This is a genomic window from Luteimonas lutimaris (assembly GCF_039537065.1).
Classification (GTDB): Bacteria; Pseudomonadota; Gammaproteobacteria; order Xanthomonadales; family Xanthomonadaceae; genus Luteimonas; species Luteimonas lutimaris.
In genome coordinates, this window is record NZ_BAAAZU010000003.1 from 83,534 (window position 1) to 193,439 (window position 109,906).

The following is a 109,906-nucleotide window of genomic DNA, read 5'->3' on the forward strand; positions in this document are numbered from 1 at the left end:
GCGGCGAGTCGGTGACCTGCGGCGAGCACATGATGCGGTGGCCGGCGACCGCCTCGGGCGAGCTGACCATGGCGAAGAACGCCCGGGCGATCCCGAGCAGGCGTTCGCGCAGGGGGGTGTCGGGCGAGGGCTCGAACAGCGCGTCGGGCAGCTGGGTTTCGCAGTGCGACTTGACCGCGGCCGCGAACAGCGCGTCCTTGTCGCCGAAATGGCTGTAGACGGTGAGCTTGGAGACGCCGGCCTCGCTGGCGATCAGGTCCATGCTGGCGCGCTCGTAGCCGTGCAGGGTGAACATGCGCTTGGCGGCCTCGAGGATGGCCGCGCCCTTGGCGAGGTCCTTGGGGCGACCGGGGCTGGCCTGCCTGGCCGAGGCGCCAGGCTTGCGGGCGGGGGTATTCGACATGGATCCAATACTATACCAATCGGTTTTGTATTTGGGGGCTGCCGGCCCGCCCGTTGCCGGGCGTTCGGATTTGAGCGGTGGCGGCCGCGGGCGTTCCACCCCTTCCACCACGGCCCGTTTTCGGCGCTAGACTCGAGGCAGCGAGCGGGGCCGGCGCGACCGGTCAGCCAGCAGATCGGGGTGCGCATTGGAGCCAACCGATATCCGCAATCCGGACACCTTCCACAAGGTCGTCGATTGCCAGTGGGCCTGCCCGGCGCACACGCCGGTGCCCGAGTACATCCGCCTGATCGCCGCCGGCCGCCATGCCGATGCCTACATGGTGAACTGGCATTCCAACGTCTTCCCCGGGATCCTCGGCCGCACCTGCGACCGGCCCTGCGAGCCGGCCTGCCGGCGCGGGCGGGTCGAGGAGAACAACGGCGACAAGCCCGAGCCGGTCGCGATCTGCCGGCTCAAGCGGGTGGCCGCCGACCACAAGGGCGACGTGCGCGCGCGCATGCCCAGGCCCGCCGCGCGGTCGAACGGCAAACGCATCGCCTGCGTCGGCGCCGGGCCGTCTTCGCTGACCGTCGCCCGCGATCTCGCGCCGCTGGGCTACGCGGTCACCGTGTTCGAGGCCGACCCGAAGGCCGGCGGCTTCATGCGCACCCAGGTGCCGCGCTTCCGCCTGCCGGAGGAAGTGATCGACGAGGAGTGCGGCTACATCCTCGGCCTGGGGGTGGCGTTCGTCGGTGACCACCGCATCGATTCGATGAAGGCCCTGCTCGGCGAAGGCTTCGACGCGATCTTCGTCGGCAGCGGCGCGCCGCGCGGGCGCGACCTCGACCTGCCCGGGCGCCAGGAGGGCGCGGCCAACATCCATGTCGGCCTGGACTGGCTGGCCAACGTCTACTTCGGCCACGTGACGGAGATCGGTCGCCGTGTGCTGGTGCTCGGCGGCGGCAACACCGCGATGGACTGCTGCCGCTCCGCGCGCCGGCTCGGCGGGCAGGACGTGAAGGTGCTGGTGCGTTCGGGTTTCGACCAGATGAAGGCCAGCCCGTGGGAGAAGGAGGACGCGATGGAGGAAGGCATCCCGATCCTCGACTTCCGTGTGCCCAAGGCGTTCGTCCACGCCAGCGGGCGCCTGACCGGCATGACCTTCGAACGCGTGCGCGCCGAGTACGACGACACGGGCCGGCGCAAGCTGGTGCCCACCGGCGAGCCGGACGAGTTCCACCCCTGCGACGACGTGCTGATCGCGGTGGGGCAGGAGAACGCATTCCCCTGGATCGAGCGCGACTGCGGCATCGAATTCGGCGAATGGGACATGCCCGTCGTCGACAAGGTCACCCACCAGTCGTCGCTGCCGCACGTGCTGTTCGGTGGTGATGCCGCCTTCGGGCCGAAGAACATCATCTGGGCGGTGGCGCACGGCCACGCCGCGGCGATCTCGATCGACAGGCTCCTGCACGGAGAGGACCCGCGCGAGCGGCCCGATCCGATGGTGCAGCTCGAATCGCAGAAGATGGGCATCCACGAGTGGAGCTACGACAACGCGGTCTCGCCCGACGAGCGTTACGCGGTGCCGTGGTCGGAAGCGGCGAAGCGGCTGGACAGCATCAGCACCGAGGTCGAACTGGGCTTCGACGCCGCCACCGCGTGGAAGGAAACCCAGCGCTGCCTCAACTGCGACGTGCAGACGGTGTTCACCAGGGACAAATGCATCGAATGCGATGCCTGCGTCGACATCTGCCCGACCGACTGCATCACCTTCACCGCCAACGGCGACGAGGCCGACCTGCGCACGCGGCTCACCGCGCCGGCGCTGAACCCCGGGCAGGACCTCTACGTGTCCGAACCGCTGAAGACGCTGCGGGTGATGGTCAAGGACGAGGACGTCTGCCTGCACTGCAGCCTGTGCGCCGAACGCTGCCCGACCGGGGCGTGGGACATGCAGAAGTTCCTGTTGCTGGAGACGTACGCCGGACCCGGATGCCGCGACAGGCGACGCAAGGAGGCGGCGTGAACATCGACCGGACCACGCCGTGTTCCGGATCGTCATTCCCGCGAAGGCGGGAACCCATGGACGTTGCTTTGGGACCGTCACCGCACCAGTACCAAAATCCATGGACCCTCGCCCTCGCGGGGAGGACGCCGGAATGGGTGTCGGTTTCCGGCGATGGCGGCCGGTGGCGTGCCGGGGCCCGCGCATGACCCCCGCCCACGCCCCGCTCGAGGCCACCAACGACTTCGTCGTCAAGTTCGCCAACGTCAACGGCTCCGGCTCGGCCTCGGCCAACGAACTGTTCGCCAAGGCCATCCTGCGCATGGGCGTGCCGGTCAGCCCGCGCAACATCTTCCCGTCCAACATCCAGGGCCTGCCGACCTGGTACGAGGTGCGCGTGTCCGAGCGCGGCTGGCTCGGCCGCCGCGGCGGTGTCGACCTGATGGTGGCGATGAACCCGCAGACCTGGGACGCCGACGTCGCCGAGCTCGAACCGGGCGGCTACCTGTTTTACGACAACAGCCGGCCGATGCCGAAGTCGAAGTTCCGCGACGACGTCACCGTCATCGGCGTGCCGCTGACGCAGATCTCCAATGCCACCTGGGACGACCCGCGCCAGCGCCAGCTGTTCAAGAACATCATGTATGTCGGTGCGCTGAGCGCGCTGCTGGACATCGATCCGGCGGTGATCGAGGTGCTGATCGGCGAACAGTACAAGGCCAAGCCGAAGCTGTTGGCGCCGAACGTCGAAGCGCTGCATCTGGGTCGCGACTGGGTCATGGAACACCTGTCGCATCCGATCGGGCTGCGGGTGCGCAAGGCCGATGCGGTCGGCGACCGGATCTTCGTCGAGGGCAACGCCGCCGCCGCGCTGGGCTGCGTGTACGGGGGCGCCACAGTGTGCGCGTGGTATCCGATCACGCCATCGTCGTCGCTGGCCGAAGCCTTCCAGAAGTATTGCCAGAAGTACCGCGTCGACGACGAGGGCCGGGCGCGCTTCGCGGTGATCCAGGCCGAGGACGAGATCGCATCGATCGGCATGGTGGTCGGCGCCGGCTGGAACGGCGCGCGCGCGTTCACCACCACCGCCGGCCCGGGCGTGTCGCTGATGAACGAGTTCATCGGCCTGGCCTACTTCGCCGAGATCCCGGTGACGATCCTCAACGTGCAGCGCGGCGGCCCCTCGACCGGCATGCCCACGCGCACCCAGCAGTCCGACGTGCTCGCCTGCGCTTATGCCTCGCATGGCGACACCAAGCATGTGCTGCTGTTCCCGGAGGATCCTCGCGAATGCTTCGAGTTCGCGGCGGCCGCGTTCGACCTCGCCGACCGGCTGCAGACGCCGGTGTTCGTCATGAGCGACCTGGACATCGGCATGAACCAGCGCCTGTGCGCGCCGTTCGCCTGGGACGATGCGCGCGTCTACGACCGCGGCAAGGTGATGACCGCGGAGCAGCTGGAGGCTGGCGTCGAGTTCGCACGCTACAGGGATGTCGATGGCGACGGCATCCCGTGGCGCACCTGGCCCGGCACGCACCCGGACAGGGGCGCGTATTTCACCCGCGGCACCTCGCGCAACCCGCAGGCGCAGTATTCCGAGCGCGGTGCGGATTACGTCTACAACATGCAGCGGTTGCTGCAGAAGTTCGACACCGCGAAATCGCTGGTGCCGCAGCCGGTCGTCTCGCAGTCCGAAGTGCCGGCGCGGCATGGCGCGATCTACTACGGCTCCACCAGCCCGGCGATGGCCGAGGCGGTCGAACAGCTGCAGGCCGGCGGCATCGCGCTCGACACGCTGCGCGTGCGCGCGTTCCCGTTCCCGGATTCGGTGCTCGACTTCATCGACGCGCACGAATCGGTGTTCGTCGTCGAGCAGAATCGCGACGGCCAGCTGCGCACGCTGCTGGTGAACGAATTCGGCATCGACCCGGCGCGGCTGGTGCCGGTGCTGCACTACGACGGCACGCCGGTCACGGCGCGGTTCATCGCCGGCGCGGTCGCGGAACATGCGCGGCCCGCGGCTGCCAGGGAGAAGGTGGCGTGACTCACGTTCGCTGTCATCCCGGTGACCGTCATCCCGAGCGCAGCGAGGGATCTGCTTTCCCCATCTCGCAGCGGAAGCAGATCCCTCGCTGCGCTCGGGATGGAAGCCACCGGAATGGCAGCAACTGCCGGACGCCGGCAGCTGGCGTCCACGAAAGGTCCCCCGAGCCATGACCTACCTCGCCAAACCCAAGCTCCACCACCCCTCGCTCGGCTGCAACGCCATCGGCTTCACCCGCCGCGACTACGAGGGCAAGATCAGCACCCTGTGCGCAGGCTGCGGGCACGATTCGATTTCCGCGGCGATCATCCAGGCCTGCTGGGAGCTGGACATCCAGCCGCATCGCGTGGCCAAGCTGTCGGGCATCGGCTGCAGCTCGAAGACGCCGGACTACTTCCTCGGCCAGTCGCACGGCTTCAACACCGTGCACGGACGCATGCCGTCGGTGCTGACCGGCGCCAGCCTCGCCAATCGCGAACTGATCTACCTGGGTGTCTCCGGCGATGGCGATTCGGCCTCGATCGGCATCGGCCAGTTCGTGCATGCCATCCGCCGCGGCGTCGACATGGTCTACATCGTCGAGAACAACGGCGTGTACGGGCTGACCAAGGGCCAGTTCTCGGCCACCGCCGACCAGGGGTCGGTATCGAAGAAAGGCGTGGCCAACACCGACAGCCCGCTGGACATGGTGACCATGGCGCTGCAGCTGGGCGCCAGCTACGTCGGGCGCGGGTTCTCCGGCGACAAGAAGCAGCTGGTGCCGCTGATCAAGGGCGCGCTGTCGCACCGCGGCGCGGCCTTCCTTGACGTCATCAGCCCCTGCATCGCCTTCAACAACCATGCCGGCAGCACGCGCAGCTACGACTACGTGCGCGAGCACAACGAGGCGGTCAACCAGCTCGACGTGCTGCTGCCGCGCGCCGCCATCGTGGCCGATTACGAAGCCGGCGACACCATCGATGTCGAACAGCACGACGGCTCGACGCTGCGCCTGCGCAAGCTCGACGCCGATTACGATCCGCGCGACCGGATCGCGGCGATGAACCTGATCCAGCAGCGCCATGCGCGCGGCGAACTGGTGACGGGGCTGCTGTACGTCGATGCCGGGGCCGGTGACCTGCATGGCCACCTCGGCACCGTCGAGGCGCCGCTGAACTCGCTCGGCGCCGGCGAACTGAGCCCGGGCGCGGCGGCGCTGGAAAAGATCAACGCCGCGCTGCGCTGAGCGGCTGCGGATCAGCGCGCGGGCGTGCCCGGGCGACCCGGCGCCTCCTCCGCGGCGTCCCGCGCGGCCTGCTCGTTGGCGATCCACTGCTCGATCGCATGCCGCGCGCGCGCCTGGCGGCGCTGTTCGAGCCGGTGTTCCTGGTCGAGCACCCGGTACAGCGCCACCATCACCAGCAGCATCAGCAGCGCGAACGGCAGCGCGACGATCGTGATCACGCCCTGCAGCGCTTCCAGGCCGCCGGCCAGCAGCAGTGCGGCCGCGATCAGCGCCACGGCCACGCCCCAGACCAGCTTGCGCGACAGCGGCGGGTCGCCGGGCTCGTCGGTGGACATGCTCGCCAGCACCAGCACCGCCGAGTCGGCCGAGGTCACGAAGAAGATCACCAGCAACACCAGCGCGATCACCGCCAGCACGCCGGGCATCGGCAGGCTGTCGAACATGGTGAACAGCACCGTCTCGTAGCCCTGGGCCATGGCGCCGGCCAGGTCCACGTGGCCGAAGAGCTGCGACCACAGCGCCGTCCCGCCGAACACCGAGAACCACAGGAAGCCGAGCAGGCTGGGCGCGACCACCACGCCGAGGATGAATTCGCGGATGGCGCGGCCGCGCGAGATCCGCGCGATGAACGCGCCCACGAACGGTGCCCAGGCGATCCACCACGCCCAGTAGAAGATCGTCCAGTCCGCGACCCAGCTGCTGCCGGAGAACGGCGCCATGCGCAGGCTCATGGTCACCAGCTGGTTGAGGTACGAACCCAGGGTGGTGGTGAAGGTGTCGAGGATGAAGCCGGTCGGGCCAAGCACCAGCACCAGCAACAGCAGCACCCCGGCCAGGGCGAGGTTGAAGTTGGACAGCCACTTGATGCCGCGATCGACGCCGGTGGCGGTCGAGGACATGTACAGCACGAACGCGATCGCGATCACCGCCAGCTGCAGCGTGCGCCCGGAGGGGATGCCGAACACGCGCTCGATGCCGGCGGCGATCTGGATGGTGCCGAAGCCCAGCGTCGTGGCCACGCCGACGGCGGTGGCCACGATCGCCAGGATGTTGACGACCCGACCGGGCCAGCCGCGGTGGCTGGTGCCGATCACCGGCTGCAACAGGTCGCTGATCAGGCCGCGACCGCCACGGTTGTACTGGAACCACGCCATCGCCAGCCCGATCAGCGCGTACACCGCCCACGGATGCAGGCCCCAGTGGAAGAACGCATAGCGCATCGCCGCACGCGCGGCCGCATTGCTTTCCGGCGGCAGGCCCTCGGGCGGCTGGAGGAAGTGCGAGACCGGCTCCGCGGCGCCCCAGAACACCAGCCCGATCCCCATGCCGGCGGCGAACAGCATCGACAGCCAGCTGGCGTAGGAGAACTCGGGTTCCGCGTCCTCGCCGCCGATGCGCAGGTGGCCGAAGCGGCCGAATGCCAGGTAGAGCAGGAACACGAGGGTGGCGAACACGACCACCAGGTAGGTCCAGCCGGCATCGCGCACCAGGTGCCGGACCAATTCCTGTACGACATCATTGAAGGCATCGGACATGGCACCGGCCAGCACCACGAGCGCGATTACCAGGGCGATGGATATCCGGTAGACCATCGGTTCGTTCTCCAGTCGCGGGGAAGCGAAGGGGGTGGCGGCCCGGTGCGATGGTGCGCGGATGCGGAGGTATTCCCCGAATGCCTCCGCGAACGGACTGCTGCCCCAAGCCTAACGAAACGCGGGTGAAACCCCACCCGTGGCGGGTCGCGGCTGGCTTCAGTCCGCCTCCAGGACTTCGGCGCGCGGTCCGGCGACGGGCGACACCCATGCCCTTGCCGCGAAACCAGCGCCGGCAAATGCCGCGCGCATCGCCGGTGCTGCGGCTTCCGCCGCGGCCCTGGATTCGAACCAGGCGAACACGCTCGGACCCGCGCCGGACAGGCTGGCGCCAAGCGCGCCGGCGTCGACGGCCGCGGCCTGCACGGCGGCGAAGCCGGGGACCAGCGGCGCCCGGCGCGGTTCCACCAGCACGTCGCGCAGGCCTTCGCGGATCAGTCCGGCGTCGCCGCGCTGCAGGCCAGTGAGGAACAGCGCCAGGTGCGCGTTCTGCCGCACCACCAGCGGCAGCGGATACGGCTCGGCCAGCACTTCGCGCGCGCGCCGGGTTTCGAGCACCTGGTCGGGATGCACCACCACGCAGTGCAGCCAGTCGGGCGCATCAAGCGCGATCATGCGGTCGGCGGTCGCCATCACCACGCCGCCGAGCAGCATCGGCGCGACGTTGTCGCCCTGGCGGCTGTGGCTGGAGACCGCTTCGCCGTCGATTGCGTACGGGTACAGCGCCTCGCGCGGCAGCGGGGCGTCGAGCAGGGCGTTGGCCGCGACCAGCGCGGCCACGCACGAGGCCGCCGAGCCGCCGAGGCCGGCGCCGACCGGAATGCCCTTCTCCAGTTCCAGTTCGAAGCCGTGGTCCAGCCGCAACCCGGCGCGCAGCGATGCCAGCGCCTGGCCGGCCGTGTTGCGTTCGATTGCCCGCGGGATCGAACCGGCGCCGGGCGCGTCGCCGCCGATCGCCGCGATCCGGACTTCCGGTGCGTCGATGCGGCGCACGCGGGCGACGTCGCGCGGGCCGTCGATGCTGTGCCCGAGCAGGTCGAAGCCGACGCCGATGTTGCCCACGCCGGCGGGGGCGAAGGCGCGGGCGGTGTCGGCGCGGGTTCCGGCGTCGGACGGCAGGGCGGTGGGCATCGGCGATTCCTCGTGTACGTCGCGCATTCTCACGCGATCGGGCCGACCGTGGGAGCGGCCATGGCCGCGATGCGTTCCGGGGCAGGCCAATCGCGGCCATGGCCGCTCCCACAACCCGCAGCGGTCGACTGGCCCCGGCCGCCGCGTCGTGGTCAAATGCCCGCCGAAGCGGGGGTACCGGTCAGTGGCCGGTTGAGACAGACCCTTCGAACCTGATCCGGGTGATGCCGGCGTAGGGAAGCTTCGCAGGATCGCGTGGGACGCATGTCCCGTGGTCCGCGCCTCGTGCGCGGGCCGGCCCGCAGGTCCCTGCGCCGCCGCTTCGTCCAGCCCAACCAGGACGAACGCCATGAACGCAGTGCCCGCTTCCCTGCAGCAACAGACCGAGCAGCTATCCGAATCCGTGACCCGGCCGATCCCGGGCTCGCGCAAGATCCATGTCGAGGGCTCGCGCCCGGACCTCCGGGTAGCGATGCGCGAGATCGCGCTGACCGCCACGCCGACCCTGTTCGGCGGCGAGGACAACCCCCCGGTCACCGTCTACGACCCCTCCGGCCCCTACACCGATCCGGACGTGCGGATCGACCTGTCGGCCGGGCTGGCGCCGCTGCGCGCGCGCTGGATCGAGGAGCGCGGCGACACCGGGGCGCTCGACGCACTCAGCTCCGAATTCGGCCGCGCCCGCGAGCACGACCCGAAGCTGGCCGCGGTGCGCTTCCCCGGCCGCCGCCTGCCGCGCCGCGCGAAGGACGGCGCCAACGTCACCCAGATGCACTACGCGCGCCGCGGCATCGTGACCCCGGAAATGGAATACGTCGCCATCCGCGAGAACCAGCGGCTGGAGGCGGTGCGCGAGTCGCACCTGCTCGCGCAGCACCCCGGCGAATCCTTCGGCGCCAGCATCCAGAAGATCATCACGCCAGAATTCGTGCGCGACGAGATCGCCCGCGGCCGCGCGATCCTGCCCAACAACATCAACCACCCCGAGAGCGAGCCGATGATCATCGGCCGCAACTTCCTGACCAAGATCAACGCCAACATCGGCAACAGCGCGGTGTCGTCCGGCATCGCCGAGGAAGTCGAGAAGCTGGTCTGGGCGATCCGCTGGGGCGGCGACACGGTGATGGACCTGTCGACCGGCAAGCACATCCACGAGACCCGCGAATGGATCATCCGCAACTCGCCGGTGCCGATCGGCACGGTGCCGATCTACCAGGCGCTGGAGAAGGTGGACGGCCGCGCCGAGGAGCTGACCTGGGAGATCTTCCGCGACACCCTCATCGAGCAGGCCGAGCAGGGCGTGGACTACTTCACGATCCATGCCGGCGTGCTGCTGCGTTACGTGCCGTTGACCGCCAGGCGCGTGACCGGCATCGTCTCGCGCGGCGGCAGCATCATGGCCAAATGGTGCCTGGCGCATCACCGCGAGAGCTTCCTGTACGAACACTTCGAGGACATCTGCGAGATCATGAAGGCCTACGACGTGGCCTTCTCGCTTGGCGACGGCCTGCGCCCGGGCTGCATCGCCGATGCCAACGATGCGGCGCAGTTCGGCGAGCTGGAAACGCTCGGCGAGCTGACGAAGATCGCCTGGAAGCACGACGTCCAGACCATGATCGAAGGCCCCGGCCACGTGCCGATGCAGATGATCAAGGAGAACATGGACAAGCAGCTGGCCGAATGCGGCGAGGCGCCGTTCTACACCCTCGGCCCGCTGACCACCGACATCGCGCCGGGCTACGACCACATCACCTCGGCGATCGGTGCGGCGATGATCGGCTGGTTCGGCACCGCGATGCTCTGCTACGTCACGCCCAAGGAGCACCTGGGCCTGCCCAACCGCGCCGACGTGCGCGACGGGATCATGGCCTACAAGATCGCCGCGCACGCGGCCGACCTTGCCAAGGGCCATCCCGGCGCGCAGGTGCGCGACAACGCGCTGAGCAAGGCGCGCTTCGAGTTCCGCTGGGAGGACCAGTTCCACCTCGGCCTGGATCCTGAAAAGGCCAAGGAATTCCACGACGAGACCCTGCCCAAGGACGCGCACAAGCTGGCCCACTTCTGCAGCATGTGCGGCCCGCACTTCTGCTCGATGCGGATCACCCAGGACGTGCGCGACTATGCCGCCGAGCACGGCATGGACGAGGCCGCCGCCCTGGACGCGGGCATGGCGGAAAAGTCGGCCGAGTTCCGTGCCCAGGGCGCCGAGGTCTACCGCCAGGGCTGAATGGCAGCTGCCTTCGGGCATGGCGTCAGCCCGGGTTCACCCCCGGCCGGCGCCGATCACGCCGACGCGCGAACCGGCGTGGTAGCGTGCGCCCATTACCTGATGGAGCGGTCGTCATGAAGGCTTCGCATCGACTTGGCACATGGTTGCTGGCCGCCTGCGCGCTCGTGCTGCTGGCGGGCTGCGCCACCGGGCCGAGGGTCAGCACCGACATGGATCCCGGCGCGGATTTCTCGCGCTACCACACGTGGGCCTTCTACCAGCCCATCGCGATGGAGCAGTCCGGCTATTCGACCTGGATCACCCAGCGCATCCGCGACGACGTGCGCCGCGAGATGGAAGCCCGGGGCTACGCCTACGACGAGTCCTCGCCCGACCTGCGCGTTAACTTCCAGGGCATCGTGCAGGAGAAGACCGACGTCTACACGATGCCGCGCACGGACTTCCAGTACTTCTACAGCTATCGCCATCGCAGCTACTACGCCGTGCCCGTCTGGTACGACGAGACCCAGGTCAGCCGCTACACCGAGGGCACGCTGACGATCGACGTGGTCGACGCGGCGCAGAACCGGCTGGTGTGGACCGGTGCCGCGATCGGGCGGGTGACGCGCAAGGCACCGGAGGACCGCGGCGCGGACGTTGACCGCGCGATTTCCGAGATCTTCCTGCGCTATCCGTTCCGCGCCGGCAGCGGCGCGGGCAGCCTGCCGATGCGCTGAGGCTGGCCGGGATGGCGGCAGCGGATTGGGCGCCGATGCTGGCGCCGTGGCGCCTGGCCTATGGCCTGCGCAAGCATCCCTCGTCGATCCTGCTGATCGTGCAGGTGCTCGGCATCCTGTCCTATCCGCTGATGGAGAACACCGGCATCGGGCGCGCGCTGTTCGGCGCGATGAGCATCGCGGTGCTGTCGCTGGTGCTATGGGTGATCAACCGCGCCTCGTCGCACTGGGTGGCGTGGCTGCTGGCGGTGCCGTCGGTGTCGATGTCGCTGCTGGCCAACTTCGCCGGCATGCCCGCGCTGCTGCCGTGGGCGCACGCGCTCGAATCGATCCTGTACTTCTACGCCGTCGCCGGCCTGATCCGCTACATGCTCGGCGACATGCGCGTGACCACGGACGAACTGGTCGCCGCGGCCACCACGTTCACCCTGCTGGCGTGGGCGTTCGCCTATGCGTTCTCGGCCTGCCAGGCTTGGATCCCCGGCAGCTTCAGCGCCGTTTCCATACCGCCGCAGCCGCGCAGCTGGATGGAACTGCTGTTCCTGAGCTTCAGCACGCTGTCCGGCGTGGGCCTGAGCGACATCGTCCCCCTGAGCCCCTCGGCGCGCGCGCTGACGATGCTGGCGATGTTCTCGGGCGTGATGTACATCGCCATCGCGGTGTCGCGGCTGATCGCGTTGACGGTGATCAGGCAGCAGAAGCACTGAGCGGGCATGGGGGGTTCGAAAGAGCGGGCAGCTTCGTCCCGCTTTTCCAGTCACCGGTGACCGCTCCTCAGGGCCGTGCGCGGCGCGCGATCTCCGCGGCGTTGGCGGGCGTCACCCGCCATTCGTCGGCGTCCTCGTAGGCGAAGTCGACCGTCGCCTTGCCGGTGCCCTTGTCCAGCTTCACCACGCAGGCGCGCCACGGGTCCTTGCCTTCGACGCGGGTCGCTTCGCGCAGCGCGTCGACCCGGTCCTCGAGATCGAATGATTCGGGCGTCGCCGGCTGCCCGGGCTCGTCGCCTACGTAGCGGAAGCCGTTGAGCGTCGACATGCCATCGCCGTACCAGACGACCAGCGCGTACTTGTCCCAGGGCTGTGCCGCGACCTTGCGGTCGCCGGCGAGCAGGCGGCCGATCTCGACGATCAGTGCGTCCTTGTCCATCGGTGCTGCGGGCCTCGCGTGGCGTCAGGCGTTGGGCATGTCCGCGCGCGGGACGCGGTCGAACTGCTGGCCGGCCTCGTTGCGGAACGTGACGCGCTGATCGTACACGACGCGTCCGTCGGCCGGGTCGGTCACCTCGTAGGCCACGCGCACGCGGTCAGGGCGGTCCACGTTCTCCGGCGTGAGACCGACCGTGATGTGGACGTCCATCCCGGCGTCGATCCAGTCGGCCCACTCGTTCTCCAGCTTCTTGTAGGCGCTGACGTTGAAGTTGCCGTTCTGCGGGAACAGGTTTTTCAGGCCCTGGTCCTTGACGAAGCGGTGGCCGATCAGGTGCCCGCCCTGGTCGCCCTCGACGCCGCGGCCGGCGGCATCGCGCTGGGCCTTGGTTTCGGCGCTGCTGCGGTCGATGCCGGTGAAGACTTCGGTGAGGTCGGCTTCGGCGCGGATCGGGCGGCCTTCGCTGTCGTTGGTCCAGGTGACCACGTTCTCGCCGATGTGTTCGGTGGTCGTGGTGACGCCGCCCGGGCCGGTCGTGCCGGGATCGTCGTCGCGCAGGGCGGTGGCGATGCGGTCGCGCAGCGCGGGGGCATCGGGCATCAGCCAGGGCGCGCCTTGCAGCGCGTCGTCCAGCGCGTCGAGCGCCTCGCGGCCGCCGTCCTGCCGGGCCAGCGAGGACAGCTGCGCATCGTCCATGCCGGCGACGATGTTCCGCGCCACCCACGGCCGCGACACGAACGACGCGTCGCGCAGCGCGGTGGTGATGGCTTCGGCGTCGGGTGCGGACGGATCCGGTGCGGCATCGGCCCGGTGGTCGACCGGACAGACGCTGGTCGGGCGGACGGACTCGAACATTCCGGCATCTCCACGAGGCGATGGCGGGCAGTGTGCCGCGCCGCCATACGGTGCGGTATCCCGGGCTGACCCTAGGCTGTCCCCGCAGCGCGTCCACGGCAGGCGAGGACGCAGGCAGGAGCAGCCGCATGAGCCGCGGAAGCCGCGATGCGCCCGAGGCCGCGTCAGTGCGGCCGTGCCAGTGGCGTGGTCGCAGCTTCCGCCGCGCCCGGCCGCCGGTTATGCGCCGCGCCTCAGGCGAAGCGCTCGCGCAGCGTTTCCAGCCAGCCCTGCCAGGTCTGCCCGTCCAGGGACGGGTCGTACTCGCTGCCGAGCGCGCGCAGGCGGTTGGCCAGCGCGACCTCGTCCAGGCCCTGCGCCGACAGCCGCGCCAGGTCAGCGCGGACTTCGGCCACCTGTTCGTCGTCCTCGCTGTCGACGAAGTACGCGGCCACGGCGTCGGCGGTGTCGTGCTCGCTGCGCCAGTCCTGGTGGAAGTACGCGGAGAGGAAGTTCTCCAGTGCCGGGAAATCACTCATGCGGTGCGTGCTCGCTCGGTTCAGGGCGTGGTCGGGTAGCCGGTCACGATTCTATAGCCGATGCCGAGCGCGTTCGAACGCTCCAGCACCAGCTTCACCGAAAACACGTCCTCGGCCTGGGTGTCGCCGCGCTTGATCGAGATGCCGGTGCTGGCATCGAAGTGCGCATCGAGCACCAGGCGGTTGCCGCCCTTGCCGTCGACCCAGGCATCGATCTTGTCCTGGTGTTCGGCGATGGTTTCGGCGATGAAGTGCTCGGCCGAGGGCAGGTCGCGGAAGCTCGATGAAGCGCTGATGTTTTCCTTCTGCAGGCGGTCGAGCAGCTGTTGCTCGGTCTTGCCGACGTGGCGGTCGATCAGGTGCGCGCCCGCGTCTTCGTGCGCTTCGAGCCCGCCGCCGGGCACCTCGCCGCCGCCGCCGACGTCGTCGATCGGCCCGAGGTAGGCGTCGAGCGCCTGCTGCGTGGCTTCGACCGCATCGCGCTCCACGCGCGACAGCTGGCCGACGGGGAATTCGGCCAATGCGTCGCGGATCTTGCCCAGCAGCGGATCGAGCTGTCCGGCGAAGGTTTCGTCGCCCTGCGCCAGTGCGATCGCATCGCCGGTCTGGTCGAGGAAGTCGAGCAACTGTCCGTCGTCGGCCAGTTCCTGCAGGTGCTGGCCGAGGTCGCCGTCCGAGGCGGCCGCCGCCATCGCATTCGCCCGCGCCGGCGCAAGGCCCGCGTTGAGCAAGGGGTTGGAACCGAAACCAGCCTGTACGCCTTCCATCGTCGCCGCTCTCCATTCGGGAATCGCGGCAGGCTAAGTGGCCGGTGATGGCGCTGCCAGCTGGTGCGTGCCCTAGGGCGCCGTTGTCCTGGGTGTTCCAGCCGCGCGCGGGCGACGCCCAACGGATGGTCGCGTGCGGGTGGGAAGCACGCATGCACGTGCGCGCGGGCGCCGGCGCGCCCGCTGGAACGCGTGGCGTAAAATGCGGCAAACGCAGGCCGGTGGCCTGCAGGAGTGTCGATCGTGAAACTGCAGTTCCCCTTCATCCAGTTGCCGCTGTGCTACGACGCCGGGCTGCTGGCCGCGGAAGTCGAGGCGGTCGGCGAGTCGTCGTGGCGTCCGCATCCGCAGAAATTCGAGGGCAACTCGATGCTGCCGCTGGTTGCGGTGGACGGCGATCCGGCCAACGAGTCGTTCGCCGGGCCGATGCGGCCGACACCGCATCTGGAGGCCTGCCCGTACCTCATGCAGGTGATCGACAGCTTCGGTGCCACGGTCGGGCGCAGCCGGTTGATGCGGCTGTCGGGCCACGCCGAGGTGAGCCGCCACGTCGACCAGGGCTATTACTGGGCCGAGCGCGTGCGCGTGCACGTGCCGATCGTGACCCAGCCAACCGTGCGCTTCGAGTGCGGCGACGCCACCGTCAACATGGCCGAGGGTGAATGCTGGATCTTCGATACATGGCGCCAGCACAACGTCATCAACGATGCCGTGCAGTCGCGTATCCACCTTGTGGTGGATACGGTAGGCGGCGAACGGTTCTGGGACATGGTCGCGAAAGGGCGCCCGCAGCCGTTGCCGCCGGGCGGTGACGCATGGAAACCGCGATTGGTGGTCCCGCAGCCCGGCCTGCGGCCGACGCTGGCGTGCGAGGCGGTCAACGTGCCGGCGGTAATGAGTCCGTGGGAGCTCAACGCGCAGCTTGGCATGCTCTTCGCCGACGTGGTGCCGCATCCGCAACTGGGCCAGGTGCAGGCGCTCGCCGCCAGGATGGTGCGCAGCTGGCGCTTCCTCTGGGCACAGTTCGGCGAAGCGCCGGAGGGGCAGCCCAGGTTCCGGGCGCTGATCGACCGGTTCCTCGTCGAATCCGATCTCCCGGGGGCGCCGATCATGCTGCGCAACGGGGTCCGCCTGCACGCAGTCCTGAACATCCGCATCGGCCAGTCGGCGGTGTCCCGCGCTGCCTCGCCCGTCGCGCCTGGCGTCGTGCCGGCCGGTGTCGCCGATCGTGGCTGAGCCCCGGGCGCCGGCTGCTGGCGTGGCCGAAGCGACGCCCGATCCGGTCTTCGACCGCCCGGTCTTCATCGTTTCCTCGCCGCGCTCGGGCTCGACGCTGCTGTTCGAGACCCTGTCGCGCGCGCCTGGCGTGTGCACGACCGGCAGCGAGAGCCACGTCCTGATCGAGACCATCCCGGGGCTGGGGCTGGCCGAGCACGGCTTTGCCTCGAACCGCCTCGACGCGCTGGACGCGACCGCGGCGGCGGTCGACGAACTGCGCCGGCGCTTCCTTTCGCGCCTGCGCGATCGCGACGGCCGGCCGCCGGCGGCGCGGCCGGTGCGGATGCTGGAGAAGACGCCGAAGAATTCGCTGCGCGTGCCATTCCTGGCGCGGGCGTTCTCGGAGGCGCGGTTCGTGTTCCTGTACCGCGATCCGCGGCAGGTCCTGGCCAGCATGATCGAGGCCTGGATGTCGGGGCGCTTCCAGACCTACCAGCGCGGCGTGCTGCCCGGCTGGCCGGCGCCGTACTGGTCGCTGCTGCTCACGCCGGGATGGCGCGAACTGGCCGGGCGGCCGCTGCCGGAGATCGTGGCGGCGCAGTGGCAGGCCACGATCGAGGCACTCCTGCAGGACCTGGCCGCGCTGCCGCCGGGGCGCTGGCAGGCCGTGCGCTACGACCGGTTCATTGCCTCGCCGGCAGGGGTCGTTGGTGACCTGTGCCGCTCGCTTGGCCTGGCCTGGGACCAGTCGCTCGACGGCACGCTGCCGCTTGCGCGGCACACGCTGACCCCGCCATCGGCGGACAAATGGCGCCGGCACGAGGACGCGATCAACGCCCTCCTGCCGCGCCTGCAGCCGACCATCGAACGCGTGGAGCAGTTCATCGGCGCCTGAGCGTGGCGCCCGCGCCGGCTCAGAAGTTCTGCTTGCCCGGCAGTGCCGCGTAGCGTTCGATCGATTCGAGCAGGATCTTCCTGGCCTCGGCGGCGTCGCCCCAGCCGTCGAGTTTGACCCACTTGCCCTGCTCCAGGTCCTTGTAGTGCTCGAAGAAGTGGCCGATGCGCTCGAGCCAGTGCGGGCTGACCTTGGCGATGTCGTCGATGTGGCTGTAGCCGGCGAAGACCTTGTCGACCGGCACCGCCAGCAGCTTCTCGTCGCCGCCGGCCTCGTCGCTCATGCGCAGCACGCCGACCGGGCGGCAGCGGATCACCGAACCGGGGATCAGCGGCAGCGGCAGGATCACCAGCACGTCGGCCGGGTCGCCGTCGCCGCACACGGTGCGCGGGACGTAGCCGTAATTGCAGGGGTAGCGCATCGGCGTGGACAGGATGCGGTCGACGAAGATCGCGCCGCTGTCCTTGTCGACCTCGTACTTGACCGGCTCGGCGTCCTTCGGGATCTCGATGACGACGTTGATTTCTTCGGGGACGTTGCTGCCGGTGGGGACGTGGTCGAGGCCCATGGGGTGGCGGTTCCTGCGCAGGGGGCGGCGCGGCCAGGGGGCCGGCCTCCGGGGTGGAAAGAGGGTGTTGGGGGACGGATTTTACGCTGCCGGGTGCTGCGGCGCAGCATCGGTGACCTCGGGTACGCCCCAGCTTGGAGGCCTCCATACCGGGGCGTACACATACGGTTCCGTATCCACCAGCAGGCCCCCGACCCATGACCATCCAGCTCGATAACGCCCAAGGCAATACCGCCGCCCAGCAGTCGTCTGTCTGGGGCAACCAGCACGCGCAGGACGGGCAGACCGTGTTCGATCCGTCGCTCGAGGGTGCGCACGAAGTCACCACGGTCGACCAGTCGCGCGTCGACGCCAATGGCCGCCGCGACCAGGCGACGCAGATCGATGGCAATGCCAGCAACACCGGCAGCCGCGAGCAGACCACGAGCAGCACCGGGCAGCCGATGTTCATCGACAAGCTGGGCAGCACCGCCAACGTCGAGATCACGCGCGAGTACACGACCGAGCAGTCAGGGGGCCAGTACTACATCCTGGCCGACCAGCTGGTGTTCACCACCGGCGGCGGCGACGACCAGGTCAAGGTCACCCAAGGCGACAACGGCCAGCTGCGCTTCGACGTCAACGGCGAGGAATACGACGTGTCGCTGGCCCAGGGCCAGCAGCTGACCGTGCGCACCGGCGACGGCAACGACAACATCGAGATCGATTCGTCGGTGACGGTCAACTTCATCATCGAGGCCGGCGCGGGCGAGGACACCATCCAGGGCGGCTCGGGCAACGACCGCATCGACGGTGGCGAAGGCAACGACATCATCAACACCGGCAACGGCTTCAACTACGTCTTCGGCGGCTCCGGCGACGACAGCATCGTGGCCGGCGACGGCGGCAACACCCTGTACGGCGGCGACGGCAACGACAGCATCACCGGCGGCAAGGGCAACGACTACATCGAAGGCGGCAAGGGCGACGACGCCATCATCGCCACCGGCGGCAAGAACGTCCTGTCCGGGGGCCTTGGCGACGACACCATCACCGCCAGCGGCAACGGCGACCGCATCTATACCGGTGCCGGCGCCAACACCGTCGGCAACATCGGGGCCGATGGCCTGGTCTACTCGGCCGGCGTGGGCGACAAGCTGGTCGGCGCGGGCAGCGCGGATCCGAACGTGGTCAATGTCGTGCTCAACAGCGATGCGGGCCTGAAGGGCGTGAAGGTCGAGGGTTCGGATGCCTTCGTCCAGCGCGTCGAGGCGGACCTGGAGATGCTGCGCGCCTCGCCGAACGGGCAGCAGATGCTGGCCGAGTTCGACAAGTCCGCGGCCAAGGGCAACATCGTCACCATCCGCGAGCTGCAGAACGTCGACAACGGCTACGCCCAGAGCGTCTACGGCTCCGACATCACCAATGGCCGCCCCGGCAACTCCGGGCCAGTGGATATCTCCTACAACCCGGCCTTCGCCATTCCCGAGCTGCCGGTGCCGGCGGTGACGCTGTACCACGAGATGTCGCACGCCTACAACGGCGTCAACGGCACCTTCCTGCCGGGCACCTACACCGGCCCGGGGCCGGACAGCCCGACGCCGAACATGCAGATCCCCAACGCCGAGCGCCAGGCGGTGGGGCTGGACACCACGGCCGACCCGTACGACTTCGGCGACGGATCGGGTCCGATCACACACAACCCCTACGCGCTGACCGAGAACGGCATGCGCGAGGAAATGGGTCTGGAGCTGCGTCCGAGCTACGCGATCTGACGCATGACCGAACATGGATAGGGAGGCACAGGGAAGGGCAGACGGCGACCGCAAGGTCGCCGTTTTTTTGGTTCCTCTGTCAGGGGCATGAGATCAGTTGATTGTCCGGTCGCAAGCCGGACCGCGATCTGACGGGCCCCGCTGCGGCCGACGGCCCTTTTTTGGGACGCCCCCGGGCATCCGCCTGCGGTGAATGCCTCCTCCTTTATTTCCCCCAAGGGCCGCCGGCCGCAGCGGAGCACCGGATCACAGGCTTGCGTGGAAGATGAGGTTCTTCGTCCTCTTCTCTCTTGCGGCAGCCCGCTCAATTTGCAGCGCGGGTGCGGATGGCCTGGGGGCGAAATAAAGGTTCTTCTCCCAACTGGGGGGACTAGGTCCCGGTTCCCGACAAACGACCTCTGCACCAAAACAGCCCGTCATCCCGAGCGCAGCGAGGGATCTGTTGTTGCCCCCAGCAGATCCCTCGCTGCGCTCGGGATGACAGTCCTGACACCGCCTGCAGCCTCTTTCCGGTCTTCGGTCCCCTCCGTTGGGAGAAGAACCGAAATAAAGGGGGAGGCGGGGGCCGCAGGCCCTCGCCGGAGGCGTCGCCCCAAGGCCATCCGCACCCGCGTCCAACCATCGAGCCGATACAGCTTTTCTTCCAGTCGGACGAAGACCCCTGTTGGGTGGGGACTTCCCCTGATGCCGCTGCGTGCCGTCCTCCAGGTGCCTGAAACAGAACACCCCGCACCAGCGTGGTGCGGGGTGTTCGTTTCAGCTTCGAAGGCTGCGGGTTATTCGCCGTCGCGCCGCTGCCTCGACAGGTAGCCGTCCGCCCAGCGCTGGGCAACCTTGCCCGCCGCGTCGCGGCCGCCGAGGCCGAACGCCAGCGCCACGGCCACGGCCACCGCGCCGAGCACCAGCCCGAACGCCAGGTTGACGATGTCGTCGGCCACGCCCATCGCGCGCAGGCCCATCGCCACCACCAGACCGAGGATGGCCACGCGTGCGATCCGCGCCATGCCGCGGCTTTCCGGATTCGCACGCTCGATCGCGCGCGCCGCGAGGTCCGCCAGCCAGTAGCCGACCACGAAGATCACCAGGCCCAGCAGGATGTCGGCGCCGAAGGCGATGAACATCTCCAGCAGCTCGTGCACGCCGGCGAAGCCCAGCATCGCCGCCGCTTCGACCGTGGCGAACAGCATGATGAAGAACAGCGCGATCTTGCCGACCAGTTCGGAGAGCGTCAGGCGCGGGCCGGTGCCGGGCAGGGTGCCCGCGGCCGCGGGCGCGTCAACCTGGCCGGGCAGCGGCGCAGCGGCCGACGGTGCGGCGAACGCATGGCCCAGGCCGATCCGCTCCGGCACCCGGTCGAAGCCGAGGTTGGCCAGCAGGCGCGCGACCAGCTGCGCCACGAAGCGGCCGATGAACCACGCCAGCAGCAGGATCACCGCGGCGGCGACGATGTTGGGCACCGCCAGCAGGAACTCGTCCAGCATCCCGGTCAGCGGCCGCGAGATCGCCTCGATCCGCAGCGCGTCGAGCGCGGCGATGATCGTCGGCACGATGATCAGGATGAACACCAGGGTCCCGCCCAGCTGCGACAGCTTGATGCCGCGGGTGTCCTCGTTCTCCTGGGTGAAGCGGTCCACGTTGGTGGCCACCAGCAGGTTGGTCACGACCTCGCGCACCACCCGGGCGATGATCCAGCCGACCACGCCGATCACCGCGGCGGCGATCAGGTTCGGCAGCATGCCGAGCATGTCGGAGATCATGTTCGACAGGGGCGCGGTCAGCGCGTCGATCTGCAGCGTGCCGACGATGGCCGGCAGGAACAGCAGCAGCACCAGCCAGTAGGCGACGTCACCCATCGTCCGCGACAGCGGCGGGCGCGCCGGGCGGTCGGCGTCGACGAGTTTCTCGTCGAGCGTGGTCGCGCCCAGCACCTTGTGCACGACCACGCGCACGACCGTGGCGACCAGCCATGCGACCACGCCGAGCACGATGGCCGGCACCAGCGTGTTGACCAGACCGGACAGCGGGCCGGTGACGCCGTCGATGCGCAGGATGCCGAGCGCACCCACCAGCGCGACCAGGAAGATGATCCAGAACACGAAGCGCCCGCCCAGGCGCTCGAAGTCGGTGCCGGATTTGGTCTGCGTCGCCAGGCGCTCGTTGGCGCGTACCTTCGCCAGCCCCTTGCGGGCCAGGCTGGAGGCGACCAGCGCGATGATCCATCCGATCAGCAGCACCGCCAGTGCGCCAAGGATGATGGGCAGGTAGGTTCCAAGCGATGCCTGCAGTGGCAGGTACCAGGTGTCGAATTGCATATCGATCTCCCCTATCGGATCGGCGCGCGTCGTGCGCGCTGGTTCGTGAATCAATCGCCTCCGCGACGCGGTGCCGCACAAGACGGGGTGCGGGCAACATACGGAATCGCAGGTGAACATCCTGTCGGCGCAACGGCAAATGGAGCGCGTTGTCGCGTGGAGTTGTTGCGATGCAACGCCGCGATCCGCGCTGCAGGCTGCGCGGCGGCTGCCGTAAAAGACAAGGCTCGTCTTGCACGCAAGCCTGCGATCCGTCGCGGGGCCGCCAGATTGCGATCCCTCCTGCGACCGGGCCATCAGCTGACAGCGTGTTCCCGAAGTGGAGTGAGGAATCAAAAAAAGGCCCCGCGCGAAGCGGGGCCATTTTTTTAATCCTTCATCCCGTTCTCTCTCCCGCGAACGGGAGAGGGGCCGCTTCGGTCAGAGCAGCGGCACCAGCAGCAGCGCGACGATGTTGATGATCTTGATCAGCGGATTGATCGCCGGGCCCGCGGTGTCCTTGTAGGGATCGCCGACGGTGTCGCCGGTCACCGCGGCCTTGTGCGCCTCGGAGCCCTTGCCGCCGTGGTGGCCGTCCTCGATGTACTTCTTGGCGTTGTCCCAGGCGCCGCCGCCGGTGGTCATCGAGATCGCCACGAACAGGCCGGTCACGATGGTGCCGATCAGCAGTCCGCCCAGCGCCTTCGGCCCCAGCAGCACGCCGACGATGATCGGCACCACCACCGGCAGCAGCGACGGCACGATCATTTCCTTGATCGCCGACTTGGTCAGCATGTCGACCGCGCGCGAGTAGTCCGGCTTGCCGGTGCCTTCCATGATCCCGGGGATGTCGCGGAACTGGCGGCGCACTTCCTCCACCACCGCGCCCGCGGCGCGGCCCACCGCTTCCATCGCCATCGCGCCGAACAGGTAGGGGATCAGGCCGCCGATCAGCAGGCCGATGATCACCATGTGGTCGGACAGGTCGAAGGTGAACGTCACGCCCGGGTTGTTGGCCTGCAGGTTGTGGGTGTAATCGGCGAACAGCACCAGCGCCGCCAGCGCGGCCGAGCCGATCGCGTAGCCCTTGGTCACCGCCTTGGTGGTGTTGCCCACCGCGTCCAGCGGGTCGGTGATGTCGCGGATCTCCGACGGCAGCTCGGCCATCTCGGCGATGCCGCCGGCGTTGTCGGTGATCGGGCCGTAGGCGTCGAGCGCGACGATCATCCCGGCCATCGACAGCATCGCGGTCGCGGCGATCGCGATGCCGTACAGGCCGCCGAGCGCGTGCGCGCCCCAGATCGCGATGCACACCGCGACCACCGGCATGGCCGTCGACTTCATCGAGATGCCCAGGCCGGCGATGATGTTGGTGCCGTGGCCGGTGGTCGAGGCCGCCGCGATGTGCTGCACCGGCTTGTACTGGGTGCCGGTGTAGTACTCGGTGATCCACACGATCACCCCGGTCAGCACCAGGCCGATCAGGCCGCAGTAGAAGATGTTGGTCGACGAAACCGCCAGCGTGCCGTCAAGCGTGGTCAGCCCGTCCGGGAACAGGTCCGCGGTGACGAACCAGAACGCGACCGCCGACAGCAGCGCCGACACGATCACGCCCTTGTACAGCGCGCCCATGATCGAGCCGCCGGCCTTCACCTTGACGAAGAATGCGCCGATGATCGAGGCGATGATCGACACCCCGCCCAGCAGCAGCGGATACAGCACCGCGTGCGAATCCTCGGCGAACATCAGCCCGCCCAGCAGCATGGTGGCGATGATGGTCACCGCGTAGGTCTCGAACAGGTCCGCGGCCATGCCGGCGCAGTCGCCGACGTTGTCGCCCACGTTGTCGGCGATCACCGCCGGGTTGCGCGGGTCGTCCTCGGGGATGCCGGCCTCGACCTTGCCCACCAGGTCGGCGCCGACGTCGGCGCCCTTGGTGAAGATGCCGCCGCCCAGGCGCGCGAAGATCGAGATCAGCGAAGCGCCGAACGCCAGCCCGACCAGCGCATGCAGCGCGGTCTCGCCGGTGATGCCCATCCTGCCCAGCACCATCCAGTAGCCGGCCACGCCGAGCAGGCCCAGGCCCACCACCAGCATGCCGGTGATCGCGCCGCCGCGGAACGCGACGTCCATCGCCGCGCTCATGCCCTTGCGGGCGGCTTCGGCGGTACGCACGTTGGCGCGCACCGAGACATTCATGCCGATGTAGCCCGCCGCGCCCGACAGCACTGCGCCGATCGCGAAGCCGATCGCGGTGGGCCAGCTGAGGAAGAAGCCGATCAGCAGCAGCAGCACCACGCCGGCGATGGCGATGGTCGTGTACTGGCGGTTGAGGTAGGCGCGCGCGCCTTCCTGGATGGCGCCCGCGATCTGCTGCATGCGTTCGTTGCCCGCCGGCTGCCGGTTGATCCATCCGGCCGAGAACATCCCGTAGACAATCGCGACGGCGGCGCAGGCCAGCGCCAGCCACAAACCATACTGCTCGAGCATGAAGTCCTCCCCGGAAGTGAACGGCGAAATAACATCGGAACTATCGCATAGGGTATCGAGACCCGATGTTGCAGTGCGGGAGCGGCGGAGAATGGGGGCTTGGCGGCTTGCGGCCTGTCTCCCGGGGCGGGGTTTCCAGCAGGATCGTTGTTGAGCCCGTCCGAATCGAAACCCATGCCCACCGATCCGGCCGGCCCGGCGCAGCGTGCCGGGCGTTCGGTCGGTCCACGCGGCAGTGCCGCGCAAACGGACCGCCCTCACCCCCTTGAAGGGGGCTTCAACGAACGTCTTCGGTCACGGCGCGTTCCCGCCGTGAGCGCCGATTCAGCCTGCCCGTGACAGCCTTTCCACTGTTTTGTCGCCTGAGGCCGCCTCCATGCGCCTGATTGCCCCGCTCCTGCTCCTCGCCGCGCTGCCGGCCTTCGCCGCGGATCCGACGCCCGAGATCACCCGCCCGGCCAGCACGCCGCAGGCCGATGGGGTGGTCCACACCCTGCGCCAGATTCCCGAGGCCTGCGCCCGCATCGAGGGCGCGTTTACCGGCCAGGCCGCCGAGCCCTACAAGTTCGCGGTGGTCCGCACCAGCCAGAATTGCCAGCCGCGCGCGCGCTTCGTCGACTTCGACAAGGCCAAGCCGTCCGAGGCCGCGGGCTGGAAGTTCAACGACCTGATCCGCGTCCCCAGCGCCAGCTGCCCCTCGCGGCAGGCGGTGGTGCGCATCTGGCGCAAGCCGGTGGACGTCGGCCAGGCACGCGACGGCCAGGGCCAGTCGCGTATCTATCTCGAGGAAGCCAAGCAGGCCGCGGCGGCCGGCAAGATCGCGGCGATTCCCATGTACGCCGCGCAGATGCAGCTCGAAGGCAAGGCCTGCAACTAGCATTGGCCTGCTCGCGGAGCGGCAAGTCCGCATCGCCGCGGACTCTCCTGCAGCAGGGCGCCTGCGCTGCCGCGTCGTCGTTCGTCAGCCCGCGCGCGTGCGCCGCGCCGCCAGCACCATCGGCAGCGCGAACAGGAACATGTGCGAGATCCAGTCGAGCAGCAGTGGCAGCGAGAATGCCAGCTCCACCGGGAAGGGGAACCCCGACAGTGGCAGCACTACCTGTCGCATGACCAGGAACACGAGCGTGCCGGCGATCATCGCCACCGCCAGCGGACGCCCGGCGAGGCCGTCCGGCAGGTCGCGCACCGCCATGCCGATCAACGCCGCCCAGCCCCAGGACAGGGCGAAGTGGAAGCCCAGCCCCAGCGCCGCCATGCCCGCGCCGCCGTCCAGTGCGGCCCTGCCCAGCGCGCCGCTGGCCACCGTCCGCAGCAGGTCGGCGGCGGTGTCGCCGCGGAACAGCGCCATGCCGACCGCGAAGGCGAGATCGAGCGTGCCACCAATGGCGCCGCCGACGAGGGTGGCTGCAACCAACGGGTTTCGGTGAAACAGCTGGCGCATGCGTGGATTCCCGGGCGAGGCAGGGTTCAGGCCTCGAATGCAGGCAGCTTGCGGCGCACCAGCACGTTTTTGGGCACCACGTACTTCGGGATCCCGTCGCGCCCGTACGGCGGCGGCGCCTCGCCGCGGATCAGCGGTTCCAGGTAGCGGCGCGCGGCGGCGGTGATGCCGTAGCCGTCGCGGCGAATGAAGCCGGCCGGCATCGTCTTCTCGCGGTTGGCGATCTTCTCCAGCGGGGCGGGCTCGATCTTCCAGCGGTAGGGCGCGTCGGAGGTGCGCACGATCACCGGCATGGTCGCGTTGCGGCCGGCCAGCGCGTACTGCACGGCGGCCTTGCCCACGGCCAGGGCCTGGTCGAGGTCGGTCCTGGAGGTGAGGTGGCGCGCGGAGCGCTGCAGGTAGTCGGGCAGGGTCCAGTGCACTTTCAGGCCCAGCGCGTGCTGCACGCGCCCGGCGAGGAACGACGCGACGCCGCCGAGCTGGGTATGGCCGAACGAATCCTTGCCGCCGCCGGCATCGGCGACGAAGCCGCCATCGGCGCTGCGGATGCCCTCGCTGGCGACCACCACGCAGTAGCCGACTTTCGCCACCACTTTTTCCACGCGTGCGAGGAAATCCTGCTCGTCGTACGGGCGCTCCGGGAACAGGATCAGGTGCGGCGCCTCGTCCGGCCCCGTGCCGGCCAGCCCGGCCGCCGCGGCCAGCCAGCCGGCGTGGCGGCCCATGGCCTCGTAGACGAAGACCCTGGTGGAGGTCTCGGCCATCGCCGCCACGTCCAGCGCGGCCTCGCGCACCGAAACGGCCGTGTACTTGGCCGCCGAGCCGAAGCCCGGGCAGCAGTCGGTCACGGCCAGGTCGTTGTCGATCGTCTTGGGCACGCCGACGCAGGTCAGCGGGTAGCCGAACTCCGCGGCCAGCTTCGACACCTTGTTGGCGGTGTCGGCCGAGTCGTTGCCGCCGTTGTAGAGGAAGTAGCGCACGTCGTGGGCGCGCAGCACGTCCAGCAGGCGCTCGTAGCGGGCGCGGTCTTCTTCGAGCGACTTGAGCTTGACCCGGCACGAGCCGAACGCGCCGCCGGGCGTGTGGGCCAGGGCGCGGATCGTGGCCGCGGACTCCTTCGACGTATCGACCAGCTCCTCGCGCAGCGCGCCGAGGATGCCGTTGCGCGCGGCCAGCACCTTGACCTTGCGGGCGCGGGCCTGGGTGATCACGGCCGAGGCGGTGGCGTTGATGACGGCGGTGACGCCGCCGCTCTGGGCGTACAGCAGGGTTCCCTGGGGCATCGGCAGTTTCCGTTGGGGGAGGCGGGGGGCCGGGATACGGTAAAGTGGCGCGGTTGGCGCCGCGACGGGCAGTTTACGCCCGCGCGGCACCCCTTCCTTCCAGCTTGGAGTGATCGATGCGACTGGTACTTCTTGGAGCGCCGGGTTCGGGCAAGGGAACGCAGGCCGCGCGCCTGAAGGAGCACCTGCAGGTGCCGCACATCTCCACCGGCGACCTGCTGCGCGCCGAAGTGGCCGCCGGCAGCCCGCTGGGGCTGCAGGCGAAGGAAGTGATGGCCCGCGGCGAGCTGGTGTCCGACGAGATCCTGCTGGGCATGCTCGAAGACCGCTTCTCGCGCGATGACACCAAGAACGGCTTCATCCTCGACGGCTACCCGCGCAACCTCGCCCAGGCCGATGCGCTCGACGCGCTGCTGGGCCGGATCGGCCAGCCGATGGACTACGCGGTGCAGCTGGAGGTGCCGGTCGAACTGCTGGTCGAACGCATCGCCGGCCGCGCCCAGGCCGAGGGCCGCGCCGACGATTCGCCCGAGTCCGTGCGCACGCGCCTGAAGGTCTACGACGACCAGACCGCGCCGGTGATCGAGTTCTACCGTGCCCATGGCCAGCTGACGGTGGTCGACGGGGTGGGCTCGCTGGACGAGGTGTTCGCGCGCATCGTCGAGGCGATTGCGCCGGGGAAAGTGGTGGGGTGACTTGACCTCTTTCTCCCGCAGGAGGGGAGGGAAGTCGGTGCCGTACGGGACGTGCTTCGTTGCAGACCGTTCCAATCATTGAGAGGCGTCTGGGCTTGAAGCTCCACATCCTTGGCATCGCCGGCACCTTCATGGGCGGCGTCGCCGCGCTCGCGCGCGAACTCGGTCACGAGGTCGAAGGCAGCGACCAGGCGGTCTATCCGCCGATGTCGACCCAGCTCGAAACCCTCGGCATCGCGCTCAGCCAGGGCTACCGGCCCGGAAACATCCCGGCCGACGTCGACCAGGTCGTCGTCGGCAACGCGCTGTCGCGCGGCAACGCGGCGGTCGAGCACGTGCTCGACGCCGGCCTGGACTACACCTCCGGCGCGCAGTGGCTGCTGGAGAACGTGTTGCCCGGCCGCGACACGCTGGCCGTCGCCGGCACCCACGGCAAGACCACGACCACGACCATCCTCGCCTTCCTGCTGCAGGCGGCGGGCCGCGAACCGGGGTTCCTGATCGGCGGCGTGGCGGAGGACTTCGGGGTATCGGCGCGGATCGGGCGCGGCCGCGAGTTCGTGGTCGAAGCCGACGAGTACGACACTGCCTTCTTCGACAAGCGCAGCAAGTTCGTCCACTACCGGCCACGGGTGGCGATCCTCAACAACCTGGAGTTCGACCACGCCGACATCTTCCCGGACGTGGCCGCGATCCAGCGCCAGTTCCACCACCTGGTGCGCACGGTGCCCGGTCGCGGCCGGCTCATCGTCAACGGCGAGGACGCGCGCCTGGCGCAGGTACTGGCGATGGGCTGCTGGACGCCGGTGGAGACCTTCGGCATCGACGCCGGCGCCGCGGCGGGCGGGCGGCCGTTCGACTGGAGCGCGCGCCTGCTCGAGGCCGACGGCAGCGCGTTCGTGGTGCTGCACGCGGGCGATGAAGCCGGCACCGTGCGCTGGCCCCTGCTCGGCCGCCACAACGTGATGAACGCGCTCGCCGCGCTGGCGGCCTGCCACGCGGTGGGCGTGGACCTGGCGCAGGTGATCGCGGCGCTGGCGGGGTTCCGCAGCGTCAAGCGCCGGCTGGAGGTCCTCGGCGAGGCGCGCGGCATCACCGTGTACGACGACTTCGCCCACCACCCGACCGCGATCGCGACCACGCTCGCCGGCCTGCGGGCGAAGGTCGGCGATGCGCGGATCGTGGTGGCGATGGAGCCGCGCAGCAACTCGATGCGGCTGGGCGCGCACGCCGACGCGCTGGCGCCGTCGCTGGACGGCGCGGATGTGGTGGTGTTCCTGCACCGGCCGGAGCTGGCGTGGGACGCCGGCAAGGTCGTCGCGGCGCTGCACGGCGAGGGCCACGCGGTGGCGGACGCCGATGCATTGATCGACACCCTGCGCGAACTCGCGCGCGACGGCGACCACGTGGTGTTCATGTCCAACGGCGGTTTCGACGGCGCGCCGCGGCGGTTCCTGGCGGCGCTGGCGTAGGGCGGGCCGGCCTTGCCATCGCAGGAGCGGCGGGAGCCGCGACCGGCCGTGGTCGCGGCTTCCGCCGCTCCTACAAAAACAAAGGCGAACACCGCCCCCCGACAGACACCACGCCCACGCCAGCCGCGCTAGCCTTCGCCCGATGCCCGCCGACTCCCTGCCGCTGTTCCCCCTGCACACCGTGCTGCTGCCCGGCGCGCCGCTGGGGCTGCGCGTGTTCGAGCCGCGCTACCTCGACCTGGTGCGCGAGTGCGGCCGCAGCGGCGGCGGTTTCGGCATCTGCCTGATCCTCGACGGCGAGGAGACCGGCGCGCCGGCCACGCCGGCCGCGTTCGGCACCGAGGCGCGGATCGAGGACTTCGGCACCGGCGACGACGGCCTGCTGACCCTGCACGTGCGCGGCGCGCGGCGCTTCCACGTGCGGCGCACGCGGGTGCGCGACAACGGCCTGCTGGTGGCCGACGTCGGCTGGCGCGAGGACAGCGACGTCGACGAACTGCGGCCGCAGCACGGCCTGCTGGCGATGGTGCTCGAACGCATCCTCGAACAGGTCGGTGGCGAACACGCGCAGGCATCGGCGGCCCGCTTCGACGACGCGGCGTGGATCGGCTGGCGGCTGGCGGAACTGCTTCCGCTGTCGGATGGCCAGCGGCAGTCGCTGCTGCAGGACGACGACCCGCACGCGCGCCTGGATCAGTTGCTCGGGATGATCTCCTGAGCATCTGAATCGGTATCGGCGGGGATGCGCACCCGCAGCACTTCCACGCCGGTCTGCGGATGCGGGGACTGTTCCAGCGCGAATCCGTCCATCGCCGCGCGCACGTCGTCGTGCGCCACGCCGGTGCCCGGATCCGGCAGCCACAGGCCGAACAGGCCGAACGGCTCGGCGTAGTGCAGCACCTGCGTGGTGCCGACCCAGAGCGGACCGCCGTCGGACAGCTGCAGCGGCGCGCGCCACAGGCGCAGCAGCTTGATCTGGCCGGGTTGGTTGCCCGGGCGGCGCAGCAGCAGGGTCTCGGCCTCGGTGTCGAGCGTGGCCGGCAGCACCGGCTGGCGGTCGGGCGGGATATCGTCGTCGAGCAGCTGCAGCGTCGCCAGCCAGTTTGCCTGCGGCTGCACGCCCCAGCCGTTGGCCTGCAGCCGCCGCTGCAGCGGTTCCAGCGGGCCGGCGACCTGCAGGTCCAGCGGCCAGCGCTGGGCGGGATCGTGTTCCTTGCGCTGCGCGGGCAGGCGCGCCCAGTCGCCTTGCCACCACTGGCTGGCGCTCATGGCCACGACCGGTTCCGGCGGCACGAAGCGCGCGAGCAGGGTGTCCACCGCGCGCGGCGCGTGCCACAGCGCGGCAACGAGGAACGTGGCGTAGAACACCGCCGCCGGCGGCCGCATCCAGAACGAGCGCGCCACGTGGCGCCGGTAGGCGATGCCCAGCACCAGCAGCCAGACGATGCCGAACAGCATCCCGCCGACCACGTCGCTGAGCCAGTGTGCGCCCAGGTACAGCCGCGCGAACCCGAGCACTGCCACCACCGCGCCGCCGACCACGTACGGCCACACGCGCTGGCGGCCGGGCATCTCGCGCGCGATCAGCACCGCAAAAAAGCCGAAGGTGATGGTGGCCATCGTCACCGCGATCGACGGAAACCCGAATCCGCGCAGCGCGGTGGGCGGATTGGGCATGTCGACCACCGCGCCCAGCAGCGCGGTCAGCGCCAGGCCGAAGGCCAGCGCCGCCAGCCAGTGCGCCGCGGCCAGCCAGCGCTTGCGCCACAGCAGCCACGCCAGGGTCAGCGCGATCGCCGGCACCAGCACCGCCGCGTCGCCGATCGACGCCAGCCCGGCCATCAGCCGGTCGGCCAGCGGGTTGCGCAGCTGCAGCATCGTGTCGTGGACGGCCAGGTCCAGCGCCAGCGGCTCGCCGCGCATCAGCACCGTGCCCAGCAGCGCGAACCAGGCCACGCCGATCGCCAGCAGGCAGGCGGCCAGGATCAGCAGCGAGGCGGATTCGGGACGGTTGGGGTCGATCATCGCCGCCGCATAGCGGCCCAGCCGCGGGTGCATGCGCGTCCAGCGCAGCGCGCGTGCCAGCAGCGTGTCGGCGTGGCGCGCGAACCAGCGGTAGGTGTACAGCACCCCCGCCCACGCCAGCGCCAGCACGACCGCCAGCCCGCCGACCGCCAGCGCCAGCCGGTTGGCGACTGCCGCCACCGCGTCGTAGGCCTGGCCGAGCAGCCAGCCGGGCACCAGGAACAGCAGCGCCCAGGTCAGCGCCGCGAACGCGCTCGCCGGCAAGTAGCGTCGCAGCGGCATCCGCGCCATGCCCGCCACCGCCGGCACGAACGGCCGGATCGGTCCCACGTAGCGTGCGATCAGGATGCCCTTGACTGCGTTGCGCCGGAACACCGCCTCGCCGCGGTCGAGCAGCTGCGGATAGCGCGCGAACGGCCACACCCCGCGCAGCTGGTGGCCCCAGCGGCGCCCGACCCAGAAACTCAACCCGTCGCCGGCGAAGGCACCCAGCGCCGCGCACGCCGCCGCGTACGGCCCGTTGAGTTCGCCCAGCCCGATCAGTACGCCCACGGCGAACAGCAGCGGCAACGCCGGGACGATCGCGCCGAGCACGATCACCGCGTCACAGAACGCGATCGCGAAGATCACCAGCCCGGCGGCGAGCGGATGCGTGCCGATCCAGGCGACGAGTTGGTCGAACCATCCGTTCGTCATCGGCGGATTGTACGGGGCGGGCGGTGAATCGAGTCCGGTTTTCCCCCGGACCGAAGCCCTTCTCCCGCTTGCGGGAGAAGGTGCCCGAAGGGCGGATGAGGGCGCGAGCGCAGCGAGCTTCTTTTCCCGGAATCAAAACCAAAGTAGGAGCGGCGGAAGCCGCGACCCCGCGCCCCACCCGACAAGATGCCCTCGCCACACCCGCACGCCACAGGAATCCCCAATCAACCCGGCCCCACTCCCTACAATCCCCCCATGCCCCGCCCCGCCATCGAAATCCAGGCCCTCAAATCCGACAGCTTCGGCCGCATCTCGCTGATGCAAGGCGACGCCGGCGTGTTCGTACGCCGCGACCTGCGCCACGTCCCGTGGTGGCTGCGCCTGCCGGCGTGGTGGCTGGCGCGGCGCGAGGCGCGCGGATTGCGGCGCACGCACGGGCTCGACGCCATGCCGCAGCTGCTTGGCTGGGACGGCCGCATCCTCGACCGCAGCTACCTCGACGGCGCGGCGATGTACCAGCGCCCGCCGCACGGCGACCTGGCCTACTTCCGCGCCGCGCGCCGGCTGCTGCAGCGGCTGCACCGCCGCGGCGTCGCCCACAACGACCTCGCCAAGGAGGCCAACTGGCTGGTGCTGGCCGATGGTCGCCCGGCGCTGATCGATTTCCAGCTCGTCGTCCTCGGCAATCCCCGCTCGCGCTGGATGCGCCTGCTCGCGCGCGAGGACCTGCGCCACCTGCTCAAGCACAAGCGCACCTACTGTCCGGACGCGATCACACCGGTCGAACGCCGCATCCTCAAGCGCACCTCATGGCTGCGCGAGGCGTGGTTCGCCACCGGCAAGCCGGTGTACCGCTTCGTCACCCGGCGGATTCTCAAGTGGGAGGACAACGAAGGGCAGGGGCCCAAGCCCTGAAGGCCGGGATTGGCGGCAACGCCACACTTGTGGGAGCGGCCTCCGGCCGCGGGTTCTCCCGCCGATAATGGCAACACCGATCGCGGCTGAAGCCGCCCCGCAACCACGAGGTCCTCCATGCCCACCCTCGCCGGCAAGACCCTCTTCATCACCGGTGCCTCGCGCGGCATCGGCCTGGCCATCGCACTGCGCGCCGCGCGCGACGGGGCCAACGTGGCGATCGCGGCCAAGTCGGACGTGCCCAATCCGAAGCTGCCCGGCACCATCCACACCGCCGCGCAGGCAGTGAACGACGCGGGCGGCCGGGGGTTGGCGCTCAAGTGCGACATCCGCGAGGAAGACCAGGTCCGCGCCGCCGTCGCGGCCACCGTGGATGCCTTCGGCGGCATCGACATCCTGGTCAACAACGCCAGCGCGATCTGGCTGCGCGGCGCGCTGGACACGCCGATGAAGCGCTTCGACCTGATGCAGCAGGTCAACGCGCGCGGCAGCTTCCTGTGCGCGCAGGCCTGCCTGCCGCACCTGCTGGCGGCGCCAAACCCGCACATCCTCACCCTGGCGCCGCCGCCGTCCCTGGACCCGAAGTGGTGGGGCCCGCACACCGGCTACACGCTGGCGAAGATGGGCATGAGCTTCGTCACCCTGGGCCTGGCCGCGGAATTCGGCCCGCAGGGCGTGGCGGTCAACGCGCTGTGGCCGCGCACGCTGATCGGCACCGATGCGCTGAACATGATCCCCGGCGTGAGCCGCGGCAACGGCCGGCGGCCGGAGATCATCGCCGACGCCGCGCACGCGATCCTGGTGCGTCCCGCGGCCGGCTTTGCCGGCAATTTCCTGATCGACGACGAGGTCCTGCGCGAGGCCGGCGTCACCGACCTGTCGCACTACGCGGTCGATCCGTCGCAGCCGCTGCTGCCCGACCTGTTCCTCGACTGACGCGCGGGCGCTCAGGCGTCGGCGAATCCGCACTCGCGCAGCCACGCGCGCAGCGCCGGCAGGCCGGTGTAGTGCTGCGCACGCAGTCCGGCGCGCCGCGCGCCTTCGGCGTTCTCGGCCTTGTCGTCGACGAACAGCGCCTGCGCGGGCGTGGCGCCGAGCTGCCCGAGGCAATGCAGGAAGATCGCCGGATCCGGCTTCGCCAGCCGGAACTGCGCCGAGCAGAACACGCGGCCTTCGAACAGCGGGAACAGCGGCGGGCAGATCGCCGCCAGGTGGTCGCGCAGCAGCAGGTTGTTGTTGGTCAGGATCGCGACCTGCGCTTGCCGGGCGACGCGCCGCGCGAGCGCCAGTACGTCCGCGTCCGCACGCATCGAGGCGCGGCGCGCGTCGACGCAGTCGGCCAGCGAAACCGGCCGCCCCAGCCGGCGCGCGAACTCGTCCACCTGTCCCCGTGCATCGTGCAGGCCGAGGTCGGCGTCGCGTTCCAGACCGGATTCGAACAGCGCCCGCGCCACCGCGTCGGCGTCGGCATCGCTGCGTCCGGCCAGCACCCGCAGCCGCGCCGCGTGGTCGTAATGCGCCAGCACGCCGTCCAGGTCGAACAGGACGACGGCCGGCGCCGCGATCATGCCTTCGCCTCGCGAAACGCTTCGCGCGCCGCGACCAGAGTCTGCTCGATCACCGCGTCGTCGTGCGCGCTCGACATGAAGCCGGCCTCGAACGCCGACGGCGCCAGGTACACCCCGCGCGCGAGCATGGCGTGGAAGAAGCGGTTGAACGCGGCGCTGTCGCAGGCGATCGCCTGGGCGTAGGTGTCGACCTTCTCGTCGCTGAAGAACAGCCCGAACATCGCGCCGACCCGCTGCGTCGTGAGCGGCACGCCGGCCTCGCCCGCGGCGGCTTCGAGGCCGTCGCACAGCGCATTCGTCTTCGCCTCCAGCGCGTCGTGGAAGCCCGGCGCCTGGATCAGTTCCAGCATCGCCAGCCCCGCGGCCATCGCAACCGGGTTTCCGCTCAGCGTGCCGGCCTGGTAGACGGGCCCCGCGGGTGCGACCTGCGACATCAGGTCGCGGCGGCCGCCGTAGGCGCCCACCGGCATGCCGCCGCCGATGATCTTGCCGAAGGTGCTCAGGTCCGGCGTGACGCCGTAGCGCGCCTGCGCGCCGCCGAGCGCGACGCGGAAGCCGGTCATCACCTCGTCGAAGATCAGCAGCGCGCCGTGTCGCGTGCACAGTTCTCGCAGGTGGTGCAGGAAGCCTTCGCGCGGCGGCAGGCAGTTGGCGTTGCCGACCACCGGCTCGACGATCAGGCCGGCAATGTCGCCGCCGCACTCGTCGAACAGCTTCGTCGCGGCGTCGAAGTCGTTGTAGGGCAGGGTCAGCGTGAGGTCGGCGAGTGCCTTGGGCACGCCCGGCGAGGTCGGCACGCCGAAGGTCAGCGCGCCGCTGCCGGCCTTGACCAGGAAGGAGTCGCCGTGGCCGTGGTAGCAGCCCTCGAACTTGACGATGCGCGCACGCCCGGTGGCCCCGCGTGCCAGCCGGATCGCCGACAGCGTCGCTTCGGTGCCGGAGTTGACCATGCGCACCATCTCGCATGACGGCACCAGGGTGGTGATGGTTTCGGCCATGGTCACCTCGGCCGGGCAGGGCGCGCCGAACGACAGGCCGTCGCGTATCGCCCGTTCCACCGCCTCGCGCACCGCGGGATGGTTGTGGCCGGCGATCATCGGCCCCCATGAACCGACATAGTCGATGTAGCGGTTGCCGTCGACGTCGAACAGGCATGGCCCGTCCGCGCGCTGGACGAAGAACGGCGTACCGCCGACCGACTTGAATGCACGCACCGGCGAGTTGACGCCGCCGGGCAGCAGCGCCTGCGCGCGTTCGAACAGGGCCTGGGAACGTTCGGTATTCATGCTGTTGTCTTCTCCGTCCTGCGTGCCCGCAGCGCGGACGACGACTTTCGTGCTCGTTCTCGATCTGTGGGAGCGGCTTCAGCCGCGATCATTTCGCCCGGCAGCATCCGTTGCCGGCTGTTGGGGGCTTGCCTCGAAGCAGTCCCGGTATGCCTGCGCCGCGGCCACCGGATCCGGCGCGTCGAACACGCCGCTGATCACCGCGAGCAGGTCCGCGCCGGCCGCGACCAGCTGCCGCGCATTGTCCGGCGTGATGCCGCCGATCGCCACCCGCGGCAGGCCGAAGCGCGCCGAGTCGGCGAGCAGCTGCGGGCTGGCGCGGCGTGCGCCCGGTTTGGTCGGCGAGGGGAAAAACGCACCGAAGGCCAGGTAGCTCGCCCCGGCAGCGGCGGCGGCTTCGGCGCGCGCCATCTCGTCGTAGCAGGACGCACCGAGGATCGCGGCGTCGCCCAGCGCGGCGCGTGCCTCGCGCAGGGCGCCGTCGTCCTCGCCCAGGTGCGCGCCGTCGGCGCCGATCGCGGCGGCCAGCCGCCAGTCGTCGTTGACCACCAGCGGCACGCCGGCGGCGCGGCACAGCGGCAGCAGCGCCGCGGCCTGTTCGCGCCGCAGCGCATCGCCGGCGGCCTTGTTGCGGTATTGCAGCAGCGTCGCCTGCCCGAGCACCGCGCGCACCCGCGCCAGCAGGCGCGCGGTGTCGCCGTCGTCCGGCGTGAGCAGGTACAGGCCGCGCGTTGAAGCGGCTGCGTTGCCGCGGTGCGGCCATCGGGGATTCATCGTCGCGGTTTCCTGCGCGGTCGCGGGGTGGGACAATGCGGCTTTCCGCACCGCTCCCGCCGGGACGCCATTATCCGATGAACGAGACCGCCGTCGCCTACCGCACCTGGATGTGCGTCGTGTGTGGCTTCATCTACGACGAAGCGGCCGGGCTGCCGGAAGAGGGCATCGCCCCCGGCACGCGCTGGGAGGACATCCCCGACACCTGGACATGCCCGGACTGCGGCGTGACCAAGGACGACTTCGAGATGATGCCGCTCTGAGCGGCGCTCAGTTCACGCGGCCGCCGCCGCCGAGTTCCACCAGCCGCATCCGCACCTTCATCGCATCGCGCGCATGCGGATTGCGCTGCAGGTATTGCGCCAGGTCGGCGCGCGCACCGCTGGCGTGGCCGATGTGCAGGTAGCCCAGGCCGCGGTCGCGCAGCGCGTCGGGATCGTTCGGCGACAGCTTGAGCACGCGGTCGGCGCAGCGCGTGGCGCGCTCCCAGTCGCCGGCGTCGCCATAGACGCCGTGCAGGTTGCGCAGCACGCGCACCAGGATCGCGCGGTGCGACGCGGGATTGAGGATCTGAGACAGCGCCTCGTCGTCCGGCGCATCGCCGCCCAGGTGCGGCCGCGCGCGCTGGCGCAGTTCGTCGACGTCGAGCGGGCGGCCGCGGTTGAACGGATCCATCACCAGCACGCCGTCGTCCACCGGCAGGCGCACGAGGAAATGGCCGGGGAACGACACGCCGTCCAGCGGCACGCCGAGCCGGCGCGCGACTTCCATCTGCACCATCGCCAGCGAGATCGGGTTGCCGCGCCTGCGCTCGAAGACCTCGTTGATGTAGCTGTTGCGCGGGTCGTAGTACTGGTCGTGGTCGCCCGCGTAGCCGAGCTCCCCGAACAGATGGCGATTGATCGCCTGCATCTTCACCGCCGGATGCTCGATCGCGTCGATCTCCGCGCGCATGCCGGCGGCGTGCGCGCGGACCTGCGCGTCGTACAGGCCGGGGTCGAGGTCGGGATATTCGTCGTGTGCGATCAGCAGCGCGGTATCGAGCAGCGGCAGGGACGCGTCGTCGAGCCGGGCGAGGGTATGCCACTCCGGCAGTGCGATGCGGTGGTCCATGCCATCAAGCCTGCGCTGCGTGCCGCGCTGCCGCAAGTACGCGGTCAGTCGCCCGACGCGGGGATCCCGGGGCCGAAACGCAGCTGCGTACCGTCCTCGAGCTTGAGCCGCGCCGCGTTGCCGGCATTGAGCTCCAGCACGTAGCGCGCCGGCGCGTTGCTCGGGTAGGGCGGACAGCGGTTGCCGGCCGAGCATGGCGGCACGTCGCGCTGCTGCGAGACCAGCTTGCGGTCGTTGTCGAAGTACAGGATGTCGAGCGGGATCCGCGTGTTCTTCATCCAGTAAGCCTGGGGTGCCTGCTGGTCGTGGATGAACAGCATGCCGCGGTCCGCGCCGAGCTCGTCGCGGAACATCAGGCCGCGGGCGCGCTCGGCGTCGGTATCGGCGATCTCCACCGTGTAGCGCTTGCCGGCAAGTTCCACCCATTCGCCGCCCGCGCAGGCCGTCGCCAGCAGGCAGGGTGCGCACAACAGCAGGGACGCGAGGATGCGGATCGGGCGCATGGGAAGGCTCCGTGGCGTGATTTAAGGGGTCCGGCCGCACGATCGGGCAGGCCCCCGCGCGGCGTCAAGCGCCGCGGCCGTCGCGACGGTGAAAAAAATCCTGCGTCCCCCCTTCCCAAACCGGGTCGCCGGATGCACAATGCGCGCCCCGCCACGGAGCGGTCGGCGCAAGCCGGCGCGACAAGGCGGGAGGGGACGAAAAAACGCTTCACAAGGTGTTGACGTCCTCCGAAACCGCGCTAGAATGTGCGGCTCCCCAGACGGGACGGCCTCCGGGCCAACGTTGAAGGGAGGCTGAAGTCGGACCCGAAACTGGGTGTTGACGAAAGCAAAAACCGCGCTATCATGGGCGGCTCACCTCGACGAAAGTCGGGGCGACAACGGAAGCAGGCGCTGAGGCCTCTTCCCCGGATCTTTGACAGTGTGCGCAGGTGACTTGTGCGGGCGTCTGGCAGGTGGATGACTGTCCATTTGCAGGGCGTTCGTAACAGAGTCTCCAAATCAATTCAAATGCAAGCAATTGCAAGCGAGTGGTTCTGGAGCTCGGTGACGACGACTGCACTCAAGAAATTGGCCAAGGTCCTTCGGGGCTGGAAGCCGCAAAACTTAAGTGAAGAGTTTGATCCTGGCTCAGAGTGAACGCTGGCGGTAGGCCTAACACATGCAAGTCGAACGGCAGCACGAGAGAGCTTGCTCTCTTGGTGGCGAGTGGCGGACGGGTGAGGAATACATCGGAATCTACCCTGTCGTGGGGGATAACCTCGGGAAACCGGGACTAATACCGCATACGACCTTCGGGTGAAAGTAGGGGATCGCAAGACCTTACGCGATTGGATGAGCCGATGTCGGATTAGCTTGTTGGCGGGGTAAAAGCCCACCAAGGCGACGATCCGTAGCTGGTCTGAGAGGATGATCAGCCACACTGGGACTGAGACACGGCCCAGACTCCTACGGGAGGCAGCAGTGGGGAATATTGGACAATGGGCGCAAGCCTGATCCAGCCATACCGCGTGGGTGAAGAAGGCCTTCGGGTTGTAAAGCCCTTTTGTTGGGAAAGAAAAGCAATCGGTTAATACCCGGTTGTCCTGACGGTACCCAAAGAATAAGCACCGGCTAACTTCGTGCCAGCAGCCGCGGTAATACGAAGGGTGCAAGCGTTACTCGGAATTACTGGGCGTAAAGCGTGCGTAGGTGGTTCGTTAAGTCTGATGTGAAAGCCCTGGGCTCAACCTGGGAATTGCATTGGATACTGGCGGGCTAGAGTGCGGTAGAGGGTAGTGGAATTCCCGGTGTAGCAGTGAAATGCGTAGAGATCGGGAGGAACATCCGTGGCGAAGGCGACTGCCTGGACCAGCACTGACACTGAGGCACGAAAGCGTGGGGAGCAAACAGGATTAGATACCCTGGTAGTCCACGCCCTAAACGATGCGAACTGGATGTTGGGAGCAATCTGGCTCTCAGTATCGAAGCTAACGCGTTAAGTTCGCCGCCTGGGGAGTACGGTCGCAAGACTGAAACTCAAAGGAATTGACGGGGGCCCGCACAAGCGGTGGAGTATGTGGTTTAATTCGATGCAACGCGAAGAACCTTACCTGGCCTTGACATGCACGGAACTTTCCAGAGATGGATTGGTGCCTTCGGGAACCGTGACACAGGTGCTGCATGGCTGTCGTCAGCTCGTGTCGTGAGATGTTGGGTTAAGTCCCGCAACGAGCGCAACCCTTGTCCTTAGTTGCCAGCACGTAATGGTGGGAACTCTAAGGAGACCGCCGGTGACAAACCGGAGGAAGGTGGGGATGACGTCAAGTCATCATGGCCCTTACGGCCAGGGCTACACACGTACTACAATGGGAAGGACAGAGGGCTGCAAACCCGCGAGGGCAAGCCAATCCCAGAAACCTTCTCTCAGTCCGGATCGGAGTCTGCAACTCGACTCCGTGAAGTCGGAATCGCTAGTAATCGCAGATCAGCATTGCTGCGGTGAATACGTTCCCGGGCCTTGTACACACCGCCCGTCACACCATGGGAGTTTGTTGCACCAGAAGCAGGTAGCTTAACCTTCGGGAGGGCGCTTGCCACGGTGTGGCCGATGACTGGGGTGAAGTCGTAACAAGGTAGCCGTATCGGAAGGTGCGGCTGGATCACCTCCTTTAGAGACTAAAGACAGCTAATTGCCTGTCAGGCGTCCGCACAAGTGACCTGCATCCAGGAGTTCCACGGCGAAAGCCGGGGGACCGACCCCTTTCGGGGCCATAGCTCAGCTGGGAGAGCACCTGCTTTGCAAGCAGGGGGTCGTCGGTTCGATCCCGACTGGCTCCACCATCTGGCAATGAAACATTGGGTCTGTAGCTCAGGTGGTTAGAGCGCACCCCTGATAAGGGTGAGGCCGGTGGTTCGAGTCCTCCCAGACCCACCATCCTGGATGTCGACAGCGCACACGAAGATCTGATTGGAGTCCGGCATTGTGGCCGGGGTCCTGTTCTTTGAAAAACTGGGACGTAGCGAGCGTTTGAGACGAATATCCAAACGTGTCGTAGAGGCTAAGGCGGGGGCATCAAGCCCCTAAACATTTGAATGTCGTTGATATTCGCGACGACTGGTTATGTGATCCCGAGGCGACTTGGGGTTATATGGTCAAGCGAATAAGCGCACACGGTGGATGCCTTGGCGGTCAGAGGCGATGAAGGACGTGGCAGCCTGCGAAAAGTGTCGGGGAGCTGGCAACAAGCTTTGATCCGGCAATGTCCGAATGGGGAAACCCACTCCGCAAGGAGTATCCAATGGTGAATACATAGCCATTGGAAGCGAACCCGGTGAACTGAAATATCTAAGTAACCGGAGGAAAAGAAATCAACCGAGATTCCCCCAGTAGCGACGAGCGAACGGGGAGCAGCCCAAAAGTTGTTCCGGTTCTAGCAAAGCAGTCTGGAAAGACTGGCCATAGAAGGTGACAGCCCTGTATGCGAAAGGGCCGGAATGATGAAAAGTGAGTAGGGCGGGGCACGTGAAACCCTGTCTGAACATGGGGGGACCATCCTCCAAGGCTAAATACTCCTGACCGACCGATAGTGAACCAGTACCGTGAGGGAAAGGCGAAAAGAACCCTGGTGAAGGGAGTGAAATAGACCCTGAAACCGTGTGCGTACAAGCAGTAGGAGCCCTTCGGGGTGACTGCGTACCTTTTGTATAATGGGTCAGCGACTTACTGTTCGTGGCGAGCTTAACCGTATAGGGGAGGCGAAGGGAAACCGAGTCTGATAAGGGCGCATAGTCGCGGGCAGTAGACCCGAAACCGGGTGATCTAGTCATGCCCAGGGTGAAGGTACCGTAACAGGTACTGGAGGCCCGAACCCACTCCCGTTGCAAAGGTAGGGGATGAGGTGTGATTAGGAGTGAAAAGCTAATCGAACCCGGAGATAGCTGGTTCTCCTCGAAAGCTATTTAGGTAGCGCCTCGCACGAATCTTCTTGGGGGTAGAGCACTGTTATGGCTAGGGGGTCATTGCGACTTACCAAACCATGGCAAACTCCGAATACCAAGACAGACTATGCGGGAGACACACGGCGGGTGCTAACGTTCGTCGTGAAAAGGGAAACAACCCAGACCCACAGCTAAGGTCCCAAATTACCGCTAAGTGGAAAACGATGTGGAAAGGCACAGACAGCCAGGAGGTTGGCTTAGAAGCAGCCATCCTTTAAAGAAAGCGTAATAGCTCACTGGTCGAGTCGGTCTGCGCGGAAGATTTAACGGGGCTAAGCGGTAAACCGAAGCTTGGGGTGCATACCTTCTGGTATGCGCGGTAGAGGAGCGTTCCGTAAGCCGGTGAAGGTGGATTGAGAAGTCTGCTGGAGGTATCGGAAGTGCGAATGCTGACATGAGTAACGATAATGCGGGTGAAAAGCCCGCACGCCGAAAGCCCAAGGTTTCCTTGCGCAACGTTAATCGACGCAGGGTGAGTCGGCCCCTAAGGCGAGGCAGAAATGCGTAGTCGATGGGAAGCTGGTTAATATTCCAGCACCTCGCACAAGTGCGATGGAGGGACGGAGAAGGTTAGGTCTACCGGGCGTTGGTTGTCCCGGGGAAAGGCGGTAGGAATGGATCTTTGGCAAATCCGGGATCCTTTATTCCGAGCACCGAGACGAGCTCATTAGAGCGAAGTGACTGATACCACGCTTCCAGGAAAAGCTCCTAAGCTTCAGCTTGTGCAGACCGTACCGTAAACCGACACAGGTGGGTAGGATGAGAATTCTCAGGCGCTTGAGAGAACTCGGGTGAAGGAACTAGGCAAAATGGTACCGTAACTTCGGGAGAAGGTACGCCCCCTTTGGTGGCCACATGCGTGGCTGGGCTGAGGGGGGCCGCAGATACCAGGCCGCTGCGACTGTTTATCAAAAACACAGCACTCTGCAAACACGAAAGTGGACGTATAGGGTGTGACGCCTGCCCGGTGCCGGAAGGTTAATTGATGGGGTCAGCCGCAAGGCGAAGCTCTTGATCGAAGCCCCGGTAAACGGCGGCCGTAACTATAACGGTCCTAAGGTAGCGAAATTCCTTGTCGGGTAAGTTCCGACCTGCACGAATGGCGTAACGACAGCGGCGCTGTCTCCACCCGAGACTCAGTGAAATTGAAATCGCTGTGAAGATGCAGCGTTCCCGTGGCAAGACGGAAAGACCCCGTGAACCTTTACTATAGCTTCACACTGAACGTTGAGTTCGTCTGTGTAGGATAGGTGGGAGGCTGTGAAACTGTGGCGCTAGCTGCAGTGGAGCCATCCTTGAAATACCACCCTGTCGTGCTTGACGTTCTAACCTGGGCCCGTAATCCGGGTCGGGGACCGTGTGTGGTGGGTAGTTTGACTGGGGCGGTCTCCTCCCAAAGAGTAACGGAGGAGCTCGAAGGTACGCTCAGCGCGGTCGGACATCGCGCACTGTGTGCAAAGGCATAAGCGTGCTTGACTGCAAGATCGACGGATCAAGCAGGTACGAAAGTAGGACTTAGTGATCCGGTGGTTCTGTATGGAAGGGCCATCGCTCAACGGATAAAAGGTACTCCGGGGATAACAGGCTGATACCGCCCAAGAGTTCATATCGACGGCGGTGTTTGGCACCTCGATGTCGGCTCATCACATCCTGGGGCTGTAGTCGGTCCCAAGGGTATGGCTGTTCGCCATTTAAAGTGGTACGCGAGCTGGGTTCAGAACGTCGTGAGACAGTTCGGTCCCTATCTGCCATGGGCGTTGGAGATTTGAGAGGGGCTGCTCCTAGTACGAGAGGACCGGAGTGGACGAATCTCTGGTGTTCCGGTTGTCACGCCAGTGGCATTGCCGGGTAGCTATATTCGGAAGCGATAACCGCTGAAAGCATCTAAGCGGGAAGCGCGCCTCAAGATGAGATCTCCCGGGGCACAAGCCCCCTGAAGGAACCATCAAGACCAGGTGGTTGATAGGCAGGGTGTGTAAGCACAGCAATGTGTTGAGCTAACCTGTACTAATGATCCGTGTGGCTTGACCATATAACCTCAAGTGGCCTTGGACTCGACGGCACGTCGATGTTCGAACCAAAAGTTTCGCTACGTCCCAACTTATTCGCCAACGGCAGACCCGTTCCATGGGTTTGTTCCGAGGCAACCAACGAGAGCGTGTGCGCGTTGAACAGGCCAATCCACCGGCTTCGCGACCCTCCACCCTCTCCCTGGTGACAATAGCTGCGTGGAACCACCCGATCCCATCCCGAACTCGGAAGTGAAACGCGCACGCGCCGATGGTAGTGTGCATCTAGCATGCGAGAGTAGGTCATTGCCAGGGTCTTTACCCCGAAACCCCGCAACCCAGGTTGCGGGGTTTCTTTTTTGACGCAACGTCCCTGCCGCTGCTGGAAATGCAGGATTCGGGAGTTGAGGATTTCCCGTCAGGCGGCCGCGACTGCGGCCGGAGTACGGTCAGAACAAAGTCAGAGAACGGTCGGCGGTTCGCTTCCCACGATGACCACGTCGGCCGGGCGCCGTGCGAACAGGCCGACGCTGACGACCCCGGGGATCTGGTTGAGCTCGCGTTCGAGGACCAGCGGTTCGGTGATCCGCAGCCCGTGCACGTCCAGGATCCAGTTGCCGTTGTCGGTTTCCACGCCCTCGCGCCAGACCGGCTGCGCGCCGGTGGCGGCGACGATCGCACGGGCCACCAGGCTGCGGGCCATCGGAATCACCTCGACCGGCAGCGGGAACCGGCCCAGGACATCGACCTGCTTGCTCGGGTCGATGATGCAGATGAACTTGTCGCTGGCTTCGGCGATGATCTTTTCGCGCGTGAGGGCGGCGCCGCCGCCCTTGATCAGGCACTTCCTGGGGTCGCACTCGTCGGCGCCGTCGACGTAGAGCGCCAGCCGGCCGGCGTTGTTGAGGTCGATCACCTCGATGCCGTGCCCGCGCAGGCGCGCGCTGCTCTGGTCGGAACTCGAGACGGCGCCCTCGATCCTGTGTCGCAGGCCTGCCAGCGCATCGATGAAGTAGGCCACCGTGGAACCGGTGCCGACGCCGACGATCATGCCGTCTTCGACGAATTCAATGGCCTTTTCGGCGGCGATCCGCTTGGCTTCGGTCATGGGGCGTGATTGGTGGTTGGTGATTGGTGATTCGCAGGAGCGGCTTCAGCCACGACTCGTGGCCATCATGGCCGGGGGAAGGCGCCGCCAGTCACTTCGCTTCCAGTGCCAGCAGTACTTTCCACTGCGCAGCCGTGACCGGCAGCACCGACAGCCGCGATCCCTTGCGGATCAGCGCGAACTCCTCGCCCAGGGCGTCGGCGTGCGCGCGGATGGTTTCCAGCGGAATCGGTGCGTCGAGCTTGCGCACGAAGCCGACGTCGACCAGGAACCAGCGCGGTTCCTCGCGCGTTGTCTTGGGATCGAAGTATTTCGACTTCTTCTGGAACTGGGTCGGGTCCGGGTAGGCGGTGCTGGCGACCTCGGCGACGCCGTAGACACCGGGAACGTCGCAATTGGAGTGGTAGAACAGCACGCCGTCGCCTATCTGCATGCCGTCGCGCATGAAGTTGCGCGCCTGGTAGTTGCGCACACCGGTCCACGGTTCGGTGCCGACGCGCTGCAGGTCGTCGATCGAGAAGTCCGTTGGCTCGGATTTCATCAGCCAGTAGCGCTTGCGTGGGCTCATCGGGATTCTTGCGGGGCCGCCAGGGTGTCGAGTTCGGTACAGACCGCGTCCATGGGCACGTCCCAGGGCTCGGCCGCGATCGCGTCCACCTGCTGCGAGGCGAATGCGGCGCCCACCAGCCACGGCGGGGCGGCGCGCCCGCGACGGAACGCGAAGCTGCGATCGTACCAGCCCGCGCCCATGCCCAGGCGCCGACAGCGGGCGTCGAAGGCGACCAGCGGCGCGACGACGAGCGCCATGTCATCGGCGGCAAGCAGGTTGTCGATGGCGACGTCGGGTTCGGGGATTCCGTACCGGTTCGAGACCAGTGCGTCGCCCGGGCGCCACGGCGCGAAGCGCAGCACATCGCCGTGCAGCACCGGCAGGCAGTAGGTCAGCGTGGAGGGGAGGCGCAGCTGCCAGGCATGCAGCCCGATTTCACCGTCGACCGCCCAGTAGCCGGCAACGTGGCCGTCGCGTGGTGCGAAAGGAAGGGCCATCAGGCGTTCGGCCAGGCGCTCGGCCGCGGCGATGCGCTCGCTTGCGGGCGTCGCGCGGCGAAGTTCGCGGATGGAACGGCGCAGTGCCTTGCCGCCCTGGCTCATGCCCGGTCCGTCCGCGTAGCGACGGCAGCAGGCGCGCCGCGATGTGCGTGCGAATCAGCCCCCGCAGGCAATGAATACGTCCTCCGCCATGTCGATGCATGCCAAACGACCTTGAACCCGGGGTTCAAGTGGGAGCGCCGGGAATCCATCGGGCTTACCGCTGCGAGGCGGGCTTGCACACCCGGTTTCCACTGCGCCCCCGTGGTCGTCATTAAGGGACAAGGCGTATGTTTGTGCACGCCGTCGATCACGGCAGAGAACGCACGCGCAGTATAGCGCGCGGGTACGCAGCGACACGCCCGCCTGTCGGCTGGCGTTCATGGCACATGGGGTCAGGGTGCCGCGCGCGGCGCTCAGGCATCGAGCAGTGCATCGAGCTTGCGCTGCAGTTCGCCCAGCGTGCGCGTGATCTCGGTGTCGCGACGTTCGGTCTCGTCGCGCAGCTGCTGCAGTTCGTGGGCGAAGTTGAGCGCGGCCAGCACCGCGACGCGGTCGATCGCGGCCATGCGGTTGGCGCCGCGCACCTCGCGCATCCGCGTGTCCAGCAGTTTGGCGGCCGCCATCAGGCCCTCGCGTTCGCCCGGTTCGACGCCGACGGTGTATTCGCGGTCGAGGATGCGGACGCTGGCCGGTTCGTTGCCGCTCATGTGTGCTGCTCCAGCGACTTGAGCCGCGCGATCATCGCCTCGACGCGTGAGCGCGCCTGTTCGTTCTTGGCCAGCAACTGGGCGCGTTCCCCGGCCAGCTGTTCATGCTGCTGGCGCAGGCTGCGGTTTTCCTCGGCCAGCCGCTGGCTGCGATCGGCCACTGCATCCAGACGCCCGGCGAGCGCACGCAGTTGTTCGATCACGTCGGGGCTGTCCATGTCGGCACGATAGGCACGCGGCGGGGGGCGGTCAAGGCGCCGCCGGGGCGGCACCGGCCGGGCGGCGGCCCCACTGCTGGACGAAGGCCAGGCAGGCGTGCGCCTCCAGCGGCGGCGAGATCCAGAACCCCTGCACCTCGTCGCAGGCGTGGTCGCGCAGGAAGTGCATCTGGGCCTCGGTCTCCACGCCCTCGGCGACCACGTTCAGGCCCAGCGAGTGGGCCATCGTGATCACCGTGCTGGTGATGGCGGCGTCGTCCGGGTCGCGGCTGAGGTCGCCGATGAATTCCTTGTCGATCTTGATCGTCGTGATCGGCAGGCGCTTGAGGTAGGCGAGCGAGGAATAGCCTGTACCGAAGTCGTCGATCGCCAGCGAGACGCCCAGCTGGCGGAATGCCTGCAGCTTGTTGGCGGTCTGCGCCGCGTTGGCCATCAGCACGCTTTCGGTCAGTTCGAGTTCCAGTGCGCCGGGCGGCACGCCGGTGTCGGCCAGGATGCGGCGCACCACGTCGGGGAAGTTGCCGCGCAGCAGCTGCAGCACCGACATGTTGACCGCCATGCCCAGCTCGTGCAGGCCGTGCTGGCGCCAGCGGTGCAGGGTCAGGCAGGCCTCGCGCAGGACCCATTCACCGATCTCCAGGATCAGGCCGCTTTCCTCGGCCAGCGGAATGAACTCGCTCGGGGGGATCTCGCCGTACTTCGCGCTGTTCCAGCGCAGCAGCGCCTCTACGCCGGTGATGCGCGAACTGCCGAGTGCCAGCCGCGGCTGGTAGACAAGGTGCAGCTCGTTGCGGTCGATGACCTTGCGCAGCGCACCGGCGATGGTCGCGCGCTGCCGGATCGACATGTCCATCGAGTCGTCATAGCGCACGAAGGTGCGGCGCCCGGCGGCCTTGGCCTGGTACATCGCGGTGTCGGCCTGCTTGAGCAGCTCGGTCGGCACCTGGCCGTGGTCGGGATAGATGCTGATGCCGATCGAAGGCGAGATCGAAACCTCCTGGCGCTCGTCGATGATCAGCGGCGCCTCGAACGCCATGATGACCTCGCGCGCGGTCCGGTCGGCCTCGCCGGGGTCGTCGAGGTTTTCCAGCACCACCGTGAACTCGTCGCCGCTCAGGCGGGCGACGGTGTGGTGCTGGCCGACGGTCTGCTGCAGGCGCACCGCGGCCGAGCGCAGGATGCGGTCGCCGGCCGCGTGGCCGAGCGAGTCGTTGATGTCCTTGAAGCGGTCCAGGTCGAGGAACAGCACCGCCACGCGGTTGTTCTCGCGCCGCGCACGCACGATGGCGCGCGACAGCCGCTCCGAGAGCAGGCTGCGGTTGGGCAGGTTGGTCAGGGTGTCGAAGTTGGCCAGGTAGCGCAGCTCCTGTTCGGCGCGCTTTTGCTGGGTGATGTCGCTGAGCACCGCGACGTACAGCGGTGGCTCGCCCTCGACGCCCGGCACGGTGCCGGTCTCGATCGCGCACAGGAATTCCTCGCCGTCCTTGCGTCGCTGCCACATCTCGCCGGAGAAACGTCCCTGGCGGATGGCGATGTCGCGCACGTGCCGGTAGAAGGCCGGGTCGTGCTGGCTGCTGTCGAGCAGGTCCGCGCTGCGCCCGGCGACCTCGGCGTCCTCGTAGCCGGTCATGCGGGTGAAGGCCGGGTTGACCGAGACGAAGCGGAAGTCGCGGTCGAGGACGGTCACCGCCTCGTTCATGTTGCGCAGCACGGCGCTGGCGATCATGCGCTCGCGCTCGACCTGGCGGTCGCCGGTGATGTTGAGCGCGGTGCCGGCCATGCGCACGACCTTGCCGTCGCGGTCGCGTTCCACTGCGCGCCCGCGGGCGCGGATCCAGACCCACTCGCCATTGGTGTCGAGCACGCGGTGCTCGGAGCGGAACATCCGCGTCGCGCCGTCGAGGTAGGCCTGCAGGCGTTCGCGCGCGAGCGGCAGGTCGTCGGGGTGGATCACCTGGTCCAGTTCGACCGGCCCGGGCAGGCGCGGCAGGCTGTCATCGACCGTTTCGTCGGGCTGCGCGCGCAGCAGCTTGCCGGTGGACAGGTCGTAGTCCCAGTAGTGTTCGCCGGTGGCCCAGAGCGCCAGCTTCAGGCGCTCCTCGCGTTCACGCAGCTGGGACACGTAGGCGCGCTCGCTGCGCCGCCGGAGTGTGGTCAGGACGGCCAGTGCGGCGACCAGCACCAGCACCAGGAGGAGGAATCCCAGCATCAGCAGGTCGGCGTGATCGGTCAAGGCACCCCCCTCGCCGCCTCCCCGCGGCCGAGGCAGTGTAATCCAGATACGAAAGCGGAAGTGCGCCGCGGCCACGCCGGTCGCGTTGCTACACTAGCGGCCCCTGATTCCGGTCATTCGCCTTGTCGCCGGCCCTGCCTGCCCTGCATGAAATAGAAGACGCCAGCCGCGCGCTGGGCCTCGGCGTCGGCGCGTCGGAACTGCACGGTTCGCTGTGCGGCTGGCTTGCCGGCGGCGGTGGCGACGGCGCGGACTGGCTGGGCAAGGTGCTGGCGGACGATGCCCGGCCCAGCGTCGTCGAGGGCAGTGCCCTGGACCGGATGGCGAAGGCCAGCGCGGCGCAGTTCGAGGACGGCAATTTCGGTTTCGCCCTGTTGCTGCCCGATGGCGACGCCGGCCTGGCCGAGCGCAGCGGTGCGCTGTTCGAGTGGTGCCGCGGGTTCCTCGGCGCATTCGGCCTGGCGGCGGGCAAGGACCCGCCGCTGTCGGAGGAAGGCAGCGAAGCGCTGGCCGATATCGCGCGCCTGGCCGCCGCGAAGCCGCAGGACGACGGTGACGAGGAGGACGAGCAGGCGCTCGTCGAGATCGAGGAATTCGTGCGCGTGGCGACCTTGCTGCTGCACGGCGACTGCGCACTCGGACCCCGGCACCGCAATTCCCTCAACTGACCGGCCCGCGGCCGGCGCCAACGCATTCCGCAAGACATGGCACGTATTCCTTCGATCCCGCGCACCCGCTACGCGCGCCGCCGCAGGCAGCTCATGCGCATGGCCGGCAACGACGCGATCCTGGTACTGCCCGCCGCGCCCGAGCGCGTGCGCAGCCGTGATACCCACTATCCGTACCGGCAGGATTCGGACCTGCTGTACCTGGCCGGCTTCCCGGAGCCGGAGGCCGTGCTGGTGCTGGTGCCCGGCCGCAAGCACGGCGAGAGCCTGCTGTTCTGCCGCGAGCGCGACCCTGACCGCGAGGCCTGGGACGGGCCGCGCATCGGCCCGGAGGGCGCGGTCGAGGCATTCGGCATGGACGACGCCTACGCGATCGACGACATCGACGAGATCCTGCCCGGCCTGCTCGAAGGCCGCACCCGGGTGTACTACCACTTCGGGCGCGACACCGACTTCGACCTCAAGCTGATCGGCTGGGTCAACCGCGTGCGCGCGCAGGTGCGGCGCGGCGCGCAGTCGCCGCACGAATTCCTCGAACTGGGCCACCTGCTCGACGAGATGCGCCTGTTCAAGACCGCCGACGAACTCAGGCTGATGCGCAAGGCCGCGCAGGTCACCGTGCTCGCGCATCAGGCGGCGATGCGCGCGGCGCGGCCGGGCGTGCACGAGTACGAGCTGCAGGCGGAGATCGAGCGCGTGTTCCGCGCCCACGACGGCTACCCGGCCTACGGCACCATCGTCGGTGCCGGCGCCAACGGCTGCGTGCTGCACTACATCGCCAACGCCGCGAAGGCGAAGGACGGCGACCTGGTGCTGGTCGATGCCGGCGCGGAGATCGGCGGCTACGCGGCCGACATCACGCGCACGTTCCCGGTCAACGGCCGCTTCGGCAAGGCGCAGCGCGCGCTGCACGACCTGGTCGGCGCCGCGCAGGCCGCCGCGCTGGCGCAGGCGCGGCCGGGCGTGCCGTACGCGGCCGGCCACGATGCCGCGGTCGAGACCCTGACCGAAGGCCTGCTCCGGCTGGGCCTGCTCAAGGGCAAGCTGGAAAAGAACATCGCCGACGGCAGCTACCGGCGCTTCTACCGCCACAAGACCGGGCACTGGATCGGCCTGGACGTGCACGACGTCGGTGATTACCGCATCGACGGCGAATCGCGCCTGCTCGAGCCGGGGATGGTGTTCACCATCGAACCGGGCCTCTACATCGCGCCGGATGACACCTCGGTCGCGGCGAAGTGGCGCGGCATCGGCATCCGCACGGAGGACGACGTGGCCGTCACCGAGGACGGCCACGAAGTGCTGACCGAAGGGCTGGCGCGCAGCGCCGACGAGATCGAAGCGTTCATGGCGGCACGGTAGCGCGGGCAGCCTGCCTGCGCGCCATCGCCGCGGGCATTCCGGCCTGCCTGAGGGAAGGCCGGGGCCTCCGCGCCGCCAGGGTCACCCCAGGTTCGCGAACTCCTCGCGGGTCAGGTTCACCGGTGCGTCGTCCGTGCACACCACGTCGTCCTCGATGCGGATGCCGCCGTACGGGCGGAAGGCGTCCACGCGCGACCAGTCGACGGCGTCGGCATGGCCGTCCTGCCTGAGTTTCTCCAGCAGCATGTCGATGAAGTACACGCCCGGTTCGATGGTCACCACCATGCCGGGCTCCAGCACGCGGGTCAGGCGCAGGAACGGGTGGCCGTCGGGCGGTTCGATCCTGCCGCCGGCGTCGGAGGCGGCGAAGCCGGCGACGTCGTGCACCTGCAGACCGATGCCGTGGCCCAGGCCGTGCGGGAAGAACGCGGCGCTCACGCCCTTCGCCAGCGCCTCCTCGGGCGAGACCTTGAGCACGCCGAAGTCCTTCAGCACCGCGGCCAGCGCCAGGTGTGCGTCCAGGTGCAGCTGCTTGTAGTCGGTGCCGGCGCGGACGTCGGCGCAGAGTTTCTGCTGCGCGACGTCGACCGCGTCGATCATCGACTGGAATTCGTCGGAAGCGTCGGCCGAGTAGGTGCGCGTGATGTCGCAGGCATAGCCGGCGTGGCTGGCACCGGCGTCGATCAGGAAGCTGCGCACCGGCTTGGGCGGCAGGCGCCCGAGTTCGGTGTAGTGCAGCACCGCGCCGTGCTCGTTGAGGGCGACGATGTTGCCGTAGGGCAGCTCGGTGCTGTCCTGGCCGGCAGCCTGGCAGTAGGCCAGGTGGATGCCGAATTCACTGGCGCCGGCGCGGAAGGCGCGCTCGGCGGCGCGGTGCGCGCGCACGCCGCGGCGCGTGGCCTCGCGCATCATCGCGATCTCGTACGGCGTCTTGTAGGCGCGCTGGTATTCGAGGTAGTCGACCACCGCCGGCGGGTTGTCGGGCTTGAACGCACCGTACTGGCCCAGTGCACTCTGCGGTTCGCCGAGGATCGCGCAGCGGGTGGCGTTTTTCGGCAGGTGCCGCTGCGCCTCGTCGGCGCTGCGGATCACGACCACGTCGAAGTGCTCCGGCCAGTAGCCGGACGGGGCTTCCGGCACCACGTGCCAGTAGTCGTGCGGCTGCAGGTAGACCAGCTTCGGCCGCTGTCCCGGCGTGTACACCAGCCAACTGCCGGGATTGCGGACCAGCGGCAGCCAGGCCTTGAACTGCGGATTGACGGCGTACGGGTAGTCGCGGTCGTCGAACACCTGGTAATGCAGGGTGCCGCTGGGCACGACGAGGTGGTCGAGGCCGGCGCGTTCGAGCGCGGTGTCGGCGCGTTGCTTGAGGACGTCCAGGTGCCCGGCGTACAGGGCGGCAATGTCTTGGGTCATCGGTGGGGTGCGATGGAAGTGTCCCGGCATTCTGCCGCAACCGCCATGCCGCTGCAGCGACACGGCGCGGAATGGCCCGTGCGCGGGCCGGGGCGATCGGGGCTATTCGTACTGGCCGCCGGGCGCCTCGATCCACTTCTGCAGCCGCGCCATGTGCCTGGGCGGGACGGCGATGAAGCGCAGGCCGATCCAGGCCTGGCCGGGGGCGCTGGCGCGGTCCATCCACAGCAGGTGCGCGCCGACCTCGATCGCCTCGCCCTTCCCCTGCTCGTCGGGCAGGGTGAACTGCAGCTGGTAGAGCGCGTCGTCGACGAGGCTTTCGTTCGCGATCAGCAGCATGCCGCTCTCGGACAGGTTGCCGATGTGGCCGACGACGCGCTCGGTCATCGCGTCGGTGACCAGGATGGTATCGGCGGCCTTGCGGCGGCGTGCGCGGCGGAACTCGTTGATCATTTCGACTCCAGCAGCGCCGGTTCGTCGCCACGGCCGGCAAAGCTGCGCAGCGCACTGACCGCCGCCTGCCAGGCGCGGTCGACCAGGCGCCCGCGTTCGGCGGTGACGATGCGTGCCTGGCCGGCGGTGATCATGCGCGCCAGGGTGTCGAGGGAATACTCGCCGACGCGCTGGCCGCGCTGGTTGACGAACAGCGCGTTGTCGGTGACCGGGCTGAACCAGGACAGGCGCCGGCGCACGAAATCGCCCTGCTGGTTGGTGACGAATTCGATCCAGGTGCCGAACGGCAGCACCCGCAGCTGTTCGTAGCGCCCCTGTTCCGCGGGCGTGCGCGGCGGCAGCTTCGGGCGCTTGGCCCTGGCGGGGTCCTCGCCAAGGCGCGCGCGCGCCTTGAGCTTGACCGCCAGCTCCGTGCGCGAAGCGGGATCGTCCTCGCCCTCGGGCACCGCCCGGGTGAGGCGCTGGGCGATGACGTCGGCTTCGTCGGCGTGGTAGCCGACCTGGGCCAGCGCCTCGGCCACGTGCGTGGTCAGCGCCGGGTCGGCGGGAGTGTCGTCGTTGCTGCAGGCGGCGACGATCTCCTGCGTGGCCTGCACCTGCCGCCGCCATTCCTCCGAACCTTCGCCCTGGCGCAGCAGCGTGAGGGTGAGCACGTCGGCCCAGGCCTGGTTGAGCAGGGCACGCACGAACTTGGCCAGGCGCCGCTCGCCGATGATCGCCGCGAGCGTCTCGCCGGCGCGGGTCTTGGCGACCTCCAGCTTCTCCTTGCCGCGCGCGGCCTCGACGTGGCGGCGCTCGAGCAGCTCGGCCTTGCGCACCTGCTCCTGCAGGTGGGATTCGAGCTTGTTGTTGCTGGCGTCGAAGACCGCCTCGTCGCCGTCGTAGTTCTCGACCACGTGGGTGACGGCCTGCTGCAGCGGCAGCAGCATCTGCGGGTCGTAGTCGTCCTTGTCCAGCCATCGGGCCGCGGACTCGGCGACGGTGTTGAGCAGCCGCCGTGCCGGGTGGTGGCCGCGGACGAAGAACGCGCGGTCCTGCAGCGCGACGCGCAGCAGCGGCAGCTGCAGCCGGCGGATCAGCGCGGCGCCGGGGGCGTCGGCCCGGATCTCTTCCTCGATCTGGCCGTAGAGCATCGACAGCAGTTCGAAGGTGTCGTTGTCGCGCTGCGACAGCGCCGCGCCCTTGCCGTGGCGCTGGCGGGCCTGGGCCAGCAGGGTCTGCTTGATGTCGTGCAGGCTGCGGTTGTTGCCGGTGGCCGAGGGCGGCTGCGCCTGCAGCACGCCCAGCGCCTGGAATACGTCGCCGGTGCTCAGCTCCTCGCGCGGCCCGGTCGGCCGGCTGGGCCGCAGCTTGCCGATGAGCGCGCGGCGCCCGGACATGAGCTGCTGCAGCATGTCCAGCGAGGCCTGCTCGTCGTCGCCGTCCGGGTCGTCCCAGGATTCGCCCATCCAGGCCGTATGCGGCCGCATCTGCGCGGATGCGGAGCCGCCGCGCGGCGGCGCGCGGCGCGCGCCTTCGCCGCGGTCCGAGACGCGTCGCCTGGGGTGGCCGCCGCTGGCACTGCCGTGATCGTCGCCGGGGCCTGGTTCCGGACCTGGACCCGGGCCCGATTCCGCTGCCGGCGGGCTGTCATCGCTCCGGGCCGCGTCGCCACGGCCACGGCCGTTGCCTGTCGCGCTGCCGGCCGGGGTTTCCGCCGCGCGCTGCGCCGTGGCGCGCGCGCGCACGGGGACGAAGGTCAGGCCGGGCAGGATGCCGGCGATGTCCATCGCCTCGTCCAGCTTCTCCAGGGTGCGTGCGTAGTTCGCCATCACCAGCCGGTCGAAGATGCGGTACAGCAGCAGCCGGGCCTCGTAGGGGACCTGCAGCGTCTGGCTGGCGCTGCGCATGGCGCGGCACAGCGCGCGCGGCCCCAGCGGGATGCGTTCGGCGTCGAAGGCCGGGCTGCCGGCCAGCACGCCGTAGCGCTGGCCCAGCAGGTGCAGCGGCAGCGCCGCGCGCGACTCCTGGCGGCTGGCGACCTCGCGCAGCACCGCGTCCTCGTCCATCACCTCGTCCTCGACCAGGCTCAGGGCGTGGAACGGCACGGGTTCTTCCCGTTCGGGCTTGGCGGTCACGGGCCTGGCGGTGCGGATCGCGGCGACGCCGGCTTCGAGCTCCTGCATGAAGCTCGGGATCAGGTCCGAGCGGTTCATGCGCAGCGTGCGCAGGGTCTGCATGTAGTTCGACTCGGCGCCCGGGTTGCGCGCCAGGTCCGCGAGCCGGAACAGCTCCTGTTCGAACTCCCGCAGCATGTTGCCGAGGCTGCCGTCGAGCTCGGCCGTGACCAGCGACAACGCCTGCTCGAGCGCCTTGCGCACGCGCCGCGGCAAGCCGGCCGCGGCGAGCGTGCGCGGCGTGGCATCGTTCGATGGTGTCGAAGCGGACATGGATTCGATTTGTGCTTCCCCCTGCCGCTGCTTCTTATCACGCCCCGCGGGCGAGGGCCAGCGTACGGATTCCAGGCGGGCCTGCGGCCATCGTTGCCGCCGCGCGATCGACGCTGACCCGCTCCGGGTCAGGCGTCGAGGAACAGGGCGATCACGTCGTTGCCGAAACGGCGGCCCAGCGCGGTCGGGACGACGTGGTCGCCGTCGACCTGCAGCCAGCCGCTGGCGGTTGCGCGTGCCAGCGGCGCGGCGATTGCGGCGCGCGGCAGCCCCGTGCGCGCCTCGAACTGCGCCAGGGTGAATCCTTCCACCAGCCGCAGCGCGTTGAGCATGTATTCGAACGGTCGCCGCGCGGGCTCGATCCGCTCCTCGCCGCCGATTGCCTCCGCCTTGCCGGCCACTGCCAGGTAGGCGGTCGGGTGCTTGCGTTTCCAGCGCCGCACGATCGCCTGCTCCGCGCCCAGCGTGAGCTTGCCGTGCGCGCCGGCGCCGATGCCCAGGTAATCGCCGAAGCGCCAGTAGTTGAGGTTGTGCGCGCACTGCCGGTCCGGACGCGCATAGGCGCTGACCTCGTACTGCGCGTAGCCGGCGTCGGCAAGCATCTGCTGGCAGCGTCCCTGCATGTCCCAGGCCGCGTCCTCGTCGGGGATGCCCTGCGGCGGTTTGGCGGCGAACACGGTATTGGGCTCCAGCGTCAGCTGGTAGTGCGAGACGTGCGCCGGCTGCAGCGCCAGCGCGCGCTCGATGTCGCGCTCGGCCATCGCCAGCGTCTGACCGGGCAGGGCGTACATCAGGTCGAGGTTGAAGTTGTCGTAGCCGGCGTCCTGCGCGAGTTTCACCGCCGCGTCCGCCTCGGCGCTGTCGTGGATGCGGCCCAGCCGTTGCAGCACCGCGTCATCGAAGGTCTGCACGCCGAAGCTCAGGCGGTTCACGCCGGCGGCACGGTAGTGCTCGAAGCGGCCATGCTCGGCGGTGCCCGGGTTGGTTTCCAGCGTGATCTCCAGCCCCGGCGCGAAGCGCAGGCGCGCGCTGGCGCCCTGCAGGAAGGCGTCGATCGCCGCGGCCGGGAACAGGCTCGGCGTGCCGCCGCCGAAGAACACGCTGTGCACCGTGCGGCCCCAAGCCAGCGGCAGGTCGAAGTCCAGGTCCGCCAGCAGGGCATCGACGTACTGGGCGAACGGAGGGGCGCCGCCGGCGCCGCGGAATTCGTGCGAGTTGAAGTCGCAGTACGGGCACTTGCGCACGCACCAGGGCAGGTGGACGTACAGCGACAGCGGCGGCGGAATGAGCATGGCGCCCTTCGGTCAATCGAGCAGTACAGGGCTGATACTGGCCCTGGGGCGGGCCGACCGAACAGCATTGGCGATGTCGCGGAAGAAGTCGGAGGGGCCGCCAAGATAGCTGATCCCGTGGTCCAAGAGTCGATGGAGTCGGCGTTTGCCGTCGGCGCGCTTCATGTAGATCAGAAGCCCCGACACGACTGCCTTGCGCTTGTCTTTGCAGTCGTCGTACACCAGCTCGTCGATGTCTTCGATGCGCAGGGTGCGCCAGCGATAGAATGTCATGAAATTGGCATATCGAAGTGTGCCCGCGGACCGGTCGATGACGGCACGCTGCAAGGCAATGGATGCGCCGATGGCCGAGACGAGTGCGGTAGTCGCCAAGGTGAAGATGGCGACTTCGACAGCGGACTCGCCGTCATAGAGCAGGCATCCACCGACGATGACAGCGGCGACCAGGCCAACCCCTCCCACGGTGAGGAACAGCTGCGGTTGCGTTCGGTAGCGGGAAATCTGTGACACGGTTGTCACGCTCCGGAGAAAGTTGCCAATCGGTCGGCCAGCAGTTTCATCGCCTGGCCGCGATGGCTCAGCTGGTTCTTGAGCACCGGCGGCATTTCCGCCGCGCTCTGCGCGCGAGTGGGGTCGAAGAACACCGGGTCGTAGCCGTGACCACCCTTGCCGCGTCGCGCATGAAGGATCAATCCGTCCCAGCGTCCCTCGATGATGATGGGCTGCGGGTCTTCGGCGTGTTGCAGCCATGCCAGCACGCAGATGAAATGTGCTGTACGCGCTTCATCGGGTACGTTGGCCAACTCTGCCAGCAGCTTGTCGATGTTGGCCTCTGCGTCGCCGTGGTTGCCGGCATACCGCGCCGAATACAGTCCGGGCGCGCCACCGAGCGCATCAACGCACAGCCCCGAGTCATCTGCCAGCGCCGGCAGCCCGGTCACACGCGCGGCATGGCGGGCCTTGAGCAGGGCGTTCTCTACGAAGCTCAGGCCGGTTTCCTCGATGTCGCCGACGTCCAGTTCGCCCTGCGCAATGCAGTCGATGCCGGCGTCGCCGAGCAACTGCCGGAATTCGGCGAGCTTGCCGGCGTTGCTGCTGGCCACCACGATGCGGGTCATGCGGGCGTTCCTGCGCCGTGCGCTACGACGCGATGCCGAGTGCCTCGCGCTGCGCGGCGAACAGCCGCGTGCAGCCCGCTTCGGCCAGCGCCAGCAGCGCGTCGAGTTCGTCGCGGCGGAAGGCGTGGCCCTCGGCCGTGCCCTGCAGTTCGATGAAGCCGCCGCCGTCGTTCATCACCACGTTCATGTCGGTGTCGCAGTCGCTGTCCTCGGCGTAGTCGAGGTCGAGCACGGGCACGCCGCGGTAGATGCCGACCGACACCGCGGCCACCGCGCCGACGATCGGCTGGCGGTTGCACGACGGCAGCTTGATCGCGCGCTTGTCGAGCAGGCCCTGCACTGCGTCGGCCAGCGCCACGTAGGCGCCGGTGATCGCCGCGGTGCGGGTGCCGCCGTCGGCCTGCAGCACGTCGCAGTCCAGGGTGATGGTGCGCTCGCCGAGCAGGCCGCGGTCGATGCAGGCGCGCAGCGAGCGGCCGATCAGGCGCTGGATTTCCAGCGTGCGCCCGCCCTGCTTGCCGCGCGCGGCCTCGCGGTCGCTGCGGGTGTGGGTGGCGCGCGGCAGCATGCCGTATTCGGCGGTCACCCAGCCCTCGCCCTTGCCGCGCAGGAACGCCGGCACGCGATTCTCGACGCTGGCCGTGCACAGCACGCGGGTGTCGCCGAAGCTCACCAGTACCGAGCCTTCGGCATGGCGGGTGAAGCCGCGTTCGATGCGCACCTCGCGCAACTGGTCGGGGCTGCGGCCGCTGGGGCGGGTAATCGAAGTCATCGGAGGCGCCGGAACAGGGCGCGTGAGTTTAGCAGGCGGGTCGGCGGCGACCGCCGCGTGCAGCGCCTGCTTCGCGCGCCGCCTGCGGCCGTCGCGGCGCGGGTGGCATACTTTCCGCCCGGGCGCCTGCCGCCGACAGTACGGAAACCCCGCATGATCCGCAGCATGACCGCCTTCGCCGCCGGCGAGCGCAGCACCGAATGGGGCACGCTCGGCTGCGAGATGCGCGCGGTCAACCACCGCTTCCTCGAGCTGGGCGTGCGCCTGCCCGATGAGCTGCGGCTGCTGGAGCCGGCGCTGCGCGAGCGCGTGTCGGCGCGGGTCGCGCGCGGCAAGGTCGACCTCACCCTGCGCCTGCGCGCGAGCGAAGGCGGCGGCAGCCTGCAGGTCAACGAGGCGCTGCTGCGGCAGCTGGGCGCGCTGGCCCGCGATATGGACGCGGACTTCCCCGCGCTGCGCACGCAGTTCACCGAACTGCTGCAGTTCCCCGGCGTCATGCAGTCGAAGGCGGGCGATCCCGCGGCGCTGCAGGCGCAGGCGCTGGCGCTGCTGGACGAGGTGCTCGACGACTTCATCGCCGCGCGCGAGCGCGAGGGCGGCAAGCTGGTCGCCGCGATCCTCGAGCGCGTCGACGGCATCGCCGCGCAGGCCGCGCAGGTCCGCACGCTGATCCCCGACATCCGCGCCGGCCAGCGCGCCAAGCTCGTCGCGCGCCTGGCCGAACTGGCCCAGGCCGCGGACCCCGGCCGCGTCGAGCAGGAGCTGGTGCTGTCGCTGCAGAAGCTCGACGTGGACGAGGAACTCGACCGCCTCGACAGCCACGTCGTCGAGATCCGCCGCATCTTCACCCAGGAAAAGCCGGTCGGCCGGCGCCTGGACTTCCTGCTGCAGGAGTTCAACCGCGAAGCCAACACCCTGGGCTCGAAGTCCGTCGACGCGCGCACCAGCAACATCGCGGTGGAGCTGAAGGTGCTGATCGACCAGATCCGCGAGCAGGTGCAGAACATTGAGTAGCCGGGAACCGGGAACCGGGAACCGGGAATGGGAAGCGCGTTCTTCCCGTGCCTGTGCGTGCCCGGGTATTGCCGCCCGCGAACGCACCGTGCCCGCACGGCTGCCGGTTTCTTTTACGATTTCCCTTCCCCGACTCCCGGTTCCCGGCTCCTGATGCGCGGCACCCTCTTCATCGTCGCCGCGCCCTCCGGCGCGGGGAAATCCAGCATCGTCAACGCCTGCCTGGCGCGCGATGCCAACGTCTGCCTGTCGATTTCCTACACCTCGCGCGCGCCGCGGCCGGGCGAGCGCCACGACGAGCATTACCACTTCGTCGGCAAGGACGAGTTCGCGCGCATGATCGAGGCCGGCGACTTTTTCGAGCATGCGCTGGTGCACGGCGACTGGAAGGGCACGGCGCGGCAGTCGGTGGAGCCGCAGCTGGCGGCCGGGCGCGACGTGCTGCTGGAGATCGACTGGCAAGGCGCGCGCCAGGTGCGCACGCAGGTGCCGGACGCGGTGGGCGTGTTCATCCTGCCGCCCTCGCGCCGTGCGCTGGACGAGCGCATGCGCAAGCGCGGGCAGGACAGCGAGGCCGTCATGGCCCGCCGCCTGGCCGCGGCGCGCGAGGAGATGTCGCACTACGCGGAATTCGACTACGTGATCGTCAACGAGCACTTCGACACCGCCGTCGACGAGATGTGCGCGATCTTCGCCGCCAGCCGCCTGCGTCGCGAGGTCCAGGCGCAACGGCACCGCGAGCTGATCGCGGCGCTGCTGGAAGGCGAGTAGGCGCAGCGCCCCCGAAGCTTTTGTGCAGGAGCGGCTTCAGCCGCGAGCTTGTGCCTGCAGGTCAAGTTCCCATCCCGCTTGTCCGCAAGACGGCGGGCGCGAAGCGGTTCCGGGTCCCCGGCCCCGGCCCGCTCCGGCCGAAACGCTCGCGGCTGAAGCCGCTCCTGCAGGCCACGCCGGTCCCCCGGATGCCGCAAGTCATTGATTTCAAGGCCGGCAGCTTGTGCAGGACACCGGCAGTCCCGTAAAATCCGCGGTCCCCTGTCTATTGAATCGACGGCCCGACCGGCCGCCGGGAGAGTTATGGCCCGCATCACCGTGGAAGATTGCCTGGAAGTCGTCGACAACCGCTTCGAGCTCGTCATGATGGCCGCCAAGCGCGCGCGCCAGCTGGCCAATGGCGTCGAGGCGCAGATCGACAATTCCGAGAACGACGACAAGCCGACGGTGCTCGCCCTGCGCGAGATCGCGGCCCGCCGCATCGACGAGGACTACATCGACGCCGTCGACAAGGCCGAGCGCGAGCGCAAGGAGCGCGAGGCGCTGGAATGGGCCGCCGCCGAGGTGGTCGCCGACGAGGACATGTCCAAGGGCGACGATCTGTAAAGCCGGGACCGGGGTCCAGGACCTGGGATCCGGAAAAGCGGATCCGGCGCTTCCCGCCCATGCCGGTTGATTTTGCGGCCCCGCGAATGCGGGGCCGTGTCATTCGTGGCCCCTGAACATCGCCGGCTGGGGACGCGTGAGTGGCCTTTGGCGCTTCCGAAACCCGGGTCCCGATTCCCAAATCCCGGCATTTGGCCTTAGGCTCGTCCCATGACCCCCGCCGAGCCTGCCCATCTCGAGCACCCGCTGCCCGCGGACGATGCGATCCCGGACTACGTCCAGGACCTGGAGCGGGCCACCGACTACCTGACGGCCGAGCAGCGCGCGCTGCTGCGCCGGGCCTGGGCGGTGGGCGCGGCGGCCCATGCCGGCCAGATGCGCAAGTCCGGCGAGCCCTACATCACCCATCCGGTAGCGGTGGCGCGAGTGCTGGCCGAGCAGAACGTCGACGTCGAGACCCTGGTCGCGGCGATCCTGCACGACACCATCGAGGACACCCCGGTCGACCGCGCGCAGCTGGCCGCGGAATTCGGCGAAACCGTGGCCGAGCTGGTCGACGGCGTCACCAAGCTCGACAAGCTCAAGTTCCAGGACCGCCAGGAAGCCGCCGCGGAAAGTTTCCGCAAGATGCTGCTGGCGATGGCGCGCGACCTGCGCGTGATCCTGATCAAGCTCGCCGACCGCCTGCACAACATGCGCACCCTGGGCGCGCAGGGCGAGGAGGCGCGCCAGCGCATCGCCCGCGAGACGCTGGAGATCTACGCGCCGATCGCCCAGCGCCTGGGCATGAACCTGATCAAGACCGAACTGCAGGACCTGGGCTTCCGCGCGCTGCATCCGATCCGCCACGCGGTGCTGGAAAAACGCATCCGCGCCCAGCCGCTGGTGCGGCGCGAGGCGCTGGCGCGGATCGAGGCGCAGCTGGCGCAGAAGCTCGCCAACGAGGGTCTGGAGTCGCGGCTGGTGAGTCGCGTCAAGTCGCCGTGGAGCATCTACAACAAGATGCAGGCCGAAGGAAAAACGTTCACCCAGGTGATGGACGTGTTCGGCTTCCGCGTCATCGTCGGCACCGTCGCCGACTGTTACCACGCGCTGGGCGTGGTGCATTCGGTGTACAAACCGCTGGACGGCCGCTTCCGCGACTTCATCGCCATCCCCAAGGCCAACGGCTACCAGTCGCTGCACACGGTGCTGTTCGGTCCCTACGGCTCGCCGATCGAGGTCCAGATCCGCACCGCGGAGATGGACCTGATCGCCGAACGCGGCATCGCCGCGCACTGGACCTACAAGCACGGCGGCGAGGCGCCCAACAGTGCGCAGGTGCGCGCGCATTCGTGGATCCGCAGCCTGCTCGAATCGCAGCGCGGCACCGGTTCGTCGCTGGAGTTCCTGGAGAACGTCAAGGTCGACCTGTTCCCGGACGAGGTGTACCTGTTCACGCCCAAGGGCGACATCATGGCGCTGCCGCGCAACTCCACCGCGCTCGACTTCGCCTACGCGGTGCACACCGACGTCGGCAACCAGGCGGTGGCCGCGCGCGTGGACCGCAAGCTGGTGCCGCTGCGCACCAAGCTGGCAAGCGGGCAGAAGGTGGAGATCGTCACCGCCAAGTCGTCCAGCCCCAAGCCGCAGTGGCTGGAGTTCGTGGTCACCGGCAAGGCGCGCACCGCGATCCGCCACCAGCTCAAGCACCTGGAGCACGAGGATGCGATGCAGCTGGGCCACCGCATGCTCGACCGTGCGCTGGAGGAGCGCGGCAGTTCGCTCGAACGCCTGCCGCCCGCGCGCCTGGACGCCTACCTGGGCGAACTGCGCTACCCGCGGCTGGAAGAGCTGCTGGCCGACATCGCGCTGGGCAACCGGATGCCGGCGCAGGTGGCGCAGGCGCTGACCCGCGACGAGGGCGGGACGCTCGATCTCGACACCGCCGCCATGCCGCGCAGCGGCGACAAGATCCTGATCACCGGCAACGAGCGCGGCATCATCACCTTCGCCTCGTGCTGCATGCCGATCCCCGGCGACGACATCATGGGCTACCACACCACCGGCCGCGGGATCATGGTGCACCGGCTCGAGTGCCCGAACGTCGCCGACTACCGCAAGTCGCCCGAACGCTGGGTGTCGATCGGCTGGGACCGCGACGTCAGCGGCGACTTCGGCGCCGCGCTGCGGGTGGAAGTCGACAACAGCCCGGGCGTGCTGGCGCAGGTGGCCGCGGCGATCGCCGGCGCGCACTCCAACATCGATGGCGTCGAATACCTGGAGCGCGACACCAACGTCGCCGCGATCCGGTTCTCGATCGAGGTCAAGAACCGCAAGCACCTGGCCGACGTGATCCGGCGTACGCGGCGGCTGCAGGTGGTGCACGGGGTGCAGAGGTTGTAGAGCAGCCGGGACTCGGGATCCGGGATCCGGGACTCGGGACTCGGAGGAGCGGGCCGCTGCACCGCGTTTCCCGTCGCGGGTTACGCTCCTGGTCCAGCGAGTCGTGCGTCCCGCCTTTTGCGTTTACGATTTCCCGAGTCCCGAGTCCCGAGTCCCGAACTCGCCGGCCCCCCGACTCCCCATTCCCATCCACAACTCCCGGTACCCATGCGCCAGCCCATCCAGACCGACAAAGCCCCTGCCGCCATCGGCCCGTACTCGCAGGCCGTGCGCTGCGGCGACACCGTGTACCTGTCCGGCCAGATCCCGATCGACCCGGCCACCGGCGAGCTGGTCGCCGGCGACATCGTCGCGCAGGCGCGGCGCGCGTTCGACAACCTCAAGGCCGTGTGCGAGGCGGCGGGCGGTTCGCTCGACGACATCGCCCGCGTGGGGCTGTACCTGACCAACCTGGGCCAGTTCGCGGAGGTCAACGCGGTGATGGCCGGGTACTTCAGCCAGCCGTACCCGGCGCGCTCGACGATCGAGGTGTCTGCGCTGCCCAAGGGCGCGGCGTTCGAGGTCGACGCGGTGATGGTGGCCGGCTGATCCGACACCGCCGTCCCTGCAGGAGCGGCTGAAGCCGTTCCTGCAAGCGCCTCAAGGCATCAAGCGCATCGCACTGGGCGTGCGCCCGGTCCAGCGCTTGAACGCGCGCCGGAACTCGCGCGCATCGCGGAAGCCGACGCTGGCACCGACCTGGGCGATCGGCAGGTCGCTGCCGCGCAGCAGTTCGCGCGCTCGCTCGCTGCGCACCTCGTCATGCAGCCGGCGGAAGCCGCTGCCGGCCGCGACCAGCTGCCGGCGCAGGGTGCGCTCGGTCAGGTGCAGCTCCGCGGCGATGTCGCCCAGCCCCGGGTTTTCGTGCAGGCGCGCGCGCAGCAGCTGGCGTACCGCGACCACGATCTCGTCGCTGGCCGGCCCGCGTGGCATCTGCGCCCGGCACAGCGCCAGTGCCTGCTGCGCGCTGACCGGGTTGTAGGCCGGCAGGCGGCGCGACAGCCAGGCCGGGTCGACCAGCTCGCGGTTGCGCGGCATGTCGAACCGCACCTCGCATTCGAACAGCGTCTCGTACTCGCTCGCGTAGGCGGGAGCGGGGTAGGCCAGCTCCAGCCGCAGCGGGCGGAAGGCCGGGCCGACCAGGCCGCGGCACAGCATCAGCGTGCTGGCGAACAGTTCCTCGCACAGGAACGGGAGGATCGCGTCCTCCGGCGCGCGCGGGCTGGCCACCAGCGCCAGCGTCCGCGGGTCGGAGGCGTCCAGCTCCAGGTCCATCAGGCTGCCGGACACCGGGGTGTACTGCAGGCCGATCGCCACCGCGTCGCCGAAGGTGCGGGCGGTCATCATCGCCAGCCCGAGCAGGCCGAAGTTGCCGATGGTCTGCTGCCGGCCCAGGCGCAGGCCGACGTCGGCGTCGGGCAGGTCCCGCAGCGCGCGCTGCACCACGCGGCTGGCCTGGCGGTAGGACACCCGCACCGAGGCGTCGTCGACCTGGGCCCGGGCCAGGCGCAGGCCGGCGAACCAGTGCTCGCAGGCGATGCCGTGCTCCTCGGCCATCAGGCACAGGCCGGAGAGGATGTTGGTGGCGATGCTCGCGGTGGTCAGGCGCGGGTCGACGGCGTCGCGGTTCATGCGGTTTCGGCCAGTTTGTCCGGTTTGCCCCCCATGAGTATGCCGCCAATACCCTCCTCGGGCACGCTCCATACGGCCGAGACTGTTGCGGGGAGGGCCGCCGACGTGCGCCGGCCGGGAGGATGCGACCGATGTGGAAGACGACGCTGTTGACGTTCGCCGCCTGCGGGCTGCTGGCCGCCTGCGGCCGCGGCCAGGAAGCCGTCGCGCCGCCGGCCGCCGATGCCAGCTACCAGAAGGTGCTGCAGCAGCAGCTGCTCGATGCCAGTCCCGGTGACGTCATCGAGATCCCCGCCGGCCGCCATGCCTTCGACCGCAGCCTCAGCCTGCGCGTGGACGGGGTGACGATCCGCGGCGCCGGCATGGACCAGACCGTGCTCAGCTTCAAGGGCCAGCGCAGCGGCGCCGAGGGGCTGATCGTCAACGCCGACGACTTCACCCTGGAGAACCTCGCCATCGAGGACAGCAAGGGCGACGGGGTGAAGGTCAACGAAGGCGAGAACATCACCATCCGCGGCGTGCGGGTGGAATGGACCAACGGCCCGCACACGGACAACGGCGCCTACGGCCTGTACCCGGTGCAGACCCGCAACGTGCTGATCGAGGACTCGGTGGTGATCGGCGCGTCGGACGCGGGCATCTACGTCGGCCAGTCGCAGGACGTGGTGGTGCGACGCAACCGCGCCGAGAAGAACGTGGCCGGGATCGAGATCGAGAACTGCATCCGCGCCGACGTGCATGACAACGTCGCCACCGGCAACACCGGCGGCATCCTGGTGTTCAACATGCCCGACCTGCCGCAGCCGGGGCATACCACGCGCGTGTACGACAACCGGATTGTCGCCAATAACCACGACAACTTCGGCCGCAAGGGCACGGCGGTGGCCGCGGTGCCGGCGGGCTCGGGCGTGGTGATCATGTCCAACGACGAGGTCGAGATCTTCAACAACGAGATCGCCGACCACAGGACCGCCAACGTGCTGATCGCCAGCCACTATTCGGCCGGCTACGACAGCAAGTACAAACCGTCGGCGGCCTTCGACCCGTATCCGGAGCAGATCTTCATCCACGACAACCGCTTTTCGGGCGGCGGCGGTTCACCCGACGGGCTGGACCTGAAGGCGCTGAAGGTAGCGATGTTCGGCCTGCGCGGGAATTTCCCGGACGTGTTCTGGGACGGCTACGCCAATCCGGAGCGCACCGAGGGCCCGCAGATCTGCGTGCAGGGTGCCTCGGGCGTGGTCAACGCCGATGCGCCGAACAAGTTCAAGAACCCGACTTCCGATGCGAAGCCGTTCGACTGCACGCTCGATCCGCTGCCGGCGGTGGAGCTGACGCAGGCTTGAGCGCCGGGATGGCTGGCCGACTTCAATACCGTCGTTCGCGCGGCTTCCAGCAGGCGAATGCCTGGCCAGGCGGGAAGCCGGTGATTTCGCTTGCCCCCGACCGCGGTGCGCGATCGAACGCGCACGGTGGAGGCAGCTGGCTTCCCGCTTTCGCGGGAATGACGGTGCGCGGGCTGCTCGGCGCGTTCGTCCTGTGCCTCGCCGCCTGCACGCAGGCACCCAGGCCGGTGACTTTCCACGCCGACGGCTACCCGGAGCAGCTCAGCGACTGGAACGTGGTCTACCGCGACGGCGACGCGCTGGCGCTCAACGACCGGGTGGTGCCGTTCGACCTCAACACCCCGCTGTTCAGCGACTATGCGCACAAGCTGCGCACGGTGTGGATGCCCGAGGGCACCAGCGCAAGCTACGAGCCGCGCGAGGCGCTCGACTTCCCGGTCGGCACCATCATCAGCAAGACCTTCTTCTACCCGCTCGCGGACGGGAAGGACGCGGTCGCGCGTACCGAGGACACCGCGCACGACCGCGCCGGCGAGGGGCTGGACCTGCGCCACGTGCGCATGATCGAGACCCGCCTGCTGGTGCGCCGCGAACAGGGCTGGGTGGCGATCCCCTACGTCTGGAACGACGCCCAGACCGAGGCCACCCTCGACCGCACCGGCGCCGACGTGCCGCTGCAACTGGTCGCCGCCGACGGCAGCCGCGAGGACTTCGTCTACGAGGTGCCCGACCAGAACCAGTGCGCGGGCTGCCACGCCAGCAACAACACCACGCGCGACATCAAGCCGCTCGGGCCGAAGGCGCGGCACCTCGACAAGGACTACGACTACGCCGGGGGGCGCGAGAACCAGCTCGCGCACCTGCAGCGGATCGGCTACCTGCGCGGCGTCCCGGCCGACGGCGTGCCGCGCAACGCCGACTGGCGCGACGCGGCGCACGCCAGCCTCGACGCCCGTGCGCGCGCCTACCTCGACATCAATTGCGGCCACTGTCACAACGAGCACGGCCCTGCGGATACCTCGGGCCTGTGGCTGGACGCCGGCGAACATCCGCCGCGGCACCTGGGCCTGTGCAAGCCCTCGGTGGCCGCGGGGCAGGGGACGGGCGGGCATCGTTTCGATATCGTGCCCGGGGACGCCGACGCGTCGATCCTGGCCTTCCGCATGGGCAGCGACGACCCTGGCGTGCGGATGCCGGAGGTCGGCCGCGACGTGGTACATCGTGAGGGCGTCGAACTGATCGCCGCCTGGATCGCGGCGATGGAAGGAGATTGCGACAGGGGTTGAGCCGGATGCGGCATTGCCGCGTCCGCGACATGCAAAACGTGCAGCACCATCCACCGGGGAAGGGAGAGAACGCGATGTCGCTGAAACAAGGAGTCCTGTGTACCTGCCTGCGCCGCGCCATCGTCGGTGCGTGCGCGCTGCCGCTGGCGGCACTGGCACAACAGCCACCCGAAGCACCCGCGCAGGCGCAGCCGGCGGCCGAAACCGCGCCGGCCGACGCCACCCAGACGCTCGACCGCATCATCGTCACCGCGCAAAGCCGCGAGCAGGAGCTGCAGGACGTGCCGATCGCGCTGCAGGTGATCGACGCGCAGATCATCGAAGACGTCGCCGCCGAGGACCTGGGCGACCTCGACAGCTTCGTGCCCGGGCTGGTGGTCGACAGCCAGCAGCCCACGCAGCCCAACTTCGAGCTGCGCGGCATCAGCACCAGCGACTTCGGCATCGGCACCGACCCGGCCGTGGGCGTGTACGTGGACGGCGTCTACGCCGGCCGTGGCGGCGGCGTGCTGCTGCCGTTCACCGACGTCGAGCGCATCGAGGTACTCAAGGGCCCGCAGGGCACCTTGTTCGGCCGCAATACCGCCGCCGGCGCGATCTCGATCATCACCCGCAAGCCGGGCAACGAGCAGGAGGCGCGCGCGAAGCTGCGCCTGGGGAATTACGGCAAGCAGTACTTCGAGGCGATGCTCAACCAGCCGGTGGGCGAGGACTCCGCGTTCCGCATCAACGGTCTGTTCAACCACAGCGACGGCTGGATCAACGACGCGGTCACCGGCGAGCACCTCAATCCCGAGAACAACTGGGCCACGCGCGCGGCGTTCCGTACCCGCTTCGGCGACAACACCACCGCCACGGTCAGCTGGGACCATGAGAGCCTCGACCAGCGCGCGCAGGTGACCACCGGTATCGTCGCGCTGCCGCCGGCGCCCGCCACGCCGACGCTGCCGATCGACGAGTCCGCCTATCTCGACCCGCGCAAGATCCCCACCGCCAACGATGCGGTCGGCAGCAACGAGTTCCGCCGCTTCGACGGCGTGACCCTGATCGTCGACCATGCCTTCGAGTGGGGCGGCCTGACCTCCACCACGTCGTGGCGCGACTACGACGCGGCCAACGCCGCGGTCGACGAGGACGGTACCAACCGCCTCGACCTGTACGTGGACTCGACCAACACCGAGAGCAACACCAGCGTCTACCAGGAGTTCAAGTTCAACGGCAGCAGCGACCGGCTGGACTGGGTCGCCGGCGCCAGCTACTTCAGGGAGAAGGCCGACCAGACCAGTGAGGTCAACACGTATACCGACGCGGTTGACACCATCGTGCGCAACCTCGGCATGGCACCGACGCCGACCGGCACCCTGTTCGGCTACGTCGACCAGCAGCTGCAGGCCTTCGGCGTCCCGCTTACGCTGATGGGGCACCGCTGGAACGAGCGCTTCACCAACACTGCCGACACCCGCGCCTATGCGCTGTTCGGCGACGTGATCTGGCATGCCACCGATCGCCTCAACCTCACCTTCGGCCTGCGCTACACGCGTGACGAGAAGGACTTCAGCTGGCTCAATACGCAGCGCACCGCGCCCACGCTGGATGCCACCCTCGACCAGCTCGAGGCGATGGGCTTCTTCGCCCTGGCGGGGATCCCGAAGGAGACCTTCGTCTTCGACGTCGCCTTCATCGACCCGCCGGCGATGCTCAACAAGGGCGTGCTCAACAGGACGTCGCAGTCGTGGACCGACCTGTCGCCCCGCTTCGTGGTCGACTACCACTTCAACGACGACACCATGGGCTACGCCTCGCTGGCCAAGGGCTACAAGGCCGGCGGCTTCAACTCGCTGCAGATCGACAGCGAGTTCGACAACGAGGACGTGTGGAACTTCGAGACAGGCATCAAGCAGGCTTTCCCCGACCTGCGCCTGAGCTACAACGCGTCGGCGTTCTACTACGTCTACGACAACCGGCAGGCGGTGCGGCTGGACATGACCACGGCGATCCCGCGCTACGTGGTCGACACCTCGGACCTGGAGGCCTTCGGCCTCGACTTCGATACCCGCTGGCAGGTCACCGATGGCCTGGCGCTGGATTTCAACGCCTCGTACATCGATTCGACCTACAAGGACTACGTCACGCCGGAGGGCGTCGACGTGAGCGGCCAGCCGACGGGCATCCCGAAGTGGTCGGCGGCGGTCGGCATCGACTACCTGTGGCGCATGAACGACGCCGGCGACCTGCGCTTCACCCTGCGCCACGCCTACCGCGGTGCGACGCGTTGCAGCGACGAATCGCAGTCGCAGGGCACCTGCGGCATCAGCCCGGCGCTCGACCTGGGCGAGTCGCAGCAGCTGACCAACGCGCGCATCGCCTGGACGTCGGCGCAGGGCCACTGGACCTGGGCGCTGTACGGCCGCAACCTGCTCGACAACCAGTACATCAACTCGCTGGGCACCTACGGCAAGACGGTGCTGGGCACGGTGGGCGCGCGCGTCACCGAGCCGCGCACGTACGGCGTCGAGGTCGGGGTGAAGTTCTGAAGGCTCCGGACCGCGCGCCGTTTCACGGCGGCGCGCGGTTCACTCGCGGTTCGGCGCGCGGGGCACGTAGTCCGAGCCTTCCTCGCGGTCCCGGTACAGCGCCGCGCGCACCAGCAGCATCAGCGTGATCGGGGTGGTCACGGTGAGGAATACCCCGATCAGGATCTCGTTGAAGATCGGCCGCGCGTTCAGCACCGAAAAGCAGGTGATCGAGCCGGCCAGCATGCAGAACGTGCCCAGCGTGGTGCCCAGCGTGGGCGCGTGCACGCGCTGGTAGAAATTCTTCAGCCGCAGCAGGCCGAGCGAGCCGATGAAGGCGAGCAGCGCGCCCGACAGCACCAGGATCGCGACCACGATCGCCGCCCACGGCGGCAGGGCGTCGAGGTGGTTCATTCGATCACCTCGCCGCGCATCAGGAACTTGGCCAGCGCCATGGTGCTGGCGAAGCCCAGCAGCGCGATGACCAGGCCGGCTTCGACGTACAGCAGGCTGCCGGTGCGGATGCCGATGGTGAGCAGCAGGATCATCGCGTTGACGTACAGCGCGTCCAGCGCCACCACCCGGTCCTGCGCGCGCGGCCCGCGCACCATGCGGATGATCGAGAAACCCATGCCGAACAGCAGCAGGATCTGCGCGAGCGTGATCGCGACGGCGAGCAGCGCGTGGCTCATTGGAAGATCTCCAGCAGGGGGCGCTCGTAGCGCTGTTGGATCGTGTTGATCCAGGTCTGCTCGTCGACCAGGTCGAGCACATGGATCAGCAGCACGTTCCCGGCCGGGTCGTAGCTGACCCAGATGGTGCCGGGCGTGGAAGTGATGATGCAGGCCAGCACGGCCAGGCCGTGGTGGTCGGTCAGCGCCAGCGGGATGGCGACGAAGCCCGAGCGCGCCTGGCCGGCGCCGCGCAGGATCAACCGCGCGACCGCGAAGTTCGAGCGCACGATGTCGAACACCACCCGTGCCAGCAGCCGCGCCGCCAGCGGATAGTTGCGGATGCGGGCCTTGGGTGGGCGCAGCATCGCGAACACCTTGCCCAGCAGCAGCCCGAGCATCACGCCGAGCACGATCGTGCCCGGCGCCAGGCTCTGGTTGAACACCAGCCACAGCGTCGCCAGCACGGCCGACAGCAGCGGGTAGGGCAGCAGGCGCCGGATCATGGCCGCATTTCCGCGGGTGGCAGCACGCCGTGGACGTAGTTGCCCGGGTCGTGCAACTGGCGCGCGGCGGCGTCCAGGTAATCCAGCGGCGCCTGCACGACGACCGTCAGCAGCAGGCACAGTCCCAGCAGCAGCGCGATGGCGCCGATCTCGGTGACGCGCGCCTGCGGGAAGCGGCGGTCGGTTTCGGCCCAGAAGATCTGGATGCCGGCGCGGCACAGCGCGATCACCGTGCAGAAGCCGGCGATGATGACCAGCGCGAACAGCGCGTGCGTGCCCGGACGCGTCGGCGCCTCGAGCATCGGCGCGAGCATCGCGAACTTGGCCAGGAAGCCCGACAGCGGCGGCAGCCCCGCCAGCAGCAGCGCGCAGGCCGTGAAGCTCACGCCCAGCATCGCGACCGGCGCCGGGATCACGGTACGGCTCTCGTCCTCGTCGGCGTACAGGTCGTCGCTGCGCACCTCGCTGCCAACCGGCTCGTAGGGTTCGAGTGCGAGCGCGTCGTCGGCTTCCTCCTCGCCTTCCGGCGCGAGCAGGCCGGCGACCAGAAACAACGCGGCGATGCCCAGCGTGGAGATCACCAGGTACGCCAGCGCCCCGGCGGTGACCGCCGGCTGCTGCAGGCCGACCGCGCCCAGCAGCGTGCCGGAGGAGATGACGACGTTGTAGCCGGCCAGCTTGCCCAGGTCGCGCGCGCCGAGCATGCCGACCACGCCCGCGACGATCGTGGCGATGCCGCCCCACAGCAGCCAGTCGGCGCCGAAATGGCTGGACGCCGGCCCCGCGCCGTCGCCGAACAGCAGCAGCCCCAGCCGCAGCAGCACGTAGATGCCGACCTTGGTCATCACCGCGAACATCGCCGCGACCGCCGGCGCCGAGGCCGCGTAGGTACGCGGCAGCCAGAAGCCCAGCGGCCACATCGCGGTCTTGATCAGGAACGCGATGCCCAGGATCGCCGCGCCCGCGTGCAGCAGCGCGCGGGTCTTCTCGGGCACGGTCGGGATCAGTTCGGCCAGCGCCGCCATGTTGAGCGTGCCGGTGACGCCGAACACCAGGCTCACGCCAAGCAGGAACAGCATCGACGCGGTCAGGTTGACCACGATGTAGTGCATCCCCGCGCTCACCCGCCGCGCGCCCGAACCGTGCAGTGCCAGCCCGTAGGACGCGGCCAGCAGCACCTCGAAGAACACGAACAGGTTGAACAGGTCGCCGGTCAGGAACGCGCCGTTGAGTCCCATCAGCAGGAACTGGAACAGCGGCTGGAAGTAGTTGCCGCGCTGCTGCCAGCGCCCGAGCGCGGCCGGCAGCGCCGCCAGCGCGACGACCGAACTCAGCAGCAGCATCAGCGCCGACAGCCGGTCGCCCACCAGCACGATGCCGAAGCGCGCCGGCCAGTCGCCGAGCCGGTAGACGGCGGTGGTGACCGTGTCGCCACCCTGGCCCGCGGCGGCGAGCAGCAGCGCCGTTGCCACGCCCACCAGCGCCAGGCACGAGGCCATGCTCAGCGTCGCCACCAGGCGCTGGCGGCGTTCGCCGGCCAACAGCTGCAGGGCCGCCGCCAGCAGCGGCACCACGATCGGCGCGATGAGCAGGTGCTGGCTCACGGCGTGCCGTCCCCGCCGTCGACGTGGTCATTGCCGTTGAGCCCGCGCGAGGTCAGCAGCACCACCAGGAACAGCGCGGTGGTGGCGAAGCCGATCACGATCGCGGTCAGCACCAGGGCCTGCGGCAGCGGATCGGCGTACTGCGCGATGCCGTCGGCGGCCTTGCGCAGCACCGGGTCGGCGCCGGTACGCAGGCCGCCGATGGAGAAGATGAACAGGTTGACCGCGTAGGAGACCAGGGTCAGCCCGATGATCACCTGGAAGGTGCGCGGCCGCAGCAGCAGCCACGTGCCCGAGGCGACCAGCACGCCGATGGCGATTGCGAGCACCAGCTCCATCAGTTACCTCCCTCCGGTTCGATCGTCCCTTCCGCGGTCACGATGGTTCCGCCGCGCGGCCGCCGCAGCGACTGGTGCGCCAGCGCGACCAGCATCAGCGTGGTCGCGCCGACCACCAGGCAGAACACGCCCAGGTCGAACAGCACCGCCGATGCGAGCGGGATCCGCCCCAGCAGCGGCAGGTCGGCGTACTGGAAGTGCGAGGTCAGGAACGGATGGCCGGCCAGCAGCGAACCCAGCCCGGTACCGGCCGCGAGCAGCAGGCCGGTGCCGATCCAGCGCACCGGCAGCACGCGCAGGTGGGTCTCGACCCAGCGCGCGCCGCGCGCCATGTACAGCAGGATCAGCGCCACCGACACCGTGATGCCCGCGGCGAAGCCGCCGCCGGGCAGGTCGTGCCCGCGCAGGAACAGGTGCATGCCGAACAGCAGGATCACCGGGAACATCAGCTGCACGATCAGGCCCGGGATCATCAGGTAGTCGGCGGTCGACTGGTCGATGAGGCTGTCCGACCCGGCCGGGTCATGCACCGAGTTCCTGCGCTGCAGGCGCAGCGCGTCGATGCTCTCGGCCGCCGGCCGGAAGCGGCGCAGCAGCACGAACACCGTCAGCGCCACGATCGCCAGCACGGTGATCTCGCCGAGCGTGTCGAAGCCGCGGAAGTCCACGAGGATCACGTTCACCACGTTGCGGCCGCCGCCTTCGGTGTAGGCGCGCTCGAGGAAGAAATGCGAGATCGAATCGGCCACCGGATGCATCATCACCGCGTACGCCAGGCTGGCCACGCCGGCGCCGACGGCGCTGGCGACCAGCAGGTCGCGCCAGCGCCGGGCGCGGGTCAGCGGCGCGTCGGGCGACATGCCCTGGATGCGCTTGGGCAGCCAGCGCAGGCCGAGCAGGATCAGGATCGTGGTCACCACCTCCACCAGCAGCTGGGTCGCGGCCAGGTCGGGCGCCGACAGCCACACGAAGCTCACGCACGACACCAGGCCGGCACCGCCGGCGAGGATCAGCGCCGCCAGCCGGTGGAACTTGGCCTGCGTCGCCGCGCCGATCGCGCAGGCCGCGCCCAGCACCCACAGCAGCGCGAATGCCGGGTCGATGCCCGACCAGTCCGCCGGCACGGTGTCGAACGGTGCGGTGGTCGCCGCCAAGGTGGCCGCCGCCAGCGCCACCAGCACGATCAGCAGCAGCTGCGGCTGCAGCCGGTTGTGCGGGAAGAAGCGCGCCAGCCAGGCCGGCAGGTCGGCGGCGAATACCGCCAGCGCGCGCTCGAACAGCCGCTTGCCGCTGATCCACCCGATCAGCGGCGTGCGCTCGCAGCGCCTGAAGTAGCCGAGCAGCGCCACGTACAGCAGGCAGCCGCTGATGAAGGCGACGATGCTCATCTGCAGCGGCGCGGTCCAGCCGTGCCAGATCACCAGACTGTAGGCCGGTGTCTGCGCCCCCAGCACCGCGCGCGCGGCCGCCTGCAACGACGGCCCGATCACCTGCGCCGGCAGGATGCCAACCAGCAGGCAGGCCAGCGCCAGCAGGCCGATCGGGACGCGCATCCAGCGCGGCGGTTCGTGCGGCTGGCGCGGCAGCCGCGTCGATACCGGGCCGAAGAACACGCCGCGCACGAAGCGCAGCGAATAGGTCACGCCGAACGCGCTGGCCGCGATCGCCATCAGCACCGGCACCACGTCGGCCAGCATCCCGCGCTGCGCGGCCAGCGTCTCGGCGAAGAACATCTCCTTCGACAGGAAGCCGTTGAGCAGCGGCACGCCCGCCATCGCCGCGCCGGACACCACCGCCAGCATCGCGGTGATCGGCATGAAGCGGCGCAGCCCGCCGAGTTCGCGCAGGTCGCGCGTGCCGGCCTCGTGGTCGACCGCGCCGGCGGCCATGAACAGCGAGGCCTTGAACGTGGCGTGGTTGACGATGTGGAAGATCGCCGCCACCACGCCCAGCGCGCTGCCCATGCCGACCAGCATCGTGATCAGGCCCAGGTGGCTGATCGTCGAATACGCCAGCACCGCCTTGAGGTCCTGCTGGAACATCGCCGCGTACGCGCCCAGCACCAGGGTGACCATGCCGGCGCCGCCGACGATCCAGAACCACTGGTCGGTACCGCCAAACACCGGCCACAGGCGCACCAGCAGGAACACGCCGGCCTTCACCATCGTCGCCGAATGCAGGTAGGACGACACCGGCGTCGGCGCCGACATCGCCTGCGGCAGCCAGAAGTGGAACGGGAACTGTGCGCTCTTGGTCAGTGCGCCCATCAGCACCAGCAGCAGCGCCGGCGTGTACAGCGCATGCCCGCGCACCAGGTCGCCGGCGGCGAGGATCGCGTCGAGGTCGTAGCTGCCCACGATGTGGCCCAGCAGCAGCGCGCCCGCCAGCAGGCACAGGCCGCCGCCGGAGGTGACGATCAGCGCCATGCGCGCGCCGTCGCGCGCCGAGGCGCCGTTGTTCCAGTAGCCGATCAGCAGGAACGAGAACAGGCTGGTCAGTTCCCAGAAGAACACCAGCTGGATCACGTTGCCGGACATCACGATGCCCAGCATCGCGCCCATGAAGGCCAGCAGCAGCGTGAAGAAGCGCGACAGCGGGTCGTCGGGCGACATGTAGTAGCGCGCGTAGACGCCGACCAGCATGCCGATGCCACTCACCAGCAGCATGAACAGCCAGGCCAGGCCGTCCACGCGCACGATGAAGTCCAGGCCCAGCGACGGCGCCCATTCGAATGCGTGGCGCAGCACGCCGCCGTCGGCGACCGCCGGGAACAGCGACAGCGTGAGCGCCAGGCACGCCAGCGCCGTGCAGGTCATCAGCCACGCCGCCAGGTTGCGGCCGCGGCCGCGCAGCGCGAACACCAGGAAGCTGGCCGCGAACGGCAGCCAGAGGATCGCGCCCGGGATGACTTGGCCGTACATCAGCCGCGCCCCCGGTGTCGGTCGCCTGAAGGGCGGCCGCGCCGCGTCGTCGCCACGGCAGCGCGCGTACCCGTCGCGCGGCGGCGCGCAGGCAGGGGCAGGGCGTTGGCGGGACCTCGGGGCAAGCAGACTCCGGAATGATGGTGGAATGGCGGGTGCGCGGACTCCGCGATCGGCCGTGGTGGCCCGCGCGATGCCGCGCCGGCCGCCCGGCAATCGCTGCACGTGCGGAAGGTAGTGACCGCCCGGGTGGCGCAGGCCTGTCGACCTGTCGCCATGCGCGACCGGCCTTCGATTCTATACGGCAAATCCATGCGGCAAACGGCTGCGACCGGCCGGGTCGCCAGCGGCCGCCGATTGTGCAATGGTGAAATCCATTCCCGGCTTGCTGCCGTGCCAACTGGAGGCCACGCGCATGAGCGATGCCCGCCCGGCCCCGGCCAGGCCGAACTCCATCCTGATGGCGACCGACCTCAGCGCGCGCAGCGACCGCGCGCTGGACCGTGCCGCCCAGCTTTCCGCGCAGTGGCAGGTGCCGCTGCACGTGGTGCATGCGGCGAAACCCGGGATGGTCGGCGCGTGGTCGGCGGCGGAGACGCTGGCGTCGATCCGCGAACGCATCCGGCGCGACCTGCCCGCCGACGCCGCCGACGCCAAGGTCCATGTCGAAGAAGGCGAGCCGGCCGGGGTGGTCCTCGATGTCGCCGCGCGCGAAGGCTGCGAACTGGTCGTGCTGGGCGACGCGAACGAAGCCACCGGCCGGCGCCTGCTCGGCAGCACGGTCGAGACCCTGGTGCGCAGCGCGCCGATGTCGGTGCTGGTGGTCAAGCGGCGCCCGCGCGGCGGCTACCGGCGCGTGCTGGTGGGCACCGACCTCACGCCCGAGTCCCGGTACGGGCTGGAAACCGCCGCGACGCTGTTCCCGGACGCCGCGTTCACGCTGCTGCACGCGCTGGACATTCCCTATGAATCGCTGTGGCTCGACCCGGCCCGGCGCGACGATCTCGCGCGCATGGAGACGGCCACGATCGAGGCCTTCGCGGCCGACGCGCGGCTGTCCGCGGACCTGCGTCGGCGCCTGCGGTTGCAGGTCGAGCACGGCCATCCGGAAGCCATGCTGCGCAAGCAGTCACTCGAGGACGACAGCGACCTGACGGTGATCGGCGCATTCCGCCGCGGCCTGGCCTTCCACCTGCTGGTCGGCGGCACCACGCGCCGGATCGTGCAGGTCGCGCCCGGCGACGTGCTGGTCGTGCGCGCAGCGGCGCAGGACGCGGCCGCCGGCACGGAAGAATCCTGACCCGCCGGCGCGGCATTCGCCCACACGGCGTCGCGCCGCGGCGGGGTTTCGGTTCGCGCCCGATACCGGGCATCCTTGTGGCATGCCGGTCCCACCCGCTGCATCCCCAGATCCCGCCCACGCGCCGCTGACCGGACTGCCCGGGGTCGGCCCGCGCGTGGCCGAAAAGCTGGCCGCGCGCGGCATCGCCACGCTGCAGGACCTGTGGCTGCTGCTGCCGCGCCAGTACGAGGACCGCACCCGACTGACGCCGATCCGCGCGCTGCAGGCCGGCGTCGCGGCGCAGGTTGAGGGCGTGGTGGAGGCGGTCGAGCGCGGCTTCCGTTACCGGCCGATGCTGCGGGTGGCGATCGGCGACGACTCGAACGCGACGCTGGTGCTGCGCTTCTTCCATTTCCGCGCCGCGCAGGTCGCGCAGTTCGCGCCGGGCACGCGCGTGCGCTGCTACGGCGCGCCGCGCCTGGGCCAGCACGGGCTGGAGATCGTGCACCCCAGCTACCGCGTGCTCGGCGACCACGACGCCGCGGAACTCGGCGACCGGCTCGACCCGGTCTATCCCTCGATCGAAGGCATCGGCGCGGCGACCCTGCGCAAGCTGATCGGCCACGCCCTCGACCAGCTGCCTGCCGCCGACGCGCTGGAACTGCTGCCCGCCGATTGCCAGCGCGAACTGCGCCTGCCCGGCCTGCGCGAAGCGCTGCTGACCATGCACCGGCCGCCGCGCGACGCCGACGTCGCCGCGCTGGTTGCCGGCACCCATCCCGCCCAGCGCCGGCTCGCGCTGGAGGAGCTGCTCGCGCACCACTTCAGCCTGCGTCGCCAGCGCATCGCCCTGCAGGCGCAGGCGGCGTCGGTGCTGGGCGGGCAGGCCCTGGCCGGACGCCTGCGCGCGTCGCTGCCGTTCGCGCTCACCGGCGCGCAGCAGCGCGTGTTCGAACAGGTGCGCGCGGACCTGGCCAAGCCGGTGCCGATGCTGCGCCTGGTGCAGGGTGACGTCGGCAGCGGCAAGACGGTGGTGGCCGCGCTGGCGGCGATGGTCGCGGTCGAGGGCGGGCACCAGGCGGCGCTGATGGCGCCGACCGAACTGCTCGCCGAGCAGCACATGGCCAACCTGCGCGCGTGGCTGGAGCCGCTCGGCATCCGGCTGGCGTGGCTGGCCGGAAAGGTCACCGGCCGTGCGCGCGCCGCGGCGCTGGAACAGGTCGCCGACGGCACTGCGCAGGTCGTGGTCGGCACTCACGCGCTGATGCAGGAAGGCGTGGTCTTCAACGACCTGGCGCTGGCGATCGTCGACGAGCAGCACCGCTTCGGCGTGCACCAGCGCCTGGCGCTGCGCGACAAGGGCGGCGAGGGCGGGCGCGTGCCGCACCAGCTGGTGATGACCGCCACGCCCATCCCGCGCACGCTGGCAATGGCCGCCTATGCCGACCTCGACGTCTCGGCGATCGACGAACTGCCGCCCGGGCGCACGCCGGTGCAGACCGTGGTGCTGGGCGCGCAGCGGCGCCCGGAACTGATCGAGCGTATCCGCGCTGCGTGTGCCGACGGCCGACAGGCGTATTGGGTCTGCACGATCATCGACGAGTCCGACGAGATCGTCGCGCAGGCCGCGCAGAGCACGTTCGAACTGCTGTCCGGGGCGCTGCCGGAACTGCGCGTGGGCTTCGTCCATGGGCGCATGAAGGCCGCCGAGAAACAGGCCGCGATGCGCGCGTTCAAGGCCGGCGAGCTCGACCTGCTGGTGGCCACGACGGTGATCGAGGTTGGCGTCGACGTGTCCAATGCCTCGCTGATGATCGTCGAGAACGCCGAGCGTCTGGGCCTTGCCCAGCTGCACCAGCTGCGCGGGCGGGTGGGGCGTGGCAGCGCGGCCTCGACCTGCGTGCTGCTGTACCAGCCGCCGCTGTCGCAGATGGCGCGGCAGCGGCTGGAAACCATGCGCGAGACCAGCGACGGTTTCGTCATCGCCGAACGCGACCTCGAACTGCGCGGCCCGGGCGAACTGCTGGGCACCCGGCAGACCGGCCTGGCCACGTTCCGCGTCGCCGACCTCGCCCGCGATGCCGACCTGCTGCCGCGGGTGCAGTGCATCGGCGAGGACCTGCAGCGCGAGGCACCCGATGTGCCCGACCGGCTGGTGGAACGCTGGATCGGCGGCGCCGCCCGTTACGCCTCGGCCTGAGCGAACTTTCGCCCGCGCCCGCGGAATGCGACACTTGCGCGCCGAGCAGGGCAACGACCAGATGACCGAATCGATTCCGCTGCTGATCGACACCGACCCCGGCGTCGATGACGCGCTCGCGCTCCTGATGGCCTTCGCCGACACCCGCCACGAGGTGGTTGGGCTCACCATCGCCGCCGGCAACGTCGGCCTGCGCCATACCGTCGCCAACGCGCTGAAGCTGTGCGAAGTCGCCGGCCGCAACGACATCCCCGTCTATGCCGGCTGCGCGGCGCCGCTGCTGCATCCGTCGCCGGACGCGGGCAACGTGCACGGCCTGGACGGCTTCGGCGACGTCGGCTACGCGGCCGCCGCGCGCGCAGCCGAGGCCGAACACGCCGCGCAGGCGATCGTGCGCCTGTCGCACGTGCACGCCGGCAAGCTGGTGCTGGTCGCGCTCGGCCCGCTGACCAACGTCGCGCTGGCGCTCAAGCTCGACCCGACCCTGCCCGAACGCATCGCGCGGCTGGTGGTGATGGGCGGCGCGGTCACCTGCCACGGCAACATCACACCGGCGGCGGAGTTCAACGTCTACTTCGATCCCGAGGCCGCGCACATCGTGTTCGGGGCCTTCGACCACTTCGACCTGTCCGACTGGGAAGCCACCGTCGCCCACGGCCTGCACCACGACTCGGTGGTGGAATGGCTGCGCGCCGGCGGCGACGTCGCCGCCTTCTACGAGCGCATCTCGCGCAAGACCCGGGAATGGTCCGCCGACCGCCGCGGCGATCATTGGCATTCGGCCGACGGCCTGGCCATGGCCTTCGCCCTGCACCCGGAGGGGGCGCTGGAAACCGCCGAACGGCCGCTGGACGTGGCCCTGGAAGGCCCGCACAGCCGGGGTGCGACCCTGGTCGACTGGCAGCGCCAGACCGGACGCCCGGACCGGGCCCGGATCCTGCTGCGCTACGACCAGGCGCGCTTCGAGCAGCTGGTCCGCGGCGCGATCGGGGTTGCCTGACGCTGCTTGCGCCGCCCCGGCGGCGCGGGCTACAATGCCGCTCTTGTCCCCAGCAGAACCGGTGCCGCCATGAAGGCCGACATCCATCCCGAATACAAAGAAGTCGTGTTCCAGGACGTGACTTCCGATTTCAAGTTCCTCACCCGCTCGACCCTTGCCAGCAAGGAGACGATCAAGTGGGAGGACGGCAACGAGTACCCGCTGATCAAGGTCGACGTCTCGTCGGCCACGCACCCGTTCTACACGGGCCAGAACAAGATCATGGATACCAGCGGCCGCGTCGACAAGTTCCGCAAGCGTTACGCCAAGTAAGCATTCCTGGCCGTTCGCGCGCAGGCGCAACGGGCAGACGGACGGCCGCCACAGGGCGGCCGTTTCCGTTTCCGTTTCCGGGCGGCGGGTCGGCCGCGCACCGCGCGGGGCGCCGGGTTGTCCGTGCCGCGGGCGTGGCCGGGTGTCTTGAGTCCGGGCTCCACGGCGCTGTGCGATAATTGCTGCATCGCGGCAAGCCGCGAAGTCCATATCCATCCCGAGCCGGACCCGCGAGCGGAGCGCCGGCGGACGACGAGGAGTGCACCCGTGTCCGAACCATCCACGATCGATCAAGTCACGCTCAACGCCGGCGACAAGGCGGTCATGCTGCCGGTGGCGCGTGGCACGCTCGGCGCCCCCTGCATCGAGATCGCCAAGCTGCCGAAAGAAACCGGCTGCTTCACCTACGATCCCGGCTTCACCGCCACCGCCGCGTGCCGGTCGGCGATCACCTACATCGACGGCGACGCCGGCGTTCTGCTGTACCGCGGCTACCCGATCGAACAGCTGGCGAAGGACTCGAGCTTCCTCGAAGTTGCCTACCTGCTGATGCACGGCGAGCTGCCGGACAAGGCGGCGTTCTCGACGTTCGAGCACGACGTCACCCACCACACGATGCTGCACGAGGCCTTCAAGGGCTTCCTCGGCGGCTTCCGCCACGACGCGCACCCGATGTCGATGCTGGTGGGCATGCTCGGCTCGATGGCCAGCTTCTACCACAACGACCTGGACTACGACGATCCGGAGCAGCGCCAGCTGGCCGCGGTGCGCCTGATCGCCAAGCTGCCGACCATCGCCGCCGCCTGCCACCGCCACTCGGTGGGCTGGCCGCTGCGCTACCCGCGCAACAACCTCGAATACGTCGACCGCTTCCTGCACATGATGTTCGAAGTGCCGAGCGGCCCGCTGGAGATCAATCCGGTCGCGGCCAAGGCGCTGGACCTGCTGTTCATCCTGCACGCCGACCACGAGCAGAACGCGTCGACCTCGACGGTGCGCCTGGTCGGCTCCACCGGCGCCAATCCGTACGCCTGCATCGCCGCCGGCGTGGCCGCGCTGTGGGGGCCGGCGCACGGCGGCGCCAACGAGGCAGTGCTGAAGATGCTCGCCGAGATCGGCGACGCGAAGCACGTGCAGTCGGCCGTCGACAAGGCCAAGGACAAGGAGTCGGGTTTCCGCCTGATGGGCTTCGGCCACCGCGTGTACAAGAACTTCGACCCGCGCGCCAAGATCATCCGCGAGATGTGCCACCAGGTGCTCGAGGAACTCGGCGTCGACGACCCGCTGCTGGAAGTGGCGATGAAGCTCGAGGAAGCCGCGCTGAAGGACGACTACTTCGTGCAGCGCAAGCTGTACCCGAACGTCGACTTCTACTCCGGCATCATCTACAAGGCGCTGGGCATCCCGACCGAGATGTTCACGGTGATGTTCGCCATCGCCCGCACCGCCGGCTGGGTCGCGCACTGGCTCGAGCAGCAGACCGACCCGGAGTTCAAGATCGGCCGCCCGCGCCAGATCTACACCGGCCACGACGTGCGCGACTACGTGCCAGTCGACAAGCGCTGACCGCCGCTGCGCTTCGCGCGCACGGCCTGAGGAAAACGCCCCGCATCGCGGGGCGTTTTCGTTGCAGGCCCGGGTGTGTGGGAGCGGCCATGGCCGCGATGCCGTGCCGGTGGGCCAATCGCGGCCATGGCCGCTCCCACGGTTCCCACGGTCCCACCGCGCTCAGCCCGGCGCGGATTCGTACCCTTCGATCTCGTCCTGGGCCAGCAGCTCGCGCAGCTGTGCGGCCGAGGCGCGCCGCATCGGTTTCTCGTCGATCCCCGACAGCGGCGCCTGGCGCAGGGCGTCGGCGGGCAGCACGGTGAGGTCGAAGGCCAGGTCCTCGGCGCTGAAGATCCAGACCGGGAAGTCGCCTTCCCGCGCGCGGTCCAGGCGCAGGTGGCGGCTGCGGGCGTCGGCGGGGATGCGGTGCTCGTCGAGGAAACGCGGGACGGCATCGGCATCGTCCGCGTACAGCTGCAGCGCGACCGGCGTGTTGGCGTCGGCGGTGCCTTCCAGCACCGGCCCGACCAGGCGTGCGTCGAAGCCGGCGAAGAACTCCAGCGCACGCAGCGCGGCCTCGCGGCGCCGGTGCAGGCCGGCGCGATGGCTGTCGCCGAGGAACAGTCGCTGGTATTCGCGCAGCGCGTCCTCGATCTCGCGGTTGCGCGGCAGCGAGGCGTCGTCGTGGATGCCCAGGCGCGTGGCGGCCTTGAGCTTGGCCTGGCGGTAGTCGCGGATGCCGCCTTCGGCCATCAGGCGGGCGGCTTCGTGGGCGAGGCGGTGCCGGCGTTCGCGGGTGCGCGCTTCGGCGTGCTGGCGGGCGCGATGCATCGTGTTGCCTCCCGGCAGGAGTCCCGCGCCGACTCTACCGCAAGCGGCGTGGAAGTCGAGGCCGGGGCGCAGGCGCTCGCCCCGGCCGTGGCCGGCACCGTCAGAAGATGTCGAACGCTTCCTCGTCCAGCGTGTCCTCGTTGCCGTAGTCGCTGTAGTTTTGCATGCGCTCGAGGTCCTCGACCTTGACGTACTCGCTGATCCCGCCGCCACCGCCGTCGGGCAGCAGGGTGCCGTTGGCGGACACCGAGACCTTGATCATGCCGTCGGGCGGGTCGTTGGCCGCGACCGGGCGGCCTTCGAGCGCCACGCGCATGTAGTCGATCCAGATCGGCAGCGCAGCCTTGCCGCCGTACTCGCGGTAGCCGAGCGAGCGGAAGTCGTCGCGGCCCACCCACACGGTGGTGACGACGTCGCCGCCGAAGCCGGAGAACCAGGCATCCCGGTGGTCGTTGGTCGAACCGGTCTTGCCGGCCACGTCCTCGCGGCCGAGCACCTTGGCGGCCGTGCCGGTGCCGCGCTGGACCACATCGCGCATCATCGACACCATCTGGTAGGCCACGCGCGGGTCGATCGCGCGCGGCGCCACCACAATGTCGGCCGGCGCTTCGGCGGCGGGCGCCGGCTCGCTAGGGGCCTGGTCTTCGGGCGCGGGCTCCGGCTTGGGCGGCTGCGCCGCGGCGGGGCCGAGGTTGAAGCCGTCAACGACGTTGGAGGCCGCCACCGTCTGCGCGCCGCCGGTGACCGCGCAGGTGCGGCAGGCGGTCGCCGGCTTCTCCTTGAAGATGACCTTCTCGTCGCGGTCGCGGACCTCGTCGATGTACCACGGCGTGATCCGGAAGCCGCCGTTGGGGAATACCGCGTAGCCGCGCGCAACCATCAGCGGCGGCAGCGAGGCGGTGCCCAGCGACATCGACAGGTTCGGCGGCAGCAGCGATTCGTCGATGCCGAAATGGCTGATGTAGCGGCGCGCGTATTCCACGCCGATCGCGTCCAGCAGCCGCACCGAGACCAGGTTGCGCGACTGCACCAGCGCTTCGCGCAGGCGCATCGGGCCGCGGAACCGGCCGTCGTCGTTCTGTGGCCGCCAGACCTTGCCCTGGCGCATGCGGAACACCACCGGCGCGTCGAGCACGATCGAGGCCGGGTTGTAGCCGCGCTCGAACGCCGCCGCGTACAGGAACGGCTTGAAGCTCGACCCCGGCTGGCGCCGCGCCTGGGTGGCGCGGTTGAACTTGCTGCCGGCGAAGCTGAAGCCGCCGGTCAGCGCCAGCAGCGCGCCGTTCTCGGGGTTCAGCGACACCAGCGCCGCCTGTCCGCGCGGCAGCTGGTCGAGCTGCCAGGTGACCTTGACCTCGGGCTTTTCCGCCGCGGCTTCAGCGTCGCCGGCGGCATCCTTGTCCTTGGCGGCGGCCTTCACCGGCGTCTCGATCCGGCGCACCCGGACCATGTCGCCGCGCTTGGCCAGCGCCGAGGGCGCGCGACCGGTCCAGCGGCTCGTGCCGGCGTCCAGGGTGAGGGGCGTGCCGTCGGCCAGCACCACGTCGATGCTGCCGCCGCTGCTGCGCAGCACCACCGCCGGCAGCATGCCGCCCTGGGCGGGGATGTGGCGCAGGCGCGCGGCGGCCGTGGCGGCGTCCTCGTCGTCGGGCAGGTCGAAGTGCTGCTCGACCTTGTTCCAGCCGTGTCGGTGGTCGTACGTCTCCAGGCCCTTGCGCACGGCGCTGATAGCCGCGGACTGGAGCGTCGGGTCGATGGTGGTGGTGACGTGGTAGCCGCGGGTCAGCACGTCGCCGCCGTAGCGGGCGATCATTTCCTGGCGGACCATCTCGGCCACGTACGGCGCGTAGACCTCGATCTTGCGTTCGTGCGGGCTGGCGTGCATCGGCGTGGCGCGGGCTTGCGCCGCCTCCGCCGCGGAGATGAAGCCCAGTTCGGCCATCCGCGACAGGACATAGTCGTCGCGCCGTTCGCGCGCGCGCTCGGGGTTGCTGAGCGGGTTGCCGCTGGAGGGGAACTTCGGGATCGCGGCCAGCGAGGCCATCTCGTCCAGATCCAGTTCCGCCAGCGGCTTGCCGTAGTAGAACTCGGCCGCGGCAGCGACGCCGTAGGCGCGGTTACCGAAGAAGCTCTTGTTGAGGTAGATCTCGAAGATCTCGTCCTTGGTCAGCTCGCGCTCCATCTTCATCGCCAGCAGCATCTCGGCCAGCTTGCGCGAATAGCTGTACTCGGAGCTGAGGAAGATCTGGCGCGCGACCTGCTGGGTGATCGTCGAACCGCCGGGCACGCGCTTGTCGTCGGTGGTGGCCAGCAGCCAGACCGCGCGCGCGACGCCCTTGTAGTCGACGCCGTGGTGCTCGTAGAAGCGCGAGTCCTCGGTGGCCAGGAACGCCTGTTTCAGGCGCTCGGGCACGTCCTCGATGTGGATCGGGTAGCGCCGGGTCTCGCCGAACAGGGCCATGAGCTTGCCGTCGCGCGAATAGACGTACATCGGCTCCTGCATCTCCAGGTGCCGCAGGCCCTGGACGTCGGGCAGCTTGGCGGAGACAACGAAGTAGACGGTGGCCAGGGCGAGCGCGCCCAGCACGACCGCGGCAACGAACAACAGGAGCGCCCAGCGCAGCAAACGGCGAAAACGTGACATCGGCGGGCAAATCCTCTGGATTGCGTTGCGGGTATCGAAGGCGCGGAGTATAGAGGAGCGGCCATCCGGACCCCGCACCGGCGGCAGCGGCGGTCAGGGGGTCCGGGAATGCGGCAGGGGGCACGGTCCGGCACTCCGAGAGTTGCCAATGAGTGAAAAGTCCGTTATTTAATGCCGCGGGGCACGAAGCGCGCGTAAGCGCCCGTGACAAGGGGAGAAATCGTGGGGCTCATCACAAAAAGCCAGGCACCGCTCGTCGGCGTCGATATCAGTTCGACCGCCGTCAAGCTGCTCCAGCTGTCGCGGTCCGGCGACCGCTATCGCGTGGAGCACTATGCGGTCGAGCCGCTGCCGCCCAATGCGGTGGTCGAAAAGAGCATCGTCGAGGTCGAGGCGGTCGGCGAGGCCATCCGCCGGGCGGTCTCGCGGTCGGGCACGCGCGCCAAGCAGGCCGCCGCGGCCGTGGCCGGTTCGGCGGTGATCACCAAGGTCATTCCGATGCCGGCCGACCTGGACGACGAGGACATGGAGTCGCAGGTCGAGCTGGAGGCGGTCAATTACATCCCGTACCCGATCGAGGAAGTGAACCTCGACTTCGAGGTGCTGGGCATGATGCCGGGCAACGCCGAGATGGTGCAGGTGCTGCTCGCGGCCTCGCGCTCGGAGAACGTGGAGATGCGCGCCTCGGCGCTGGAACTCGGCGGCCTGACCGCGCGGGTGATGGACGTCGAGGCGTTCGCCATCGAGAACGCGTTCGCGCTGCTGGCCAGTTCGCTCAACATCCCCAACGACGGCATCGTCGCGATGGTCGATGTCGGCGCGACGATGACCACGCTCAACATCCTGCGCAACGGCCGCAGCCTGTACAGCCGCGAGCAGGTGTTCGGCGGCAAGCAGCTGACCGACGAGGTCATGCGCCGCTACGGCCTGAGCTACGAGGAGGCCGGCCTGGCCAAGCGCCAGGGCGGGCTGCCGGAGAGCTACGAGGTCGAAGTGCTCGAACCGTTCAAGGAGGCGCTGGTCCAGCAGATCAGCCGCCTGCTGCAGTTCTTCTACGCCGGCAGTGAATTCAACCGCGTCGACCAGGTCGTGCTGGCCGGCGGCTGCGCGTCGATCCCGGGCGTGGCCGAGATGGTCGAGGAGCAGCTCGGCGTGCAGACGGTGGTCGCCAATCCGCTTGCGCAGATGACGCTCGGGCCGCGCGTGCAGGCGCATGCGCTGGCCCAGGACGCCCCCGCGCTGATGATCGCCTGCGGGCTCGCCCTGAGGAGCTTCGACTGATGGCCCGGATCAACCTGCTGCCCTGGCGCGCCGAACGCCGCAAGCAGCGACAGAAGGAATTCGGCGTCATGCTGGCCTTCGCCGCCCTCGCCGGGCTGGCGCTGTGGTTCCTGGTCAACACCTACTACAGCAACCAGATCGACGGCCAGAACGAGCGCAACGCCTACCTGCAGGACCAGATCAAGCAGGTCGACACCCAGATCAAGGAGATCGACGAGCTCGACAAGCAGAAGGCACGGCTGCTGGCCCGCAAGGAAGTGATCGAGCAACTGCAGGCCAACCGTTCGCAAATGGTGCACCTGTTCGATTCGCTGGTGCGCACCATCCCCGACGGCGTGGTGCTGACCTCGATCAAGCAGGAGGGCGAGAAGCTCACCCTCGAGGGTATGTCGCAGTCCAACGCGCGCGTGAGTACCTACATGCGCAACCTGGAAGGGTCGGGCTGGATGACCCGTCCCGAGCTTTCGATCATCGAGGCCAAGGGCACGGTCAAGGGGCTTCCGTACGCGTTCTCGCTGACCGTCACCCTGGCCAATCCGAATGCGGCCACGGATGCGGACGGCGACGGCGTGCCCGATGCCGTCCCGCCTGTGGGCGAGACACCCGCCGAGGGCGCGGCGCCTGCCGAGGGCGCGGCGCCGGCCGCCCCCGCCGAAGAAGGAGCCGCCTCGTGAGCAAGAGAAAAGTGAAGCTCAGCGAGCTTGATCTCAACAGCCCCGGCAGCTGGCCGCGGCAGTACAAGATCGGTTTCTGCGTGCTGCTCGGCGTGCTGATCTTCGGCCTGCTGTGGTGGGTGGTGACCCGCGACAAGGGCGACCAGCTCAAGCAGCTCGAGCAGCGCGAAACCGAACTGCGCGGTGAATTCGAGCTCAAGCAAGGTCGCGCCTCCAACCTCGAGCCGCTCAAGCAGCAGCTCGCGCAGATGGAGCAGCAACTGCAGCAGATGCTGCGCCAGCTGCCGAGCAAGACCGAGATGCCCGACCTGATCGTCGACATCTCCCAGACCGCGCTGGCCACCGGCATCCAGAACGAGCTGTTCCAGCCCGGTCCGGAGACGCCCAAGGAGTTCTACGCCGAGAAGCCGATCGCGCTGAAGATGGTGGGCACCTACCACCAGTTCGGTGCCTTCGTCAGCGGCGTGGCCTCGCTGCCGCGCGTGGTCATCATGACCATGCACGACATCTCGCTGCGGCCGGTGAACGCCAGCAAGGATCCGGCGGCCGCGATCCGTCCCAACTCCAGCCTCGAACTGGCCGGCACGGTGAAGACCTACCGCTACCTGGACGAGGACGAGGCCGCCGAACAGGCGAATGCCGCAACTGTCGGGGGAGGGAACTGACATGGGTATGTCGAAGACCATCGCCCGCGGCGCGCTCGCGCTGGGCCTGGCACTCGCGCTCGGCGCCTGCGGTCGCGGGATCACCAGTACGCCGGGCGACGCGCCGAACCTCGAGGAGTGGGTGGCCAACATCAAGGCCAAGCCCGCGCCGCCGCTGGATCCGCTGCCGGTGATGCAGCAGTTCGAGACCTTCGAATACGCGGCGCTCGGCCTGCGTGATCCGTTCAGCGATGCGTTCACGTCGAAAGACAGCGGCAGTGGCCCGCGGCCGGATTCGCACCGGCGCAAGCAGACGCTCGAGCAATTTCCGCTCGACAGCCTGGACATGGTCGGTACGATTGGCCGTGGCAATGGAATGGTCGGGCTGGTGGTGGCGCCCGACAAGGTCGTGTATCGGATCCACCCGGGCGTGTACATGGGGCAGAACGACGGTCGCGTGACCGCCGTCCATGAAGACCGCATCGAACTCGTCGAACTTGTGCCGGATGGCGCGGGCGGCTGGCTGGAAAGGCCGGCGTCGGTTGCGCTCGAAGACAATTGATAGGGGAAGCAAGATGACCGTTACCCAAGCGCAACACCTGCCCAAGCGCCGACGCGCCACGCCCCTGCGGGCCAGCGTGCTCGGCCTCGCCGCAGGGCTGGTCTCGGCCTTCGGTGCCGTGCACGCCCAGCAGCCGGCCACGGCCGCGCCGTATTTCGCGATCGCCCAGTCGGCCGCCCCGGTGGCGGTGGACCCGGCCAAGCACGTGGCCGGCGACCTGGCCGTGTCCAGTATCGACTTCAAGCGCGGCGACGGCGGCTCCGGCAAGCTGATCATGCGCTTCAGCGGCGACGGCGCCGTGCCTGACATGCGCAAGCAGGGCTCGGACGTGGTCATCGACGTCGGCAACGCCAGCCTGTCGCCGGCGCTGCAGCGGCCGCTCAACGTCACAGACTTCGCCACGCCGGTGCAGCGCATTGACGCCAGCCAGGCCGGGGTCGGCTCGCGGATCGTGCTCAGCACCAATGGCCCGTTCGAGACCATGGCCTACCAGACCGGGCGCGACTACATCGTCGAGGTCGTGCCGCGTGCCGCCACCCCGGCGCGTGCGGTCGGCGCGCCGCAGTCCGCGGCCGCCAGCGCCGCCTCGGCCGATCCGCTGGAGCGCAAATACAGCGGCAAGCCGGTGACCTTCGACTTCCAGAACATCGCCGTGCGCACGGTGCTCAAGCTGATCGCCGACGAGTCGAACCTCAACATCGTTGCTTCGGATTCGGTGGGCGGCGACGTGACCCTGCGCCTGGACAACGTGCCGTGGGACCAGGCGCTGGACATCGTCCTGCAGGCCAAGGGCCTGGACAAGCGCCGCAGCGGCAACGTGGTCTGGGTGGCGCCGCAGTCGGAGATCGCCAGCTACGAGAACGCCAAGGCCCAGGCACGCCTGGACCTCGAGTCGAAGGCCGAGATGGTGACCGAGTACATTCCGGTCAACTACGGCAATGCCGAGGACATTGCCAAGCTGCTGACCGAGGAGAGCAAGAGCAGCATGGGGGCTGGCGGGCAGGGCGGCGGAAGTAACGCGGCGGAGAGCCGCGGCTTCCTGTCCCGGCGCGGCAGCATCAGCTTCGACCGGCGCACCAACACGCTGCTGGTGATCGATATTCCCGAGCGCGTGGCCAATATCAAGGATCTGGTCAGTCAGCTCGATCGTCCGGTCGACCAGGTCGTGATCGAGGCGCGCATCGTGATTGCGACCGAATCGTTCGCACGCGAGCTGGGTGCGAAGTTCGGGATCAGTGGTGCAACCGGCAAGAAGGGCGATCGAAGCTCGCTGGGCTTCGGTTCCACCATCGGTGATTCGGGTACCAATGCACAAGAGCGCGGGGCGAATGTTGGACCGAACAATCCGCGCGGCTTCTCGGAGGGATATAGCCGCGAGGGAGGTCCGAGCATCAACCTGCCATCGACGCTTGCGGGCGCCGGTTCGTTCGCGTTGTCGATCCTCAATGCGGGTTACCTGCTCGACATCGAGCTCTCCGCGCTGCAGACGGAAGGCCGCGGCGAGGTCATCTCCAACCCGCGCGTGGTGACCAGCAACCAGAAAGAAGCGGTGATCACCCAGGGCCGCGAGATCGGCTATGTCACCGTGACCGGCGGCCAGAGCAACAACGTGCCGACCGTGCAGTTCAAGGAAGCGCTGCTGCAGCTCAAGGTAACCCCGACGATCACCAACGATGGCCGCGTGTTCCTCAACATGTTCGTGACCAAGAACGAGCAGGACGGCCGTGTGGACCTGGGCGACTTCGGCTACGTGCCTACGATCGCCCGTCGCGAGGTCAACACCGCGGTGCTGGTCGACGACGGCCAGACGGTGGTGATCGGCGGCGTCTACGAGTTTACCGACAAGAACGACGTGTCCAAGATTCCGTTCCTCGGCGACATCCCGTTCCTCGGCAACCTGTTCAAGCGCAAGACGCGCAGCAAGGAAAAGGCCGAGCTGCTCGTCTTCGTCACGCCGAAGATCCTGCGGGTGGCGCAGCGCAACTGAGCCTTGCGCAAAGACGGATCGCATCGACGGGGCCTTCGGGCCCCGTTTCCGTTGCGGGCACTTGCGCCGTTTCACCGTAACAATGACGGTGGTGAGGACGGGATGGTCCGGCAACGAAGCCCTACACTGCGATACGACGGCATGGCCATAGCCTGAACCGCGTCAGGAACCCGATGGCCCCACTTGGGTCAAACTGGACCCGACGCCACCCGGGCGCCGCCGAACGGGCCATCGATGGATACCCCCAGCCACGACACTTCCCGCCTGCATGGCCTGTTCACCGGCCTGCGCGACGACCTTTCGGCCCGCATTGTCGGCCAGGCCGAACTCGTCGAGCGCCTGCTGGTCGCGCTGCTCGCCGACGGGCACCTGCTGGTGGAAGGCGCGCCGGGCCTGGCCAAGACCACCGCGATCCGCGCGCTGGCCTCGCGCATCGAGGCCGATTTCGCCCGCGTGCAGTTCACCCCGGACCTGCTGCCGGCCGACCTGACCGGCACCGAAGTCTGGCGCGCGCAGGAAGGGCGGTTCGAGTTCCAGGCCGGCCCAATCTTCCACTCGGTGCTGCTCGCCGACGAAATCAACCGCGCCCCCGCCAAGGTGCAGTCGGCGCTGCTCGAGGCGATGGGCGAGCGCCAGGTGACGGTTGGCCGCGAGACCTACGCGTTGCCGCCGCTGTTCCTGGTGATGGCCACGCAGAACCCGATCGAGCAGGAGGGTACCTTCCCGCTGCCCGAGGCGCAGCTCGACCGTTTCCTGATGTACGTGCGCATCGGCTATCCCGAGGCCGAGGCCGAAGGCGAGATCTTGCGGCTGGCGCGCGAGCGCGCCCGGCAGGGCCTGCAGGCCGGTGAGCCGACCGCGGCGAAGATCACGCAAGACGACGTGTTTGCGGCGCGGGCGGCGGTGCTAGACCTGCATCTGGCGCCGCAGCTGGAGCGCTACCTGATCGAACTCGTGCTGGCCTCGCGCGATGCCGCCCGCTACGACGCGGCGCTGGCGCGACGCATCGCCTGGGGCGCCAGCCCGCGTGGCTCGATCGCGCTTGAACGCTGCGCGCGCGCGCGCGCCTGGCTCGCCGGCCGTGATTTCGTGACGCCCGACGACATCCGCGCGATCGCGCCGGACGTGCTGCGCCACCGCGTGCTGCCCAGCTACGAAGCCACGGCCGAAGGCTGGGACGGCGAACGGCTGGTCACGGAGCTGCTCGACAAGGTGCCGATGCCTTGATGGCCGGGATTGGTGATTGGTGATGGGTGATTCGCCAACGGCAGCGATGCAGCAATGGAGGCCCGGTAAGGCGCCGGCGCTCGCGTGTCGCCGTGGCGCGGCCATTGCATTGCCGTCGGCAATGCCGGCAGTGCAGGTCTGAAGCAGGCCCGTGTTCCGTAAACATGCCACCGCCGACAGCTCCCGGACCGCTGCCAAAGCCGCGCCGGTGGAGGATGTTGCCAATCCCCCACCCCCCATCCCCACGCCCGGCATCACCCCGACGCTGCCCGAACTCATCGCCCTGCGCGCCGCGGCGCAGGGGCGGCGGCCGCCGCGGCGCGGGCGGCATGGGGTCAGCGGACAGGCGCCGTCGCCGCTGCGCGGGCGCGGCATGGAGTACGCCGAATCGCGCGAGTACGCCCACGGCGACGATGCGCGCCACATCGACTGGCGGCTCACCGCGCGCAGCGGCAAGCCGCACACCAAGCTGTTCCAGGCCGAGCGCGAGCGGCTGACGCTCATCGTCGCAGACACCGCGCCGTCGCTGTATTTCGGAACCCGCGTGCGCTTCAAGTCGGTGCAGGCCGCGCGCGCCGGCGCGGTCGCGGCATGGGCGGCGGTGCGCGACGGCGACCGCGTCGCCGCATTGCGCGGCAGCACGGCCGAGCCGCCGGTGCCACCCGTCGCCGGGCAGCGCGGCGCTTTGCGGGTGCTCGATGCGCTGGTGCGCTGGTACGCGCGGCCACCCGCGGATGACGGCGGCCTGGCGGTGGCGCTCGACCACGCCCGCCGCCTGCTGCGCCCCGGTTCGCGGATGCTGGTGCTGGCCGATCCGGCCAGCATCGCCGCGGTGCCGGCTTCGCGCTGGCCGTCGCTGTCGATGCACGGCGAGGTGGTCGTGCTGCTGCTCAGCGATCCGCTCGAACGCGACCCGCCGCGCGCGCCGCTGCCGTTCGCAACGCCGTCGCACCGGGTGGAGCTCGACCTCGGCGTGGCTGCGCAGCGGCAGCGCTGGCGTGGCGAGTTCGTCGCGCCGATCGAAGCGGCGCTGGCCCAGCTGCCAGCGCGCGGCGTGCGCGTGCACCTGCTGTCCAGCGACGCGGCCAGCGAGTCCTGGCTGCCGCTGTTCGCCGGGCCGGGGTCGGCATGATCGCGCCCCAGCCGCTGCCGCTGCGCGACATCCACCAACCGCCGGCACCGCCGTGGTGGCCGCCCGCGCCGGGCTGGTGGTGGCTGGCGGCGGCAGTGCTGGTGCTGCTTGGGTTCGCCATCTGGTGGTGGCTGCGTGCGCGCCGCCGTCGCGCGGCCTTCGTGCGGCTGTTCGATGCGGGCGTGGCTGCCGCGGCGACGCCGCCCGGGCGCGTTGCCGCGATGTCGGAACTGCTGCGCCGCGCCGCGCGCCGGCACCAGCCCGGCGCCGAGCGCCTGCACGGCGAGGCCTGGCTGGCCTTCCTCGACGGCAACGCGGACGCGCCCGAAGGCCGGCGGCCATTCTCCGACGGTCCCGGACGCGCACTGCTCGACGCCGGCTTCCGCCGGGAAGTCGACGACGATGTCGCCGCCGCGCTGCTGCCGCTCGCCCGTCGCCGCTACCTTGAATTGATGGGGGCGCGCGGATGAGCGCATGGTGGCCCGCCGCCGACGTGTTCGCCGGCTTCGCCTGGCCATGGCTGCTGCTGGCCCTGCCGCTGCCGTGGCTGGCGCGCCGCCTGCTGCCGCCGGCGCGGCGCGCGTCCGCGGCGCTGCGGGTGCCCTACGGCGAGCGCCTCGACGCCATCGCGGGCGTCGGTGGATTCGCGCGCGGCGGGCATGCCGCGTGGTGGCTGTGGCTGGCCTGGGCGCTGCTGTGCGTAGCGGCCGCGCGCCCGCAGCAGCTGGGCGAAGCGGTGCAACCGCCGCAGACCGGGCGCGACCTGATGCTCGCCGTCGACCTGTCCGGCAGCATGGGCGAGGAGGACATGGCGCTTGGCGGCGCCGTCGTCGACCGCCTCACCGCGGCCAAGGCGGTGATCGCCGACTTCCTCGACCGCCGCGCCGGCGATCGCGTCGGTCTGATCGTGTTCGGGCAGAAGGCCTACGCGCTGGCGCCGCTCACCCTCGACCGCGAGAGCGTGCGCCAGCAGCTGCGTGACAGCGTCGTCGGCCTGGCCGGGCGCGAGACCGCGATCGGCGACGCCATCGGCCTGGCGGTCAAGCGCCTGCGCGCGCAGCCGGACGGGCAGCGCGTATTGATCCTGCTGACCGATGGCGTCAGCAATGCCGGCCAGCTCGACCCGTCCAAGGCCGCCGAGCTCGCGCGCGACAGCGGCGTGCGCGTGCACACCATTGCCTTCGGCGGGGAAGGTGGCGGACTGTCGGTGTTCGGCTTCCGCATGCCGATGCCGGGCGGCGACGACACGATGGACGAAGCCACGCTCAAGCGCATCGCCGACACTACCGGCGGCCGCGCCTTCCGCGCGCGCAACACCGACGAACTGGCCGGCATCTACGCCGAGATCAACCGCCTCGAACCGGTGCAGCGTCCCGGCGAACGCGTGCAGCCGCGACTGGAGCGCTACCCGTGGCCGCTGGCCGCCGCATTGCTGTGCGGCCTGCTGGGCTTCGTGCTGCCGCGCGGGCTGCGTCGCCGCCTGCGGGAGCGCATGGCATGAACACGGGCGCTCTCGTGCAGGCATTCGAGGCGCTGCATTTCCTGCGCCCGCAGTGGCTGTGGGCGCTGCTCGCGCTGCCGCTGCTGGCCTGGGCGTGGCGGCGGCACCGCGCGCGCGCCGACGCCTGGCGCGGCGCGGTGGATGCACACCTGCTGCCGCACCTGCTCGAACGCGGCGAAGGCCGGCGTGGCCTTGCCGCGCTGGGCGCCGTACTGCTCGGCTTCGCGCTCGCCGTGCTCGCGCTGGCCGGACCGAGCTGGCGCCAGGGCGACCAGCCGCTGTTGCAGGGCGAGGCGCCGCTGGTAGTGGTGCTGGACCTGTCCAGCGCGATGCTCGCCAACGACCTCCCGCCCTCGCGCCTGCTGCAGGCACGGGCCAAGCTTGCGACGCTGCTGGACCGGCGCAGCGGTGGCCAGGTCGGGCTGGTGGTGTTCGCCGACGACGCCTACACCGTTGCCCCGCTGACGCGCGACGCGGCCAACGTCGCGCTGTTCCTCGACTCGCTGTCGCCGGACGTGATGCCGGTGGACGGCAGCCGGCCGGCGCGCGGCATCGAGCGCGCGATGACCCTGCTGCAGCAGTCCGGCTTCGCGAGCGGCGACATCCTGGTCATCGGCAGCCACGGAGGAAGCGATGCGGACGCGGCGGCGACCGCCGCGCGCCGCGCCGGCTACCGCGTGTCCGCGCTCGGGCTGGGGACGTCGAAGGGCGCCGCCTATCGGACCGCGCAGGGTGCGATCAAGCACACCGGGCTGAATGCGGCGACGCTGCGGGCGATGGCATCCGCGGGCGGTGGACGCTACGCGGTGCTGTCCGCCGGCACGGACGATCTGGCGGCGCTCGATGTGCTCGACGCCGCCGCCGCCGCGCACGCGGCGGCGGCGGGCGGCGACACGGCAATGGCCTGGCGCGACGACGGCTACTGGCTGCTGCTGCCGCTGATGCTGCTGGGCTTGTTCGCGTTCCGGCGCGGCGGCAGCGTCGTGGCGATGCTGTTGCTGTGCACGTGCCTGCCGTGGCATGCGGCGCTGGCCGCCGACGAAGGCACGCCCTGGCGGCGCGCCGACCAGGTCCGGCACGAACGCATGCAGGACGGCGCCGACGCCTATCGGCGCGAGGACTACGCCACCGCCGCGCAGGCCTGGGAGAAACTGCCCGGCGCCGACGCCGCCTACAACCGCGGCAACGCGCTGGCTCGTGCCGGGCGCTACGAGGACGCCATCGCTGCCTACGACGAGGCCCTGCGCCTGCAGCCGGACATGGGCGACGCGGTCGCCAACCGGAAAATCGTCGAGGCGGCGATGAAACGGAAGCCGCCGCCGTCGCCGTCGGGCGGTCGCGGCGACCAGCAGCCGTCGCCTGACAGCGGCAAGCCGGACGACGACAAGTCCAATCCTGATGATGACTCGGGCCAGCAGCGCCCGCAGCCGGACGAATCCGGATCGAGCGATTCGCAGGACGGCAAGGAAGACGGCGAGTCGCACCAACAATCCGGCGAGCGCGACGGACAACAGTCGCCGCCCGAGCCGGACGACGCCGAAGCCCAGCGCAGGGCCGACGACCAGCAGCGCCAGCGCATGCAGCAGGCGCTGGAACAGCAGGAGTCCGGTGAACACGCGGACGGCGATGACAAGGTTGCCGGAGCGCCGACGCAGCAACGCAGCGCCACCGAGCAGGAAAAGCAGCGCGCCAACGAGGCCTGGCTGCGGCGCGTGCCGGACGATCCGGGCGGCCTGCTGCGCGCCAAGTTCCGGCTCGAATACGAGCGACGCAGGGAAACGGGAGAACGCTGATGCCACGCTGGCTGACATGGTGGCTGTGCGCGCTGCTGGCGACGACCAGTCTCGCCGCGCACGCACAGACGCGCGCCTGGATCGACCGCGACAGCGTCGCGCTCGGCGAAACGCTGACCCTCAACGTCGAGACCGATGATCCGGGCGCCGGCGCGCCGGACTGGTCGCCGCTGGACGGTGATTTCATCGTCAGCGGCAACAGCAGCAGCCGCCAGGTCGAGATCGTCAACGGCAAGCGCAGCGCGCGGCTGCTGTTCGGCGTTGCGCTGCAGCCGCGCCGCGAAGGGCTGCTGACGATCCCCGCGTTGCAGGTCGGCAAGCAGCGCACGCAGCCGATCCTGCTGACGGTCACCGAAGCCGCGCCGCCCGCGCGCGCCGGCGCCGACGCCTTCATCGAGGCGCAGCTCGACGACGAGGATCCCTACGTGCAGCAGGCCGTGGGCTACACGCTGCGGCTGTACTACGCGATGCCGCTGGTGTCCGGCCAGCTCGACCAGGACGCGCCCGACGGCGCCTCGCTGCAGCGCGTGGGCAGCGACCTGCAGTACACGCGCCTGGTCGGCGGCAAGCGTTACACCGTGGTCGAGCGCCGCTTCCTGCTGGTGCCCGAGCGCAGCGGGCCGATGACGATCCCCGGCGCGCGCTTCAGCGGACGCAGCGCCGGCGGCTTCTTCGACGACATGTTCGGCAGCGGCACGCGCGAATTGAGCGCCAACGGCGCGCCGCGTTTCGTCACCGTGCGGCCGGTGCCGGCGAAGGCGCCGCAACCGTGGCTGCCGCTGCGCGGACTGGGCCTGCGCTACCTGGCCACGCCGCAGCAGGCGCGCGCAGGCGAGGCGGCGACGGTCACCATCGAGGCGCGCGCAGATGGCGCCACGGCTTCGCAGCTGCCGGAGATCGAGCTGCCCGCGGTCGACGGCGCGCAGGTGTTCGCCGAGCCGGCGCAGACCGACGAGACCTTCGACAACGGCCGGCCGCAGGTCACGGTGACGCGCAAGTTCTCGATCGTGCCCTCGCGCGAGGGCGCGCTGCGCATCCCCGGCCCGCGCATCGCATGGTGGGACGTGCGTGCCGGCGTCGCGCGCACCGCCACGCTGCCGGACGTGCAGCTGCAGGTGGCGCCTGGCGCAACGGGCGGCGCGACGGACGCGGTGCCCGGCAACACAGATGTCGCCGCGGCCGGCGATGACGACAGCGCGCTGCCGACAACGCGCCTGCGCGGCGATGCGCGGATCTGGGCCTGGGCCACCGCGGGATTTGCGCTGCTGTGGCTGGCCACGCTGGTGTGGGCGCTGCAGCGCAGGGCGCCGGCCGCGGCCGGCGATGCGGCGGCGTCGCGCGATGCCGGGCCTGCGCGCGCCGGTTTGCGCGAGCTGCGCCGCGCGCTCGACAGCGGCGACTTCGCCGACGTGGCTGAGGTGCTGTGCGCGATGGCCGATCCGCCCGCCGCCGACCTCGATGCAGTCCGTGCGCGCCTGGACGATCCCGCGCAGCGCGATGCGGTGGCGCAGCTGCAGCGTGCGCGCTGGGGCGACGGCGACGGCCCGGCCGCACGCGCCGGCTTGCGTGCCGCCTTCGCGAAGGGCCCACGCTGGCGCGGCGGCGATGATGGCGCCGAAGAGCCCCTGCCGCCGCTGTATCCGCAGCGCTGACGGTCCGGCTTCAGCCGTGGCGGGCAACACCGGCGAGCAGACCCCGCTGCGGGCGCGGGAAAGCCCGCCCGCGGCCCGCCCCATGGCCGCCGGGGCGGGTTTGCTAAGCTCCGGACCTTCCCGCGCCACGAGCGAACTTCGCCCATGACCGAACCGACCTCGCCCGCCAAGGCGGCCATGCCCCTGCACTGGAAGATCGGAATCGGATTCTTCCTTGGCCTCGCCATCGGCCTGGTCGTGTACTACACGCAACTGCATACGTGGACGCCGGTGGACCTGGCGTCCGCCGCCTGCACGGCGGGCGAGCCGGCGTGGTACTGCCGGCCGGTGGTGGAAGTGTTCGTGCACGGCATCACACGGCCGTTCGGCCAGCTGTTCCTGTCGCTGATCTTCATGCTGATCGTGCCGCTGCTGTTCTCGGCGCTGGTGACGGGCGTGACCGAGATGGGCGACATCCGCTCGCTCGGCCGCATCGGCTGGCGCACGCTGGCCTACACCATCCTGCTGTCGGGCATCGCGGTGGTGCTCGGCCTGGTGATGGTGGACGTGTTCGAGCCCGGGGCGGGCGTGGACCCGGTACTGGCGCAACAGCTGCTCAGCGAGGGTGCCGAGCGCGCGCAGGCCATCGTGCAGGAAAGCGGCGACCAGGTCAGCGGCGTCGACATGCTGCTGTCGATCGTGCCGGACAACGTCGTCGGCGCGGCGTCGAGCAACGCATCGATCCTGGCGCTGATGTTCTTCGCGCTGATGTTCGGTGTGGGCATCGTGGTCAGCAAGGCGACGCCGGCGATCGAGACGCTGCGCCGCGGCATCGAGGGCCTGTTCGAGGTCTCGATGACCCTGATCGGGATGGTCATCAAACTCGCGCCATACGCCGTGTTCTGTTTCATGTTCAATCTTGCCGTGCTGTTCGGCTGGGAGCTGCTGGTGCGCCTGGGCGCGTACGTGGCGGTGGTGTTCGGCGCGCTGGTGATCCACATGGTGGTGACCTACTCGCTGGCGCTGAAGTTCGTCGGCGGCTATTCGCCGGTGCGCTTCTTCAAGGGCGTGCAGGAGGCGATGCTGATGGCCTTCTCGACGGCGTCGAGCAACGCCACCCTGCCCACGGCGCTGCGCGTGGCCGACGAAGAGCTGGGCCTGCCCAGGCGCGTGTCGCGCTTCGTGCTGACCATCGGCGCCACCGCCAACCAGAACGGCACCGCGCTGTTCGAGGGCGTAACGGTGATCTTCCTGGCCCAGTTCTTCGGCGTGGAGCTGACGATCGGCCAGCAGGTCATGGTGATGCTGGTGTGCATCCTGGGCGGCATCGGCACCGCCGGCGTGCCCTCGGGCTCGCTGCCGGTGGTGGCGCTGATCTGCGCCATGGTGGGCGTGCCGCCGGAGGGCATCGGCCTGATCCTGGGCGTGAACCACTTCCTCGACATGTCGCGCACGGTGGTCAACGTCACCGGCGACTTGGGCATCGCGGCAATGGTGTCCAGGGGCGAGCCGGAAACCACCATGCTCGACGAGGCGGCGGCGGAACCCACCGCATAGCCGGGGCGCCTGCCTGTGCCCCCTTGGAAAAGGGGGGGCGCTGACGCACGGGCGTGTCGGGATCCAGTCCTTGCACGCAGTCCCCGGGATTCCTGCGCGGCTCGGCGTCGGACGCGCGGCATGTCCGCACGCGCGACCCTGCTTTCGCCCCCTTTGAAATAGCGGCGGGCCGGCGCAAGGCGCCGGACGGGGCTTGCTTTTGACTTTGGCCTTCCCGGACAAGACAAGAGCAAATCCGCCGCTTCGCTCGCCGTCCCCTTTTTACAAGGGTCTCGAGGCGCCCCTGGGGCGGCCCGCAAGAGGCCGGTGTTTTTGCTTCCCCGCGAGGGCATGGGACAATGCGCCGCCCGCGACTGGCCGGGCGCCACCCGTGATCCCAGCGCCCCATGACGACGCCCAGCCGCCGCGACCTCGCCAACGCCATCCGTTTCCTCGCCATCGACGCCGTGCAGGCGGCCAACTCCGGCCACCCGGGCATGCCGATGGGCATGGCCGACATCGCCGAGGTGCTCTGGAACGACTACCTGGGCCACAACCCCAACAATCCGAAGTGGTTCAACCGCGACCGCTTCGTGCTCTCCAACGGCCACGGCTCGATGCTGCAGTACGCGCTGCTGCACCTGTCCGGCTACGACCTGCCGATCGAGCAGATCAGGAACTTCCGCCAGCTCGAATCGCAGACCCCGGGCCACCCCGAGAACTTCATGACTCCCGGCGTGGAGACCACCACCGGCCCCCTGGGCCAGGGCTTCGCCAACGCCGTGGGCTTCGCTCTGGCCGAGAAGCTGCTGGCCCAGCACTTCAACCGCCCCGAATTCAACATCGTCGACCACCGCACCTGGGTGTTCATGGGCGACGGCTGCATGATGGAAGGCATCTCGCACGAGGCCGCCTCGCTGGCCGGCACGCTGGGGCTGGGCAAGCTGGTCGCATTCTGGGACGACAACCACATCTCCATCGACGGCGAGGTCGAGGGCTGGTTCACCGACGACACCCCGGCGCGCTTCGAGGCCTACGGCTGGCGCGTGATCCGCGACGTCGACGGCCACGACGCCGACGCGGTCAAGGCCGCGATCGAGCAGGCCATCGCGCACGACGACAAGCCGGTGCTCATCTGCTGCCGCACCACGATCGGCTTCGGCTCGCCGAACAAGGCCGGCAAGGAGTCCTCGCACGGCGCCGCGCTGGGCAAGGATGAAGTGGAAGCCACGCGCAAGGCGCTGGGTTGGGACTACGGGCCGTTCGAGATCCCGCAGCACATCCGCGACGGCTGGCGCGCCGGCAACGCGGGGCTGGTGCGCGAGGAGCAGTGGAACCGGATGTTCGACCAGTACGCGTCGCGCCATCCGGACCTGGCCGAGGAGCTGGTGCGCCGTTCGCACGCCGAGCTGCCGGAAGACTTCGCCGCCGCGGCGGACGCCTACGTCGCCAAGCTGCAGGCCGACGGTCCGAAGGTCGCCTCGCGCAAGGCCTCGCAGATGGCGATCGAGGCATTCGCGCCGCATCTGCCCGAACTGATCGGCGGCTCGGCCGACCTGGCCGGCTCTAACCTCACCCTGTGGAGCGGCAGCAAGTCGGTCGCCACCGACGATGCGGACGCCAACTACGTCTACTACGGCGTGCGCGAATTCGCGATGACCGCGATCAGCAACGGCCTGGCGTTGCACGGCGGCTTCATTCCCTACGACGCCACGTTCCTGGTGTTCAGCGACTACGCGCGCAACGCCGTGCGCATGAGCGCGCTGATGGGGGCGCATGCGATCCACGTCTACACCCATGATTCCATCGGCCTGGGCGAGGATGGTCCCACGCACCAGCCGGTCGAACACGTGGCGAGCCTGCGCCACATCCCCAACAACGACGTCTGGCGCCCCTGCGACGCGGTCGAGTCCGCGGTGTGCTGGCGCGCGGCGATCGAGCGCAGGGACGGCCCCAGCTGCCTGGTGTTCTCGCGCCAGGGCCTGGCCCACCAGCCGCGCAGCGACGCGCAGGTGGCGGAGATTGCGCGCGGCGGCTACGTGCTCAAGGACAGCGCGGGCGCGCCGGAGTTGATCCTGATCGCCACCGGTTCGGAAGTGGACCTGGCGATGCAGGCCGCCACGCAGCTGGGCGACGGCGTGCGCGTGGTCTCGATGCCGTCGACCGACGTGTTCGACCGCCAGCCGGCCGACTACCGCGAATCGGTACTGCCGAACGCCTGCCGCAAACGCGTGGCCATCGAGGCCGGGGTCACCGACTTCTGGCGCAAGTACGTCGGGCTTGACGGCGCGGTGGTCGGCATCGACACCTTCGGCGCCAGCGCGCCGATCGAGGCGCTGATGCCGCATTTCGGCTTCACGGTGGGCCGGGTCGTGGAGGCTGCGCGCGCCCTCTGAGGATCGCTTGCGCGCGCGAGGGGGTGCGTCCCTCAGTCGCCGCGTACGTCGTCGACCTCGGTCTGCACGACCTGCGTCCCCTGCAGGACATCCGTATAGCTGTCGTTCCCGGGGTCGTCCTGCGTGCCGCGGGGCAAGCCGGTCAGCACGGCGGCTTGCACGAATGAACCCACCGTGGCCTTCAGGGTATCGAGATCGCCTGCTTCGCCGTCGACCACGTCGGCAATGCCATCCTTGAGTTGCTGGATCTGCGCGGAGGTGAGCTTGTCTCCGCTCTTGAGTGCCTGGTCGATCAGCCCGTTGATACGCGCATTGTCGCCGAACGCAGCCTTGAGGTCCTTGCTTACCAGGCTGCTGATGGTGCCTCCGCCAGGGACCGCGGACAGCGCCAGGTCGACGACGAAGCTCACCAGTTGCTTGGTGGCGGCAGCGCGGTTGTCCTGATCGATCTTCATCTGCGACACGGCATCGATCGCTGCGCCGCCCAGCATGGCCAGGTCCTGGCGTGCCTGGGACACATCCATGCCCGGCGGGTAATCGTCACGCTGCACGCCGTTGAGGAAGTCCTTGCGCATCTGCGCCCACTGTTGGACGGCGTCCAGCGCCTGGTCCGCTTGCGGGTTGTCGGGATTGAATGCGGTCAGCCGCAGCAGTCCCCCCAGCTGTATGGCGTTCAGTCCGTATTGTTGCGCGTGCCCGGACTTGCCGCCGATCGGGTTTGTTTCCCAACGGGACAACTCAGTGAATACGGCATTGCCCTGCGGGCCGGCGATCAGGTTCGTCAATGCCTGCGAGATGCCTTCGACAGGTTTGTGCGAATAGGGGTCGTAGAAAACGTCATTGGTGTCATTGGCTGAGCCTGCATAGCGCGCAATGGCCACCGATATCTCGTTCCACTGGTATGTGGCACTTTGCCTGGCCACCGAGTTGATGAGCGTTTCGAGAGGATTGGTCGCGCCCATGGGGCGGCTGTTCTCGTAACCGATGCTGGCTTCGCCGACTGCGTGCAGGAGCTTGTCCATGATCGCGGCACGTGCCACCGGGTCGCTGGCCGCACCTTCCACCACCGTTGCGAAAACACGTGCAGCCATGTCCGGATCGCCGGAATCGGCGCAGATTTGCAGCGCCAGTCCAGGTTGGTTGCCTGCCCAGTTTTCCCCAATGGCATCCTTGAGGAGTGAAGCGGCGAAATTCTCGCGGAAAGTCTGCATCGCAGGCGAGTTTCCACCCGCCTGGAGGAATGTGCGCAGCTGTCCGAACTGGTCCGCCGCGTTTCCGGGCGAAACGTTCTGCAGCGAGAACACCTGCAGGAACTGCCGCATCTGCGCATCGGAAAACTTGCCCTCGTTATAGGCGCTGGCGAATGCATTGGAGATGGCGGCGAACTGTTCACCGCTGATGAGCCCGCTGTCGTGGAGCCGGCTCATGATCGGCAGCGTCATCCAGGAGGCCAGCGCGCCACCATCCTTTTCCAGCAGGACCTGAAGCAAGCGTGCGGCATCGTCCGGGCCCAGTTTTTCCATTTCCGCGGCAAAGCGCACCGCGCGACCGTCATAGTCGTCGACGACGACCCACCACCGCACCCCGGTATCGAGGATTTCCTGTGCGATCTGGTCGATCTGCCCGGCACTGGTCGTGTCCGCGGGCGGAGTCTGCGGATGCTCGACCGGCGATGGGGTCATGGGACCAACGGTGGGGCCACCCATGGCGACGCTCCCTTTCTGCTTATTGGATTGAAGATGTGGAAATTCTATTTACCCAAGGGGGTCGGCAACCATTAGGGAGAACCCGTGGTTACGGTGGATGCGGCGCCTGCATCAGTGAGCTGGTGCGTGACTGCCGGGTTTTCCTGAATCGACCCCGAATATCGTGCGACACCGGGCTGCAAGCCCGCAGGACCCTTCCAGGGGCAAGTGGAGACTGGTGGCTGAAGCGGTTCTATGGCGAGCGGGTCCGCGCCAGCGCATGCCGCAGCAATCGCGCCTGCAGCCATTCGCCGGCACCCTTTGGCGCCGACAGCCCCATCCGCTCCAGCGCCCCGTCATCGCGCCTGCCGGACGACAGCAGCGCCGCGGCGACCGTGCGTGCCTTGCCGCCGGCGCTGCCGGTGCGCGCCTTCAGCCAGCCCAGCGCCTTGAGCAGCTGTTGCTCCACGTCGGTGAAATCGCTGCCCAGCGGATAGTCGGGCAGGGTGCCGTCGGCGCGGAACGGCGCGAGCGACTCGCGCAGGCGCGCGGGCGTGTTGTGCGACCACGCGTCGGGCGGCGCGAAATCCGCGCGCAGCTTGCGGTCGCGCTTCGCGGTTTCGACCAGCCCGCGCTGGAAACGCGCGTCGGCGATGGCTGCCATTGCGATCACGCAGTCCTCGTCGTTGCGGCCGCGCAGGTCGGCGATGCCGTACTCGTCGATGTAGACGTCGCGCAGGTGTCGTGGGATGGTGCAGTGGCCGTAGTTCCAGCGGATGTTCGATTGCGCCTTGCCGCCGGCATCGCGGCTGGCGCGCAGCAGCAGAACCGAGCGCGCGTCGGGCAGCGCGTGCGCCATCGCCACGAAGTTGTACTGGCCGCCGACGCCGGACACCACGCGCCCGTCGTCCAGGCCGTCCGACACCGCCGCGCCCAGCGCGGTGGCCATCATGCAGGTGTTGAAGAAGCGCGCCTCGCGTCGCTGCGCGCGCTCGAGCATTTCGTTGCCGCCGTACAGCTGGTTGACCTCGCCGACCCGGCACATGCCGATGCCGCGGCGGGTGTCGTCGTCGAGGCCCTGCAGCCAGTCGTAGAAATCCTGCGATCCGAGGTAGAACGCGCCGTGCAGGAACTGGCCGTCGCGCGCCACCAGCTCCCGGTCCAGCTCGCTGGCCGTGCCGTCGTTCATGCGCTGCATCAGCGGCAGCTTGTCGACCACGCGGCGGCGCATCACGCCGCGCTCGACCAGCCGCTTGAAACCCTCGTTGACCATCTCGCTGCAGCCGTACAGGCCCTGCTCGAACGGCCCCAGGCCGCCGCTGGCGACCACCGCCGGATGGCGTTCGAACTCCGGGTCCAGCGCCGCCAGCACGCGGCGGTAGGCGGGGTTGTCGGTGTGGCGCAGCGCCAGCGCGTGGCACAGCGCGTCCGACAGCGCGCCGATGCCGACCTGCAGCGTGCCGCCGTCGCGCACCAGCGCGCTGGCGTACAGGCCGATCGCGTGCTCGGCGTCGCCCACGGGCTGGCGCGGCAGCGCGAACAGCTTCGGATACGGCGCCGGCGGTGCGACCACGAGGTCGAAGAAGTCCAGCGGCACCGCCGCGGTGCCGCCCAGCCACGGCAGCAGCGGATCGATCTCGGCCACCAGCAGCGGCCGCGGCAGGCCCGCCGCGACCAGCGCGTCGATCGCGTCGAAGGTGAGGTCGGTGTTCGAGGAGAGCGACAGCTGCGTGCCCTCGGCGTTCGCGGCCACTTTCTGCACGATGCAGTTGACGCCGCGGTCGACCAGCGCGCGCGCGACGTGGGTGTAGTTGAGGCTGGCGTAATGCCGCTGCGCCTGCGACGACCCCAGCAGCGCGCCGGACTGCACGTAGAACTCCTCGATCGTGACGTTGGCCGGCAGCGCGTCGCGCTTCTGCGCGGCCACGTAGTCCAGCCGCGGGAAATCGTCGCCGAAGTGGCGCGCCACGAATGGCCCAAGGAACCGGCCCTCCAGCCCCTTGCCCGCTGATGGCGGATCCAGCGACAGCGCGGTGTACAGCGCCAGCGTGCGCGACGGATCGCGTTCGATGCGGCCGTACAGCGCGTTGAGCAGCCGATGCGGCTTGCCGATGCCCAGCGGCGCGCCGACGGCCAGCGGCCCGGGGATGCGCGCGAGCAGGCGGTCGACGGCCAGGTCCAGCGAATCGATGAATTCGGTCATCGCGGCAGGGTACGGAGCGGGGCGTTAAGGGATGGCGTGGGGAGTGGCCCGTCCAGCCGGGGTGGGGTGAGTACGGTCATCCCGAGCGCAGCGAGGGATCTGCTTCCGACCCGACCAGCAGATCCCTCGCAGCGCTCGGGATGACAGATGTGATGCTGCCCAGTCCCAGTCCCAGTCCCAGTCCCAGTCCCAGTCCCAGTCCCAGTCCCAGTCCCGGCCCCAGCCCCGGCCCCGGCCCCGGCCCGGCCCCGGCCCCGGCCCCGGCCCAATCACCCGCACCTTGACACCGCCAGAAATTACAGATGTAATCGACAAAAATTACAGGTGTAAACATCATGCCCATCAGCGACGCCGAAGCCCAGGTCATGCAGGTCCTGTGGGATCACCATCCCCGCAGCGCCGATGAGGTGGTCGCCGCGCTCGCGCCCGGCACCGGCTGGGCCGAACCCACGGTCAAGACCCTGCTCAACCGGCTGCTCAACAAGGGCGCGATCGCGGCGACCCGCGATGGCCGCCGCTACCAGTACTCGCCGGTGCTGGCGCGCGAGGCCTGGGTGTCGCAGCAGAGCGAGGGCCTGCTGCAGCGCCTGTTCGGCGGCCGCGTGGCACCGCTGGTCGCCCACTTCAGCGAGCGCGGCCGGCTGAGCGAGGCCGATGTCGCCGAACTGCGCAAGCTGCTGGAGGAGATCGACGATGACGCAGGCTGAAGTGTTCCGCTGGCTGCTGGAAAGCACCTTCGCCAGCAGCGCCGCGATCGTGCTGGTGCTGCTGCTGCGCCGGCCGCTGCGCGCGGCGTTCGGCGCCAACGCGGCCTATCTGCTGTGGGCGCTGCCGCCGCTGGCGGTGCTGGCCGCGTCGCTGCCGGCGCGGGTCGTGCGTGTCGTCCTGCGGGAAACGGCGGGCGTGATCGGCGTTGGTGGCGCTGGCGCGGTCGAGCCGCTGGCGACGACAGGTTCAACGACCGCGTGGCTGCTGGCGGGCTGGGGCGCGGGCGCGGCTGCGCTGGCGCTCTGGCAGGTTGCGGCGCAGCGACGCTTCCGGCGCAGCCTCGGCGCCGTGCGCATGGGCGGGGACGGCCATCTGCGCGCCGAAACCAGCGCCGGGCTGCCGGCGGTGGTCGGCCTGCGCGCGCGGATCGTGCTGCCAGCGGACTTCGAAGCCCGCTACCGCGACGACGAGCGCGCCCTGATCCTCGCCCACGAACGCATCCACCTCGCGCGCCGCGACGTGCTCGGCAACGCGCTGCTGGCAGCGCTGTGCAGCGCGTACTGGTTCAACCCGCTGGCGTGGATCGCCGCCGACCGCTTCCGCCGCGACCAGGAGCTGGCCTGCGACGAGAGCGTCGTCGCCCGCAATCCGCACGCGCGCCGCGCCTACGGCGAGGCGATGGTCAAGACCCAACTGTCGGCGCTGCCGGCACCCCTGGCCTGCCATTGGTTCGGCAGCCATCCAGTCAAGGAGAGAATCGCCATGCTCAAGCGTCCCGTTCCCGGCAAGCGCCGGGTCTCCATCGGCCTTGCCGTCGCCGCCCTGGTCGTCACCGGTGGCAGCTTCGCCGCCTGGGCCGCGCGCCCGCCGGTCACGACCGTCGCGGTCGCAGGCCAGGCCGCGTCGGCAGCCGGCGCCGCGGCATCCGAACCGGCGTCAAGGACAATCACGCTGACCGCCACCCGGCAGCCGGCCCGCGAAGTGGTGCTGGAGGCCGCGCGCCTGGCGGGGCTGCACGTGGTCGATCCGCAGGCGGTGCCCGAAAAGCCGCTCACGCTGCAGTTCGCCGACATGGATGCCGGCATCGTGATGCAGATGATCGCCGAGGAGTGCGGACTCGTGGCCAGCATTGATGGCGACAGCGTGTCGTTCCGCGCGCGCACCGATGCGCAATCCCCGCTCGCCCCTGCCGGCAGGCAGGCAGACCGCGATGCGCATGTCGACGACCCGTCGCGGTGGCTGGCGCCGCCGAAATATCCCGCCGACGCCGCTGCCAACAAGGTGACCGGCAAGGTCGTGGTGATCGTCGATGTCGCCGCGGACGGCAGCGTGGCCGATGCGCGGGTGGAGAAATCCGAACCGGCCGGTGTGTTCGACCAGGCCACGCTGGATGCCGTGAAGCAGTGGAAATTCCAGCCGGCCATCAAGGACGGCAAGGCGGTTGCCGGGCGCGTGCGCGTGCCGGTCAATTTCGACATGGACGCGCCTGAGGATGCAGCATCGGACGGCAAGGCCTGACGCAGTGCGCGCCTGCGGCGCAGGCATGCAGGCGATGGCCGGGCTGGTCCTGGCCATCGCTGCCACGGGTTGCGCCACCCGCAGTACGCACATCGACCACCGCATGCTGCTTCCACAGGGCGGCGACCGCGTCGAGCTTGAATCACGGGAACTGTTCGTGATGCCGATCGCGCTGGCGTCGCCGGAGCCGGTGTTCCCGGAGACGGCGGCCGCGTCGGTCGACGTGGAGGTCTGCGCCGAGATCTGGCTGTCGGCCGACGGTGACGTGACCCGGGTGGCGCCGTTCCACGACGCGTCCGGATGTGCGCCGGACGGCGACCCGGCGGTGCGTGATTACGCGCAGGCGGTCGGCGACGCGCTGCGGCGCTGGGAGTTCACCCCGGCGATGATCTGCGAGTTTCCGCCGGAACTGCTTGCCCAACGCGATGAAGGCAACTGCACCGGCCCCGAAGTCAGCGTGCGGCGCGTGCCGGTGCGGTTGAACTACGCCTTCACTTTCAACAGCCGCGACGGCAGGCGCCGGGTCGGCATCGCGCGCAAGGCGGCGCGCTAGCGGCGGGGCAGTCAGTCCAGCGTATGCACCGCCCGCGTCAGCCGTTCGACCTCGTCGGCCGAATGGCTGACATAGATGATCGGCAGGGACGTCTCGTCGCGTACGCGCTGCAGGTAGGGGATCAGCTCTTCGCGGCGGGCCTGATCGAGGTTCGACAGCGGCTCGTCGAGCAGCAGGATGCGCGGCTGCGACAGCAGCGCGCGGCCGAGTGCCACGCGCTGCGCCTCGCCGCCGGACAGGTTGGCGGTGCGGCGCCTGAGCAGCGCGCCGATGCCGAGCAGGGCGACCACGTCGTCGAACGCGAATGCTGTGGAGCCGCCGGTGCGGCGTCCGTAGCGCAGGTTGCCGCGCACGGTCAGGTGCGGGAACAGCCGCGCGTCCTGGAACACGTAGCCCACGTGGCGCGCGTGCGCCGGCACATCGATGCCCGCGGCCGCGTCGAACAGGCAGCGCCCGTCGACCTCGATCCGGCCCTCGCGCGGCCGGATCAGTCCGGCGATGGCGTGCAGCACCGAGGTTTTGCCGGCGCCCGAATGGCCGGCCAGCGCGATCACGCGAGCGTCGTCGGCGATGCGCACGTGGCGGCGGAAGCCGCCGGCGGTGCGCGTGCCGCGCTCGATGACGATGTCCAGCGCCAGCATCAGCGTGCCCGCTCGCCGCGCTGGCGCCGCACCAGCCATTCGGAGACCAGCAGCGCCAGCAGCGAAATGCCCATTGCCACCAGCGCAAGCCGCCAGATCCCGGCGTCGCCGCCGGGCACCTGCAGCAGGCCGTAGATCGCCGACGAGATCGTCTGCGTCTCGCCGGGGATGGCGGAGACGAAGGTGATCGTCGCGCCGAATTCGCCCAGCGCCTTGGCGAACGCCAGCACCGCGCCGGCGACGATGCCCGGCCACGCCAGCGGCAGCGTCACGCTGCGGAACACGCGCCAGGGCGTCGCGCCGAGCGTGGCCGCGACCTGTTCGAGGCGGTGGTCGGCGGACTCGATCGACAGCCGGATCGTGCGCACCATCAGCGGGAAGCCCATCACCGCGCTGGCCAGCGCCGCGCCGGTCCAGCGGAACGCAACGCCGATGCCGAAATGCTGCTGCAGAAAACCGCCGATCACGCCCTGGTTGCCCAGCATCACCAGCAGCACGTAGCCAACCACCACCGGCGGCAGCACCAGCGGCAGGTGCACCAGCGCATCGACCAGCGCCTTGCCGAAGAAGCGCTTGCGGGCCAGCAGCCAGCCGGTGGCGATGCCGAAGGGCAGGCTGGCCAATGCGGCCACCGCGGCGACCTTCAGGCTCAGGGCGATGGCGGTCAGTTCGGCGGGGCTGAAGTCGAACATGCGGGTGGGCGGGAATGACACCAGGCCGTGGTGGGTGGGGGAACAGAGGGCGCTCGCCGTGCTCAAGCCATCCTACGGACTTGCGGCGCAGGGGTCTTGTGGGAGCGGCCATGGCCGCGATGGCACCCGGGC

Annotated in this window: 90 protein-coding genes, 2 tRNA genes, 3 rRNA genes, 1 other RNA gene, 1 pseudogene and 1 riboswitch (1 of these 98 only partly in view); of the genes and pseudogenes, 52 read left to right on the forward strand and 45 right to left on the reverse strand. The window is 69.2% G+C overall.

Going from position 1 to position 109,906, the window contains the following annotated elements; translation table 11 throughout:
• Window positions 1-403: the 5' portion of a TetR/AcrR family transcriptional regulator gene (locus ABD679_RS02485; protein WP_344758365.1), read on the reverse strand. It extends 275 nt beyond the left edge of the window; the window shows 403 of its 678 coding nt (coding positions 1-403); its start codon is at window positions 401-403; its stop codon lies beyond the left edge, outside the window.
• Between the two features lie 187 nt (window positions 404-590).
• On the opposite strand from ABD679_RS02485, the gene ABD679_RS02490 reads away from it, so the two are divergent.
• The 3 genes from ABD679_RS02490 to ABD679_RS02500 all read left to right on the forward strand — a co-directional run bounded on the left by ABD679_RS02490 (window position 591) and on the right by ABD679_RS02500 (window position 5,662).
• The gene (locus ABD679_RS02490; protein WP_344758366.1) at window positions 591-2,414 is read left to right on the forward strand and encodes an FAD-dependent oxidoreductase; all 1,824 of its coding nucleotides are present in this window, start codon (window positions 591-593) and stop codon (window positions 2,412-2,414) included.
• Between the two features lie 184 nt (window positions 2,415-2,598).
• Window positions 2,599-4,437: a 2-oxoacid:acceptor oxidoreductase subunit alpha gene (locus ABD679_RS02495; protein ID WP_344758367.1), complete on the forward strand. Its 1,839-nt coding sequence runs from the start codon at window positions 2,599-2,601 to the stop codon at window positions 4,435-4,437.
• 169 nt (window positions 4,438-4,606) lie between these two features.
• A complete protein-coding gene (locus ABD679_RS02500) occupies window positions 4,607-5,662 on the forward strand; it encodes a 2-oxoacid:ferredoxin oxidoreductase subunit beta (RefSeq protein WP_344758368.1) in 1,056 nt (351 codons plus the stop codon).
• A gap of 11 nt (window positions 5,663-5,673) precedes the next feature.
• Here the strand turns inward: ABD679_RS02500 and ABD679_RS02505 are convergent, their stop codons facing one another.
• On the reverse strand, window positions 5,674-7,254 hold the full coding sequence (locus ABD679_RS02505) for a BCCT family transporter (protein ID WP_344758369.1): 1,581 nt from the start codon (window positions 7,252-7,254) through the stop codon (window positions 5,674-5,676).
• A gap of 159 nt (window positions 7,255-7,413) precedes the next feature.
• Window positions 7,414-8,385: a homoserine kinase gene (locus tag ABD679_RS02510; protein WP_344758370.1), complete on the reverse strand. Its 972-nt coding sequence runs from the start codon at window positions 8,383-8,385 to the stop codon at window positions 7,414-7,416.
• A 160-nt stretch (window positions 8,386-8,545) separates the two neighbouring features.
• Window positions 8,546-8,642, forward strand: a riboswitch (TPP riboswitch).
• Between the two features lie 92 nt (window positions 8,643-8,734).
• On the opposite strand from ABD679_RS02510, the gene thiC reads away from it, so the two are divergent.
• From thiC to ABD679_RS02525, 3 genes are all read left to right on the forward strand, one after another.
• Entirely contained in the window at window positions 8,735-10,612 is a 1,878-nt protein-coding gene (gene thiC, locus ABD679_RS02515) for a phosphomethylpyrimidine synthase ThiC (RefSeq protein ID WP_344758371.1), read from the forward strand.
• Window positions 10,613-10,728: 116 nt separating this feature from the next.
• Entirely contained in the window at window positions 10,729-11,331 is a 603-nt protein-coding gene (locus tag ABD679_RS02520; RefSeq protein WP_344758372.1) for a DUF4136 domain-containing protein, read from the forward strand.
• 11 nt (window positions 11,332-11,342) lie between these two features.
• A complete protein-coding gene (locus ABD679_RS02525) occupies window positions 11,343-12,038 on the forward strand; it encodes an ion channel (RefSeq protein ID WP_344758373.1) in 696 nt (231 codons plus the stop codon).
• Window positions 12,039-12,105: 67 nt separating this feature from the next.
• Here ABD679_RS02525 and ABD679_RS02530 read toward each other — a convergent pair whose 3' ends face one another.
• The 4 genes from ABD679_RS02530 to ABD679_RS02545 all read right to left on the reverse strand — a co-directional run bounded on the left by ABD679_RS02530 (window position 12,106) and on the right by ABD679_RS02545 (window position 14,617).
• The gene (locus ABD679_RS02530) at window positions 12,106-12,477 is read right to left on the reverse strand and encodes an antitoxin YezG family protein (protein WP_344758374.1); all 372 of its coding nucleotides are present in this window, start codon (window positions 12,475-12,477) and stop codon (window positions 12,106-12,108) included.
• Between the two features lie 24 nt (window positions 12,478-12,501).
• The gene (locus tag ABD679_RS02535) at window positions 12,502-13,332 is read right to left on the reverse strand and encodes a DNA/RNA non-specific endonuclease (RefSeq protein ID WP_344758375.1); all 831 of its coding nucleotides are present in this window, start codon (window positions 13,330-13,332) and stop codon (window positions 12,502-12,504) included.
• Window positions 13,333-13,565: 233 nt separating this feature from the next.
• Entirely contained in the window at window positions 13,566-13,850 is a 285-nt protein-coding gene (locus ABD679_RS02540) for a contact-dependent growth inhibition system immunity protein (protein ID WP_344758376.1), read from the reverse strand.
• Window positions 13,851-13,870: 20 nt separating this feature from the next.
• Window positions 13,871-14,617, reverse strand: a complete 747-nt coding sequence (locus tag ABD679_RS02545) for an RNase A-like domain-containing protein (RefSeq protein ID WP_344758377.1) — start codon at window positions 14,615-14,617, stop codon at window positions 13,871-13,873.
• 243 nt (window positions 14,618-14,860) lie between these two features.
• On the opposite strand from ABD679_RS02545, the gene ABD679_RS02550 reads away from it, so the two are divergent.
• Window positions 14,861-15,853 carry an aspartyl/asparaginyl beta-hydroxylase domain-containing protein gene (locus ABD679_RS02550; protein WP_344758378.1) on the forward strand — a complete coding sequence of 331 codons (993 nt, stop codon included), beginning with the start codon at window positions 14,861-14,863 and terminating at the stop codon, window positions 15,851-15,853.
• Window positions 15,846-16,730, forward strand: coding sequence for a sulfotransferase family protein (locus ABD679_RS02555; RefSeq protein WP_344758379.1), 885 nt, complete (start codon window positions 15,846-15,848; stop codon window positions 16,728-16,730). The genes ABD679_RS02550 and ABD679_RS02555 overlap by 8 nt, the downstream gene beginning before the upstream one ends.
• Before the next feature lie 19 nt (window positions 16,731-16,749).
• Here ABD679_RS02555 and ppa read toward each other — a convergent pair whose 3' ends face one another.
• Window positions 16,750-17,298 (reverse strand): inorganic diphosphatase, encoded by a 549-nt coding sequence (gene ppa / locus ABD679_RS02560; RefSeq protein ID WP_344758380.1) that lies wholly within the window; start codon window positions 17,296-17,298, stop codon window positions 16,750-16,752.
• Between the two features lie 197 nt (window positions 17,299-17,495).
• Between ppa and ABD679_RS02565 the strand changes: the two genes are divergently transcribed.
• Entirely contained in the window at window positions 17,496-19,052 is a 1,557-nt protein-coding gene (locus tag ABD679_RS02565) for a M91 family zinc metallopeptidase (RefSeq protein WP_344758381.1), read from the forward strand.
• A gap of 776 nt (window positions 19,053-19,828) precedes the next feature.
• Here ABD679_RS02565 and ABD679_RS02570 read toward each other — a convergent pair.
• Entirely contained in the window at window positions 19,829-21,364 is a 1,536-nt protein-coding gene (locus tag ABD679_RS02570) for a mechanosensitive ion channel (protein ID WP_344758382.1), read from the reverse strand.
• 420 nt (window positions 21,365-21,784) lie between these two features.
• Complete coding sequence (locus ABD679_RS02575; RefSeq protein ID WP_344758383.1) at window positions 21,785-23,833, reverse strand: sodium-translocating pyrophosphatase; 2,049 nt, start codon at window positions 23,831-23,833, stop codon at window positions 21,785-21,787.
• A gap of 376 nt (window positions 23,834-24,209) precedes the next feature.
• Between ABD679_RS02575 and ABD679_RS02580 the strand changes: the two genes are divergently transcribed.
• Window positions 24,210-24,710, forward strand: a complete 501-nt coding sequence (locus ABD679_RS02580) for a hypothetical protein (protein WP_344758384.1) — start codon at window positions 24,210-24,212, stop codon at window positions 24,708-24,710.
• An 84-nt stretch (window positions 24,711-24,794) separates the two neighbouring features.
• Here ABD679_RS02580 and ABD679_RS02585 read toward each other — a convergent pair whose 3' ends face one another.
• Complete coding sequence (locus ABD679_RS02585) at window positions 24,795-25,274, reverse strand: hypothetical protein (protein ID WP_344758385.1); 480 nt, start codon at window positions 25,272-25,274, stop codon at window positions 24,795-24,797.
• Window positions 25,275-25,300: 26 nt separating this feature from the next.
• A complete protein-coding gene (locus ABD679_RS02590; RefSeq protein ID WP_344758386.1) occupies window positions 25,301-26,557 on the reverse strand; it encodes a 6-phosphofructokinase in 1,257 nt (418 codons plus the stop codon).
• 116 nt (window positions 26,558-26,673) lie between these two features.
• On the opposite strand from ABD679_RS02590, the gene ABD679_RS02595 reads away from it, so the two are divergent.
• The 3 genes from ABD679_RS02595 to ABD679_RS02605 all read left to right on the forward strand — a co-directional run bounded on the left by ABD679_RS02595 (window position 26,674) and on the right by ABD679_RS02605 (window position 29,442).
• A complete protein-coding gene (locus tag ABD679_RS02595; RefSeq protein ID WP_344758387.1) occupies window positions 26,674-27,252 on the forward strand; it encodes an adenylate kinase in 579 nt (192 codons plus the stop codon).
• A 95-nt stretch (window positions 27,253-27,347) separates the two neighbouring features.
• Window positions 27,348-28,724, forward strand: coding sequence for a UDP-N-acetylmuramate:L-alanyl-gamma-D-glutamyl-meso-diaminopimelate ligase (gene mpl / locus ABD679_RS02600; protein WP_425561832.1), 1,377 nt, complete (start codon window positions 27,348-27,350; stop codon window positions 28,722-28,724).
• A 142-nt stretch (window positions 28,725-28,866) separates the two neighbouring features.
• A complete protein-coding gene (locus ABD679_RS02605; RefSeq protein ID WP_344758388.1) occupies window positions 28,867-29,442 on the forward strand; it encodes an LON peptidase substrate-binding domain-containing protein in 576 nt (191 codons plus the stop codon).
• On the opposite strand, the gene ABD679_RS02610 is transcribed toward ABD679_RS02605, so the two are convergent.
• Complete coding sequence (locus tag ABD679_RS02610) at window positions 29,418-31,445, reverse strand: VTT domain-containing protein (protein ID WP_344758389.1); 2,028 nt, start codon at window positions 31,443-31,445, stop codon at window positions 29,418-29,420. The genes ABD679_RS02605 and ABD679_RS02610 overlap by 25 nt on opposite strands.
• A gap of 255 nt (window positions 31,446-31,700) precedes the next feature.
• Between ABD679_RS02610 and ABD679_RS02615 the strand changes: the two genes are divergently transcribed.
• Both ABD679_RS02615 and ABD679_RS02620 read left to right on the forward strand, forming a co-directional pair.
• Window positions 31,701-32,360 carry a protein kinase family protein gene (locus tag ABD679_RS02615; RefSeq protein WP_344758390.1) on the forward strand — a complete coding sequence of 220 codons (660 nt, stop codon included), beginning with the start codon at window positions 31,701-31,703 and terminating at the stop codon, window positions 32,358-32,360.
• Between the two features lie 117 nt (window positions 32,361-32,477).
• A complete protein-coding gene (locus ABD679_RS02620; protein ID WP_344758391.1) occupies window positions 32,478-33,296 on the forward strand; it encodes an SDR family oxidoreductase in 819 nt (272 codons plus the stop codon).
• Window positions 33,297-33,307: 11 nt separating this feature from the next.
• Here ABD679_RS02620 and ABD679_RS02625 read toward each other — a convergent pair whose 3' ends face one another.
• From ABD679_RS02625 to thiE, 3 genes are all read right to left on the reverse strand, one after another.
• Window positions 33,308-33,928 (reverse strand): HAD family hydrolase, encoded by a 621-nt coding sequence (locus tag ABD679_RS02625; protein ID WP_344758392.1) that lies wholly within the window; start codon window positions 33,926-33,928, stop codon window positions 33,308-33,310.
• Window positions 33,925-35,214, reverse strand: a complete 1,290-nt coding sequence (gene hemL / locus ABD679_RS02630; protein ID WP_344758393.1) for a glutamate-1-semialdehyde 2,1-aminomutase — start codon at window positions 35,212-35,214, stop codon at window positions 33,925-33,927. The genes ABD679_RS02625 and hemL overlap by 4 nt, the downstream gene beginning before the upstream one ends.
• Window positions 35,215-35,292: 78 nt before the next feature.
• Entirely contained in the window at window positions 35,293-35,988 is a 696-nt protein-coding gene (gene thiE, locus ABD679_RS02635) for a thiamine phosphate synthase (protein ID WP_344758394.1), read from the reverse strand.
• A gap of 35 nt (window positions 35,989-36,023) precedes the next feature.
• Here thiE and ABD679_RS02640 point away from each other — a divergent pair, with 35 nt between their 5' ends.
• Window positions 36,024-36,251, forward strand: a complete 228-nt coding sequence (locus tag ABD679_RS02640) for a rubredoxin (protein ID WP_344758395.1) — start codon at window positions 36,024-36,026, stop codon at window positions 36,249-36,251.
• A gap of 7 nt (window positions 36,252-36,258) precedes the next feature.
• Here the strand turns inward: ABD679_RS02640 and ABD679_RS02645 are convergent, their stop codons facing one another.
• Both ABD679_RS02645 and ABD679_RS02650 read right to left on the reverse strand, forming a co-directional pair.
• Window positions 36,259-37,101 (reverse strand): SirB1 family protein, encoded by an 843-nt coding sequence (locus ABD679_RS02645; protein ID WP_344758396.1) that lies wholly within the window; start codon window positions 37,099-37,101, stop codon window positions 36,259-36,261.
• A gap of 44 nt (window positions 37,102-37,145) precedes the next feature.
• On the reverse strand, window positions 37,146-37,604 hold the full coding sequence (locus tag ABD679_RS02650) for a DUF192 domain-containing protein (RefSeq protein WP_344758397.1): 459 nt from the start codon (window positions 37,602-37,604) through the stop codon (window positions 37,146-37,148).
• 607 nt (window positions 37,605-38,211) lie between these two features.
• Here ABD679_RS02650 and ABD679_RS02655 point away from each other — a divergent pair.
• The 5 genes from ABD679_RS02655 (at window position 38,212) to rrf (ending at window position 43,408) form a co-directional block, all read left to right on the forward strand.
• Window positions 38,212-39,756 (forward strand): 16S ribosomal RNA (locus ABD679_RS02655).
• A gap of 94 nt (window positions 39,757-39,850) precedes the next feature.
• Window positions 39,851-39,926 (forward strand) — tRNA-Ala (locus tag ABD679_RS02660).
• 17 nt (window positions 39,927-39,943) lie between these two features.
• A tRNA-Ile gene (locus ABD679_RS02665) sits at window positions 39,944-40,020 on the forward strand.
• A gap of 216 nt (window positions 40,021-40,236) precedes the next feature.
• Window positions 40,237-43,116, forward strand: a 23S ribosomal RNA gene (locus ABD679_RS02670).
• A 178-nt stretch (window positions 43,117-43,294) separates the two neighbouring features.
• A 5S ribosomal RNA gene (rrf, locus tag ABD679_RS02675) occupies window positions 43,295-43,408 on the forward strand.
• Together the 16S, 23S and 5S rRNA genes with 2 tRNA genes alongside form the textbook arrangement of a ribosomal RNA operon.
• Before the next feature lie 145 nt (window positions 43,409-43,553).
• On the opposite strand, the gene rpiA is transcribed toward rrf, so the two are convergent.
• From rpiA to ABD679_RS02710, 7 genes are all read right to left on the reverse strand, one after another.
• On the reverse strand, window positions 43,554-44,201 hold the full coding sequence (rpiA, locus tag ABD679_RS02680) for a ribose-5-phosphate isomerase RpiA (protein ID WP_344758398.1): 648 nt from the start codon (window positions 44,199-44,201) through the stop codon (window positions 43,554-43,556).
• Between the two features lie 91 nt (window positions 44,202-44,292).
• Entirely contained in the window at window positions 44,293-44,769 is a 477-nt protein-coding gene (locus ABD679_RS02685; RefSeq protein WP_344758399.1) for an EVE domain-containing protein, read from the reverse strand.
• On the reverse strand, window positions 44,766-45,353 hold the full coding sequence (locus tag ABD679_RS02690) for a 5-formyltetrahydrofolate cyclo-ligase (protein WP_344758400.1): 588 nt from the start codon (window positions 45,351-45,353) through the stop codon (window positions 44,766-44,768). The genes ABD679_RS02685 and ABD679_RS02690 overlap by 4 nt, the downstream gene beginning before the upstream one ends.
• 76 nt (window positions 45,354-45,429) lie before the next feature.
• A non-coding RNA gene (ssrS, locus tag ABD679_RS02695) (6S RNA) lies at window positions 45,430-45,615 on the reverse strand.
• A 91-nt stretch (window positions 45,616-45,706) separates the two neighbouring features.
• Window positions 45,707-46,000: a cell division protein ZapA gene (locus tag ABD679_RS02700; RefSeq protein WP_344758401.1), complete on the reverse strand. Its 294-nt coding sequence runs from the start codon at window positions 45,998-46,000 to the stop codon at window positions 45,707-45,709.
• A complete protein-coding gene (locus ABD679_RS02705) occupies window positions 45,997-46,218 on the reverse strand; it encodes a TIGR02449 family protein (RefSeq protein WP_344758402.1) in 222 nt (73 codons plus the stop codon). The genes ABD679_RS02700 and ABD679_RS02705 overlap by 4 nt, the downstream gene beginning before the upstream one ends.
• Before the next feature lie 31 nt (window positions 46,219-46,249).
• Complete coding sequence (locus tag ABD679_RS02710; protein ID WP_344758403.1) at window positions 46,250-48,451, reverse strand: putative bifunctional diguanylate cyclase/phosphodiesterase; 2,202 nt, start codon at window positions 48,449-48,451, stop codon at window positions 46,250-46,252.
• 122 nt (window positions 48,452-48,573) lie between these two features.
• Between ABD679_RS02710 and ABD679_RS02715 the strand changes: the two genes are divergently transcribed.
• Together ABD679_RS02715 and ABD679_RS02720 are read left to right on the forward strand one after the other, a co-directional pair.
• Entirely contained in the window at window positions 48,574-49,119 is a 546-nt protein-coding gene (locus ABD679_RS02715) for a UPF0149 family protein (RefSeq protein WP_344758404.1), read from the forward strand.
• Window positions 49,120-49,155: 36 nt separating this feature from the next.
• Window positions 49,156-50,481 carry an aminopeptidase P N-terminal domain-containing protein gene (locus tag ABD679_RS02720; RefSeq protein WP_344758405.1) on the forward strand — a complete coding sequence of 442 codons (1,326 nt, stop codon included), beginning with the start codon at window positions 49,156-49,158 and terminating at the stop codon, window positions 50,479-50,481.
• 81 nt (window positions 50,482-50,562) lie between these two features.
• Here ABD679_RS02720 and pepQ read toward each other — a convergent pair whose 3' ends face one another.
• From pepQ to rph, 7 genes are all read right to left on the reverse strand, one after another.
• Window positions 50,563-51,897, reverse strand: a complete 1,335-nt coding sequence (gene pepQ / locus ABD679_RS02725) for a Xaa-Pro dipeptidase (protein ID WP_344758406.1) — start codon at window positions 51,895-51,897, stop codon at window positions 50,563-50,565.
• Between the two features lie 102 nt (window positions 51,898-51,999).
• Window positions 52,000-52,350, reverse strand: coding sequence for a PilZ domain-containing protein (locus ABD679_RS02730; RefSeq protein ID WP_344758407.1), 351 nt, complete (start codon window positions 52,348-52,350; stop codon window positions 52,000-52,002).
• On the reverse strand, window positions 52,347-54,779 hold the full coding sequence (locus ABD679_RS02735) for a DUF1631 domain-containing protein (protein WP_344758408.1): 2,433 nt from the start codon (window positions 54,777-54,779) through the stop codon (window positions 52,347-52,349). The genes ABD679_RS02730 and ABD679_RS02735 overlap by 4 nt, the downstream gene beginning before the upstream one ends.
• A 128-nt stretch (window positions 54,780-54,907) precedes the next feature.
• Window positions 54,908-56,071, reverse strand: a complete 1,164-nt coding sequence (hemW, locus tag ABD679_RS02740) for a radical SAM family heme chaperone HemW (protein ID WP_344758409.1) — start codon at window positions 56,069-56,071, stop codon at window positions 54,908-54,910.
• A gap of 12 nt (window positions 56,072-56,083) precedes the next feature.
• Window positions 56,084-56,581 carry a hypothetical protein gene (locus ABD679_RS02745; protein ID WP_344758410.1) on the reverse strand — a complete coding sequence of 166 codons (498 nt, stop codon included), beginning with the start codon at window positions 56,579-56,581 and terminating at the stop codon, window positions 56,084-56,086.
• Between the two features lie 5 nt (window positions 56,582-56,586).
• On the reverse strand, window positions 56,587-57,189 hold the full coding sequence (gene rdgB / locus ABD679_RS02750; RefSeq protein WP_344758411.1) for an RdgB/HAM1 family non-canonical purine NTP pyrophosphatase: 603 nt from the start codon (window positions 57,187-57,189) through the stop codon (window positions 56,587-56,589).
• A 22-nt stretch (window positions 57,190-57,211) separates the two neighbouring features.
• Window positions 57,212-57,961, reverse strand: a complete 750-nt coding sequence (gene rph, locus ABD679_RS02755; protein ID WP_344758412.1) for a ribonuclease PH — start codon at window positions 57,959-57,961, stop codon at window positions 57,212-57,214.
• Between the two features lie 153 nt (window positions 57,962-58,114).
• Between rph and ABD679_RS02760 the strand changes: the two genes are divergently transcribed.
• The 5 genes from ABD679_RS02760 (at window position 58,115) to ABD679_RS02780 (ending at window position 63,325) form a co-directional block, all read left to right on the forward strand.
• Complete coding sequence (locus ABD679_RS02760) at window positions 58,115-58,975, forward strand: YicC/YloC family endoribonuclease (RefSeq protein ID WP_344758413.1); 861 nt, start codon at window positions 58,115-58,117, stop codon at window positions 58,973-58,975.
• Between the two features lie 153 nt (window positions 58,976-59,128).
• On the forward strand, window positions 59,129-59,746 hold the full coding sequence (gmk, locus tag ABD679_RS02765; RefSeq protein ID WP_344758414.1) for a guanylate kinase: 618 nt from the start codon (window positions 59,129-59,131) through the stop codon (window positions 59,744-59,746).
• 303 nt (window positions 59,747-60,049) lie between these two features.
• Window positions 60,050-60,352, forward strand: coding sequence for a DNA-directed RNA polymerase subunit omega (gene rpoZ / locus ABD679_RS02770; RefSeq protein WP_344758415.1), 303 nt, complete (start codon window positions 60,050-60,052; stop codon window positions 60,350-60,352).
• Between the two features lie 210 nt (window positions 60,353-60,562).
• Entirely contained in the window at window positions 60,563-62,737 is a 2,175-nt protein-coding gene (locus tag ABD679_RS02775; RefSeq protein ID WP_344758416.1) for a RelA/SpoT family protein, read from the forward strand.
• A 207-nt stretch (window positions 62,738-62,944) separates the two neighbouring features.
• Window positions 62,945-63,325 (forward strand): RidA family protein, encoded by a 381-nt coding sequence (locus tag ABD679_RS02780; protein WP_344758417.1) that lies wholly within the window; start codon window positions 62,945-62,947, stop codon window positions 63,323-63,325.
• A 51-nt stretch (window positions 63,326-63,376) separates the two neighbouring features.
• On the opposite strand, the gene ABD679_RS02785 is transcribed toward ABD679_RS02780, so the two are convergent.
• Window positions 63,377-64,408, reverse strand: coding sequence for an AraC family transcriptional regulator ligand-binding domain-containing protein (locus ABD679_RS02785; protein ID WP_344758418.1), 1,032 nt, complete (start codon window positions 64,406-64,408; stop codon window positions 63,377-63,379).
• Window positions 64,409-64,539: 131 nt separating this feature from the next.
• Here ABD679_RS02785 and ABD679_RS02790 point away from each other — a divergent pair, with 131 nt between their 5' ends.
• The 3 genes from ABD679_RS02790 (at window position 64,540) to ABD679_RS02800 (ending at window position 69,574) form a co-directional block, all read left to right on the forward strand.
• Window positions 64,540-65,754, forward strand: a complete 1,215-nt coding sequence (locus tag ABD679_RS02790) for a parallel beta-helix domain-containing protein (protein WP_344758419.1) — start codon at window positions 64,540-64,542, stop codon at window positions 65,752-65,754.
• Between the two features lie 158 nt (window positions 65,755-65,912).
• Window positions 65,913-67,040 carry an SO2930 family diheme c-type cytochrome gene (locus ABD679_RS02795; protein ID WP_344758420.1) on the forward strand — a complete coding sequence of 376 codons (1,128 nt, stop codon included), beginning with the start codon at window positions 65,913-65,915 and terminating at the stop codon, window positions 67,038-67,040.
• A 74-nt stretch (window positions 67,041-67,114) separates the two neighbouring features.
• Window positions 67,115-69,574 (forward strand): TonB-dependent receptor, encoded by a 2,460-nt coding sequence (locus tag ABD679_RS02800; RefSeq protein ID WP_344758421.1) that lies wholly within the window; start codon window positions 67,115-67,117, stop codon window positions 69,572-69,574.
• 39 nt (window positions 69,575-69,613) lie between these two features.
• Here ABD679_RS02800 and mnhG read toward each other — a convergent pair whose 3' ends face one another.
• From mnhG to ABD679_RS02830, 6 genes are read right to left on the reverse strand one after another with little or no spacing between them, the layout of a single operon-like run.
• Entirely contained in the window at window positions 69,614-69,967 is a 354-nt protein-coding gene (gene mnhG / locus ABD679_RS02805) for a monovalent cation/H(+) antiporter subunit G (protein WP_344758422.1), read from the reverse strand.
• The gene (locus tag ABD679_RS02810; protein WP_344758423.1) at window positions 69,964-70,245 is read right to left on the reverse strand and encodes a K+/H+ antiporter subunit F; all 282 of its coding nucleotides are present in this window, start codon (window positions 70,243-70,245) and stop codon (window positions 69,964-69,966) included. The genes mnhG and ABD679_RS02810 overlap by 4 nt, the downstream gene beginning before the upstream one ends.
• Window positions 70,242-70,730 carry a Na+/H+ antiporter subunit E gene (locus ABD679_RS02815; RefSeq protein ID WP_344758424.1) on the reverse strand — a complete coding sequence of 163 codons (489 nt, stop codon included), beginning with the start codon at window positions 70,728-70,730 and terminating at the stop codon, window positions 70,242-70,244. The genes ABD679_RS02810 and ABD679_RS02815 overlap by 4 nt, the downstream gene beginning before the upstream one ends.
• Window positions 70,727-72,334, reverse strand: coding sequence for a monovalent cation/H+ antiporter subunit D (locus ABD679_RS02820; protein ID WP_344758425.1), 1,608 nt, complete (start codon window positions 72,332-72,334; stop codon window positions 70,727-70,729). The genes ABD679_RS02815 and ABD679_RS02820 overlap by 4 nt, the downstream gene beginning before the upstream one ends.
• The gene (locus ABD679_RS02825; protein ID WP_344758426.1) at window positions 72,331-72,672 is read right to left on the reverse strand and encodes a Na+/H+ antiporter subunit C; all 342 of its coding nucleotides are present in this window, start codon (window positions 72,670-72,672) and stop codon (window positions 72,331-72,333) included. Before ABD679_RS02825 ends, ABD679_RS02820 begins: the two co-directional genes overlap by 4 nt.
• Window positions 72,672-75,593, reverse strand: coding sequence for a monovalent cation/H+ antiporter subunit A (locus tag ABD679_RS02830; RefSeq protein WP_344758427.1), 2,922 nt, complete (start codon window positions 75,591-75,593; stop codon window positions 72,672-72,674). Before ABD679_RS02830 ends, ABD679_RS02825 begins: the two co-directional genes overlap by 1 nt.
• Window positions 75,594-76,008: 415 nt before the next feature.
• Here ABD679_RS02830 and ABD679_RS02835 point away from each other — a divergent pair, with 415 nt between their 5' ends.
• From ABD679_RS02835 to ABD679_RS02855, 5 genes are all read left to right on the forward strand, one after another.
• Complete coding sequence (locus ABD679_RS02835; protein ID WP_344758428.1) at window positions 76,009-76,893, forward strand: universal stress protein; 885 nt, start codon at window positions 76,009-76,011, stop codon at window positions 76,891-76,893.
• Between the two features lie 82 nt (window positions 76,894-76,975).
• Window positions 76,976-79,075 carry an ATP-dependent DNA helicase RecG gene (recG, locus tag ABD679_RS02840; RefSeq protein WP_344758429.1) on the forward strand — a complete coding sequence of 700 codons (2,100 nt, stop codon included), beginning with the start codon at window positions 76,976-76,978 and terminating at the stop codon, window positions 79,073-79,075.
• A gap of 61 nt (window positions 79,076-79,136) precedes the next feature.
• On the forward strand, window positions 79,137-80,075 hold the full coding sequence (locus ABD679_RS02845) for a nucleoside hydrolase (RefSeq protein ID WP_344758680.1): 939 nt from the start codon (window positions 79,137-79,139) through the stop codon (window positions 80,073-80,075).
• A 69-nt stretch (window positions 80,076-80,144) separates the two neighbouring features.
• The gene (locus ABD679_RS02850) at window positions 80,145-80,387 is read left to right on the forward strand and encodes a type B 50S ribosomal protein L31 (protein ID WP_344758430.1); all 243 of its coding nucleotides are present in this window, start codon (window positions 80,145-80,147) and stop codon (window positions 80,385-80,387) included.
• Window positions 80,388-80,654: 267 nt separating this feature from the next.
• Window positions 80,655-81,953: a citrate synthase gene (locus tag ABD679_RS02855; RefSeq protein ID WP_344758431.1), complete on the forward strand. Its 1,299-nt coding sequence runs from the start codon at window positions 80,655-80,657 to the stop codon at window positions 81,951-81,953.
• Window positions 81,954-82,115: 162 nt separating this feature from the next.
• Here the strand turns inward: ABD679_RS02855 and ABD679_RS02860 are convergent, their stop codons facing one another.
• Both ABD679_RS02860 and ABD679_RS02865 read right to left on the reverse strand, forming a co-directional pair.
• Complete coding sequence (locus ABD679_RS02860) at window positions 82,116-82,766, reverse strand: hypothetical protein (RefSeq protein WP_344758432.1); 651 nt, start codon at window positions 82,764-82,766, stop codon at window positions 82,116-82,118.
• A gap of 100 nt (window positions 82,767-82,866) precedes the next feature.
• Window positions 82,867-85,410, reverse strand: a complete 2,544-nt coding sequence (locus ABD679_RS02865; protein WP_344758433.1) for a penicillin-binding protein 1A — start codon at window positions 85,408-85,410, stop codon at window positions 82,867-82,869.
• Between the two features lie 222 nt (window positions 85,411-85,632).
• Here ABD679_RS02865 and ABD679_RS02870 point away from each other — a divergent pair, with 222 nt between their 5' ends.
• The 13 genes from ABD679_RS02870 (at window position 85,633) to tkt (ending at window position 101,774) form a co-directional block, all read left to right on the forward strand.
• Window positions 85,633-86,691: a pilus assembly protein PilM gene (locus ABD679_RS02870; protein WP_344758434.1), complete on the forward strand. Its 1,059-nt coding sequence runs from the start codon at window positions 85,633-85,635 to the stop codon at window positions 86,689-86,691.
• Window positions 86,691-87,365 (forward strand): PilN domain-containing protein, encoded by a 675-nt coding sequence (locus ABD679_RS02875; protein WP_344758435.1) that lies wholly within the window; start codon window positions 86,691-86,693, stop codon window positions 87,363-87,365. The genes ABD679_RS02870 and ABD679_RS02875 overlap by 1 nt, the downstream gene beginning before the upstream one ends.
• The gene (locus tag ABD679_RS02880; RefSeq protein WP_344758436.1) at window positions 87,362-88,030 is read left to right on the forward strand and encodes a type IV pilus inner membrane component PilO; all 669 of its coding nucleotides are present in this window, start codon (window positions 87,362-87,364) and stop codon (window positions 88,028-88,030) included. Before ABD679_RS02875 ends, ABD679_RS02880 begins: the two co-directional genes overlap by 4 nt.
• A gap of 7 nt (window positions 88,031-88,037) precedes the next feature.
• Window positions 88,038-88,571: a pilus assembly protein PilP gene (locus ABD679_RS02885; protein ID WP_344758681.1), complete on the forward strand. Its 534-nt coding sequence runs from the start codon at window positions 88,038-88,040 to the stop codon at window positions 88,569-88,571.
• 13 nt (window positions 88,572-88,584) lie between these two features.
• Window positions 88,585-90,558 (forward strand): type IV pilus secretin PilQ, encoded by a 1,974-nt coding sequence (locus ABD679_RS02890; protein ID WP_344758437.1) that lies wholly within the window; start codon window positions 88,585-88,587, stop codon window positions 90,556-90,558.
• Window positions 90,559-90,792: 234 nt separating this feature from the next.
• Window positions 90,793-91,785, forward strand: a complete 993-nt coding sequence (locus ABD679_RS02895; RefSeq protein WP_344758438.1) for an AAA family ATPase — start codon at window positions 90,793-90,795, stop codon at window positions 91,783-91,785.
• 151 nt (window positions 91,786-91,936) lie between these two features.
• On the forward strand, window positions 91,937-92,917 hold the full coding sequence (locus ABD679_RS02900; RefSeq protein WP_425561833.1) for a DUF58 domain-containing protein: 981 nt from the start codon (window positions 91,937-91,939) through the stop codon (window positions 92,915-92,917).
• Window positions 92,917-93,387, forward strand: a complete 471-nt coding sequence (locus ABD679_RS02905; protein ID WP_344758684.1) for a DUF4381 domain-containing protein — start codon at window positions 92,917-92,919, stop codon at window positions 93,385-93,387. The genes ABD679_RS02900 and ABD679_RS02905 overlap by 1 nt, the downstream gene beginning before the upstream one ends.
• Window positions 93,384-94,418 carry a vWA domain-containing protein gene (locus ABD679_RS02910; RefSeq protein ID WP_344758439.1) on the forward strand — a complete coding sequence of 345 codons (1,035 nt, stop codon included), beginning with the start codon at window positions 93,384-93,386 and terminating at the stop codon, window positions 94,416-94,418. Before ABD679_RS02905 ends, ABD679_RS02910 begins: the two co-directional genes overlap by 4 nt.
• Window positions 94,415-96,211 carry a VWA domain-containing protein gene (locus ABD679_RS02915; protein WP_344758440.1) on the forward strand — a complete coding sequence of 599 codons (1,797 nt, stop codon included), beginning with the start codon at window positions 94,415-94,417 and terminating at the stop codon, window positions 96,209-96,211. Before ABD679_RS02910 ends, ABD679_RS02915 begins: the two co-directional genes overlap by 4 nt.
• Entirely contained in the window at window positions 96,211-97,863 is a 1,653-nt protein-coding gene (locus ABD679_RS02920; protein ID WP_344758441.1) for a BatD family protein, read from the forward strand. Before ABD679_RS02915 ends, ABD679_RS02920 begins: the two co-directional genes overlap by 1 nt.
• 144 nt (window positions 97,864-98,007) lie before the next feature.
• The gene (locus ABD679_RS02925) at window positions 98,008-99,399 is read left to right on the forward strand and encodes a dicarboxylate/amino acid:cation symporter (RefSeq protein WP_344758442.1); all 1,392 of its coding nucleotides are present in this window, start codon (window positions 98,008-98,010) and stop codon (window positions 99,397-99,399) included.
• A gap of 386 nt (window positions 99,400-99,785) precedes the next feature.
• Window positions 99,786-101,774 carry a transketolase gene (tkt, locus tag ABD679_RS02930; protein ID WP_344758443.1) on the forward strand — a complete coding sequence of 663 codons (1,989 nt, stop codon included), beginning with the start codon at window positions 99,786-99,788 and terminating at the stop codon, window positions 101,772-101,774.
• A gap of 32 nt (window positions 101,775-101,806) precedes the next feature.
• Here the strand turns inward: tkt and ABD679_RS02935 are convergent, their stop codons facing one another.
• Both ABD679_RS02935 and ABD679_RS02940 read right to left on the reverse strand, forming a co-directional pair.
• A complete protein-coding gene (locus ABD679_RS02935) occupies window positions 101,807-103,456 on the reverse strand; it encodes a hypothetical protein (RefSeq protein ID WP_344758444.1) in 1,650 nt (549 codons plus the stop codon).
• A gap of 256 nt (window positions 103,457-103,712) precedes the next feature.
• Window positions 103,713-105,662, reverse strand: coding sequence for an acetyl-CoA hydrolase/transferase C-terminal domain-containing protein (locus ABD679_RS02940; protein ID WP_344758445.1), 1,950 nt, complete (start codon window positions 105,660-105,662; stop codon window positions 103,713-103,715).
• A 335-nt stretch (window positions 105,663-105,997) separates the two neighbouring features.
• Between ABD679_RS02940 and ABD679_RS02945 the strand changes: the two genes are divergently transcribed.
• The 3 genes and pseudogenes from ABD679_RS02945 to ABD679_RS02955 all read left to right on the forward strand — a co-directional run bounded on the left by ABD679_RS02945 (window position 105,998) and on the right by ABD679_RS02955 (window position 108,441).
• Window positions 105,998-106,369, forward strand: coding sequence for a BlaI/MecI/CopY family transcriptional regulator (locus tag ABD679_RS02945; RefSeq protein ID WP_344758446.1), 372 nt, complete (start codon window positions 105,998-106,000; stop codon window positions 106,367-106,369).
• Window positions 106,356-107,873: pseudogene (locus ABD679_RS02950) on the forward strand (TonB family protein); the annotation flags it as partial. The gene ABD679_RS02945 and the pseudogene ABD679_RS02950, both read left to right, overlap by 14 nt.
• Window positions 107,874-107,922: 49 nt before the next feature.
• The gene (locus ABD679_RS02955) at window positions 107,923-108,441 is read left to right on the forward strand and encodes a hypothetical protein (RefSeq protein WP_344758448.1); all 519 of its coding nucleotides are present in this window, start codon (window positions 107,923-107,925) and stop codon (window positions 108,439-108,441) included.
• A gap of 11 nt (window positions 108,442-108,452) precedes the next feature.
• On the opposite strand, the gene ABD679_RS02960 is transcribed toward ABD679_RS02955, so the two are convergent.
• Both ABD679_RS02960 and modB read right to left on the reverse strand, forming a co-directional pair.
• On the reverse strand, window positions 108,453-109,082 hold the full coding sequence (locus tag ABD679_RS02960) for an ATP-binding cassette domain-containing protein (protein ID WP_344758449.1): 630 nt from the start codon (window positions 109,080-109,082) through the stop codon (window positions 108,453-108,455).
• Window positions 109,082-109,774 carry a molybdate ABC transporter permease subunit gene (gene modB, locus ABD679_RS02965; protein WP_344758685.1) on the reverse strand — a complete coding sequence of 231 codons (693 nt, stop codon included), beginning with the start codon at window positions 109,772-109,774 and terminating at the stop codon, window positions 109,082-109,084. Before modB ends, ABD679_RS02960 begins: the two co-directional genes overlap by 1 nt.
• Window positions 109,775-109,906 lie beyond the last annotated feature (132 nt).

Excerpts from the sequence above, each read along its gene's own strand:
- ABD679_RS02495 (WP_344758367.1), top strand. The coding sequence starts at position 2,599 with ATGACCCCCGCCCACGCCCCGCTCGAGGCCACCAACGACTTCGTCGTC.
- ABD679_RS02500 (WP_344758368.1), top strand. The coding sequence starts at position 4,607 with ATGACCTACCTCGCCAAACCCAAGCTCCACCACCCCTCGCTCGGCTGC.
- ABD679_RS02505 (WP_344758369.1), bottom strand. The coding sequence starts at position 7,254 with ATGGTCTACCGGATATCCATCGCCCTGGTAATCGCGCTCGTGGTGCTG.
- ABD679_RS02510 (WP_344758370.1), bottom strand. The coding sequence starts at position 8,385 with ATGCCCACCGCCCTGCCGTCCGACGCCGGAACCCGCGCCGACACCGCC.
- thiC (WP_344758371.1), top strand. The coding sequence starts at position 8,735 with ATGAACGCAGTGCCCGCTTCCCTGCAGCAACAGACCGAGCAGCTATCC.
- ABD679_RS02520 (WP_344758372.1), top strand. The coding sequence starts at position 10,729 with ATGAAGGCTTCGCATCGACTTGGCACATGGTTGCTGGCCGCCTGCGCG.
- ABD679_RS02525 (WP_344758373.1), top strand. The coding sequence starts at position 11,343 with ATGGCGGCAGCGGATTGGGCGCCGATGCTGGCGCCGTGGCGCCTGGCC.
- ABD679_RS02530 (WP_344758374.1), bottom strand. The coding sequence starts at position 12,477 with ATGGACAAGGACGCACTGATCGTCGAGATCGGCCGCCTGCTCGCCGGC.
- ABD679_RS02535 (WP_344758375.1), bottom strand. The coding sequence starts at position 13,332 with ATGTTCGAGTCCGTCCGCCCGACCAGCGTCTGTCCGGTCGACCACCGG.
- ABD679_RS02540 (WP_344758376.1), bottom strand. The coding sequence starts at position 13,850 with ATGAGTGATTTCCCGGCACTGGAGAACTTCCTCTCCGCGTACTTCCAC.
- ABD679_RS02545 (WP_344758377.1), bottom strand. The coding sequence starts at position 14,617 with ATGGAAGGCGTACAGGCTGGTTTCGGTTCCAACCCCTTGCTCAACGCG.
- ppa (WP_344758380.1), bottom strand. The coding sequence starts at position 17,298 with ATGGGCCTCGACCACGTCCCCACCGGCAGCAACGTCCCCGAAGAAATC.
- ABD679_RS02565 (WP_344758381.1), top strand. The coding sequence starts at position 17,496 with ATGACCATCCAGCTCGATAACGCCCAAGGCAATACCGCCGCCCAGCAG.
- ABD679_RS02570 (WP_344758382.1), bottom strand. The coding sequence starts at position 21,364 with ATGCAATTCGACACCTGGTACCTGCCACTGCAGGCATCGCTTGGAACC.
- ABD679_RS02575 (WP_344758383.1), bottom strand. The coding sequence starts at position 23,833 with ATGCTCGAGCAGTATGGTTTGTGGCTGGCGCTGGCCTGCGCCGCCGTC.
- ABD679_RS02580 (WP_344758384.1), top strand. The coding sequence starts at position 24,210 with ATGCGCCTGATTGCCCCGCTCCTGCTCCTCGCCGCGCTGCCGGCCTTC.
- ABD679_RS02585 (WP_344758385.1), bottom strand. The coding sequence starts at position 25,274 with ATGCGCCAGCTGTTTCACCGAAACCCGTTGGTTGCAGCCACCCTCGTC.
- ABD679_RS02590 (WP_344758386.1), bottom strand. The coding sequence starts at position 26,557 with ATGCCCCAGGGAACCCTGCTGTACGCCCAGAGCGGCGGCGTCACCGCC.
- ABD679_RS02595 (WP_344758387.1), top strand. The coding sequence starts at position 26,674 with ATGCGACTGGTACTTCTTGGAGCGCCGGGTTCGGGCAAGGGAACGCAG.
- ABD679_RS02605 (WP_344758388.1), top strand. The coding sequence starts at position 28,867 with ATGCCCGCCGACTCCCTGCCGCTGTTCCCCCTGCACACCGTGCTGCTG.
- ABD679_RS02610 (WP_344758389.1), bottom strand. The coding sequence starts at position 31,445 with ATGACGAACGGATGGTTCGACCAACTCGTCGCCTGGATCGGCACGCAT.
- ABD679_RS02615 (WP_344758390.1), top strand. The coding sequence starts at position 31,701 with ATGCCCCGCCCCGCCATCGAAATCCAGGCCCTCAAATCCGACAGCTTC.
- ABD679_RS02620 (WP_344758391.1), top strand. The coding sequence starts at position 32,478 with ATGCCCACCCTCGCCGGCAAGACCCTCTTCATCACCGGTGCCTCGCGC.
- ABD679_RS02625 (WP_344758392.1), bottom strand. The coding sequence starts at position 33,928 with ATGATCGCGGCGCCGGCCGTCGTCCTGTTCGACCTGGACGGCGTGCTG.
- hemL (WP_344758393.1), bottom strand. The coding sequence starts at position 35,214 with ATGAATACCGAACGTTCCCAGGCCCTGTTCGAACGCGCGCAGGCGCTG.
- thiE (WP_344758394.1), bottom strand. The coding sequence starts at position 35,988 with ATGAATCCCCGATGGCCGCACCGCGGCAACGCAGCCGCTTCAACGCGC.
- ABD679_RS02640 (WP_344758395.1), top strand. The coding sequence starts at position 36,024 with ATGCGGCTTTCCGCACCGCTCCCGCCGGGACGCCATTATCCGATGAAC.
- ABD679_RS02645 (WP_344758396.1), bottom strand. The coding sequence starts at position 37,101 with ATGGACCACCGCATCGCACTGCCGGAGTGGCATACCCTCGCCCGGCTC.
- ABD679_RS02650 (WP_344758397.1), bottom strand. The coding sequence starts at position 37,604 with ATGCGCCCGATCCGCATCCTCGCGTCCCTGCTGTTGTGCGCACCCTGC.
- rpiA (WP_344758398.1), bottom strand. The coding sequence starts at position 44,201 with ATGACCGAAGCCAAGCGGATCGCCGCCGAAAAGGCCATTGAATTCGTC.
- ABD679_RS02685 (WP_344758399.1), bottom strand. The coding sequence starts at position 44,769 with ATGAGCCCACGCAAGCGCTACTGGCTGATGAAATCCGAGCCAACGGAC.
- ABD679_RS02690 (WP_344758400.1), bottom strand. The coding sequence starts at position 45,353 with ATGAGCCAGGGCGGCAAGGCACTGCGCCGTTCCATCCGCGAACTTCGC.
- ABD679_RS02700 (WP_344758401.1), bottom strand. The coding sequence starts at position 46,000 with ATGAGCGGCAACGAACCGGCCAGCGTCCGCATCCTCGACCGCGAATAC.
- ABD679_RS02705 (WP_344758402.1), bottom strand. The coding sequence starts at position 46,218 with ATGGACAGCCCCGACGTGATCGAACAACTGCGTGCGCTCGCCGGGCGT.
- ABD679_RS02720 (WP_344758405.1), top strand. The coding sequence starts at position 49,156 with ATGGCACGTATTCCTTCGATCCCGCGCACCCGCTACGCGCGCCGCCGC.
- pepQ (WP_344758406.1), bottom strand. The coding sequence starts at position 51,897 with ATGACCCAAGACATTGCCGCCCTGTACGCCGGGCACCTGGACGTCCTC.
- ABD679_RS02730 (WP_344758407.1), bottom strand. The coding sequence starts at position 52,350 with ATGATCAACGAGTTCCGCCGCGCACGCCGCCGCAAGGCCGCCGATACC.
- ABD679_RS02735 (WP_344758408.1), bottom strand. The coding sequence starts at position 54,779 with ATGTCCGCTTCGACACCATCGAACGATGCCACGCCGCGCACGCTCGCC.
- hemW (WP_344758409.1), bottom strand. The coding sequence starts at position 56,071 with ATGCTCATTCCGCCGCCGCTGTCGCTGTACGTCCACCTGCCCTGGTGC.
- rdgB (WP_344758411.1), bottom strand. The coding sequence starts at position 57,189 with ATGACCCGCATCGTGGTGGCCAGCAGCAACGCCGGCAAGCTCGCCGAA.
- rph (WP_344758412.1), bottom strand. The coding sequence starts at position 57,961 with ATGACTTCGATTACCCGCCCCAGCGGCCGCAGCCCCGACCAGTTGCGC.
- ABD679_RS02760 (WP_344758413.1), top strand. The coding sequence starts at position 58,115 with ATGATCCGCAGCATGACCGCCTTCGCCGCCGGCGAGCGCAGCACCGAA.
- gmk (WP_344758414.1), top strand. The coding sequence starts at position 59,129 with ATGCGCGGCACCCTCTTCATCGTCGCCGCGCCCTCCGGCGCGGGGAAA.
- rpoZ (WP_344758415.1), top strand. The coding sequence starts at position 60,050 with ATGGCCCGCATCACCGTGGAAGATTGCCTGGAAGTCGTCGACAACCGC.
- ABD679_RS02775 (WP_344758416.1), top strand. The coding sequence starts at position 60,563 with ATGACCCCCGCCGAGCCTGCCCATCTCGAGCACCCGCTGCCCGCGGAC.
- ABD679_RS02780 (WP_344758417.1), top strand. The coding sequence starts at position 62,945 with ATGCGCCAGCCCATCCAGACCGACAAAGCCCCTGCCGCCATCGGCCCG.
- ABD679_RS02785 (WP_344758418.1), bottom strand. The coding sequence starts at position 64,408 with ATGAACCGCGACGCCGTCGACCCGCGCCTGACCACCGCGAGCATCGCC.
- ABD679_RS02790 (WP_344758419.1), top strand. The coding sequence starts at position 64,540 with ATGTGGAAGACGACGCTGTTGACGTTCGCCGCCTGCGGGCTGCTGGCC.
- ABD679_RS02795 (WP_344758420.1), top strand. The coding sequence starts at position 65,913 with ATGACGGTGCGCGGGCTGCTCGGCGCGTTCGTCCTGTGCCTCGCCGCC.
- ABD679_RS02800 (WP_344758421.1), top strand. The coding sequence starts at position 67,115 with ATGTCGCTGAAACAAGGAGTCCTGTGTACCTGCCTGCGCCGCGCCATC.
- mnhG (WP_344758422.1), bottom strand. The coding sequence starts at position 69,967 with ATGAACCACCTCGACGCCCTGCCGCCGTGGGCGGCGATCGTGGTCGCG.
- ABD679_RS02810 (WP_344758423.1), bottom strand. The coding sequence starts at position 70,245 with ATGAGCCACGCGCTGCTCGCCGTCGCGATCACGCTCGCGCAGATCCTG.
- ABD679_RS02815 (WP_344758424.1), bottom strand. The coding sequence starts at position 70,730 with ATGATCCGGCGCCTGCTGCCCTACCCGCTGCTGTCGGCCGTGCTGGCG.
- ABD679_RS02825 (WP_344758426.1), bottom strand. The coding sequence starts at position 72,672 with ATGGAGCTGGTGCTCGCAATCGCCATCGGCGTGCTGGTCGCCTCGGGC.
- ABD679_RS02830 (WP_344758427.1), bottom strand. The coding sequence starts at position 75,593 with ATGTACGGCCAAGTCATCCCGGGCGCGATCCTCTGGCTGCCGTTCGCG.
- ABD679_RS02835 (WP_344758428.1), top strand. The coding sequence starts at position 76,009 with ATGAGCGATGCCCGCCCGGCCCCGGCCAGGCCGAACTCCATCCTGATG.
- recG (WP_344758429.1), top strand. The coding sequence starts at position 76,976 with ATGCCGGTCCCACCCGCTGCATCCCCAGATCCCGCCCACGCGCCGCTG.
- ABD679_RS02845 (WP_344758680.1), top strand. The coding sequence starts at position 79,137 with ATGACCGAATCGATTCCGCTGCTGATCGACACCGACCCCGGCGTCGAT.
- ABD679_RS02850 (WP_344758430.1), top strand. The coding sequence starts at position 80,145 with ATGAAGGCCGACATCCATCCCGAATACAAAGAAGTCGTGTTCCAGGAC.
- ABD679_RS02860 (WP_344758432.1), bottom strand. The coding sequence starts at position 82,766 with ATGCATCGCGCCCGCCAGCACGCCGAAGCGCGCACCCGCGAACGCCGG.
- ABD679_RS02865 (WP_344758433.1), bottom strand. The coding sequence starts at position 85,410 with ATGTCACGTTTTCGCCGTTTGCTGCGCTGGGCGCTCCTGTTGTTCGTT.
- ABD679_RS02875 (WP_344758435.1), top strand. The coding sequence starts at position 86,691 with ATGGCCCGGATCAACCTGCTGCCCTGGCGCGCCGAACGCCGCAAGCAG.
- ABD679_RS02885 (WP_344758681.1), top strand. The coding sequence starts at position 88,038 with ATGTCGAAGACCATCGCCCGCGGCGCGCTCGCGCTGGGCCTGGCACTC.
- ABD679_RS02890 (WP_344758437.1), top strand. The coding sequence starts at position 88,585 with ATGACCGTTACCCAAGCGCAACACCTGCCCAAGCGCCGACGCGCCACG.
- ABD679_RS02895 (WP_344758438.1), top strand. The coding sequence starts at position 90,793 with ATGGATACCCCCAGCCACGACACTTCCCGCCTGCATGGCCTGTTCACC.
- ABD679_RS02910 (WP_344758439.1), top strand. The coding sequence starts at position 93,384 with ATGAGCGCATGGTGGCCCGCCGCCGACGTGTTCGCCGGCTTCGCCTGG.
- ABD679_RS02915 (WP_344758440.1), top strand. The coding sequence starts at position 94,415 with ATGAACACGGGCGCTCTCGTGCAGGCATTCGAGGCGCTGCATTTCCTG.
- ABD679_RS02920 (WP_344758441.1), top strand. The coding sequence starts at position 96,211 with ATGCCACGCTGGCTGACATGGTGGCTGTGCGCGCTGCTGGCGACGACC.
- ABD679_RS02925 (WP_344758442.1), top strand. The coding sequence starts at position 98,008 with ATGACCGAACCGACCTCGCCCGCCAAGGCGGCCATGCCCCTGCACTGG.
- tkt (WP_344758443.1), top strand. The coding sequence starts at position 99,786 with ATGACGACGCCCAGCCGCCGCGACCTCGCCAACGCCATCCGTTTCCTC.
- ABD679_RS02935 (WP_344758444.1), bottom strand. The coding sequence starts at position 103,456 with ATGACCCCATCGCCGGTCGAGCATCCGCAGACTCCGCCCGCGGACACG.
- ABD679_RS02940 (WP_344758445.1), bottom strand. The coding sequence starts at position 105,662 with ATGACCGAATTCATCGATTCGCTGGACCTGGCCGTCGACCGCCTGCTC.
- ABD679_RS02945 (WP_344758446.1), top strand. The coding sequence starts at position 105,998 with ATGCCCATCAGCGACGCCGAAGCCCAGGTCATGCAGGTCCTGTGGGAT.
- ABD679_RS02955 (WP_344758448.1), top strand. The coding sequence starts at position 107,923 with ATGGCCGGGCTGGTCCTGGCCATCGCTGCCACGGGTTGCGCCACCCGC.
- ABD679_RS02960 (WP_344758449.1), bottom strand. The coding sequence starts at position 109,082 with ATGCTGGCGCTGGACATCGTCATCGAGCGCGGCACGCGCACCGCCGGC.
- modB (WP_344758685.1), bottom strand. The coding sequence starts at position 109,774 with ATGTTCGACTTCAGCCCCGCCGAACTGACCGCCATCGCCCTGAGCCTG.